The sequence below is a fragment of the Pseudomonas putida genome (assembly GCF_009883635.2).
In the GTDB taxonomy this organism is placed as follows: domain Bacteria; phylum Pseudomonadota; class Gammaproteobacteria; order Pseudomonadales; family Pseudomonadaceae; genus Aquipseudomonas; species Aquipseudomonas putida_W.
The window spans coordinates 4,422,424-4,537,766 of sequence record NZ_CP026115.2 but is presented as its reverse complement, the minus strand read 5'-3'; the positions used below and the strand labels follow the sequence as shown (position 1 = coordinate 4,537,766).

The following is a 115,343-nucleotide window of genomic DNA, read 5'->3' as shown; positions in this document are numbered from 1 at the left end:
CACTGGCGCAGTACAAGATTGCCGGGTATCCGCCAGATGTGCTGATCAACGTGCCCAAGCGGGTGTGCCGGTTCTTCGAGTTCTACAAGGCGCCGGAACTGATTGCGCTGGGGCGGGAGATTGCGCGGGATACGCTGGACAACTATGAGGGAGTCAAACGCTAGCCTGTACTGGCGGCAGAAATGAAACAGGCCGCATCGCGCGGCCTGTTTCATCATGCGTCCATCACTCAATAACGAGTGATGTCGGCAGTGCCTTCCAGCTGCTTGCGGTAAGCCGCAAAGTCCTGCTGCCCGGCACGCGATGCGAGGTAGCGGCGGATCTGCTGCTTCTCGTCGTCGCTGGCGGCGGCACCTTCGTTGACGCCCTTGAGCTGCAGCACGACCAGGCTGCCGTCGGCCAGGACCACGCTACCGTACACCGGCTTGTCCTTGGCTTGCGGCTTGGCCAGGCGGAACAGCGTCTGCAGTTCGGCAGGATCGATACCGTCCTGACCACGGGTCACGGCTTCGTGAGTCTTCCATTGCTGACCGTCGTGAGCGCCAGCGGCAGCGATGGAACCATCACGCAGGCCGGCAATCAGCTTGTCCGCCTTGGTCTTGAGTTCGGCAGTCGCCTTCTCCTTGGCCAGGTGTTCGCTGATGTTCTTGGCCACGGCTTCCAGCGGCAGTTGCTCCGGCTTGCGGTGCTCCTTGACGCGCAGCACCACGGTGGTCTCCGGGTCCAGCTCGATGGCGGTGCTGTTGGCACCTTCATCCATTACCTCTTCGGAGAACGCAGCCTGAATCACGCCACGGTTGGCCGTGATGCCCTCGCCGCCTTCGCGGCCGAACGGAGCGGAAGTCTGCACCTTGAGGTTCAGGTCCTGGGCCGGCTGGGCGAGGTCGGAAGCCTCGTAGGCGGCATCCTGCAGCTGCTTGCTGGCATCGACATAACGCTGCTCGACCAGCGGGGTCTTCAAGTCGCGGGTCAGCTTGTCCTTCAGGCTGGCGAAGCTCGGGACTTCCGGCGCCTGCTTGCCCAGCAGCTTGATCAGGTGGTAACCGAACTCGGTACGCACCGGGGCCGACACCTGGCCGTCGTTGAGCTTGTACAGGCTGTCTTCGAAGGCCGGGTCATACACGCCTGGGCCGGCGAAGCCGAGGTCACCGCCATTGCTGGCAGAACCTGGGTCCTGGGAGAACTCCTTGGCCAGCTTGGCGAAGTCTTCACCCTTGGCCAGGCGCTGCTCGATCTCTTCGGCCTTGGCCTTGGCCTGGGCGTCGGTGACCTTGTCGTTGACCTCGATGAGGATATGCGCGGCATGGCGCTGTTCGGCGAGGTTGGCGACTTCCTTCTCGTACTGGGCCTTGAGCTCTTCGTCGGTGACCTTGACCTGGTCGAAGAACGCCGACTTTTTCAGCTCGATGTAGTCGATGACCACCTGGTCCGGGGTCATGAACTCCTTGGCGTGCTGGTCGTAGTGCGCCTTGATTTCGTCATCGCTGACCTTGACCGCCGCCGGGTTGGCCTTAAAGGTCAGGGAAGCGAAGTCGCGGGTCTGGTTTTCCAGGCGCGCAAAGGCGTCGACCTGCTGGTCGGTGACGAAGCTGCTGCCGGCGATACCGGTACGCAGCTGGCCGATCAGCATCTCTTCCCCGAGCATGTCGCGGAATTGCATGCGGCCATAGCCCATCTGGCGGATGACTTGGTCAAAACGATCGGCGCTGAACTTGCCATCGACCTGGAACTCCGGGGTCTGCAGGATCACTTGATCCAGCGCGGCTTCGGAGAAGGCGAACTTGGCGTCTTCGGCACCCTGCAGCAGCAGTTTGCGATCGATCAGGCCTTTGAGCGCAGACTCGCGCAGCAATTTGTCATCCAGCAGCGCTGGGTCAAAATCCTTGCCCAGCTGTTGCATCAGCTGGCGGCGCTGCATGTCGGCGGCCTGGCTCAGCTCGTTCTGGCTGATGGTGTGGCCGTTCACCTTGGCCGCGTCCTGGCTGTGGGTGGCGGCCTTGAAAATGGCTTCAAAGCCGGTCAACGCCATCAACACGACGATGAGGCCAATGATGGTCTTGGCAATCCAACCTTGTGAATTGTCCCTGATATTTTGCAGCATGCGTCCCCCAGAAACGGCTGTACCACTGCGTCGACAACCGCGGAGCGTGGGTAGAATCCTGATAAAAGAAAGGCGCATCCGAGGATGCGCCTTTTCTTAGCAAACGTGTCAGGCGGGAACGTTTGCGGCCCCGCCATCAGCGTGCTCGGACCTGGCCAGGCCGGGTCCGGCTGAAAGAGACGACTTAGTTGACGGCGTCTTTCAGGCCTTTGCCTGCCTTGAAACCTGGAACCTTGGCAGCAGCGATCTTGATCGCCTTGCCAGTTTGCGGGTTACGGCCGGTGCGCTCGGCGCGCTCTTTGACCGAGAAGGTACCGAAGCCAACCAGAACGACGTCGTCGCCTTGTTTCAGGGCGCCAGTCACGGAGTCGATCACAGCGTCCAGAGCTTTGCCGGCGGCAGCCTTGGAAATGTCAGCCGATGCAGCGATAGCGTCAATCAGTTCCGACTTGTTCACTCTAAGTCCCCTTATTTCTCTATTGAGTTTGTTTCTAAGTATGTAAAGAAAAGCTTATGAAACGTGTGCCGGGTGGCAGCTTGACAATAGCGTGCCGCTTTATAGCAAGGCCCAGAAAAAACTGTCAAGGAAAGCCCCCCAGCCAAAAACTACTAATGCGTGCTGATTCTTTCCTTAGCATCGCCGTCGCGTTTGTCATCTTTAGCGACAATCTCCGGAGCCACATCTGGCAAGGGCTCCGGGGCGTATTGCAGCGCAATTTGCAGGACTTCGTCAATCCATTTGACCGGTTTGATCTGCAGATCCTGTTTGATATTTTCCGGAATTTCCTTCAGATCGCGAACATTCTCCTCGGGGATGATCACCGTCTTGATCCCGCCACGGTGTGCAGCCAGCAGTTTTTCCTTCAACCCGCCGATGGCCAACACTTGGCCGCGCAGGGTGATTTCACCGGTCATGGCCACATCGGCGCGTACCGGAATCTGCGTCAGCGCGGACACCAGCGCGGTGCACATGCCGATACCGGCGCTCGGGCCATCTTTCGGCGTGGCGCCTTCGGGCATGTGGATATGCACGTCGTGCTTCTCGTGGAAGTCGGCGGCAATCCCCAGGCTGCGGGCCCGGCTGCGGACCACGGTCTGCGCGGCAGTGATCGATTCGACCATGACATCACCCAGCGAACCGGTCTTGATCAGTTGGCCCTTGCCAGGGATGACCACCGACTCGATGGTCAGCAGTTCGCCGCCCACCTGGGTCCAGGCAAGGCCGGTGACCTGGCCGATCTGATCCTGCTGCTCGGCCAGGCCGTAGCGGAACTTGCGTACGCCGAGCAGGTGCTCGAGCTGTTCGCTGGTGACCTTGACCTTGACCTGTTTCTGCCCGGTATGTTCCTTGACCACCTTGCGGCAGACCTTGGCGATCTGGCGCTCCAGGCCACGCACACCGGCTTCGCGGGTGTAGTAACGGATGATGTCGCGAATCGCCGAGACGTCGATGTCCAGTTCTTCGGCCTTCAAGCCGTTGGCCTTGACCTGCTTGGGCGTCAGATACTTGACCGCGATGTTGATCTTCTCGTCCTCGGTGTAGCCCGGCAGGCGGATGACTTCCATGCGGTCGAGCAGCGCCGGTGGAATGTTCATCGAGTTCGAGGTGCACAGGAACATCACGTCCGAGAGGTCGTAATCGACTTCCAGGTAGTGGTCGTTGAAATTGTGGTTCTGCTCAGGGTCGAGCACTTCCAGCAGCGCCGAAGCCGGGTCGCCACGCATGTCGCTGCCCATCTTGTCGATCTCGTCGAGCAGGAACAGCGGGTTGCGCACACCCACCTTGGTCATCTTCTGGATCAGGCGACCAGGCATCGAGCCAATGTAGGTACGGCGGTGACCACGAATCTCGGCCTCGTCACGCACGCCACCCAGGGCCATGCGCACGAACTTGCGATTGGTCGCGGCAGCGATCGACTCGGCCAACGAGGTCTTGCCGACGCCAGGCGGGCCGACCAGGCACAGCACCGGGCCGCGGATCTTCTTCACGCGCTTCTGCACGGCGAGATACTCGAGAATCCGCTCCTTGACCTCTTCAAGGCCATAGTGGTCGGCGTCGAGGATTTCCTCGGCCTTGGCCAGGTCCAGACGCACCTTGCTCTGGGCCTTCCACGGCACCTGCACGAGCCAGTCGAGGTACGAGCGCACCACGGTTGCCTCGGCAGACATCGGCGACATCTGTTTGAGCTTGTTCAATTCGGCCTGGGCCTTGGCCAGAGCATCTTTCGGCAGACCGGCGGCCTCGATGCGCTTTTTCAGCTCTTCGACTTCGTTGTGGCCTTCGTCACCATCGCCGAGCTCCTTCTGAATGGCCTTCATTTGCTCATTCAGGTAGTACTCGCGCTGGCTGCGCTCCATCTGCTTCTTGACCCGCCCTCGGATACGCTTCTCGACCTGCAGCAGGTCGATTTCGGCATCCAGCAGTGCCAGCACGTGCTCGACACGGGTCGCCAGATCGACGATCTCGAGGATTTCCTGCTTCTGCTCGATTTTCAGAGCCATGTGCGCGGCCATGGTATCGACCAGGCGACCAGGCTCTTCGATGCTGTTCAGCGACGACAGCACTTCGGCGGGGACTTTCTTGCCCAGCTGCACGTACTGCTCGAACTGCGACAACAGCGTGCGCACGAAGACTTCCGACTCACGCTCGGCAGCGTCGGTTTCGTCGATCAGGGAGACTTCGGCACGGATGTGCCCTTCTACTTCGGTGAAACGCTCGACCGCACCGCGCTGCTCGCCCTCAACCAGCACCTTGACAGTGCCATCGGGCAGCTTCAGCAGTTGCAATACGGTAGCGACGGTACCGACCCGATACAGGGCATCTTCGCCTGGATCGTCATCGGCCGGGTTCTTCTGGGCCAGCAGCAGGATCTGCTTCTCGCCCGTCATCGCGGCCTCGAGGGCTTCGATGGACTTCTCACGCCCCACGAACAGTGGGATGACCATGTGCGGATAGACGACGACATCGCGCAATGGCAAAAGAGGCAAGTCGAGGGTGGTCTTCATGATTTCGCCTCTACAGCGGCCTTATGGCCGGAAACCGGTGGAAATGATGCTTGGACCTAATGTGGGGGCACGCTTGGGAAATTACAAGCGCTTGCATAGGAAAAGCAGAAAGGGGCCCGTAGGCCCCTTTCTTGCTTGCTGCCATCACCCGGCATTGACCTGAAATCAGGCGTCGGGCGCGGCCTTGGCTTGCGGCTCGCTGTTTTCGTAGATCATCAGCGGCTGCGAAGTGCCTTCGATGACGCTCTCATCGATCACCACCTTGCTGACATCCTTCTGCGAAGGAATCTCGTACATGGTGTCGAGCAGCACGCCTTCGAGGATCGAACGCAGGCCACGGGCGCCAGTCTTGCGCTCCAGGGCCTTGCGCGCGACGGCCTTGAGGGCGTCGGTGCGGAACTCGAGGTCCACGCTTTCCATCTCGAACAGCTTCGCGTACTGCTTGGTCAGGGCATTCTTCGGCTCGGTGAGGATCTGCATCAGTGCAGCCTCGTCCAGCTCGTCGAGGGTCGCCAGAACCGGCAAGCGGCCGACGAACTCAGGGATCAGGCCAAACTTGACCAAATCGTCCGGTTCGACTTCGCGCAGCGATTCGCCAACCTTCTTGCCCTCTTCCTTGCTGCGTACTTCGGCGCCAAAACCGATGCCACCCTTGGTGGAGCGGTTCTGGATGACCTTTTCCAGGCCGGAGAAGGCGCCACCGCAGATGAACAGGATGTTGCGGGTATCAACCTGCAGGAATTCCTGTTGCGGGTGCTTGCGGCCGCCCTGCGGCGGAACCGAAGCAACGGTGCCTTCAATCAGCTTCAGCAGCGCCTGCTGCACGCCCTCGCCCGAAACGTCACGGGTGATGGACGGGTTGTCCGACTTGCGCGAGATCTTGTCGATCTCGTCGATGTAGACAATGCCCATCTGGGCCTTTTCCACGTCGTAGTCGCACTTCTGCAGCAGTTTCTGAATGATGTTCTCGACGTCCTCACCCACGTAACCGGCTTCGGTCAGGGTGGTGGCGTCAGCAATGGTGAACGGTACGTTCAACAGGCGCGCAAGGGTTTCAGCGAGCAGGGTCTTGCCCGAGCCGGTAGGCCCGATGAGCAGAATATTGCTCTTGCCGAGTTCGACTTCGTCGCCCTTCTTGTCACGCTGGTTCAGGCGCTTGTAGTGGTTGTACACCGCTACGGCCAGGACCTTCTTCGCGCGTTCCTGACCGATGACGTACTGGTCCAGGATGCCGCTGATTTCTTTCGGCGAAGGCAATTTGTGCGCGCTGCTTTCGGCCTGGGCTTCCTGCACCTCCTCACGGATGATGTCGTTGCACAGGTCGACGCACTCGTCGCAGATAAATACCGAGGGCCCGGCAATCAGTTTGCGCACTTCGTGCTGGCTTTTGCCGCAGAAGGAGCAATAAAGCAATTTGCCGCTGTCCTCGCCGTTACGGGTGTCAGTCATTCGATCGATCCAATCCGGTAGGCTTGCAACACAAGATGAAGGCAATTGCGGGCTTTTTCAAGTCCGCAGGTAGGCGCTTTCCGCACCTACCTGCTCTGGCACCTAGGTTCAGGATACCAGTTGCCGCTTGTCGTATACCGAGTCGATCAGGCCGTACTCGGCCGCGCGCGAGGCGCTCATGAAGTTGTCACGCTCGGTGTCACGCTTGATGGTCTCGAGATCCTGGCCGGTGTGGTAGGCCAGCAGCTCGTTCAGGCGCGCCTTGATATTGAGGATTTCCTGGGCATGGATCTCGATATCGGTGGCCTGGCCCTGGAAACCGCCCAGTGGCTGGTGGATCATCACGCGCGAGTTCGGCAGGCAGTGACGCTTGCCCTTGGCACCCGCGGCCAACAGGAACGCTCCCATGCTGCAGGCCTGGCCGATGCAGATGGTCGAGACGTCCGGTTTGATGAACTGCATGGTGTCGTAGATCGACATGCCAGCAGTCACCGAGCCGCCCGGGGAGTTGATGTACAGATGGATATCCTTGTCCGGGTTTTCCGCCTCAAGGAACAGCAGCTGCGCCACTACCAGGTTGGCCATGTAATCCTCTACCGGGCCAACCAGGAAAATCACTCGCTCCTTCAACAGGCGCGAGTAGATGTCGTAGGCACGTTCGCCACGGGCGGACTGCTCGATAACCATCGGGACCAGGCCGCCTGCGGCCTGGATGTCAGAGCTCTGCTGAATATAAGAATTGCGGGACATGTCCTGCGCTCACTCCCAAATAGTCATGGCTTGAATACGCACAAGCCAGCTCGAAGGCTGGCTTGTGGGGGTTTCCTACGAGAGCAGCCTGTTACTCAGCGGCGGCAGGAGCCTGTGCTGGCTTAACGGCATCTTCGTACGAGACCGACTTGTCGGTCACAGTCGCTTTCTGCAGAACAGTATCTACAACTTGTTCTTCCAGCACAACCGAACGAACTTCGTTCAGTTGCTGGTCGTTCTTGTAGTACCAGGAGATGACCTGCTCAGGCTCTTGGTAAGCCGAGGCCATTTCTTCGATCATTTCGCGAACCTTGCCTTCGTCTGGCTTCAGTTCGAACTGCTTGACCACCTCAGCGACGATCAGGCCCAGCACCACACGGCGCTTGGCTTGCTCTTCGAACAGCTCGGCCGGCAGTTGCTCAGGCTTGATGTTGCCACCGAACTGCTGAACAGCCTGGACGCGCAGGCGGTTGACTTCGTTTTCCAGCAGGGCCTTTGGCACTTCGATCGGGTTGGCGGCCAGCAGACCGTCCATGACCTGGTTCTTGACCTTGGTCTTGATCGCCTGACGCAGCTCACGCTCCATGTTCTTGCGAACTTCGGTGCGGAAGCCTTCCAGGGTCGATTCCTTGATACCGAACTGGGCGAAGAACTCTTCGTTCAGCTCTGGCAGCACAGGGGCCGACACGCTGTTGACGGTGATGGTGAACTCGGCGGCTTTGCCAGCCAGGTCCAGGTTCTGGTAGTCCTCTGGGAAGGTCACGTTGACAACGCGCTCTTCGCCAGCCTTGGCGCCAACCAGGCCATCTTCGAAGCCTGGGATCATGCGGCCGGAGCCCAGCACCAGCTGGGTGCCCTTGGCGGAACCACCGGCGAACACTTCACCGTCGACCTTGCCGACGAAATCGATGTTGACCTGATCGTCGTTCTGCGCAGCGCGCTCGACGGCCTCGAAGCGGGTGTTCTGCTTGCGCAGGACTTCCAGCATGTTGTCCAGGTCGGCGTCAGCCACTTCGGCGCTCAGGCGCTCGACGTTGATCGACTCGAAGCCGGCAACGGTGAACTCTGGGAACACTTCGAAGACGGCAACGAATTCCAGGTCCTTGCCCTTCTCGAAGGACTTCGGCTCGACGGCTGGAGCGCCAGCCGGGTTCAGCTTCTGCTCGACGATGGCTTCGTAGAAGGAAGCCTGGACCAGGTCACCGAAAGCCTCTTGACGGGCATCGGCTTCGAAACGCTGACGGATCACGCTCATCGGCACCTTGCCTGGGCGGAAGCCCGCGACCTTGGCGCGCTTGGCAGTCTGTTGCAGACGCTTGTTGACTTCGTTCTCGACGCGCTCGGCCGGAACGGCGATGGTCATGCGGCGCTCGAGAGCGGAAGTGTTTTCAACAGAAACTTGCATGGATATTCCTCGTTGCACAGACGTTAGCCGGCGATAGCCCGACTCCAGAATCAAGGGCAAACATTCTAGTGAGTCACGCACCAGAAGTCACCCCACCCGGGACGACGGGAAACCTCGCCGGTCGATTAACTTGCATGGCCCGCACGGTGAAGTGCCGAGCCTCTATATATAGAGGGCCGCATACCCCCCCAGTGGGTGGCACACAACCGAAATACCTTGTCAAACAACCACCAGCTTGAAAGCGACCCGCTTATTCAGGATCGACCTCATTGAACTGGCAGTACTCCTCCCACTCCATACCCAGTGCCTCAGCCACTTCGCGATGGGTCTCCAGGCGCATGGCCTGCAGTTGCTCGGGGCTTTCGGCAATCAACTGCAGCGCCAGCTCCCAGGGCTGAATCCCCTGCTCATCGGCGGCATCCTCGAATGCCCACTCGATCTGCTGGGCCTGCTCACGCGCATCCAGCTCACGGATTTCCTCGAGCAGCTGCGGATTGGCTTCGGCGAAGCGCTGCAACGCCAGGGCCTGGCGGGCTTCTTTTGCAATCATCGGGGTGTTCCTCTGCCGGCCAAATGGGCCGGTGTTTCAACCGGCTGAAATCTAACAGCTTTTATTGGGGTGTCACCAGAAGATTACAAGGGGCGAGATGGAGTTATGGCTGCGAAGATTTCAGCTTGAGCCTTGCAGCGCCTGCGAGATCGAGCGCCGCCCGCGCGGCGCATCGCGAGCTTTGCTCGCTCCTACGTTTGTTTCGGGCCAATTATTCCTGTGGGATTTGCGCGCGAACGCCTTGGCGCATGGCGCGATATCGCGTCGTACAAACAAGGCGGTCGCGCGCGTCTGCCACAGGCGTTACTGGCCCGAAACAAACGTAGGAGCGAGCAACGCTCGCGATGCGCCGCGCGGGCGGCGCTCGATCTCGCAGGCGCTGCAAGGCTCAAGCGAACCCCCCAGAAACAACAAAGGCGCCCGATCTCACGACCAAGGCGCCTTCAAAAAATATGGGGTGGACGATGGGAATCGAACCCACGACAACTGGAATCACAATCCAGCGCTCTACCAACTGAGCTACGCCCACCATATTGCGGTGTTGCAGTGTTGCGATACAGACTTACAGAAGCATGGTGCGGACGAAGAGACTCGAACTCTTACAGCTTGCGCCGCTGGAACCTAAATCCAGTGTGTCTACCAATTTCACCACGTCCGCGTAACGCTTAAAACAAAGGCGCCAGATCATTCAATCAAAGGCGCCTTCGTCGAATATGGGGTGGACGATGGGAATCGAACCCACGACAACTGGAATCACAATCCAGCGCTCTACCAACTGAGCTACGCCCACCATATTGCATTACAGCCTTACTTGCTTGCCCAAGCTGCCTAAATGGCGCACCCGGCAGGACTCGAACCTGCGACCATCCGCTTAGAAGGCGGATGCTCTATCCAGCTGAGCTACGGGCGCTTAAGCTTGAAGCCTAACCGAACAAGCTGTTAACAGGTAACTGCCAAACCACTCATTCTGCCCGACCTCGCCAACCAGTGCTAGGCTGTGCCCGACAAGTGCGGCGAATCTTATAGGCGAGCCTCCAGGTCGTCAACACCTTTCTCCAAAAAATTTAAATTATTTAAGGGGTTAGGGGATTTGCCCGACCACCCGCCTTTGCCCTTGGGCGATGTCGTGCGAGAATGCGCCCTCTTTATTGTTCCTTTCTCGATGGTTAATCACGCGTCTATGACTGCACACCTAATCGATGGCAAGGCGATCGCCGCCAACCTGCGCAAGCAGATCGCTCAACGTGTCGAGGAGCGTCGCCAGCAAGGCCTGCGCACTCCGGGCCTGGCGGTGATCCTGGTCGGCACCGACCCCGCCTCCCAAGTCTATGTCTCGCACAAGCGCAAGGACTGCGAAGAGGTCGGCTTCATTTCCCAGGCCTTTGACCTGCCCAGCGAGACCACGCAGCAAGCGCTGACCGAGCTGATCGACCGCCTCAACGATGACCCGGCCGTCGATGGCATCCTGCTGCAATTGCCGCTGCCGGCGCATCTGGATGCCTCGCTGCTGCTCGAGCGCATCCGCCCCGACAAAGACGTCGACGGTTTCCACCCGTACAACATCGGCCGCCTGGCCCAGCGCATCCCGCTGCTGCGCCCGTGCACGCCCAAAGGCATCATGACCCTGCTGGAAAGCACCGGTCAGGACCTGTACGGCATGAACGCGGTGATCGTCGGCGCGTCCAATATCGTTGGCCGCCCGATGGCCATGGAGCTGCTGCTGGGCGGTTGCACCGTGACCGTCTGCCACCGCTTCACCAAGGACCTGGCCGGCCACGTCGGCCGCGCCGACCTGGTGGTCGTGGCGGCCGGCAAGCCTGGCCTGGTCAAGGGTGAGTGGATCAAGGAAGGCGCCATCGTCATCGACGTCGGCATCAACCGCCAGGAAGACGGCAAGCTGGTCGGCGACGTGGTCTACGAGACCGCCCTGCCGCGCGCTGGCTGGATCACGCCGGTTCCGGGCGGGGTCGGGCCGATGACCCGCGCCTGCCTGCTGGAGAACACGCTATATGCAGCCGAAGAGCTGCATAAGTGAGTAAAAACGGCACCTCTCGAGGTGCCGTTTTCATAGGCGCGGTCAATTGATCAGTTGCGCGCGGCCTCCCACGATTTCAGCAACTCGTTGTAGCTCACTGTCTCGCCCTTGGGCTTCTCGTTGGCCAGCTTCGGCTTCGGGGCGCCCGGCTGGTCGAACCAGTATTGAGCATCGCGCTCCGGGTTGAGCTTTGGCGCGCAAGTGGCCTGAGCGTTGGAACGCTGCAGGCGCTCCATCATCCGGTCCTGGTCACGGGCCAGGCCATCCAGCGCCTCTTGCGGGGTCTTCTCGCCACTGGCCACTTCGGCAATATGGCTCCACCACAACTGCGCCAGCCGTGGATAGTCAGGCACGTTGGTACCGGTCGGAGTCCATTGCACCCGCGCCGGGCTGCGGTAGAACTCCACCAGCCCGCCGAGCTTGGGCGCCAGGTCGGTCATGGCCTGGGAGTTGATATCCGACTCGCGGATGGGTGTCAGGCCCACGACGGTCTTTTTCAGCGACACGGTCTTGGAGGTGACGAACTGAGCGTACAGCCACGCCGCCAGCCGCTGCTTCTCGGGGGTGGACTTGAAGAAGGTCCAGGAACCGGTGTCCTGATAACCCAGCTTCATCCCTTCCTCCCAGTACGGGCCCTTCGGCGAAGGCGCCATGCGCCACTTCGGCGTGCCGTCGGCATTGACCACCGGCAGGCCCGGCTTGGTCATGTCGGCGGTAAAGGCGGTGTACCAGAAGATCTGCTGGGCGATGTTGCCCTGGGCCGGCACCGGCCCGGCCTCGGAGAAGGTCATGCCCTGGGCTTCCTTGGGTGCATAGGCGCGCATCCAGTCCACATACTTCTGCGTCGCATACACCGCCGCCGGGCCATTGGTATCGCCACCGCGGGTCACGCTGGAGCCGACCGGGTGGCAGTCCTCCACGCGAATGCCCCATTCATCCACGGGCAGGCCATTGGGCAGGCCCTTGTCGCCGCCGCCGGCCATGGAGAACCAGGCATCGGTGAAGCGCCAGCCCAGTGACGGGTCCTTCTTGCCGTAATCCATATGGCCATAGACGCGCTTGCCGTCGATTTCCTTCACGTCCTCGCTGAAGAACTTGGCGATGTCCTCATAGGCCGACCAGTTCACCGGCACCCCCAGCTCGTAGCCGTACTTTTCCTTGAACTTGGCTTTCAGCTCCGGTCGCTCGAACCAGTCGGCACGGAACCAGTACAAGTTGGCGAACTGCTGGTCGGGCAACTGGTAGACCTTGCCGTCCGGCGCCGTGGTGAAGGAAATGCCGATGAAGTCCTTGAGGTCCAGGGTTGGCGAGGTGTAGTCCTTGCCTTCGTTCGCCATCAGGTCGGTGATCGATTCCACCTTGCCGTAGCGAAAGTGCGTACCGATCAGGTCGGAGTCGTTGACCCAGCCGTCGTAGATGTTCTTGTCCGACTGCATCTGGGTCTGCAGTTTCTCCACCACGTCGCCTTCCTGGAGCAGGTCGTGGGTCAGCTGAATACCGGTGATTTCGCTGAAGGCCTTGGCCAGCACCTTGGATTCGTACTCATGGGTGGTAATGGTTTCTGACACCACGTTGATCTTCATCCCACGGAACGGCTCAGCCGCCTTGATGAACCACCTGAGCTCGGCCAACTGCTGCTCAGGCGTCAGGGTCGAAGGCTTGAACTCGCTGCCGATCCACTTCTTCGCCGCGTCTTCATACTGATCGGCCCAGGCCATGCCCTGCGCGCTGGCCAGTACCAGCAACGCGGCCAGGGTCAAATGTCGCCTCTTGTGATTGTTCTGGAACATTGTGATCTCCTGATTGAGTCATTTCACGGGGCCGCTCGCTCAGCCCCAGCGCAGCACCACCACCAGCCACGCCAGCGACAGCAGCGAGGCCACCCACAGCGGCCAGTCGCTGAGCCCGACCACCAGCAGATGCAGGTAGGCGCTGGCCAGCAGGCCGATGAACAAACGATCGCCACGGCTGGTGACGAGCGGCAGAAAACCGCGCCGCTCCACGCAAGGGCGACGCAACTCCAGCAACGTCATGCAACACAGCAGTACGCCGATGGCGGCGAAGAACAGCGCCGTCGGCAAGGTCCAGGCCATCCACTCCATCACCCGCCCTCCTCACACCCGGCCCAGGGCAAAGCCCTTGGCCACATGGTTGCGCACGAACCAGATCACCAGCATGCCGGGCAGGATGGTCAGTACCCCGGCCGCCGCCAGCACGCCCCAGTCGATGCCGGAAGCAGACACCGTGCGGGTCATCACCGCGGCGATCGGCTTGGCGTTGACCGAGGTCAGAGTGCGCGCCAGCAGCAGTTCGACCCAAGAGAACATGAAGCAGAAAAATGCCGTCACGCCGATCCCGGAACCGATCAACGGGATGAAGATCTTCACGAAGAAGCGCGGGAAGCTGTACCCATCGATGTAGGCTGTTTCGTCGATTTCTTTCGGTACCCCCGACATGAAGCCCTCCAGGATCCACACCGCCAGCGGCACGTTGAACAGGCAGTGAGCCAGGGCCACAGCGATATGGGTGTCGAACAGGCCAATCGAGGAATACAGCTGGAAGAACGGCAGCAGGAACACCGCCGGTGGTGCCATGCGGTTGGTCAGCAACCAGAAAAACAGGTGCCGGTCACCGAGGAAGCGATAGCGCGAAAAGGCGTATGCCGCCGGCAACGCCACCAACAGCGAAATCACCGTGTTCAGGCACACGTAGTACAGCGAGTTGATGTAACCGCTGTACCAGCTGGCATCGGTGAAGATCACCCGGTAGTTGTCCAGGGTGAATGCCTGCGGCCACAGGGTCAGGCCGCCGAGGATCTCGGTGTTGCTCTTGAACGACATGTTCAGCAACCAATAGATCGGCACCAGCAGAAAGAAGAAATACACCAGCAGGGCCAGCGTCTTGCGCATGCTCATGGGCTAGTCCTTGTCGGCGTGGGTCATGGCGGTATAGAACAGCCATGACACCAGCAGGATGATCAGGAAGTACACCAGCGAGAATGCCGCCGCCGGGCCGAGGTCGAACTGCCCTACCGCCATGCGCGTAAGGGTCTGGCTGAGGAAGGTGGTCGCGTTGCCCGGCCCGCCACCGGTCAGCACGAATGGCTCGGTGTAGATCATGAAGCTGTCCATGAAGCGCAGCATCACGGCGATCAGCAGCACATTCTTCAGCTTCGGCAACTGGATATGGCGGAACACCGCCCAACCCGAGGCCCGGTCGATGCGTGCTGCCTGGTAGTACACGTCGGGAATGGCACGCAGGCCCGAGTAGCACAGCAGCGCCACCAGCGATGTCCAGTGCCAGACATCCATCACCAGCACCGTGAGCCAGGCATCGAACGGGTCGCCGGCGTAGTTGTAGCTGACCCCGAGCTTGGCCAGGGTCGCGCCTAGCAGGCCGATATCTGCGCGCCCGAAGATTTGCCAGATGGTGCCCACCACGTTCCATGGGATCAGCAACGGAACGGCCATGACGATCAGGCACACCGACGCCATGCGCCCCTTGGTCGGCATGGTCAGGGCGATGGCGATGCCCAGCGGAATCTCGATCAGCAGCACGCAGGCGGAATAGACGAACTGCCGCAGCAAGGCGTCGTGCAGCGCCGGGTCGCGCAGCACCTGGCGGTACCAGTCAGCACCGACGAAATAGCGGTTGGACGGGTCGAAGATGTCCTGCAACGAATAGTTGACCACGGTCATCATCGGTATCACGGCACTGAACGCCACCAGCAGGAACACCGGTAGCACCAGCCACCAAGCCTTGTTGTTCGGCACCTTGTTCATGGCCCGGCCTCCAGCAGCACATCGTCCACGTACAGCATCAGCCATTGCGTCGGCAGGCTGACCCAAGCTTGCGCCAGCGGCAGCGGTCGGTCCTCGTCCACGCGAGCTTTCAGCGCAACGCCGCCCAGTTCGAGGGTGACGATGCGGTAGGTGCCCAGGTCCTCGACATCGCTCACCTGGGCCGGGTAGGCGCCATCGAACGGGCTGTCCCACAGCTGCACGAACTCCGGGCGGATGCCTACCTGCAAACGCCCGCCCGCCGTTGCAGCCAGGCGCTCGCGCAGGCCATCGGGCAACGCCAGGTGGATATCGCCAAATGCCACGCCGTCGGCTTCGGCACGCACCTCGACCAGGTTCATCCCCGGGCTGCCGATGAAGTAGCCGACGAAGGTATGCCGCGGCCGCTCGAACAGTTCTCGTGGCGTACCGAACTGGACGATGCGCCCCCCGTGCATCACCGCGATCTTGTCGGCGAAGGTGGAGGCTTCCAGCTGATCGTGGGTGACGTAGATCATGGTGATGTTGAATTGCTCGTGGATCTGCTTGAGCTTGCGCCGCAGCTTCCACTTCAGGTGCGGGTCGATCACCGTCAGCGGCTCGTCGAAGAGAATCGCCGACACGTCGTCGCGCACCAGGCCGCGACCCATGGAAACTTTCTGCTTTTCGTCGGCACTGAGGTTGCGCGCCTTCTTGCCGAGCACGGCGCCGAGGTCCAGCACCTCGGCGATCTCCGCCACCCGCTCGCGCACCCGCGCTTGGTCAAGGCCCTGATTACGTAGCGGGAAGGCCAGATTGTCGAACACCGTCATGGTGTCGTACACCACCGGGAACTGGAACACCTGGGCAATGTTGCGCTGCTGCGGCGACAGCGCATTGACCGGCTTGCCGTCGAACAGCACTTCGCCATGGGACGGCGTGAGCAGGCCGGAGATGATGTTCAGCAAGGTCGACTTGCCGCAGCCCGACGGCCCGAGCAAGGCATAGGCGCCTCCCTGCTCCCACACGTGCTCCAGTTCGTGCAGGGCGTAGTCGCCCTCGGACGTGGGTTGCCGGCTGTAACTGTGCGCCAGCTGGCGCAGTCGGATCTCGGCCATCAGGCACTCCTCGCCTGGCGCAGCCCCGGTGCCTGCACCAGCGCGCCGGCACTGTCGAAGACGAACAGCTTGTGGGTAGGGATGAACACGCGGATCGGCGTATCCACCTGATATTCGTGAACCCCTGGCAAGTGCAGGATCATCCGCCAGTGCTCGTTGCGCACGTGCAGAAAGGTCTCCGAGCCACTGATCTCGGCCAGCTCCACGCGCACGGCCAGCTCAAGGTCATCGTCATGGGTCGGCACCAGAGTGATGTGGCTGGGGCGTACGCCGAAACGGTAGTCGCCATCAGCGATCCCCTGCAGGTCGGCATTGCGCGCGAAGTGCACGGCCTGGGCCAGGCTCACTTCGTTGCCGGCGACACGCCCGGGCACCAGGTTGATCGGCGGCTCGGAAAACAGCTCGGCGGCCAGCACGCTACCAGGCCGCTGGTAGACCTGGGCCGTCGCCCCGCTCTGGACGATGCGCCCTTCGTGCAACAGGGTCGTGGTACCACCCAGCGCCAGCGCTTCGTTGGGCTCGGTGGTGGCATACACGGCGATGCAGTTGCGGGCGGCGAACAGCTCGCGCAGCTCCTGGCGCAGCCCTTCGCGCAACTTGTAGTCGAGGTTGACCAGCGGTTCGTCGAACAGGATCAGCGAAGCATCCTTGACCAGCGCCCGGGCCATTGCCGTGCGCTGCTGCTGGCCACCGGACAGCTCCAGTGGCAGACGCTGCAGGTAGGCGTCGATGCGCAGCATCTCGGCGGTTTCCTGCACCCGCCGGCGGATATCCGCCTCGGCCAGGCGGGCCTGGCGCAAAGGCGAGGCGATGTTCTCGAACACGCTCAAGGTCGGGTAGTTGATGAACTGCTGATACACCATCGATACATTGCGCTGGCGCACCGGCATACCGGTCACGTCCTCGCCGTTCATCAGCACGCGCCCGTGATCCGGTCGGTCGAGCCCGGCCATCAGCCGCATCAGGCTGGTCTTGCCCGCCAGCGTGCGGCCCAGCAGCACGTTGAACGAGCCAGGCTCGAAACGCAGCGAAGCATCGATGATCCAGGCTTGGCCATCGACACTGCGACTGACCTGCTCCAGCACCAAGGACATGGCATGACCTGCTCGTATGGGTTGTCTGCCCTACAGAGCCAGTTCCGTGCCAATTGCGCTACACCGCTCTAGCCCAGGCCCTGGGCGGCGTGGCCGGTAAATCGGTGGTTCGCAAGTGAACACATGCACTGCACACCTGAACACTTGTCGGTTTGACATTGAACAACCGTGAACGACACTGAACAGCGGTCGGCCCCATAACAACAATCACACAGGACAGGCCCATGGCCGCATCCGCTTCGCCCCATGCCCAGCTGATCCAGGCCTCCTGGGCGCGCTGCCGCGACCACGGCCTGCAACCCCAGAGTGAGCCAGATTTCGACTGCCTGACCCACGCCGAACTGAACGCCCTGCTCGAACGGCGCCAGGCCCTGCTGCACCTCACCCGCGACGAAGTGCTGCCGCACTACGCCCACCTGCTGAGCAATGCCAGCTACCTGGTGATGCTGGCCGATGCCAGCGGCTGCCTGCTCGACACCTGGGGTTCGCGACGTTTCATCGACCCACGCCAACAGCAAGGCTTCAGCGCCGGTGCCCATTGGCACGAGCGCGGCGTCGGCACCCATGCGCTGGGTACTGCGCTGGTCTGCGCCGAAGCGCTTCACGTCGGCCAGGATGAGCACTTCCTGCGCCAGAACCGCTACATGTCCAGCGCTGCCGCGCCGTTGTTCGACGCCAACCGGCACCTCGTCGGCGTGCTCGACGTGGCCAGCGACGGTTACCTGCCGGCCAGCCAGACCTTGGGCCTGGTGCGCATGATGAGCCAGAGCCTGGAAAACCGACTGATCCTTGCCGAACATGCCGACCGGCACGCCCAGCTACTTTTCAACAGCGCCAGCGACAACCTCGACAGCCCGTGGGCCGGCCTGCTGGTGTTCGACGACAGCGGCCAGGTGCTGGCCGCCAACCACCGGGCCGACAGCCTGCTCGGCGGCAACCCGTTGCGGCAGAACATCGAGCAGCTGTTCCAACAGCCACTGCGGCAACTGCTCGGCCACCCGCAACAACGGCCATTCGCCGTGCAGGCCGCCGGGCGTAACCGCTTCCATTGTCAGTGGCAGGCCCCTCGCCAACCGCCATCGGCCTGCACTGACCCGCGCCTGGTCAAGGCCCTGGAGCAGGCGCGCCTGTTGCTGGAGAAGGACATCCCGGTGCTGGTCCAAGGTGAAACCGGCGTCGGCAAGGAGGTTTTCGTCGACACCCTGCACCGCGCCAGCAGCCGTGCCCGGCAACCCCTGATCGCGGTCAACTGCGCGGCTATTCCCGCCGAGCTGGTCGAGTCGGAACTGTTCGGCTACGACAAGGGCGCCTTCACAGGTGCCCATCACAAAGGCAACCCCGGGCTCATTCGCAAGGCTGACCAGGGCATCCTGTTTCTCGACGAAATCGGCGACATGCCACTGCCCACCCAGGCGCGCCTGCTGCGCGTGCTGCAGACGCGCAGTATCCAGCCGCTGGGCAGCGGCGAGCCGGTAGCGGTGGACATACGCGTGGTCTCGGCCAGCAACCGCGACCTTGCCGCCGAGGTGCGTGCGGGGCGCTTTCGTCAAGACCTTTACTACCGCATCGCCGGGCTGGCAGTGGAGTTGCCGCCCCTACGCGAGCGCAGCGACCGGCGCGAGCTGATCGAGCAGGTGCATGCTTGCTACCGCGACGCCGGCCAACCACAACGGCTGCCAGCGGCCATTGTCGAGCTGCTGGACCGTCATCCCTGGCCGGGCAACCTGCGTGAACTGGTGAGCGTGCTGCAGGTGGCGCTGGCCCTGGCGGGGAACAGGCCGGTCGGCGTCGAGCACTTGCCGGCGGGGTTTCTGGCCGAAGCGCATGAGCCGTTGGCGAAGGCGGCAGAGCCTGCCAACGAAGCCGACCTGCAGACATTGCTGGCACAGGCCAATGGCAACCTGTCGGCGGTGGCCCGGGCGCTGGGCATCAGCCGCACCACGCTCTACAAGCGGCTGCGCGAACGCTAGGGGCTGACCACAGCCGATTCTGCTGCCGCCTGGCAAAAATCAGCCGCCCCCGCTGTCGCCAGCCCCTGCTTCAGCCAGCATCGCAACGCTGCGCGTCTGACAATATCTCCACAGCCCTTACTGGAGCGTCGCCGCAAGGAGACCCGTCATGACCCGCTATATCGATGTGCAAGACCTCGCCCGCCTGGTCAACCGCAAAGGCCTGCCCACTTGCCTGGTGGAAATGGCCGAGTACATCCGCCAGGACTACCTGCGCTGGCCAGCCTTCGAGAAGTGTGCACGGGTGGCCAACCACTCGCCCGACGGGGTCATCGAGCTGATGCCGGTGTCCGACGCCAGCCTTTATGCCTTCAAGTACGTCAACGGCCATCCGAAGAATACCCACCATGGCCTGCCTACGGTGATGGCCTTCGGCACCCTGGCCGATGTCGACACCGGCACCCCGCTGCTGCTCAGCGAGATGACCCTGACCACCGCGATTCGTACGGCAGCCACCTCGGCACTGGCGGCACGCTACCTGGCGCGTGAAGACAGCCGCAGCATGGCGCTGATCGGCAATGGCTCGCAGAGCGAATTCCAGGCCATCGCCTTCAACACCCTGGTGGGTATCGATGAAATCCGCCTGTACGACATCGACCCGACGGCCTCTGCCAAGCTGGTGGCCAACCTGGCCGGCCGCCCCGGCCTTAAGCTGAGCATCGCCAGTTCGGTTGCCGAAGCCGTGCGCGGTGCCGACATCGTCACCACGGTCACCGCCGACAAGGCCTATGCGACCATCCTCACGCCGGACATGATCGAGCCGGGCATGCACCTGAACGCCGTAGGTGGCGACTGCCCAGGCAAGACCGAACTGCATCGCGAGATCGTCGAGCAGGCGCGGGTGATCGTCGAGTACGAGCCGCAAAGCCGTGTCGAGGGCGAGATCCAGCAAATGCCTGGCGACTCGCCGGTGGTCGAGTTCTGGCAAGTGATCGCGGGGCTTGTGCAAGGCCGCGAGCATGCCGGGCAGGTGACCCTGTTCGACTCGGTCGGGTTTGCCCTTGAAGACTACTCGGCGCTGCGCTACGTGCTGGATAGCGCACGCATGCTGGGGATCGGCCAGGACATTGCGCTGGTGCCGACGCTGGACAACCCGAAAGACCTCTATGCGCTGCTGCAACCGCGGGTGGTGGGGGTTCGCTCGATGCACAAGGCAGACAGCGCCTGTGCCTGATACACCCCGGGGTCGCGCAGCGGCCCCGGTTTACGCCTACCCTGTCCATGCCCTCTTTCGAAAGAAGCCCCGCGCATGGACACCAAGGACGCCAACGCCCCACCCCTGGACCGCATCGACGAAGCCATCCTTGAGGTGTTGCGCCATGACGGGCGCATCACCTTCGAAAAGCTCTCGACCCTGGTCCACCTCACCCCGCGTCCCTGCCTGGAACGCGTGCGCAAGCTCGAACGCCGCGGCGTGATCCGCGGCTACGGCGCTATCATCGACTTGCAGAAGCTGGCCCCAGGCCTGTCGCTGCTGGTGTTGGTAGCCCTGTCCAACCAGAGCGGGCGCGTCGCGCAGAAAGCCTTCGAGGCCACCATGCTGAAGTGCCCGGAGGTTTACGAATGCCAACTGATCAGTGGCCACTTCGATTACAGCCTGCGCCTGCGCTGCCGTGACATGGAGCATTACCGGCTGCTCAGCGAAAGCTGGATGAACGACGATTCGCTGCATATCGACAAACTGGTGGCGCACCCAGAGCTAGCCGCGATCAAGTGCGTACCGCCACCGACCGGGCTGTAACCCGATAACCCAATCGCTCTGTGTCCCTCACTAAGCTGGCCGCCCCGACATTGGAGAGCGGCTCATGCCCAGACAGCTTTCGCCTCACCTGGCGTTCATACAACGACGCGCACCGCAATGGTTGACAACCAGTAAGCCCGCTGAGCGCAAGCAACTGGAATTACGGGTACGGGAAAGCCATCGTGCCACCCGTCAGCTTCGTCGGCATCTGGCAGGCGTGCAGACACCCGAAGCATTCTGCCGCCCGCAACTGGAGGATGCCCTGGCGTACTGGTTTGCGGAACAGGAGCTGCCTGATGTTGGCCAGGGCTGGCTCTGGGACATTGCCCAAGGACGCGACAGGTCATGGCTGGAAGCGGCCATGCTGAACTTCGACGAGGGCGACCGGGTAAGGCTGTATCTAAGCAAAGACGCAGCGGCCAGAACCGACATTGATGCCGGCCGCTTCGTCAATGCAGTGCGGAATCTGGACCTCGGACGCCGTTACCAGGCTCACCTGGCGGATCTGCTCGACACCGACCTCACACGGCAAATGCAGCAACGTCAGGACAAAGCCGCCTTTGCCGTTGAAACCAGCCTGGCGAAGCTGCACGGGCACATCGATAGCCGTGGTCAATCCTTGGGCGAGGCGGCACTGGCGGGCGTGTCTTCGCTCCTGCGCCCTGATGGTAACGTGCAAGCACTGGAATGCAGCTACCTCACCCTGCTCGACTGCCCGCTCAACGGCCCGCTGCTGATCCGCATGCGGCCGCAGGCCAGCAAGGAAGTGTGCCTGCTTTACCTGCCTGGCCACCCGACCAAGGCACTGCGCCAGTACCCTTCGCTCGCAGCGTTGGGTCAAGCACTGACGCAAATGCTCTGGCACGACGAGCAACGGCGTTTTTTCCTGCGCTATGTCAGCCACGAGCAACAGCCACTGTTCGCCAAGCGGCTACGCGAAATCCTGTTTCCCCGTTTTCCCTATGCCACCCTGCAACCGGTCACGCCGCATCTGGAAAAGGGCGAGCATTTCAGCTGGATCTCCCGGCTGTTCCCCAACCCTCGCCATCTGTGGCAGGAGACCCTGGATAAAAACGCCAGGCTGCCGTGGAGCGCAACGCCCTGGAGTAAAGACTGTTTTGCCGAGCGCACACGCACGATGCTTGAACGCAAGCGCCAGGATGCAGCCCATTTCGTGGTACCGACCGAGCAGCGCGACGCGGCCGCCCTGCGCGCAACCGTCGAAGGCTGGCTGGAGGCGGGGCTGAATGCTCTGAACGTCGCGAGCTTCTTCGTCCCCGGGCTCGCCGAGGTGATGCTGGTGGTGGGTGGCGCGCAGGTGGTGGACGAGTTTCTCGAAGGCGTGCATGCAGCCAATGAAGGCGAAAGCGACGCGGCCATCGGCCATTTGTTCGCGGTGTTCGAGAACCTGGCGCAGTTCGCCGCCATTGGTGCCGCGGGGCATTTCGCCGAGCCGACCGGGCCATTGCATGACTGGCAACGCGTCGGCGAGGGCGACAGCGAACGCCTCTGGCATGGGAGCCTGTCAGCGTTCGCCCAGCCCCGCCCCTGGCCAGCGCAAACAACACTGCCAGCCAACGGCTTGCACACCTGGCAAGGGACGCGCTGGTGGCTGCACGAAGGCCAGGCGTACGCCGTGGAGTCAGCGGGCAAGGGCCGCTGGCGCCTTGCAGCGGGCAAGTATCATCGTCACCAGCCCAGGCTGTTGGGCAACGGTGACGGTGCATGGTTGCTGGAGCACGAGCGGCCATTGGCCTGGCACAGCCCTGCCCTGGCACGCCGCCTCGGCCCGGCAAGCGCCGGCCTGGACGATACCGCGCTGATGCATGCGCTGCGCAGCAGTGGCTATGACGACGCCGCTTTGCGCCGACTGCTGCAAGATCATCGTCCTTTACCGGCCCCGCTCCTGGACAGCCTCGAAGCCTTTGGCGCAACGCTGCCCAAAAATGTCGGCCTCGGCGATAGCAGTGTGCTGGCTCGAGACTTTCCTTCGCTCAGCCCCAGAATACGCAACGAAATTCTGGCAACCGCTTCCAGCCAGGACTTGGCCGCTCTCAAGCAGAGTGGGCGGCTGCCCTTGCGCTTGGCCGAACAGGCGCGTTTGTACCTGCGTGACGCGCGCCTCAACCGCGCACTACGTCAGCTCCGGCAATTGCAGGGAAGCGGTGCTGACCGCGACCGACTGGTGTTCGCCAACCTGCCTCGGTTACCTGGGTGGACCGGCGACATACGCCTGGAACTGCATGACAATGGCCGCCTGATCGACGTGGCGGGCAATGGCACGACCAGCAAACAGGTGCTGCGCAGCGACCTGGGTTATGAGCCCGCCGACGACTCCGGCCAAGTCCTGGGCAATCGTGACGAGCTGCTGGCATCCGTCCTGCAGGCCCTGCCCGACAGCGAACGCAACGCACTGAAACTGGATATCCACGACGTATCGGGGCTGCGCGACGCATTGTTCGATCTGGCATGGCAGGATCGCGAAGCCACTGCGCGCGACTTGGGCATGGCGCCGATTCGTCCGCTGTACAACCCGCCAACCTGGCTGGATGGCAAGCCCGGCTACAGGCTCAGTGGCCGGGGGCGCGGCTGGCTGAGCGACGATGAACTGTTCGACCAGCTTTACCCCGCCGGCAACCTGGAAGAGCGCGAATGGTTGCGTCAGCAACTGCGGCAGGAAGCCGGCGATCAGCCTGGCGCATTCGCGCGCATGCTCGAAGGGCTGCGCGCCGATTACCAACGTCTCGACAGCGAGCTGCAAGGCTGGGTCGAGACTGCCCGAGGCCAGCAGCGCACGGCCCGCGACGTGCAGGCCCAACGCATACGCCAGGCGTGGCGACGCGAAAACCCCGTGGAGCCGACCGGCGCCGTCAACTTCGTGATTGTCGAAATCGATGCGGCACAAATAGGAGCATTGCCAACGCTGAGCGTGCCCCTGCCCCAGGTTCGCCAACTGCGCATCAGCGGGTTGGTGGATCATGCCAACACTCAGCTGGATGGTTTTCTCAGAGCCTTCCCTCGGTTACGCAACCTAGACCTCGAAGACAACGCCCTCAGGGTAGTTCCTGCGGCACTGGGCGAACTCACCGAGATGCAATTGCTCGACCTCTCGCACAACCTGCTCGATCTCTCACGGGAGGCCGACGTCTCGACGCTGACGCGCCTGATCAACCTCCAGCGCCTGAACCTGTCACAGAGTCTGCAGAACCTCTCTGTCAGTGCCCTTGAACGGCTTGCCGAACTTCCGTCTCTGAGCTTTTTCCAGGCCGACCTCAATAACCTGACCTTCGGCGCGGAGCATTTTCAGGCACTGCAACGCTGGCCCAGCCTTACCCACCTCGAACTGGGGCGCAATGAAATCGTGCTGACTGAAGAAAGCCGCTCAGCGCTCGCCGGCCTGAACCGGCTGCGCTTGCTTTCGCTGCGTTACAACCCGCTGGAACTGGCGCCCGACCTGACCGGTTGGACCGCGCTCGAACAACTCGACCTTGAACGTACGCTGATCTTTGAATGGCCCACCGGGCTGACCGCATTGATGGGGCAGGAGCCCATGAACCTTCGCGCCATCGATCTGAGCCTGAACGAATTGAGCGACGTACCCGCGTTGCGCGATACGACGTTCGCCCGTCGAGTACGCGAGGGCGACGATGAACTGAGCTATGCCTTCGACGACAACCCTCTCAGCGATCTGGCGTTACAGCGGCTCGACGACGCCGGGCTACCCATTCAACAGGAAGACGCCAATGCAAATGACTGGACAAGCGGTTGGCCTGGTCCATTGAGGGCACATGTGTCTAATTTCTGGATGGATGCAAACTGGCAACCGCTGTTTGACCTGTATCAACGCATGCCCGGTACACAAGCTTACCAGACCAACGCAGCGGCGATAGATGAACGTATGCGCCATGTGCTGCAGACACTGATCGACGGTGCGCGTACAGATCAGCCTGGTACAGGTATTGCTCAGTTGCAGCAACAGATCAACGACCTGCTGAATGATGCAGGCCAGCAATGCGTCGACCAGGCCTCCCTGCTCTTCCAGCAGGTCGAGACCGAGGTGACAGTGTGGCAATCGGTGGTCCATGCACAACCGGGGGCCAGCAATGAGCAGGTCGCCATCGAGAGCGTCGCGAGCCTGATGCGCCAGCGCCTGCTCGATGAGCACATCGGCGAGCTTTATAACGCGAGGCGTGCCAGACGAAGGGCCTTGGCCGAGGCCGACAATGCGACCGACCGCGAGGCCGCGCCAGCTTTGTCGAGCCATGACGATCTCAGCGACGCGCTGCTGACCGAGCCGGACTTTCTCCTGGATGAGCTGGAAATGGCCTTGTTTGCACGCATCCGCCTGCAGCAGCGGCTACGGCTACCCGCCCAACCGGTCACCATGCAGTTCGAATACCTCGCGCGCCTTAGCGATAGCACCTTGTTGCGACTGGAGCAGGCCGTGTGGGCCGAGGCAGGCGCGCAAGACCTCAATGGCTGGGCCAGCGATCAACCCTTCTGGCAGCGTTGGCTTGAACGATTGCACCCTCATGACTTCGAGGCCTTTGCCCGGCAATGGGAAGGCGCTTCGGAATACTTCGACACGCTCAATGACAGCACCGCCGAGGCCGGTGCTTACACCGGGCCCGAGGTCCCGCCGGGCTACATCGCCAGCCTGGAGCAGCACATGGGGCATATTGCCTGGCGCCGCGCAGGTGTGCTGCAGCGTGTCGACCTTTCCAACGACAGTGAGCACTACCTGCAGGCTTCGACACTATTGCTGCAAAGTCGCCGGCAAGCCTGGGAAGCGCTACTGGGCCGCCTGACCGCGATCATGAGCGAAGCCAACCCACGAGCGTTCGCGCCCGACGCCTGAGCCACCCACCCCGTGTCGGTTACCTGGCACGGGGCAATCTCCCGCCCTGGGATCCTGGCAAGCTGATTGCTTCAGCAGACCAGGCATTGGCCACCTCCTGGTGCTATTCGTCGGACTGCATGGGCCGCAGCATCGCCCCATGCACCGAACTAGAGCCCAACCGGCACCAATGCCCCACAACTGGTCAGACCGGTAAGGCCAAAATTCCTTGCAATGTCGGATTTTTCGCGGTTTTATGATCCCGCGCTGAACAAACCGGTAAGACCACAACAATAATGAAGTCCTGCGCTCTTTCGCCCCGTGCGGCACCGAAGCAAGGACACCGATCAGAGATCAATCCCATGCTCAAATGGTGCTCGCGTTCGATCTTCCTGCAAGTCGTGCTCGGCCTTGCCCTCGGCATCGCCTGCGGCCTCAGCTTCCCCGAAGTCTCCCTGCAGCTCAAACCCCTTGGCGACGGCTTCATCAAGCTGATCAAGATGCTCATCGGCCTGATCGTCTTCTGCGTGGTGGTCAGTGGCATCTCCGGTGCCGGCGACCTGAAGAAGGTCGGGCGCATCGGCCTGAAATCGGTGATCTACTTCGAAGTGCTGACCACCATCGCCCTGGTCATCGGCCTGGTGTTCGCCTTCAGCAGCGGCATTGGCAGTGGCGCCAACATCCACCTCGACCAGCTGTCCAGCGCCGACGCCAGCAGCCTGGCCGAACGTGGCCAGCACATCCATGGGGCCACGGCGTTCTTCATGGACCTGATCCCGACCTCGGTGGTTGGTGCCTTTGCCGACAATAACATCCTCCAGGTGCTGTTGTTCTCGGTGCTGTTCGGCAGCGCCTTGAACCTGGTAGGCGAATCGGCCGCAGGCATCTCGCGGCTGATCAATGAGCTGAGCCACGTGATCTTCCGCATCATGGGCATGATCGTGCGCCTGGCGCCGATCGGCGTGTTCGGTGCCATCGCCTTCACCACCAGCAAGTACGGCCTGGAGTCGCTGCAGCACCTGGGTGGGCTGGTGGCGCTGTTCTACCTGACCTGCGCCGGCTTCGTACTGATCGTCCTGGGTACCGTAATGCGCGTGTCGGGCCTGAAACTGCTGCCGTTCATCAAGTACCTGCGTGAAGAGCTGACCATCGTCCTCGGCACCGCGTCGTCCGACGCCGTGCTGCCGCAGATCATGCGCAAGCTGGAACACCTGGGCATCGGCAGCTCCACCGTCGGCCTGGTCATCCCCACCGGCTACTCGTTCAACCTCGACGGTTTCTCCATCTACCTGACCCTGGCCATCGTGTTCATTGCCAACGCCACCGGCACGCCACTGGCGATGACCGACCTGCTGACCATCCTGCTGGTGTCGCTGGTGACTTCCAAGGGCGCTCACGGCATCCCAGGCTCGGCGCTGGTGATCCTCGCCGCGACCCTGACCGCCGTGCCGGCGATCCCAGTGGTGGGCCTGGTACTGGTGCTGGCGGTGGACTGGTTCATGGGCATTGGCCGGGCACTGACCAACCTGATCGGCAACTGCGTGGCCACCGTGGCCATCGCCCGCTGGGAAAAGGACATCGACCTTGAGCGCGCGCAGAACGTGCTCGATGGCAAACCCGGCTTCGCCCCTGCCCCGCGCAAACAAGCCAACACCCATCAGCAGGAATTCTGAGCCCGCGTGGCCGGCGCTTTCGCCGGCCTTTTCAGGAGCAAACCGTGATCAGCTCATCGACCGTCGTCACCTCCGTGGTGGAAAAACTGCGCCAGGCCCTGGCCTGCGGCCAATGGCGCTCCGGCGACATGTTGCCCGGCCAGCGCGAACTGGCCGAACAGCTCGGCATCAGCCGCCCCAGCCTGCGCGAAGCGGTGACCGTGCTGGAAACCCTCGGCCTGGTACGCTCGCTGCCGGGCAAGGGTGTGCTGGTGCTGGATGCCGAAGCAGCCTCCCAGGACCCGGCCAGCGAAAGCGCCGCAGCGGCCAGCCTGGCCGACGTGCTGGAGCTGCGCTACACCCTCGAACCGTTCATCGTCGGCCTGGTCGCGCAATCGGCCAACAACCAGGACATCGGCCAGCTGCGCCTGACCCTGATGGACATGCGCGAAGCCTTGGAAGCCGATGACAGCGAAGCCGGGGTAAAGGCCTACATCGCCTTCCACGAGGCACTGTTCGCACTGACCACCAACCCGATCTTCCAGAGCGTGGTGCAGCAGACCGGCAATGCCCTCAAACAGAGCGCCAGCATGCTGCGCAACTCGCCCGAGCACCTGGCCGCGCGGCTCAAGGAAAACGAAGCCGTGGTGCGCGCCATTCGCGAACGCAACAGCGCCCAGGCCAGCGCCCAGATGCGCCAGCACATCCTCGCCGAAGGCCAGCGCATGGGCATTCAACTCAACATCCCGGACGACCAGCCCGGCCAATGACCCCAGGAGAGCGACCTTGACCGCCTGCGCCCAAGCCGCCCCCCGTCTGCCTGCCCTGCTCGCCGCTGGCGAGACCCGCCTGTCGGCCGAGCAGATCTACCCGCGCCTGTTCGACGCGATCCTCGAGCAGCGCCTGCCGCCTGGCAGCCTGCTACCCGAACAGGCCCTGGGCAATGCCTTCGGGGTCAGCCGCACGGTGATCCGCCGGGTGCTCGGGCGCCTGTCGGATCAGCAGGTGGTGGTGCAGCGCCCCAGCCACACCGCGCACCTGGCCGCCCCCGACCCCGAGCAGGCGCGCCAGGTGCTCAGCGCCCGGCGCCTGGCCGAGACCACCCTGATCAGCCTGGCCGCCCAGCGCGCCCGGCCAGCGCAGGTTCGCCAGCTGCGCCAACTGGTCGAGCGCGAGCGCCAGCACCATGAACGCGGCGAGCGCTGCGCCGCCATCCGCCTGGGTGGCGAGTTTCACCTCAAGCTCGCCCAGGTCGCGGCCAATGAGCCACTGGCGCGGTTTCTCAACGGCCTGGTGCCGATGACCTCGTTGATCATCGCCCGTTATGAGTCGCCTTGCTGTGACCACTGCGCCTGGGAGGAACATGCGGCGATCATCGATGCCGTGGAAGCCGGTGATGCGGCGGCGGCGCTGGCGTTGATGCATGAGCACCTCGACCGCCTGGAAGACAAACTCGACCTCGACTGAGCCGGAGCCGCCCTATACTCGGATAACCACCCAGCCTCTATCCCCGGGAGGCAGCCGAGTGAGCAGACGAATCCTGGTTCTAGTGTGCCTCTTGCTGGCCATCGCCGGCTGCGCCGGCAAACGCCCGCCTGCCCCGCCCCCAGCGGCGGTGCTCGACCCTGCGGCCTGGCAGCGCATCGACCAGGAGCTGATCGAGGCTTCGGCCGGCGCCGCCGGCTCCGCAAACGACTATGCGCGGCGCTCGATGCGGGTGTGGAAGGAGCAAGTGCAGCAACGCACCGAAAAAGACTTCATCCCCTGGTTCACCGGCTACTGGACCCAACAGTGGCTGACCATGAAGGTCGCCTGGTACAAGCTCGACAGCGGCGAGGGCCGCGAACCTGCGGAAAAGCGCCTGGCGCTGTACCTGCAGGAGCAGTACCACCAGCGGGTCATCGAACCGGTGGCTGAACAGATCAACCCCGAGGGCATTCGCGATCGTGCCTGCGAGCTGTATATACAATTGTTCGGCCAGCAACTGCCCGCCATCATCCAGCGCTATAACGCCGCTCCCGAGCAAATCAGCCAACGCCTGAACCGTATACCGGCCATCCACCTGGGGCCACCACCCGCCCGCAATGCCTCGCTGTATGAGCTGTTGCGGGCCAAGTCGCTGGAGCAGCAACCGGCCTGGCTGGCATTGCGCGACCACTTGCACAAGCAGGCCGCCAAAGGCCCCGGCAAAACCGACGCGGGCCTGTCGTCCGTGGCAACGGATGCCAGCGAAAAGATTGGCGCCACCCTGGCCCCACGCGGCATCGCCAGCGCCGTGGCCAGCGCCGTGGGCAAGGTGGCCGGGGCGATGATTTCGATCGTGTCGACCGGCTACGGCATCATGACCCATAACCGGGACCAGCCGCAGATGATCGAGCAGTTGCGGGTAATCCTGAATGTGGCACTCAACCAGGAATGGCAGGAGCTGATGGAGAACCGCCAGAGCGGCGCCCTGTCGGGCGTGTACTACCTGTCCGGGCAGGTCGAGGACAGCCTGCTGGCGACCATGCCGCAACCGTCGATGGAGCAGCAGAGCGAACAGCGGCAGGCGCCGGCAGCACAGGAGCCGCTGCTGATTCGCCTGCCTTAGGCCGCAGCCATGGCCGAAGTCGGCAAGCCAAAGATCCGGTCGAACGCCCAGTTGTAGGCGAAGGTGTAACACGGGATCAGCACGATGAACGCCAGGTCGACCAGAAACGCCTCCATCAGGCTCATGTCCAGCCACCAGGCAATCAGCGGAATCAGGTACACCACCAAGGTCAGCTGAAAGCCGACGGCATGCGCCACCCGCCGCGCCACGCTGCGCCCACGCTTGGCCTGGCGGCTCTCCCAGTACTCGAACAGGCTGTTGTAGATCAGGTTCCAGAGCATGGCGATGGTGGTGATCATCACCGCCAGCGGCCCGGTGTGCGAAGCCTGGGTATCCGACAGGTAGGCCAGCCCCAGCGTCGACATGCACAGGCCGATCAGTTCATAGAAGGTCACGTAGACCAGTTTGCGTTTGACGCCCTGCACGGGTTACCTCATTTGTCGAAATGCAATGAGGCGCAAGGATGATTCAATCCGCTTGACAGAAAAAGTCAGCAGCTTTCAGATTGACTGACAGGAGGCTGCCATGAATTTTTCCAGCGACAACATCCAGCTGTTTCTCGCCGTGCTCGACCGCCGTTCGTTTTCCGCTGCTGCCCGCGCCCTGCAGCGCGTGCCTTCGGCGGTGAGCATGGCCATCGGCAACCTTGAAGCCGAACTGGGCTACACCTTGTTCGAGCGCGGCTCACGCGAGGTCCGCGCCACCGCCCAGGCCCTGGCACTGGAGCCCCATGCGCGGCTGATCGCCGAACAGCTGGGCCTGCTGCAGGTACACGCGCTGGAGCTTTCCCAAGGGCTGGAAAGCAGCCTGAGCCTTGCCGTGGTCCCGGATATCGACCATCGCCCGCTGCTGGCGGCCATTGCCAGCCTCGGCGCACGCTACCCGCTGCTCGACATCCAGCTGCTCAGCGCCCCCCAGGAAGAAGCCCTGCACCTGCTCGACAGCGGCCGCGCCGACCTGTGCCTGGCCTTTGCCGGCCTGCAGGTCGATGCCCGCCGCAGCTTCCAGCACATCGGCATGGAGTCGCTGGTGGCCACCTTGGCGCCGGCCCACCCAGCCCTGCGCGAAGGCCGAATCCACTACCTCGAAGACTTGGTCAATGTGCGTCAGATCCTGGTCCGCAGCCGCGACTTGCCACTGCTTGACCCACGCCCGCTGATCGGCGCCACGCACTGGTCCACCGACAGTTTCGACCTGGCCCTGCAGATGGTCGAAGCCGGCCTTGGCTGGGGTGATCTGCCGCTGGCCCGGGTGGCGCCGCTGGTCGATTCCGGGCGCCTGGTGCGCCTGCAGTTTCGCAACACCCGCAACGAACTGCAGCTGCCGATCCATGCCTTTTGGCGCAAGCAGCAGCCCCTGCGCCAGGGTGCACGCCTGCTGATCGACCTGTTGTCCGCCGGCTAGCTCACCGCCCGTCGACCAGGGCCGCAAAAAATAGGTAAGTGTTTCAACCTTTTACCGGCCAAGCCGATATGCCAAGAGACAGGCCCCGCCATCGCGCCACAAGCGCGCGGCGCCCTCCCCTCCATGGCTCAAGGTCTCGAAACATGAACCTGAAATTTCGCCACAAGATCCTCCTCAGCGCCTGCGGTGTCGTGGTGCTGGCCTTTGCGCTGTTCACGCTCTACAACGATTATCTGCAACGCAACACCCTTCGCCAGAACATCGAAGCTTCCGTGCAGCAGGCCGGCGCGCTGACCGCCAGCAGCGTGCAGAACTGGATGAGCGGGCGCATTCTGGTACTGGAAAACCTGGCGCAGGACATTGCCGAACAAGGGGCAGGAGAGACCCTGGGCGGGCTGATCGAGCAGCCTTCCTACACGCGAAATTTCCTTTTCACTTACCTGGGCCAGGCCAACGGCGTGTTCACCCAGCGCCCAGACACGCAGATGCCGGCTGGCTACGACCCCCGTCAGCGCCCGTGGTACGCCAGTGCAGCCAGCGCCGGCCAGACCGTGCTCACCGCCCCGTACCAGGGCGCCGTCGGTGGCCTGATGGTGACCATCGCGGTACCGGTGAAGAGCAAGCGCAGCGGCGAGCTGATCGGCGTGGTGGGTGGCGACCTGACCTTGGACACCCTGGTCGAGATCATCAACTCGGTCGACTTCGGCGGCATCGGCCACGCCTTCCTCGCCGACAGCAGTGGCCAGGTGATCGTCAGCCCGGACAAGGACCAGCTGATGAAGAACCTCAAGGACATCTACCCAGACAGTGGCCTGCGCGTGACTGCCGGCATGCAGGACGTCACCCTCAACGGCGAAGAACGGCTGATCTCCTTCGCCCCGGTCGCCGGCCTGCCGTCGGCGCAGTGGTACATCGGCCTGTCGATCGACAAGGACAAGGCCTACGCCGCCCTCAGCCAGTTCCGCACCTCGGCGATCATCGCCATGCTCATCGCCGTGGTCGCCATCGCCGTGCTGCTCGGCCTGCTGATCCCGGTGCTGATGCGCCCGCTGACCACCATGGGCCGCGCCATGCGCGACATCGCCGAAGGTGAAGGCGACCTGACCCGCCGCCTCGACGTGCAGCACAAGGACGAATTCGGCGAACTGGCCAGCTCGTTCAACCGCTTCGTCGAGCGTATCCACACCTCGATCAGCGAAGTGTCCTCGGCTACCCGCCTGGTGCACGACCTGTCGGAAAAAGTGGTCAACGCCTCCAACGCCTCGATCATCGGCTCGGAAGAACAGAGCATGCGCACCAACAGCGTAGCGGCGGCGATCAACCAGCTGGGCGCCGCGACTCAGGAGATTGCCCGCAATGCGGCCGATGCCTCGCAACACGCCAGCGGCGCCAGTGACCAGGCCCATGGCGGCCGTGAGGTGGTCGAGCAGGCGATCAACGCCATGACCGCGCTGTCCCAGCGCATCAGCGAGTCGTGCGAACAGATCGAAACCCTCAATGCCAGCACCGACGAGATCGGCAAGATCCTCGACGTGATCAAGGGCATTTCCCAGCAGACCAACCTGCTGGCGCTCAACGCCGCCATCGAAGCCGCCCGTGCCGGTGAGGCCGGGCGCGGCTTTGCCGTGGTTGCCGACGAGGTGCGCAACCTGGCACACCGCACCCAGGAATCGGCCGAAGAAATCCACCGCATGATCACCAGCCTGCAAGTAGGCTCGCGCGAGGCGGTGCACACCATGAACACCAGCCAGGTATCGAGCGAACAGACCGTGCAGGTGGCCAACCAGGCCGGCGAACGCCTGGCCAGCGTGACCCAGCGCATCGGTGAAATCGACGGCATGAACCAGTCGGTGGCCACGGCGACCGAGGAACAGACGGCAGTGGTCGAGAGCCTGAACCTGGACATCACCCAGATCAACGCGCTCAACCAGCAAGGGGTGGAGAACCTCAACCAGACCCTGCAGCATTGCGATGCCCTGGCTCAGCAGGCCGGGCGCCTGAAGCAATTGGTGGGCAGCTTCCGCATCTGATGCAGCGCCCCTCGTCGGCGCTCGCCGACGAGGGGGCTGCGCGCTAGGCGACCACCGCCTGGCCCCTCCTGCCCCGCCGCACCCAGGCCAGCAACACCGCCGCCATCAGCACAAAGCCCAGATAGCCGAACAGCGGATACACCTCGCCCACCAGGCTGATGAACCCCACCAGGCTGCAGACGAACGCCGCCACCCCGGTGACCACCGAACCCCAGCGGAACTTGGCCGTGCCCGCCGGCAGCAGCCGCGACAGGAACGAGAACAGGGTGCCAACCGCCGTGTTGACGATCATGCCGAAGATGATCAGGCACATCACCCCACCCAGCAGCGGCGACACTTCGTTGGCAATCGACAGCATCGGCATGGGCAAGTCGGCCACGCTGTCCAGGCGCGACAACAGCCCGGCACTCATCACCAACATCAGCAAGCCCAGCGCAGCGCCCCCGAGCAGGCCGCCCCATACTGCGGCCTTCTCGCCCTTGGCCGAGCCGCCGAGGATCGCCAGGATAGGCGCCCCGGCAACGATGTTGTAGGACACGTACAGAAACGCCCCGAGCAACCAGTGCCGGGTGCCGGCCTGCTGCTGGCTGGCCAGCTGGTCGAGCGCGGCAAGGCTCTGCCCGCGGGTGAACACCGCGTACAGGGCAATCGCCGAGGCCACCAGGATCAGCAACGGGGTAATGGCACCAATGGCGACGATGACCTTGCGCACGTCCAGGCACACGATGGCCACCACCAGCAGCGTCACCAGCACGCTGCCGGTCAGTGCCGGAATACCGAACTGCTGCTCCAGCAATGCACCACCACCGGCCAGCATGACCACGGTCACGGCGAACATGAAGAAGGTGATCAGCCAATCGACGAACAGCCCCAGGTGACGCCCGCAGATGGCCTGGATCACATCCTTGTGCGAAGTGGCGCGCTGGCGGTTGCCCAACCCGGCGAGGGCCATGCCGAGGAAGGTGAACAGCGCCGCGCTGACCAGGGCTCCCAACAGCCCCCAAAGGCCGAAGTCGACGAAGAACAACAGCAGTTCCCGCCCGGACGCAAAGCCCGCCCCCACTATCACGCCGACGAAGGCCCCGGCGATCTTCAGTTGTTCTTGCATGTGAACCTCTGGTTATTGTTGTTGTGGCCCCACAGGGCTTGGCCGCGAACTGCGGCTGGCTCAGCCTTCGCCGACGAATGCCTGCACTTCGATCTCCACATCCACGCCTAGCGCCAACGCCGACGCCACGGTCGAACGCACCGGCAGCGCGGCGCCGAAGAACTCCTTGTAGACCTCGTTGAATCCGGCGAAGTGGTCCATCGACGACAGCCATACCGTCACCTTGACCACCTGGTCGAAGCGCGCCCCACAGGCCTCCAGGCTCTCGGCGATGCGCTCGCAGGCGGCGCTGGTCTGGGCCTGGATGTCACCGCGCAGCACTTCCCCTGCGGGGCTCATCGGCACCTGGCCGGACAGGAACAGGAAACCGCCCGCCTTCACCGCACGGGAAAACGGGAACGGCAGGCTGCTGGGGAAACGCTGGATCTGATTGCTCATGACAAACTCCTTTCAGGGTTGCTGGAAACGTGCCGGGGACAGGCGCTCGGGCGCCACCCCCTGTGCGGTCAGGCTCGGGCACAACGCTTGCCCGAGCAGTAAGTCGGCGGCCAGGCGCGAAGCACCGGCTGCCGACTGGATACCATAGCCACCTTGCGCCGCCAGCCAGAAGAACGCCGGCATCTGCGGGTCGAAGCCGATCACCAGGTCGCCGTCGGCGACGAACGAACGCAAGCCCGCCCAGGTGTGGCTCGGGCGGCGGATGGACAGCGACGTCATGGCCTCGATGTTGTAGATGCCCAAGGCGATATCGAGCTCCTCGGGCGCGGCATCCTGAGGCTCGACCGGGTCGGCATTGGCTGGTGAGCCCAGCAGTTGGCCGGCGTCGGGCTTGAAGTAGAAGCTCTCGTCGACACCGATCACCGCAGGCCAACGAGCAAAGTCCTGATCGGCCGGGCCAGGGAAGGTGAACGCACTGCGCCGGCACGGCTGCAGGCCGACGCGGGTCACGCCACACTGCTCGGCCACCCGGTCAGCCCAGGCACCGGCGGCATTGACCAGGGTGTGCGCCTGCAGCTGGCTGCCATCGGCCAGCTCCACCTGCCACAGCTGATCGACGTAGCGGGCCCGGAGCAGTTCGGCGTTGCAGCGCAACTCGCCACCGGCAACACGGTAGCCACGCAGGAAGCCCTGGTGCAGGGCATGCACATCCAGGTCCATGGCGCCTGGCTCATGCACCGCACCGGCCAGGCTGTCGGCGTTCAGGCTAGGGACCAGCGCCAGCGCTGCGTCGCGCTCGAGCAGGCTGACCGCAGTGCCGTTGGCCAGGTTCTGCGCGTGGGTGTGCTCAAGCAGCTCGCGTTGTTCATGGCTGGCGACATACAGGCAGCCACGCGGTTCGAGCAACGGGTGCTCGCAGAAGCCTGCTGGCGGCGCTTCGTAGAAGGCTCGGCTGGCGCGGGTCAGGGCCTGGATCTGCGGGGTGCCGTAGGCCTCCATGAACATCGCGGCCGAGCGCCCGGTCGAGTGGTAGCCCGGTTGCGCTTCGCGTTCGAGCAACAGCACGCGGCGTTCACCGGCCAGGCGATAACCCAGCGAGGCGCCAGCGATACCGGCGCCGATGATCAGGGTGTCGTAGATCTGGGTCATGCACGCTCCTGCTGCGAAATTATCATTTATGAGAATTCTAATATATGAGAATTTCGGAACATGCAAGCGCGCGAGTTAAGATGCGCGACCCATGACGTATGCCGAGACCCGCGAATGCCTGATGCCCGCCCCGCTGCCCTGCCCTTGCTAGACCGCGCCGAAGTCGGCGGGCGCCTGCGCCAGGTGCGCAAGGCACGCCAGATGACCCTAAAGCAATTGTCGGAGCTCAGTGGCGTACCCGTGTCGACCTTGTCGAAGATGGAACTGGCGCAAGTTTCGGTTAGCTACGAAAAACTCGCCGCTGCCGCGCGCGCCCTGAATGTCGACATCGCCCACCTGTTCCGTGCCAGTGGCCCGGTGGCGGAAGCCGTGGCGGCGCCGGTGACCGTGGTGGTCGACTCATTGCCCGCCGCCGCCGGATATTCCACCGGCACCTACGATTATCACCCGATCGCCGGGGCGTTCCCGGAACGGCGCATGACCCCTGCCTACGCCCGCATCATCGCTCGCGAACGCGGCCAGTTCGACGATTTTATCCGCCATCCTGGCCAGGAGTTCGCAGTGGTGCTGAGCGGCCGGGTGCGCATCGAATTTGAAACCGGCGAAGCGGTCAGCATCGGGCCACAGGAAACAGCGTATTTCGACAGCCAAGTGGGGCACATCTACCTGTCGGAAAGCGAAGATGGCGGCGATGCCCATGTGATGGTGGTAATGACCGACCGCTGAGGCCGGTTATAACCTAATAACGAACAAGTCTATTTGGCTATAAAAACTCCCTATATGCTGGCACCCATCCGATAACGGGCAAAGCTGGGCAGTCGAGTAGCGTATGGATGTAGGATCTTTCGGTTTCACCATTGCCGGACTGGTTGTGGGTTTCATCGTCGGCATGACCGGCGTCGGTGGCGGCTCGCTGATGACCCCGATCCTGCTGTGGTTCGGCATCAATCCCGCGACTGCCGTGGGCACCGACCTGTTGTATGCCGCCATCACCAAGGGCGGTGGCATCTGGGTACATGCGCGCAACAAGAACATCGACTGGAAGATCACCGGCCTGCTCAGCCTCGGCAGCGTGCCGGCGGCAGCGCTGACCCTGTGGTTCCTCAGCACCCTGCACACCGACACCACGGCGCTGAACGCCATCATCAAGCAAGGCCTGGCGGTGGTGCTGATCCTCACCGCGCTGGCGATCCTGTTCAAGTCGCGCCTGCAGGCGTTCGCCAGCCGTCACGCCGGTGACCATTACCACCTCAGCGACCGCAGCCTGAACACCCTCACCGTGCTGACCGGTGTGGTGCTGGGCGTGATGGTCACCCTGACTTCCATTGGTGCTGGCGCGTTGGGCACCGTGGCACTGTTCCTGCTCTACCCGTTCCTGGCCACCCGCCGCCTGGTCGGTACCGAAATCGCCCACGCCGTGCCCCTGACCCTGGTCGCCGGTATCGGCCACGCCGGCATGGGCAACATGGACTGGTCGCTGCTGGGCTACCTGTTGCTGGGCTCGCTGCCAGGCATCTACCTCGGCAGCCACCTCACCGGGCGCATCTCCGACCGCGTGCTGCGCCCGTGCCTGGCGACCATGTTGCTGCTGATCGGCTATAAACTGGCTTTTTGAGGCTGTGCTTCCTGCCCGGATCGTCCTAATCTGTAGCAAAAAACTGCCAAGCAGGAAGTGACGATGAAGGTTGGATTGTTCTGGTACGAGGACGCACATCAGTACAGGGCTTTTCAAAACCTGTACACAGATGCCTATAAACAACATCGCAAGTTCGCTGCATGGCTTAAAGAAGCAACTGCGCTTGAACGGCAACTGCGTCAAAACGGGCATGAACCGGTGCGGGTTCTGACCACCCCAAAAGCCTTATGTGAGTGGTGCACGGCACACGGGCGTTCGATGGACGCCTCCAGTCGAACAGCTTTCGCTCATGAGCAAGTAGTGCCTGCGCAACAAATTCAGGATTTGGGCCAGGCGGTCGAGACGGCGCTCAGCAATCCAAAACATCTGGTCCATGGGCCTTTGATAAACAAAGAATTCCACAAGTAAGCCTGATGGGTTGCCGGCCGACCGGAGAAATCAGGTCAAGCGCAAACGCCAGTGCCCAGAAAAGCTAAGATGCAAGCGAGATAGCGGCATGATATCGATGCGATCCGCTGCTGCAGGTGAGCATCCCAACACGTTCATCAAAACTGCTCGCATCACTAACGGATGGGTGAACACCATCCAGTCGCCCTGCAGGGTGAAGGCCTCAAGCCATCCAGCCATCCGCTGGCGTAATTGTGCAAACGACTCTCCGCCGTGCGGCGCACTGAAAGGATCGCGAATCCACGCATCAATTTCGGCTGGCCGCTCCTGTTGTAATTGCTTCAGCGTGAGCCCCTTCCATAGCCCGAGATCACAGTCCGCCAATGCCAGTTCCACCTTAGCCTGAGGTGAAAACCACGCTGCCGTTTCAACGGCACGCCGCTCCGGCGCAGTCAGCACTTGAACGTCGGGTAGAAGAACGGGCGGCAGGCCTTCCAACGGCAAAATGCTGTCATCGGCTTGATGCAACTGGCCCAGTTTTTGGGCCCGCGTCATGCCATGGCTAATCAAGGTCAGGCGTATGGCTTTCAACGGGGGCTCTTCCGGCAGGTAGGATTGAAAGGATGAGCATGCCAGTTGATGGCTCAAGCAACAATGACATGAGCTGAAGGCGGCAGTTGGAGCAATTTGCTAGCACCTGACGCTAAGATAGTCGCAACAACCTTTTGAAATGCCACAAGAGCGAGATTGATGTCCACCACCAGCCCTTTGCTGCTCGCCCTGCGCGAAGGCACCCGGGACTGTCACAAAGCGCTGGAAGCACGTCTGCCGTTCTTCAGCCCTGGCTTTGACAGCACTGCCTACCGTTGCCTGTTGCAGGCCTACTATGGTTTTCATGCCCCTCTGGAACATTACCTGAGCGATTATCAGGGCCCGGAACGCCGCAAAGCCGCCACCTTGGCCCACGACCTGCGTGCACTTGACCTGAGCGAAGCCGGCATCGCCGCCCTGCCCCTGTGCCAACAACTGCCGGCCATCCGTGACGAGGCCAGCGCGTTGGGTGTGATGTACGTGCTAGAGGGCTCGACGCTGGGGGGCCAGGTGCTCAAGCGGGCGATGGCCGAGCGCTTGGGCATCGGCCACGACAGCGGCGCCGCCTTTCTCGATGTGTACGGGCCGCTGACCGGCAGCTACTGGCGCAGCTTCCTCGAGCGGCTTGGCCAGGCGTCGGCTGAAGGGCCGGCGCAGGCCACCACGGTGCAGGCCGCCATTGACACTTTCACCCACTTCGAACAGTGGCTCGATCAGCGCAACGTATTGAATTAGAGCCCTGAAAAACCGCTATCGGCGTTTTGCCACCCTGAATTGCCTGCGCCGACTCTCGTTCCTTTGTTGTATCCAATGACAGCAAGGAAGTCGATTCATGACCGATATGACACGTCGCTCGTTGGTGGGCCTGGGCATGGCCCTCCCGTTGCTTGGCCAACTGGGCTGGGCCAGCGAAGCCCCCGCAGCGCCAGGCACCGACCAAGAACCGGTGCGCATCAACTACAACGAAAGCCCCTGGGGCCCAAGCCCCGCTGCCCGCCAGGCCATGCGTGACGGCATTGAGCAATGCGGGCGTTACCCGTACAAGGCGCAGTATCGCCTGATCGACACCTTCGCTGCCGAACATGGCCTGGCCTCATCGCAGGTCCAGGTGTTCTGTGGCTCGAAACTGGCTTTGCAGCACGCCGTGATGGCATTCACCGGCCCACGTAGCCTGGTACTCGCCGAACCGTCCTACGAAGCCGCTGCCGAAGCCGCCCGCAGCCATGGCAGTGCCGTGCACGCGGTGGCCCTGGATGCGCGCCATGCCCATGACGTCGATGCCATGCTGGCGGCCGACAGCGCCCCCGGGCTGATCTACCTGTGCAACCCCAACAACCCGACCGGCACGCTCACGCCGCGGGGCAAAATCGAGCGCCTGCTCAAGCACACGCCAGCCGACAGCGTGGTGCTGGTGGACGAGGCCTATATCCATTTCAGCGATGCGCAAAGCTGCATCAGCCTGGTCAAGGAGCACCCGCAGCTGCTGGTGTTGCAGACGTTCTCCAAGCTCTACGGCATGGCCGGGGCACGCCTCGGATTGGCCATCGGCCAGGCCCCGCTGCTGGAGCGCCTGGAGGTGTATGACGGCGACAACGTAGCCGCCGCCTCGACCTTGCTGGCGGGGCTGGCGAGCCTGAACGACCGGCAGCTGGTGCCCCAGCGCAAGGCCGAAAACGCTCGCCTGCGCGACCACACAATCGCCTGGCTGGGCGCGCGCGGCTGGCAGTGCACGGCGTCGCAGACCAACTGCTTCATGATCGACATGCGCGGGCCGGCACAGCCGGTGGTGGACCGGCTGGCCCAGCACGGTGTGCTGGTGGGGCGGGTGTGGCCAAGCTGGCCGAACTGGGTGCGGGTGAGTGTCGGCGATGAACAAGACATGCTGCGCTTTCGAGAAGCCTTTGCCAGGGTGACGGCCGGATAGGCGAACAGGAAAACATGCGGCGGGCGAACCCACTGTTCCCTTGAAGATCACCTGCTTCGAGCTACCTGCAGAGGCTTCGCTGTGCTGCGGTTGAGCCTTTGAGATCGCCGGGGCCGCTACGCGCCCCGGCGATTTCGAGGCTAGCGCGCAACGACTTGCCTGCGCAGCTCATCGGCAAAGAACCGAACGGCGGCCGAAGGCTCAACCAGGCTCTGGCGCAGCTCGATGATCACATTACCCAACGCCGGCAGCGCCGCGTCACCGGTCTCCAATATCTGCCATCCCGGCCGAATCAACGGCGTGGACGTTGCCGCAATCGCCAGTCCGCTTTCCACCGCCAGCTGCACACCCGTAACCCCCGTACACTCGAAGGCGACTTCGTAATCGATCAGGCTCGCGCTCAGCGCCGAAAGAATGTGCCGGCGATACCCGCAGCCATGAGGGTACAGCGCCAACGGTAGCGGCGCGCTGCGGTCCAGCTGGAAACCTGCCGCTCCCACCCAGTGCAGCTGATCGCAGCGCAGTACCTCGCCGTTGCCATCCGCCGCGCGCTGGGTGACCAGCGCCAGGTCCAGCTCGCCAGCCTCCAGGGCGGTGAACAGGTTCTGGCTGATGTCGTTGCGAATCTTCAGGCTGACCTTGGGGTAACGCTGGGTGAACTGCTGAATGACTGGTGGCAAGAACGCACTGGCATAGTCATCCGGGATGCCGAAGCGTACCGTGCCGCACACCTCGCCCTTGGTGAAATGCACCATGGCCTCGTCGCTCAGCGCCAGCATCCTGCGTGCGTATTCCAGCATGCGTTCACCGTGGGCCGTGAGGACCGTGCTCTGGTGACCCCGTTCCACCAGCCGCTCCCCCACAAGGTCCTCCAGCTTCTTCAACTGGATGCTCACCGCTGCCTGGGTCTTGTGCAGCCGTTGCGATGCCACCGAGAGGTTCTTGCTTTCGGCAATGGTCTTGAAGCTGTGCAGCAACGCAAGGTCGAGAAGGCGCACGGAAACTACCTCGGCGAAAAAATAAACGCTTCCCGGCATTAGGCAGGCATGAAAAATGGCCTGTCAAACCCGCCTGCGCCCTGCACCTGCCCAGCAACGACTGGCTGCCAGGGCTTAAATTTTTTTTATGCCGTGCTTATTTTTTATTCGATATCCGCCTGCTTCGCCCATGGCTAGATTGGGCCCATCGACGGTGTGTGACCGCTCACCACCGATGCCCTGATTGGCTTGGCCGTGTGTGCCGGAGAAGAACAATGAAAGCCGAATTTGACTATGTGATTGCCGGCGCTGGCTCGGCGGGTTGTGTGCTGGCGCGTCGGCTTTCCGATGCGGGTCACCAGGTCCTGCTGTTGGAGGTGGGCCCTTCCGACAAGTCGTGGATCATCCGCATGCCTGCAGGCCTGCGCTCGGCGTTCAAGCCGACATCGAAGTACAACTGGTGGTACTACACCGATGAACAGGCCCACCTGAACAACCGCAAGATCCAGCAACCCCGTGGGCGGGTGCTCGGTGGTTCGTCGTCGATCAACGGCATGACCTGGTTGCGTGGCCACCCGCTCGACTACGACGGCTGGCAGGCACAAGGGGCAGAAGGTTGGAGCTGGGCAGACTGCGCGCCCTACTTCAAGAAGATCGAATCCAGCGCGATCGGCGGCACCCACCGTGGCGACAGGGGCCCCATCCGTGCCCAGCGCCAGGAACAGCTGAGCCCGCTCAATGCCGCGTTCCTGGAGGCGGGCCAGCAGGCAGGCTTCAGCCTGACTGACGACGTCAACGGCTACCGCCAGGAAGGGGTTTCGCGCTTCGAGATGAGCGTGCGTGACGGCATTCGCAACAGCGCTGCCTATGGCTATATCCACGCGCTGGGCCAGCACCCCAACCTGACCCTCTGGCTGGGCTGCGAAGTGCAGAAGATCAACTTCGAAGGCACGCGGGCAACTGGCTTTCGCGTCGTCTACCAGAACCGTGTGATCGATGTCCGTGCGCAGCGCGAGAGCCTGCTGTGCTGCGGCGTATTCGGCTCTGCACAGCTGTTGATGCTTTCGGGGATCGGCCCTGCCGACCACCTGCGCGAGCACGGCATTGCCGCCCGGTTGAACGTGCCGGGTGTAGGCGAAAACCTCCAGGACCACCTGGAATGCCATATCCAGATGGAAACCAAGGAACCGGTATCGCTGAACCGCGAACTGCAATACCACCGCATGCTCTGGGCCGGCCTGCAGTGGTTCGGCTTCAGGAAGGGTGTGGCGGCGGTCAACCAGTGCCACGTCGGCGCCTTCCTCAACAGTTCGCCGACCACGCCGCATGCGGATATCCAGTTCCACTTCTTCCCGGTGTTTTTCGACAAGAACTGGATCCCGCTCAGCACCACCTACGGCTACCGCATCGGCGTAGGCCCCATGCGCCCGACCAGCCGCGGCTCGGTGAAGTTGCGCAGCAACAGGGTCGCCGACCCGCTACGCATCGACCCGAACTACATGGCCACCGAGGAAGACTGGCGGGTGATGCGCGAGGCCATGCGCCTGGGCATCGCCTTCGCCGAGCAGCCCGCGTTCAAACGCTACAACCATCGCGAGGACACCCCGGGCCGCCACATCCGCACAGGCAAGGCGCTGGATGCCTTCATCCGCGAAGATGCCGCCAGCGCCTACCACCCCTGCGGCACCTGCAAGATGGGTAGCGACACGGACCCCATGGCCGTGGTCGACAGCCACCTGCGGGTCAGGGGTATCGAAGGCCTGCGGGTGATCGATGCGTCGGTGTTCCCGACCGTGCCCAGTGCCAACATCAATGCAGCCACCATCATGCTGGCGGAAAAGGCCAGCGACCTGGTGCTGGGCAAACCGGGTCTGCAGCCTGAAGCCCTGCCCTATCACAGCCAGCTCACCCCGGGCACCCGACACAAGGTGTCGGCGTAAACGCCGCAGGAGCCATGCAATGACCGTCATCATCAAACGCCAGGCCACCCCCGAAGAGCAGCAAGCCAGCCAACACTGGGCACTGTGGGAAAGCGGCGAAACCGACCGCTTCGCCTACCAGTACGACCAGGATGTGCAGTTCGTCGTGCAAAGCGGCGAAGCGGTCATCCACAGCCCAGGCAATCCGCCGGTCGCCATTGCCGCCGGTAACCACGTGACGATCCGTAAAGGCGTGGATGGCCTCTGGGCCATCCGTACCCCGGTGGTCAATCGCTACCAGTACCTCTGACTGCCACACAAGCCAGGATGGCTCAACGAACAATAAGGGACAGTACCAATCATCAATCTGCCAAACCCGACTATTACAAGAAATGGAGATGCCCGATGATCCTGAATCTCGTCAGAACCCGCACCGTGTGCCGATGGGCAGTGGGTATTGCCTTTGCCTCGCTGGCCGCCCTTGGCCAGGCCGAGGACAACAAGCCCGTGGTGGTCGGCTGGGTCAACTGGGCCGACGCCGAGATCACCACGAAACTGGCCAAGCTGGCACTGGAAGACCAGCTCCAGCAGCCGGTGAAACTGGTCATGGCCGATATCGGTATCCAGTTTCAGGCGCTGGCTGCCGGCAAGGTCGACATGATCCCCATGGCGTGGCTCACTTACAGCCACAAACCGTTCTGGGACAAGTACAAAGATAAACTTGAAGACCTGGGCGTACTGTACGAAGGCCGCCTGGGCCTTGCGGTACCCACCAGCATTCCGGAAAGCGAAGTCAAAAGCATCGAGGACCTGAACAAGCCGGAGGTCCGCGAAAAGTTTGCCGGCAAGATCCTCACCTCGGAAGTCGGCAATGGCCAGTACAAGACCGTCACCCGCGCAATCGCCGACTACAAACTCGACGGCTACAAGCTGGTGGCCTCGTCCGAAACCGGCATGCTCAAGGAGTTCGACCGCCAGCTCAAACGCGGGCAGTGGGCGCTGCTCAATGCCTGGAGCCCGCACTGGATGTTTTCCACCTGGTCGCTGCGCTACCTGGATGACCCCCAGGAGGTCTACGGCAAGGCCGAACAGATTCATGCCATTGCCCGCCAGGGCTTCAGCAAGGACTTCCCGCAAGTGGCAACATTCTTCGCCCACTACAAGATCCCGCTCAAGGACCTGGAAGGGATGATGAAACAGGCGCGCGAGACTTCTGCCGATCAGGTCGTAGCCGACTATTACGCTGCCCACAAGGCCACGTTCAGCGCCATGTTCCAGTTGGCAGCGGGGCAACCATGAACCATGCCCCTGACTGAAAAAGAACTGATGCTGCGCGATGCTACTCGCAACATATGTGAGGAACTGCTGGAGTCCATCCGCGATGTGAAGGCTGGCCGCCATGGCGCTGTGCACCAAGTGGAAGTGACCGAGGCAGCCGAGGCACACAGCAGGACCGGGCTTTCCCAATCCAAGTTTGCCGAGCTACTGGGCGTCTCGGTGCGCACGCTTCAGGAGTGGGAGCAAGGTCGGCGCATGCCCTCGGGGGCGGCCCGGTCTCTTCTGCACATTGCGGCTTCTCGCCCGGATGTGTTTCGTGAGGTTCTTCAGGCCCGTTGATTGGGTTTCGGCCCTCGCCTAGCCTGGCCCACTTTGAAACCAGAACGGGCCGCGTCTGCGGCCCTATCAACACCCACTTACTCCTGCTCATTGCGTCTTTTCCATCGACTCCAGCGCGCAACGAAAACCTCTGTTTACGGGATTCGTGAAAAGTACCGGAATGGGATTGGGAGATTAGGGATTGACCCGCCACAACCCGGCCATCTGCGTGGTAAACCCCGCACTCATCAATTCCCTGCGCATCGCCCACTGCGCCGCCGCCGGCACCGCCGCGCTGCGCAGTGTCCCCCTCCCCCAACGCCCGTTGACGCCGTCGATCACCTGCATGACCCGCTCGGACTTCACACTCTGCGTCGGCGTAAACAGATCACCCGTCACCTCCCCGCGCTGGCACAACTCCATCAGCAACACCTCCGCCTTGCTGTAGCGAAACCCCTCGCGATAAACCCGCTCCAGCGCTTCCAGCGCCATGCGTGTCAGCAGCCGCTCGTCATCGGTCGGGTACGGCAACTGCACCACCACGCCGTTGGCGTAGCGCGGCTCTTCGGGGTTGAACATGCCGGTGCGGATACTCACCCGCATCCGCTGCGCCAGCGAGCGCTGCTTGCGCAGCTTTTGCGCCGCGCGCATCACGTAGGTGGCCACGGCTTCCTTGAGCGGTGCGAGGTCGGTCAGGCGCTGGCCGAACATGCGGCTGCAGCAGATTTCCTGGCGTGGCGGGTCGACCTCCTCCAGGTGCAGGCAAGGCGTGCCGGCCAGCTCACGGGCGGTCTTTTCCACCACCACGCTGAAGGTCTTGCGCAGCAGGCCGGGGTTAGCGCGGGACAAGTCCCAGGCAGTGCGGATACCCATCTCTTGCAATTGGGCCGTAAGGCGTTTGCCGATGCCCCAGACTTCGGACACATCACAGCGTTTCAGCACCCGCTCGTAACGCAGCGGGTCACGCAGATCGACTACCCAACCGCTCTGCACCGACCAGCGTTTGGCCGCGTGGTTGGCCAGCTTGGCCAAGGTCTTGGTACCGGCGATACCCACCCCCACCGGAATGCCGGTGTGCTTGAACACCCGCGCGCGGATGTCGCGGCCAAGGCGCTCCAGGTCGCCGGGCATGCCGGCCAGGTCGGCAAAGGCCTCGTCGATGGAATACACCTCCAGCGCCGGCACCATGCCTTCGATCACCGTCATCACCCGCTGGCTCATGTCACCGTACAACGCATAATTGGAGGAGAACGCCACGACCCCGTGCCGACGCAGCAGGTCTTTCACCTGAAAGTACGGCTGGCCCATCTTCACCAGCGGCTTGGCCTCGGCGCTGCGGGCGACGATGCAGCCGTCGTTGTTGCTGAGCACGACGATGGGCGTGCGCTGCAGGTCGGGGCGAAACACCCGCTCGCAGCTGGCGTAGAAACTGTTGCAGTCGATCAGGGCAAAGACAGGGGTGGGATTCATCGGGCAGCGCCATCAATACTGTATTTATATACAGTTAATCACACCGCCATGCCGATGCCCTCGCCACTCATCCGATTTGCATCCTGCGTACGAACTCCTACAGTTTCGAACTGTGACAACCGCGCCGAGGCTCGCGATGCGCAGCGCCGAAAAAACCGAGCACAGTACCACCGCCAAGGCCCTGCCGAAGATTCCCCGCAGCGTCTGGGCGCTGGGCTTCGTATCGCTGTTCATGGACATTTCCTCGGAAATGATCCACGCCCTGCTGCCGCTGTACATGGTCACCGTGCTCGGCACGTCGGTGGTCGCCGTCGGCTTCATCGAGGGCATCGCCGAGGCCACCGCGTCGATCACCAAGGTGTTCTCCGGCGCGCTCAGCGACCGCCTTGGCAAGCGCAAGCTGCTGACGGTGCTGGGCTATGGCCTGGGCGCGTTGACCAAGCCGGTATTCCCCATGGCCTCCGGGCTGGAATGGCTGACGGCGGCGCGCTTCGTCGACCGTATCGGCAAAGGCATCCGCGGTGCCCCCCGCGATGCGCTGGTGGCCGATGTGACCCCGCCCGAGCTACGTGGCGCGGCCTTCGGCCTGCGCCAGACCCTGGACACCGTCGGCGCTTTCCTCGGCCCGTTGCTGGCGATCGTGCTGATGTGGCTGACCGCGAGCCATTTCCAGACAGTGTTCTGGGTGGCGGTGATCCCGGCGTTCGTCGCCGTGTACATTCTCGTTGCCTTCGTCCGCGAGCCCGAGACGGCGCCCAACGCGTGGCCGGTGCGCTCGCCGCTGGCGCTGCATGAGCTGGTGCGCCTGGGCCCGGCCTACTGGCGGTTGATCGGCCTGGCCATGGTGTTCACCCTGGCCCGTTTCAGCGAGGCATTCCTGCTGCTGCGCGCCCAGGACATGGGCCTGGCGCCATTGTGGGCGCCTGCGGTGCTGGTGCTCATGGCCCTGGCCTATTCGCTGTCGGCCTACCCGGCCGGCGCGCTGTCGGACCGGGTGGGCCGCCGTGGCGTGCTGATGATCGGGCTGGCCCTGCTGATCGCCGCCGACCTGTTACTGGCCTTGCTGCCAGGCTGGGCCGGGCTGGCACTGGGCGTGGCGGCCTGGGGCCTGCACCTGGGCTTCACCCAGGGCATCTTCGCCGCGCTGATCGCCGACAGCGCGCCAGCCAACCTGCGCGGCACGGCATTCGGCCTGTTCAACCTGCTGACCGGGGTGGCCCTGCTGGTCGCCAGCGTGGTGGCCGGGCTGCTGTGGGATGGCGCGGGGTTCCAGGCGACCTTCCTGGTCGGGGCAGCATTTGCTGGTAGTACCCTGGTCGGCGTGGCGTTGTGGGCATAAAAATCATGCCGTGCACACTTTCAATACCCATGAAATGTAAAACACCGCTTCTAGTGTGAAGCATGATGATTTTTATGTTTACTTCTCAAGGTAGCTTGTGATGAGCGGCTGTGCACCGTTATCTTATCGGGCGCAATTTCCCCATAACGCCCATCGCCGCCCTTCCCAACATAGAAAAACTCATGCTCCTTACTATTCAGCTGCTTAATGGCACCCAACAAGGTACTATAATCTATCTTGCCTCTATAAAATAATCTCGCACCGTGCTGCAAAATCAACTGCGGCGTCGAAATAAACAAATTATCCACAGGCTCAGAATATAAATCCGCTCTTATCGAGACCAATACCTTACTGTCAGACATAAACTTCTTTGATACACTTTTCTTCGAGCTGAGCGACAGCACACGCCCGTCACTCCCACTACCTGCCGTGTGTTCGAACAGTGCCACCAGATAGTCATCAAAGCTTTCTTCGCCGCCAACCCCTACATTTCTTCGAACACCATCCCTGGCAATATCTTCAGCCGCCCCAAAGTGAGCTCGATATAAGACATGACCCTTCACAGGGTAGTCCGCGCTCTGAATTTTATTAACCGAATAAAAAGACTTATCTCTTCTCACAAAGGGCACCCTAAACCTCAACCCCCGGAACACCCAATAACCATCATTAGCCTTAAGCTCATCGGCCACTAAAATATGCTCTTTGACCTCATCCTCACTAAAAAAATCAGTCAGTGTCTTCTCGTCCTCTTCGTTGCCCGCCTGAGGCGACAGGCCCTGTTCATCCCAATATGACGCGGGATTGTTTCTACACATCCTAAATAGATTCAACCCATCCACAGTGCTCGCCGGATCAGCAGAAAGCCACCGCCCGGCCCATGACTGGTAATAGCGCCAGCCATAATAATACAGCCCAGTAGCATCCCGCTCTTTCCCTGAGTAACGGATGGTTTTATAGTCGGATTCCACCGTACTGCGCGCAGCCCAGACGGCTGTGCCACCGTATGGATAGTATACCTCCATACTGAAAATCTTGCCATCACCGTCCACTTCAAGCCCGCAACTGCCGATGATATCGTTACAGCTATAACGAACCTGCCCATTTACAATGCCGTCCGGTTCTGCGGACTGCGACTGCAGCACCCGCACTTGAGTATGCCGCCCCCCACCTACAGCAATAACATGCAGCCTCTGCGTTTCCGCTCCGTCGGACAGAGCGGTACGCAGCTCCAGTCCCGGCAGATAGACAACCCGCTGCACTAGCACACTGGTGTGGTTTTTTTGTGTAGTGACTTTTAGTACGCGCTGACTGGAGGCTGCGTAACGGTAGCTTTCTGAATCATCTACCTCTCCGCCACGAACCACCGGCGACACCCTTAACAACTCGTTACGAGCAGTCCAAGTCAGATTCTGCCCCGGCTGCAACCGCAATTGCTGCCCCCCTACCGTGAACAAGGGCTCAACGTCCGCCGGTTTCTCTGCAAGGGTGCTTAGTACTCCACGGTTACTACGGTCGCTTATCGTAATGTCTATCGAATAACTATTGGTCGTGGCAACTGCGCTGTGCCGTATCTGTGTAAGGTTGCCGCCGCGATCATAGGTATATTCGCGGGCATAGTTTGTATACGCGCAAGGGCCGGCAGAACAAGACAAGGTGGCAGATGGCGCATGACTGCCCGGTCTCCTGCTACCTGCCTTTTCGCGCCCGCTGGCATGGATCAGTTGGTAAAGGCTGTCATAGGTGTTCTTGCTCTCTGGCACCACTTTTTGGTTGCGCCAAAAGTGGATGGCCTCGGCATGGTTGCGCACGCTGAGTACGTTACCTACAGGATCGAACGCGTAGCGCAGATCCTGTAGCACTCTCGCACCCGACACATGCCCGACCGGTCGCTCAGCCTTGATTTTGGCCAGCCGCTGCACCTTCATTTCATACGTGTATGTTTTCACCACACCGTTGCCGAGTTCCTCGCTCAGCTTCTGACTGGCAGCAGAGTACTCAATGGATCTGACGATGGCTTGCTGCATCCCCCCTTTGAGCGTCAGCCATGTGCCCGATAGACTCCCAGCCAGGTCGTATGTCAACTGTTGCTGATTACCCGCCGCATCGGTGGTGTTCAGCACAGCGCTAGTCGCGTCCACAGCAGTCAGAGTCGTGTATGCTGCGTCATTCAGTGCCGCCTGCCATGCTTCTTCGCTGGCGCCTTGCCAGTCAACAACCGTGTCCGAGTTGTTCGCCTCCTTCAGCAGACGGCGTGTAATGGATGCTGGCCCACCGCTCAGGGCAACACTACCCGTCTGCACCAAACCTGCCGTGTCGTAATGCTTGACACACTGCCCCGCGATGTTGCGGGACTGCTCCGCCTGAGTCCCTCCTGCATACAGGAAGCGCTCTGCAACAACCGACATTACGCCTGCCTCACCCTGCGTGACGGCCAGCAGACGGCCAGACAAGGGGGCCGCTTCGTATAGGAAACGACGGATAACGGCCTGGCTCGCATCCTCGGCGTTGTCACCAGCGATGAGGAGGTTGCTGAGCACCACCAGTGGCCGTTCCGCGGTGTTGTTCACGGCCATGGTGGTACCGGCGTCGGTGCTTATAGTACGCAGTACAGTACCGATGTGAGTCGTGAAGTACTTGAAGTTCACCTGCGCTGCGCTGTGCAGGCGAGGGTCAGCACTATCCATCAAGAACCCGTTGGGGCTGAATGAATGACGGGTAATACGAACGTCAGTACTGTCCAGTGAATCTGGATGACGTTGGTACGCAATTTCACGTACCGAAAGCCCGCGGTTATCTATAACCGTGACTGACGGTGTTTCTCGGAACAACGTTGTACTCATGCGCACTGCAGATATCCACCCGTCTGAAGGTCTCCTAAGCGTAGGTTATTTTTTTAACTGGCTTCTGATGCATGGTGTAACTCGATCATCTCGGATCATGGCTGCGCACACTGAAGGTCACCACGCCCCAGATCATGAAGTCGTCACCCTCCATGATGTAACGTGGCGCATAGCGTGGGTTCTCGGAGCGCAGCGACACCTGCCCGGCGACGCGCTGCAGCCGCTTGCACAAGGGCTCGCCGTTGACCGCGGCAATCACGATATGGCCATGGCGCGCCTCGATAGAACGGTCGACCAGCACCAGGTCGCCATCGAAGATACCAGCCCCTTGCATGCTGTCGCCGTCTATCCTGACCAGATAGATGTGCGGTGCGCGCAGGTTGAGCAGCTCGTCCAGCGAGATGGGCTGCTCCATGTGGTCGGCGGCTGGCGACGGAAAGCCCGCCGGAACACGGAACAGGTAGCGCGGCACGGCAGCACTGCCGCCCGTGATGGGACCCAGGATGGAAGTCATGCGACGGCCTTGATATTAAACTGTATAGATATACAGTAAACGCCGTAGCGAGTATCCGGTCAATTTCGCCGTAGGATATTTCGACAAGTGGGGGTACATACCATGTGCGGACGCTTCGCCCAGTACCAGGGCCTGGCCGACTACCTGCGTGAACTGGACGCCGAGCAGGACGTGATCAGCGGCTACGACAACGTGCCGATCGGCCGCTACAACGTCGCCCCCGGCAGCCGCGTGCTGATCCTGCATCACGCCACCGATGGCCTGCGCATCGACCCTTGCCATTGGGGGTGGGCGCCGTTCTGGGCCACGGGTAAACGGCCGGCACCGATCAACGCGCGGGTCGAGACGGTGACCACCGGCAAGTTCTTCAAGGCCCTTTGGCCGCAAGGGCGAGCCTTGGTGATGGCCGATGGCTGGTATGAGTGGGTGGCCGACCCACAGGATCCCAAGCGCAAGCAGCCCTGGTTCATTCGTTTGAAAAGCCGGGCGCCGATGTTCATGGCGGCACTGGCCGAGGTGCATGCGGGGATGGAGCCGAACGAGGGGGATGGCTTCGTCATCATCACCGCTGCCAGCGATGCGGGGATGGTCGATATCCATGATCGCCGGCCCTTGGTGCTGGGCCCGGAGCATGCGCGGGCATGGATCGACCCTGAGGTACCTGCCGAGAAGGCCGAACGCCTGGCGCGGGAGCAGTGCTTGCCGGTGGAGGCGTTCGAGTGGTTTGCGGTGGGCAAGGACGTGGGGAATGTGAGGAATGAAGGGGCTGAACTGATCGTGATGCTGGATGCCGAACATCAGCCCTGAATTTCTGCCGCCACTGGTTAAGCCAGAACCTCCTGCTGCCGCAGCGCCCAGCCCCCCTGCCCGTCCACTTCCAGCCGATGGGTATGGAAATCGGCCAGAGTACTGCGATGCCCCACGCTCACCAGCAAGGTCTCGGGCATCTCTTTGCGCAACAACGCATACATTGCATGCTCAAGCCCTTCATCCATCGCCGAGGTGGACTCGTCGAGGAACACCACCTGCGGACGGTTGAACAACACCCGGGCGAATGCCAGGCGCTGCTGCTCGCCGACCGACAGGATGTTCGACCAGTCGCAGTTCACCGCCAACCGCTCGGCCAGGTGCGCCAGGTTGACCTCGCGCAGGGCCTGCTGCATGCGTGCTTCATCCTCCGGCTGGCTGTCGGCCGGGTAGGCAATGGCGGTGCGCAGGTCGCCCAGCGGCAGGTAAGGCCGTTGTGACAGGAACAACGCCTGGGTGCCCAACGGCCGCCGAACCTCGCCCTCGGCATAAGGCCACAACCCCGCCAGGGCGCGCAGCAAGGTGGTCTTGCCACTGCCCGACGGCCCTTTGATCAGCAGCGCCTGGCCACCGTGCAGGCGCAGGTCGAGGTCGGCGATCAGCGCATGGCCGTCCGGGCGCAGTACCTGCAGGCCGATGATGTCCAGCGCCCGCGGCTGGTCTTTGGCCAGCACCCGTGGCAGCGCGCTGGCCTGGTCGTTGGCATCGAGGAAACCGGTCAGACGGTCGAGGGTGGCGCGGTACTGGGCGAAGGTGTCGTAGGACTCTCGGAAGAACGACAGTGAATCCTGCACCTGGCCGAACGCCTGGGCGGTCTGCATCACATCACCCAGCTTGATCGCCCCGCTGAAGAAGCGCGGTGCCTGCAGGATGAAAGGGAACACCACGGCCACCTGGCTGACACCGAGATTGAAGCCGCTGAATTTCAGGTTTCGGAACACCAGTGCCCAGACGTTGACGATCAGCGCACCGAAGCGCCCGAGCAAGGTTGCCCGTTCGACCGGCGCACCTTGGTAGAAGGCAATGTTCTCGGCGTTCTCGCGCAGGCGCATCAGTGCATAACGGAAGTTCGCCGTGAGTTTTTCGTTTAGGAAGTTCAGGCGGATCAACGGCTGGCCGAGGCGGAAGGCGATCCAGGTGGCGATCAGCACATAGATGTAGACCGCAAACACCATTGCCCGGGGAATCTCATATCCCGCAAGCGTCAGCGGCGCCGACAGGCCCCAGAGGATACCGGTAAAGGCCACCAGCGAGACCAGCGCGCTGACCGCGCCCAGGGCCAGCGACACCGAATTGGTGACGAACGCGTTGACGTCCAGTTCGATACGCTGGTCGGGGTTGTCTACCGGTTCGGCGAGGAAGCGGCCGCGGTAGTAGGCATCGCCTTTCATCCAGTCGCCGGTCAAACGCTCGGTCAGCCACACCCGCCAGCGGATGCTGAAGGCCTGGGTAACATAGAAGGTAAGCAGCGCGCGCAGCACATGGATGGTGGCCAGCACCGCGAACACCCCGAGCAGGTACCAGAAGGTCGTCTGATCAAGGGCCTGCAGGGCACTGTAGAAGCCGTTGTACCAGAACGAGAACAGCACGTTCATACGCACCGAGAACAACGTCAGCACCAGCAGCAGCCCGAACATCAGCAACGGCCGCCAACTGCGGCGCCAGGTGAAATACGGCCCGGCCACCTGCCAGAACTGCCGGCCCCAGCGCGTGTAGCGCACGGCCAGGGTGGCAGCGGCAGTGAAGCCGATGAGGGTGATGAACGAGGCGATTGCAAGCCAGCTCAGGCTCTCTTGCAGGGCCTGGTGCCAGTTCATGTCCATAGGAAACATCCGTCACAAGTGTTTCCGCGAGCGTAGCATCGCGGTGAGGTTCGTCTTGCATAAATGACGGACATTTCATTTTTCCTGCCCCGCGAAGAGGCCGGGACAGGAGAGCGCTAGGCCAGGGCCTCCACTACCTTGGCATCCAGCCCTTCCTGACCATGGTCGGCAATCCACTCCCCCAGCTGCCGGCGCATGGCCGGTGTCCAGAAGCTGTTCAGATGCTGCCTCACCCCCTGCACTGCCAGCGCCCGGTTTGGCTCGCTGTCGAAGTAGTGGGCGATCTGGTTGGCCATCTTGACCAGGTTGTCGCTGCTCATCGGCGCACCTCGGCTTTTTCCGCAGTGCGGCGCTCCTTGAGCAGGCGCCGCTGTTCGTCACTGAAGTCCTGGTAGCGCTTCTGCCATTCCGACGGGTGGAACACCTTCACCACCTCCACCGCCGTGACCTTATATTCCGGACAGTTGGTGGCCCAGTCGGAGTTGTCGGTGGTGATCACGTTGGCACCGGACTCAGGGAAGTGGAAGGTGGTGTACACCACCCCCGGCGCCACCCGGGTACTGACCTTGGCGCGCAGCACGGTCTGCCCCGCACGGCTGCCGATACCCACCCAGTCCCCCTCGCGGATACCACGGCTTTCGGCGTCGCTGGGGTGGATTTCCAGCCGGTCGGCATCGTGCCAGGCGGTGTTGCCGGTACGCCGGGTCTGGGCGCCGACGTTGTACTGGCTGAGGATGCGCCCAGTGGTCAGCAGCAGCGGGTAGCGGCTGTTGACCTTCTCGTCGGTCGGCACATAACCGGTCAGCATGAAGCGACCCTTGCCGCGCACGAACTGGTCGATGTGCATGGTCGGGGTGCCATCCGGGGCGGCGTCGTTGCACGGCCATTGCAGGCTGCCGTGGCGGTCGATTTCGGCGTAGCTGACGCGGTGGAAGCTCGGCGTCAGGCGGGCGATCTCGTCCATGATCTCGGACGGGTGGCGGTAGTTCATCGGGTAACCCAGGGCATTGGCCAGGGCCACGGTAGCCTCCCAGTCGGCCTTGCCGGCCAGCGGCTCCATGACCTTGCGCACCCGCGAGATGCGCCGCTCGGCATTGGTGAAGGTGCCGTCCTTCTCGAGGAACGAGCTGCCCGGCAGGAACACGTGGGCGAACTTGGCCGTCTCGTTGAGGAAGATGTCCTGCACCACCACGCACTCCATGGCGCGCAGGGCGGCGGTGACGTGCTGGGTGTTGGGGTCGCTCTGGGCGATGTCCTCGCCCTGGCAGTACAGCGCCTTGAAGCTGCCATCGAGCGCCGCCTCGAACATGTTGGGGATGCGCAGGCCCGGGTCAGCCTGCAGGGTCACGCCCCAGGCCTGCTCGAACTCGGCGCGCACGCCCTCGTTGGAGATGTGCCGGTAGCCGGGCAGTTCGTGGGGGAACGAGCCCATGTCGCAGGAGCCTTGCACGTTGTTCTGCCCGCGCAGCGGGTTCACCCCGACCCCTTCGCGGCCGATGTTGCCGGTGGCCATGGCCAGGTTGGCGATGCCCATCACCGCGGTACTGCCCTGGCTGTGCTCGGTCACCCCCAGGCCATAGTAGATCGCCGCGTTGCCGCCAGTGGCGTACAGCCGGGCAGCGGCGCGGATGTGCTCGGCGGGCACGCCGCAGACGGGCCCCAGAGCTTCCGGGGCATTTTCCGGCAGGCTGACGAAGTCGCGCCAGCGGGCGAAGTCCTCGGTCTCGCAGCGGGCATCGATGAAACGCTGGGCCAGCAGGCCCTCGCTGACGATCACGTGGGCCAGGGCGTTGAGCATGGCCACGTTGGTACCTGGGCGCAGTTGCAGGTGCAGATCGGCACGGGCATGGGGCGAGTCGACCAGGTCGATGCGCCGTGGGTCGATGACGATCAGCCGCGCGCCATGGCGCAGGCGGCGCTTGAGCTGCGAACCGAACACCGGGTGGGCGTCGGTGGGGTTGGCGCCGATCACCAGGATCACATCGGCTTGCATCACCGAGTCGAAGCTCTGGGTGCCGGCGGACTCACCGAGGGTCTGCTTCAGGCCATAGCCGGTTGGCGAGTGGCAAACCCGGGCGCAGGTGTCGACGTTATTGTTGCCGAACGCTGTGCGCACCAGTTTCTGCACCAGGTAGGCTTCTTCGTTGGTGCAGCGGCTGGAGGTGATGCCGCCGATGGAGTCGCGCCCGTACTTGAGCTGGATTCGGCGGAACTCACTGGCGGCATAGGTGACCGCCTCATCCCAGCTGACTTCCTGCCACGGGTCTTCCAGGCGCTTGCGGATCATCGGCTTGGTGATGCGGTCGGGGTGGGTGGCATAGCCCCAGGCAAAACGGCCCTTGACGCAGGCATGGCCATGGTTGGCGCCACCGTTCTTGTCCGGGACCATGCGCACCAGCTGGTCGCCCTTCATCTCGGCGCGGAACGAGCAGCCAACGCCACAGTAGGCGCAGGTGGTGATCACCGCACGCTCGGGCTGGCCAAGCTGGACCAAGCTCTTCTCGGTGAGCGTCGCCGTCGGGCAGGCCTGCACGCAGGCGCCGCACGACACGCATTCTGAGGCGAGGAAATTGTCGCCGCCGGCTGCCGCTACCCGCGAGTCGAAACCGCGCCCGGAGATGGTCAGGGCGAAGGTGCCCTGGATGTCTTCGCAGGCACGCACGCAGCGGCTGCAGACGATGCACTTGCTCGGCTCGTAGTCGAAGTATGGGTTGGAGGTGTCCTTCTTCTCCGCCAGGTGGTTGGCGCCGTCATAGCCGTAGCGCACCTCGCGCAGGCCGACCTGGCCGGCAACGGTCTGCAGCTCGCAGTTGCCGTTGGCCGAACAAGTCAGGCAGTCCAGCGGGTGGTCGGAGATGTACAGCTCCATCACATTACGGCGCAGGTCGGCCAGGCGCGGGGTTTGCGTACGCACCACCATGCCTTCGCTGACCGGCGTGGTGCATGAGGCCGGATAGCCACGCATGCCGTCGATTTCCACCATGCACATGCGGCACGAGCCGAAGGCTTCGAGGCTGTCGGTAGCGCACAGTTTGGGGATGCTGGTGCCGAGCATGGCGGCGGCGCGCATCACCGAGGTGCCGGCCGGCACGCTGATGCTGCGGCCATCGATGTTCAGGCTGACCTGCACGTCGCTGTCACGGGCGGGGGTGCCGAGGTCGCTGCTTTTATCAGAAGCGGGGTCGAAATAATTGATCACTGCGAGGCCTCCGTGTTGGTCAGCCCGAAATCGGCAGGGAAGTACTTGAGGGCGCTGGCCACCGGGTAGGCGGTCATGCCGCCCATGGCGCACAGCGAGCCGTACTGCATGGTGTCGCACAGGTCACGCAGCAGCAGGGCCTGGTCATGGCGCTCAGTGAAGTCGCTGGTCGCGATCAGTCGGTCGACCACCTCCATGCCACGGGTCGAGCCGATCCGGCACGGGGTGCACTTGCCGCAGGATTCCTCGGCGCAGAACTGCAGGGCGAAGCGCGCCATGCTGGCCATGTTCAGGGTGTCGTCGGCCACCACCACGCCGCCATGGCCGAGCATCGCGCCCATGGCAGCGAATGCCTCGTAATCCAGCGGGGTATCGAAGTGGCTGGGCGGTACCCAGGCGCCGAGCGGCCCGCCAACCTGGGCGGCCTTGAGCGGGCGGCCACTGGCAGTGCCGCCGCCGTAGCCTTCCACCAGGTCGCGCAGGGTCAGGCCGAAGGCACGTTCCACCAGGCCGCCGTGGCGGATGTTGCCGGCCAGCTGGAACGGCATGGTGCCCAGCGAGCGGCCCATGCCGAAATCGCGATAGAACGCCGCGCCCTCTGCCAGGATGGTCGGTACCGAGGCCAGGGTGAGCACGTTGTGCACCAGGGTCGGCAACCCGAACAGGCCTTCAAGCGCGGGCAACGGCGGCTTGGCACGAACGATGCCGCGCTTGCCTTCGATGGATTCGAGCAGTGCGGTTTCCTCGCCGCAGATATAGGCACCGGCGCCCACCCGCACTTCCAGGTCGAAGGGCTGACCGCTGCCGGCCACGTTGCTGCCGAGGTAGCCGGCGTCGCGGGCGATGGCGAGCGCCTGGTTGAGCACGCGGATGGCGTCGGGATATTCCGAGCGCACATAGAGGTAGCCTTTGTCGGCCCCGACGGCGAGGCCGGCGATGATCATGCCTTCGATCAGCAGATAGGGGTCGCCCTCCATCAGCATGCGGTCGGCGAAAGTGCCGGAGTCGCCTTCATCAGCATTGCACACAATGTACTTCTGCCCTGCCCCGGCGTCGCGCACGGTGCGCCACTTGATGCCGGCCGGGAACGCCGCCCCGCCCCGGCCGCGCAGGCCGGAATCGAGCACGGTAGCGACCACCGCAGCGCCGTCCATCGCCACCGCCTTTTCCAGGCCCTTGAAGCCGCCGTGGGCGCGGTAGTCGTCCAGCGACAACGGGCGGGTGATACCGGCGCGGGCGAACAGCAGGCGCTGCTGAGACTTCAGGTAGGCGATGTCTTCGACCGCGCCCAGCGCCAGCGAATGGCCGCCGGGTTCGCCGGCCAGGGCGTCGAGCAACGATGGCACGTCTGCCGGAGTGACCGGGCCGAAGCCGTGGCGCCCTTGGTTGCATTCACACTCCAACAACGGCTCCAGCCAATACAGGCCACGCGAGCTGGTACGTTGAATATCGATGGGCAACTGGCGGCGTTCGGCCTCGGCTTTGATTGCATCGGCGACCTGGTCGGCGCCGACTGCACGGGCGACCGAGTCACAGGGAATGAACAACTTCAGCATGTTTCACCCTCCAGGCAACCGTTCACCAACGCCCGCAGGCGCTCGGGGGTAAGCCGTGCATGCACCTGGCCATCCAGCTCCAGCGCCGGCGAACAGGCGCAGGCACCCAGGCAGTACACCGGGCGCAAGCTGATGGCACCGTCGGCGCTGGTGCCGTGATCATCCAGCGCCAGCTGTTCGCGCAGTTGCGCCGCCAGGGCTTCGCTGCCACGGCTCTGGCACGATTCGGCGCGGCACAGGCGCAAGGTGTGGCGGGCAGGCGGCGTGGTGCGGAAGTCGTGATAGAAGCTGATCACCCCGCGCACCTCGGCGAGGCTGAGATTGAGGGCATGGGCGATTTCAGGGACGGCAGCTTCGGGGATGAAACCGATAGCGTCCTGTAGGGCGTGAAGGATCGGCAACAGCGCGCCGGGGGTGTCCTTCTCGCGGGTCAGGATGCTCTGGATAACCGGCAGGTGAAGCAGTTCATCAGGCATACAGCGGACCTCGGCATCACGGACCCTGCCTGAATTGTCATTGAGGGCAGGTATCCGGCGTGTTCTGCTGCGGCACACCGGCCACGTCACGGTGGCGTGGACGCGGAGGCCTCCTTGCCGATGGCCGTGCGTCTACGCGCACTGGGCTCATGGGCATCCCATAAGCATGGCACTTGTGGCGGCAAACGGTAGTGTGCGAGCGACCAGGCGCATCCTGAAACCGACCTGAGGATTGTATGGGCTTTACCAGGCCCATCGCCTGCTTGCCCCAGTGGGTTTTGAGCATTCCCATGTGTGCATCATCGATCAACGCCTAGGCCATCTCGCACACCTAGTGCGAGGCCCAGACCAGCGCGGCTTGGTCGTCCATCACGCCGATGAAGGAGACGCGGCGCGAGCAGTCCATCAGTACAGAGGCCTGCGCCATGGCGTGGTCGCAGCAGTTGCCGGGTTCTACGCGGAACAGGGCGGGCATGCACCGCGAAGAGGCCATCAGCCCCGGTAAATAAAGATGATTGAGAATGGCCAAGTAACTCCCCGAAGCTACCGCCAGGCAACGCGCACGGCCTCCATCTCATGGATCATCGAAAGGGTAATATCAGGTACGATTTTGAGCATGGTTAGACCTCGATCTTTGAGACAGAACCACTCCCCATCACTTGCGGAGAAATGGGTGGCGGCTGTGTACGGGCCTGCAAGACCGGGGAAATCGAGAAAAACCGGCTGACCAAAGGTCACCCATACACAGCCACCATTGAACACAGCAACTGGCGTGCGCCAGCAGCTCGACGGTGAGCGGATTTTCAATTAATTTCCCGGGCTTGCAGACCCGGCCGTTGAATTGCAACGGCACCGCCAGCCTAGGGAGCTCACTTTCCCACCGCAATGCCTCAAAGACTGATTCAGACGTGTCCTACAAGCCAGAGGAAAAATCTGTTTGTTCATTTGTAGGAACCACCTACTCCCCGCCCCCTCGTAATGCTTTGTTAAGATTTCTTGCATATTTCGTTAACGTAATTTTCACGATCCGCCCTCTAGCCTCTCTGCCTTTTCGGCAGCCCTCCTTTTCTGGCTGCCGCCATGGTTCTACGAGGCACACGTGGCAAACACCGCATCCCCATCCGCGCCCAAGCGCGTGGACTGGGCCGGCCTGGGCTGGCTCCTGCTGTTCTTCTGGTACTTCTCCGGCGTCACCCAGGCGCTTCTGCTGTTCAGTGGCACAACCGGTTTCGCCGGTTTCCGCGATGCGCTGTTCCTCAGTACCCTGTGGTTGGTCCCGGTACTGCTGCTGCCACGCCTCACCCGCACCGTCGCCGCCATCATCGGCGTGGTGCTGTGGGCCGCCTCGCTGGTGGGCCTGAGCTACTTTGGCATCTACCACCAGGAATTCTCGCAAAGCGTCATCTTCGTGATGTTCGAGTCGAACACCGCCGAAGCGGGCGAATACTTCAGCCAATACTTCAGCATTGGCCTGATGCTCGGCCTGCTGGCCTACACCGTAGGCGCCGTACTGCTGTGGACCCGCGTGCGCCCGGTCACCCTGCGCCTGCGCAGCCGCATTCCGGTGGTGGTGCTATTGCTGGCCGCCAACCTGGTGCTGCCGTTCTACAAGCAGATGGTCACCCAGGAGCGCAACTTCGCCGATGCCATGGAGAAGGTCCAGCAGCGCATGGAACCAGCCGTACCTTGGCAGTTGGTGGTCGGCTACCGCCAATACCTGCAGCAGCTGAACAACATGCAGAACCTGCTGGCCCAGAACGCCGCCCTACCACCCCTGCAAAACCTTCAGGACAGCAGTGGCGAAGCCCCGCGCACGCTTGTGCTGGTACTGGGTGAATCAACCACCCGCGAGCACATGCACCTGTACGGCTACAACCGCGACACCACCCCTAACCTCGATGCCCTGGCCGCCGACAAGAGCCTGACCGTGTTCCAGAACGTGGTCACCCCACGCCCCTACACCATCGAGGTGATGCAGCAAATCCTCACCTTCGGTGACGAAGAACACCCCGACCGCTTCCTCACCGACCCGTCGCTGATCAACCTGATGAAACAGGCAGGCTACAAGACCTTCTGGATCACCAACCAGCAGACCATGACCAAGCGCAACACCATGCTCACCACCTTCTCGCAGCAGACGGACGAGCCGGTGTACCTGAACAACCAGCGCAACCAGAACGCCAGCCAGTACGACGAAGTGGTGCTGCCGCCGTTCGAGAAGGCCCTGAAGGACCCAGCGCCGAAGAAGTTCATCATCGTCCACCTGCTGGGCACGCACATGGACTACCGCTACCGCTACCCGGATGCCTACCAGCACTTCACCGATCGCAAGGGTGCACCGGCTGCGCTGACCGATGACCAGGTGGAAACCTACAACTTCTACGACAACGCCGTGCGCTACAACGACTTCGTGGTGTCGAGCCTGATCAAGCAGTATTCGGCGGCCACGCCCAACGGCTTCCTGCTGTACCTGTCCGACCATGGCGAAGACGTATACAGCTCCGGCAACCACGACCGCCTGGGCCGCAACGAAGGCGCACCGACCCGGCCGATGTACACCGTGCCGTTCCTGCTGTGGACCTCACCGAGCTGGCAGGCCGAACACCCACGGGACCTGCAGTCGATGGCCTACCGCCCCTACAGCAGCTCGCACCTGATTCACACGCTGTCGGATCTGGCAGGCTTGAGCTACGACAAGTACGAGCCGGCCAAGAGCCTGGTGAACGCAAAGTTCGCGCCAACGCCACGCTGGATTGGCGACCCGTACCGCAAGGATGGGTTGCATGAGTTTGACCTGTTGCCGCAGGACATGGCGCAGCAGGTGCAACAGACGGCGGCCAACGACCAGAAGTAGCTCGCGGACGGATACGGACGTCTGAAAGCCGATGGCGATATCTCTGACCGCGCCATCGGCTTTTTTGCTTGTCGGCCGCTGTGCAATGCACGCAAGCGGCCTTAATTGAAATTGAAACAGCGTCTGAACGCACGGCGGGGACATACATAATGGGCGAACTCGAAACACTCAACCGCTCCCTTTTCCTGCTGATCAACGGCGGCGCTGATGCGCCGCAGTGGCTAGTCCTGCTCGCCATCGGCATTGCCAAGGGCCTGATCTTTCTGCTGCCCGTGTTGATGCTGGGGTTCTGGCTGTGGGGGCACCGTGGGGAACGCAGGCTGGTACTCAAGGCGACCTTGGTTACGGTGATTGCGTTGGTCGTCAATCAGGTCATCTGGGCGGTCTGGCCGCATCCACGGCCGTTCATGATCGGGTTGGGGCATAACTGGATGCTGCATGCGCCGGATTCGTCATTTCCCAGCGATCATATGACCGTGTTTGCCTGCATGGGCTTGACCTTGCTGCTGGATGGCTTGTCTGGGTGGGGGGTGGTCATTTTGGTGACCGGTTTGAGCGTGGCCTGGGCGCGGGTGTTTCTGGGGGTGCACTTTCCGCTCGATATGGTGGGAGCGGTGATTGTTTCCTTCTTGGTATATTCAGGGTTATCGCCAATCTGGCGACGTATCGGTCGGCCTGTCACTGACTTGGCGGAACGTTACTACCGCAGCCTGATGGCGGTGCCTATCAGGGCGGGTTGGCTGCGGGGCTGAGAGGTAAACCGACGTTGCGTCGCCATCCGGGCAGTGGGCAGGCACGCGCCAGCCACTCTTGGTAAACTAGGGCAACTTTCCCTGAAGGCCGATCTGCGAGGTCACTGACCGCGCCATCGGCCTTTTTCCTTGTTCCGATCGTTGCCCTAGACCCCAATGCCCCTAGAACAGACCACGAACCCAAGCACCACAAGGCCTGAGCCGTCCCGCCGCTTCAGCGTGGCCCCCATGATGGATTGGACGGACCGTCATTGTAGGTTCTTCCTGCGCCTGCTCTCCAAGCAAACCCTGCTCTACACCGAAATGGTCACCACCGGCGCCCTCCTCCACAACGATGCCCACCGTTTCCTGCGCCATGACGTCTCCGAGCACCCGCTGGCCCTGCAGCTGGGCGGCAGCGTGCCGGCCGACCTGGCCGCCTGCGCCAAGCTGGCCGAGGAAGCCGGCTACGACGAGGTCAACCTCAACGTCGGCTGCCCGAGCGATCGGGTGCAGAACAACATGATCGGCGCCTGCCTGATGGCCCACCCGGCACTGGTGGCCGATTGCGTGAAGGCCATGCAGGATGCGGTATCGACGCCGGTGACGGTGAAGCATCGCATCGGCATCAATGGCCGCGACAGCTATGCCGAGCTATGCGATTTCGTTGGCCAGGTGCGTGAGGCCGGTTGCCGGAGCTTTACCGTGCATGCGCGGATCGCGATACTCGAGGGGCTGTCGCCGAAGGAAAACCGCGAGATACCGCCGCTGCGCTACGACGTGGCCGCGCAGTTGAAGGCGGACTTCCCGGATCTGGAAATCGTGCTCAACGGCGGGATCAAGACCCTGGCGGAATGCCGGGCGCACCTTGAGACCTTCGATGGCGTGATGCTGGGGCGCGAGGCGTACCACAACCCTTACCTGCTGGCCGAGGTGGATCAGCAGCTGTTTGCAAGCGAAGCGCCGGTGGTGAGCCGCAGCGAGGCACTGAAGCAGTTGCGCCCTTATATCGTGGCGCATATGGAGAGTGGCGGCGCGATGCATCACATTACCCGGCATATCCTGGGGCTTGGCCAGGGGTTCCCGGGGGCGCGACGGTTCCGGCAGTTGTTGTCGGCGGATATTCACAAGGCGGCGGAGCCGCTGAAGGTGTTCGACCAAGCAGCGGAGTTGATGCAAGGGCGATGAGGTTGCCTGGGCGGGCCAGGGAACCTCGCGACCGCTGCTGACTCGAATCATCACCTTCGGCAATTCTGCCCTGCCCCACTGGCCTCTTGAGCGCCCGTCGGGCCTCGGGTAATGTCGAGTAAATGCACAGGACAGAGCACGCCCATGACCTCCAAGCTGGAACAACTCAAGCAGTTCACCACCGTGGTTGCCGACACCGGGGACCTGGATGCCATCACCCGCCTCAAGCCGGTCGATGCCACCACCAACCCGTCGCTGCTGCTCAAGGCCGCTGCCATCCCGGGCTATGCCGAGCTGCTCAAGCAGGTGAAGGCCGATGCCAAGGGCAATGTCGACCTGGCCTGCGACAAGTTCGCCGTGGCCGTGGGCGCGGGCATTCTCAAGGTCATACCGGGGCGCATCTCCACCGAGGTGGATGCACGCCTGTCGTTCGATGAGCCGGCGCTGCTGAACAAGGCACGCCAGCTGATCGACCTGTACGAAGCCGCCGGAGTGTCGAAAGACCGCGTGCTGATCAAGCTGGCCTCCACCTGGGAAGGCATCCGCGCCGCAGAAAAGCTGGAAAAGGAAGGCATCCAGACCAACCTGACCCTGCTGTTCTCCTTCGCCCAGGCCCAGGCCTGCGCCGACGCTGGCGTGTTCCTGATTTCGCCGTTCGTGGGCCGTATCTACGACTGGTACAAGAAGAGCACCGGCCAGGAGTACGTCGGCGCCGAAGACCCGGGCGTGCAGTCGGTCACGCGCATCTACAACTACTACAAGGCCAATGGCTACGACACCGTGGTCATGGGCGCCAGCTTCCGCAATCTTGGCCAGATCGAACAGCTGGCCGGCTGCGATCGCCTGACCATCAGCCCGGACCTGCTGGACAAGCTGGGCAGCGACCAAGGCGAGCTGCCGCGGATTCTCAAGCCAGGCAATGCCGGTGAAGCCAAGCAGGTGCTGAACGAAAGCCAGTTCCGCTGGGCGATGAACGAGGATGCCATGGGCACCGAGAAGCTGGCTGAAGGCATTCGCCAGTTTGCCCGGGATCAGGAAAAACTCGAGAAGTTGATGGCTGAAAAAGCCTGATACATCTACGGTTTGCCAGACGGGCGGGAAATGTTCAGCATTTTCCGCCCGTTTTGTTTCAGCGGGCTATGAACGCGTTCTGAACTCAAAGGCCAAATGACCCCATCCCCACTGCCCCTCGTGCTCGCCGGTCCGGTACTGCGCCGTCTCGTACCGCAAAGGCTGGCCATCTGGCTGGTCGGCAGCCAACCCCTGCAACCCGAATTCATCATCGACGGCACCGCCAAAGTCGAATGCCAGGTCGTTGCTGTGGGCCAGCACGCCTTCATTCACCTGCTGGACATTCACTTCGCCGAGCCTTTGCCAAGCAACGTCGCCATCGAGTATGACCTGCTGCTCGACGGCCAGGGCATCGCTGGCTGGGCACCGCACTTGCTCTACCCTGGCAGCCATCGCCCCAGCCTGGTGCTGCGCGACCGCCTGGACCAGTTGCTGCACGGGTCCTGTCGCAAACCGCATCACCCGGCCGCCGACGGCCTGCTCTGCGCCGACCGTTTGCTACAGGCCGGCCAACGACCGGAAGACCGCCCCGCCGTGCTGTTGATGACTGGCGACCAGGTTTACGCCGACGACGTCGCCGGCCCGATGCTGCGCGCCATCCATGCGCTGATCGAGCGCCTGGGGCTGTTCGACGAAACGCTGGATGGCGCAGTGGTCGCCGACAGCCAGGCGCTCTACCGGCATCCGGCCAGCTACTACCATCGGGCCGACCTGTTGCCTGCCCAGGAGAGCAACGAATCGCTGCGCGAACGCTTCTTCGGCGGCAAGCGCAAGCCGATCTTCTCCTCCAGCAACGCCGACAACCACCTGGTGACCTTCGCCGAGGTCATGGCCATGTATCTGCTGGTGTGGGCGCCCGCGCCCTGGCGCCTGGTAGATCTGGGCATGCCTGCCGGTCTGAGCCAGCAGGACCAGGCACGCTATCGCGAGGAACTGCCGCTGATCGAAGCCTTCGCCGCCAGCCTGGGCGACGTGGCCCGGGTGATGGCCCACCTGCCCTGCCTGATGATCTTCGACGACCACGACATCACCGACGACTGGAACCTCTCGGCGCAGTGGGAAGAAACCGCCTACGGTCACCCCTTCTCGCGGCGGATCATCGGCAATGCGTTGCTGGGCTATCTGCTGTGCCAGGCCTGGGGCAACGACCCGGATGCCTGCAACACGCTGGTCGACCAGTGCCAGACGCTAACCCGGCAGCAGGATGAGCTGATCGGTGAGCTGCTGCGCTTCCAGGGCTGGCAGTACAGCCTGCCCACTGAGCCACCGCTGCTGGTGCTGGACACCCGCACCCGCCGCTGGCGCAGCGAGAGCGACCTGGGCAAGCCGTCCGGGCTGCTCGACTGGGAAGCGTTGTGCGAGCTGCAGCAGGCGCTGCTGGACCACCCCTCGGCCATCATCGTGTCACCGGCACCGATCTTTGGCGTCAAGCTGATCGAAACCGTGCAGAAGGTGTTCAGCTGGCTGGGCTACCCGTTGCTGGTGGATGCCGAGAACTGGATGGCCCACCGTGGGGCGGCGCAGGTGATCCTGAATATCTTCCGCCATTCGCGCACGCCGGGGCACTACGTGATTCTCTCGGGCGACGTGCACTATTCGTTCGTCTACGAGGTGCTGATCCGCCACCGCCAGCGCAGCCCGCACCTGTGGCAGGTGACCAGCAGCGGGATCAAGAACGAGTTCCCACGGCGCTTGCTGGACGTGCTGGACAGGCTCAATCGCTGGTTGTACTCGCCACGCTCACCACTGAACTGGTTCACCAAGCGCCGGCAGATGGAGGTGGTGCCACGCACGCCTAGCCGCAGCAAGGCGGGGGAGCGGCTGTGGAATGGGGCGGGGTTGGGGCAGGTGCTGTTCGATGAGCAGGGGCGGCCGGCGCGGGTGTTCCAGCTGAGTGCGGATGGCAGTGAGGCGACCGAGTTTGCGCAGCGGGATTAAATGTCACCTAGCGGCCACGCGAATCCTGTAGGAGCGGGCTTGCCCCGCGAAAGGGCCAGTACTGGCAACCAATATCCAGCAACCATTACCTGCTTCACGCCACGGCTCCCTGAACTATGTTTCGCTTGAACGCTCATCAAGGGATATCACATGGATCGTGCCCACAACCACCTCCTGCGCCGTGGCCGCTTTTCTCAACCGGGCGGGCTTTATCTCCTCACCACTGTCACCTATCAGCGACAACGCATCTTTACTCAGATGCGCTTTGCCCGCGCCGTCATTCATCAACTGCGCAAAACTGATAGTGATGGCTTGACCCATCTTTGACGTGGGTCGTCATGCCTGACCATGTGCATTGGCTGATTGAACTGCAAACTGGAATCGCGGGGCAAGCCCGCTCCTACAATGACCGTGTCATATCGAAAGGGATCAGGTCCGCTCCAGCGCATTCACCAGGTCATGGAAGGCTTCGCGGTTGGAGTCATTGAGCCCCATGAGGATCTTGTGCGCCTCCAGCACCTTGGAGCGAACTACATCCTCGTTCTGATCCTGTGACGGCAGGTCGGTCAGGCACTCGGGGCGTGGCACCGGGCGGTCGACGATGTTGAACACCTGGTCGAAGCCCATGGATTGCAGCAGGCGCGAAATGTCCGGGTTGGTGGTAACCACGGTCGGCAACAGGCCAACCTTCTGCCGCGACAGGATCGACAGCTTGGCCAGCAGGCCCAAGGTGGTGCTGTCGATGCTTTCGGTTTCGGTCAGGTCGATGACGATGGTCGAGAAGTTCAGCGCGGTGAAAATCTTCTCGATCGTCGCATCCAGCGCTGAACACAGGGTCAGGCGCACTTCACCGACGAATTTCAGTACAAAGGTACCGCTCTGCTCGGCGAACTGGATTCTACCGGTACTCATTGAAGGTTCCTGCTCAACACCAATAGGGCGATATCATCCGGCATCTCCCCAAGCGTAGCCAATCCAAATCGTTGGCGCAGCCCATCCAGGCTACCACCCGCTGCATTGACGATCTCCGGCAAGGCAGCTTCTTTATCTTTGAGCGTATGCCCCGGCAAAAGGTCCAGAATGCCATCGGACATCAGGCTCAGGCTGAACTGTGGCGGCAACTCCATCACCAGGTCCTGGTAGGTTGCCTCGTCGAACAGCCCCACCGGCAGGCCGCGGCCTTCCAGGTAGCGGGCCTGGCCCGGGGTATACAGCACCGGCAGCGGCAGGTGGCCGCCCACGGCGTAGGTCAGCAGACCGGTTTCTTCGTCGATCACGCCACCGACCATGGTCACGTGCTTGCCCAGTTTGCAGTTGATCAGCCCGCGGTTGATGTGGCTCAGCACTTCCGAAGGCTTGAACTCGCGCAGCTTGCTGCTGCGCTTGAATTCGAACAACAGCCGGGTGGTCATGAACTTCAGCAACACCGTGACGAACGCCGACGACGCACCGTGCCCGGAAACATCGGCCAGGTAGAAGGCAATGCGCCGCTCATCCACGCGGAAGTAGTCGGCGAAATCGCCCGACAGGTACAGCGACGGGATGATCTGGTGCTCGAAAGTGAACTCGCCGAGCTTCCAAGGGCTTTCCGGCAGCATGTTCATCTGCACCTGGCGACCGGCGGTCTGGTCCTCCTGCAACAAGTGCAGGCTAGCTTCCAGCTCACGGTTGGCCGCCTCCAGCTTGTCGCGATAGCGCTGGTTTTCCAGCACCAGGCGTGACCGGTCGAGCGCCCGGCGTACCGAGTGTTCGAGCACGGCCAGGTCTTCCAGCGGCTTGATCAGGTAGTCGGCAGCGCCCAGGCGCAAGGCCTCGACCGCGTCACTCATCACGCCGGCACCCGACACCACGATCACCGGCAACTGCGGTGCGCGCTCGCTGATCTGGCGGATCAGTTCGAGGCCGCCCATCTGCGGCATGCGCAGATCGCAGATCACGAGGTCGGGCTGGTGTTCTTCGAAGACCTGGAGCCCCTGCTGGCCATTACCGGCCTGGAGGACGCTGAAGCCACTGTCTTCCAGATAGGCGGCGAGGCTCGCACGGACCACGTCGTCATCATCGATGATCAGCAGCGTTGCACTGATTTTCTGCATGTGGGCGAACGGCGCCGATTTGGGTGGGTGCAGGGGCGTCGGCAAGGCTGACATCCAACTGCTGGAATACTCTGTGGTAACGCTCTACTTGAGTTGTAGGCCAAGAACGCGCCCCAGGCAACCAGTCGAGATACCTCGTAAGGCGCAGACGGTACTCCCATCCGCCAGGTGTTTCAAGCATACGTCGGTCGAGTACGCTGCTCTTTACAGGGTAAATCACCGAGAGTTATAAAAACGCCAACCAGTACAACCTATTGGGAAGGATGCAGCATGCCTCATACGCCCTCCAATCACAGCGAGAAACGCGATTTCATCCGCATGCGCATCGACACCGAGGTCAGCCTGCTGCATGAGGGGCAGGTCATCGCGGCGGTGTGCCTTGACCTTTCCAGCGGCGGCATGCAGGTGCAGGCGCCGCAGCAATTCAAGGTCGGTGACCACCTGGAGGTGCGCATCGACTCCGATCACCCGGCCCTCAAGGGCCTGCACGCCAGTACCGAGGTGGTGTGGATCGCCGATCAACCCGATGGGCAGCAGAAATTCGGCCTGCGCATCCTGGCCATGCATTGAGCTGTAACAAAAACGGCGACCCGAAGGTCGCCGTTTTCATGCCTGCAAGGATCAGAAGTCGTCTTCGACTTCGCCATCCTTGACCTTGAACTCGCGGTTCTGCAGGTAGGCATTGCGGATGAAGATGTACTTGTCACCCTGAATCAGCTTCTCGGCCGACAGCAGGCTGGCCCGGGTGTCGACCACGTTCAGGGCGAAGATCGAGTTACGCACCGGCACATCGTTGATGTAGCGGTAGGGTTCGGTGTAGCTGTCCGGGTACTTGGCCAGGCCGTCACGCACGGTGCTCGGGCCGAGCAGCGGGATTACCACGTACGGGCCGCTGGGCACGCCCCAGTGGCCGAGGGTCTGGCCGAAGTCTTCGTCGTTGCGCTGCAGGCCCATCTTGGTGCCGACATCGAAGAAGCCGCCAAGGCCGAACACGGTGTTGACGATCAGCCGCGCGGTATCCACGCCCGCTGCATGGGGCTTGAATTGCAGCATGTCGTTGGCCAGGTTTTTGACATCACCGACGTTGTTGAACATGTTGTGGATGCCATCCTGCAGGAACTGCGGAGTGACCCACTGGTAGCCCTTGGCCAATGGCTTGAGGCCATAGGTATCGATCGTATCGTTGAAACGGAAAATCGGTCGGTTGACCGCTTCCCAAGGATCTTCCTCGGTGGCGGCCTGAGTGGCAGCCATGGGCGCCAGCAGCAAGCTGGCGCAGACAAAGGCCTGGGTGACTCGCTCGATCACACCGGCACCGATCCTACGCATAGATGTTTCTCCATCGAAATTCTCGGCCGCAAGCGCAACGGGTGCGCTGCTGTACCGCGGCAGTATAGAGCCTTGCACGTTGATAAACAGCTTTACACATTTTTGCTCAATAAATTGTGAACAACTGTTGCCCGTCACAGCACGGTAACAATCGTCGAATAGCCTGCGGATTATTTCAGGGACGTTACCATGCTCGCTGCACCCGCCATTACCGCTGTGCTGTTCGGCCTGCGCGGTTGCCTGGTCCAGGCCACCGACGGCAGCCCCCTGCCCGCCCCTGGCGCCCTCGAAACGCTGGCCGGACTGCGCCATGCGCAGGTGCCGTGCATCTGGCTGGACGACTTGAGCAGCCTGCAGAGCAGGCGCCTGGCCACCGTATTACCAGACTGGCTGCCGGGCCACTCGGTCAACGGCGTGCGCTGGCCGGCGCCGAATGCCTGCTGGCAGGCCTTGATGAGCCTGGACAGCGAACGCCTCGAAGGTTGCGTGCTGGTCAGCGGTGAGCCCAAGCTGTTGCAATCAGGCCTCAACGCCGGCTTGTGGACAGTGGGCCTGGCGGCCTGCAGCCCGTCGTGCGACCTCTCCTCCAGGCAATGGCAGGCCATGACCCAGCAAGAGCAGGATCTGGCCCGCGGCAAGGCCACGCTGACCCTGTTCAGCCTGGGAGTGCATTCGGTGATCGACCACCTCGATGAACTGGACACCTGCCTTGCCGACATCGCCCTGCGCTGCAGCAAGGGCGAAAAACCCTGACACAGCCCCATTGATGCGGATCATGCAAAGCGCCAGCGAGTGGATTACGCTAGGAGACAGGCGAGAACCTTTGCCGCTTCGCTGAGGTCCATGCCTTGCCAAGCCATTGATGGAGAACAGCCAATGCCTGCCCGCGAATTGCAAGAGCGCTTGAACAGCCTGCGCGAGCAACTGGACCGCAACGTACCGCTTACGGATGAAGAACTGGCCGCCCTGCACGAAGAGGCCAGGCAGATCGAAGCGCAGTTGAAGCTCGAGGAAGCCACGCCGGACAACAACGTGGTCGACGGGGTGAACCTGGCGATCGAACGCTTCGAGGCCGACCACCCGGATTTGACCGCCACCCTGCGCAGCATTGCCAACTCGCTGCACAGCATGGGTATCTGAAACGACTGGGGCCTCTTTGCGGCCCATCGCCGGCAAGCGCGGACCCCACAGGGACGGCGACACACCGAACATTGTGGGAGCCGCGCTTGCCGGCGATGGGCTGCAAAGCAGCCCCAACTACACAGAACTTACTGGCGAACCAGTCGCAGGTTAGCCGGGCTGATCGCCCCGGTGCTGCGGTACGGGTTGATGTCCAGCCCGCCACGGCGCACATACCGCGCATACACGGTCAGGTGCTCTGGCTGCAGCAGGTTCTTCAAGTCCAGGTAGATCCGCTCCACGCACTGCTCATGGAAGTCGGCGTGCTGGCGGAAGCTGATCAGGTAGGTCAGCAGGCTGGCATGGTCCAGCGCCCTGCCCTTGTACTCCACCACCACGCTGCCCCAGTCTGGCTGGCCGGTCACTGGGCAATTGGATTTGAGCAAGTGGCTGTGCACGGTCTCTTCGACCATGCGCTCCGGGTTGCAGCTCAGCAATTCAGGTTGCGGCTGCTCGTAGTTGTCGATCACCACATCCAGTGCATCGATGCACTGCCCAGGCAAGGCAACCACGCCCTGCGCCTCCACTTCCGCCAGGGTGCGCACCTGCACGCCCACCGGCTTGCCAGCAGCCGCCGAAAGGTCCTTCACCAGGCACGCCTGCAGCTCGCCGATCGAGGCGAACACGGTCTGGTTCAACGAGTTGAGGTAGAGCTTGAAGGACTTCGACTCGATGATGTTCGGCGAATCAGCCGGAATGGCGAACTCACCGATGGCCACCACCGGCTTGCCCGAGGGCAGCAGCCACGACAGCTCAAAGCAGTTCCAGTAATCCACGCCCTGCCACGGCAAGGTCTGGGCAGTCACGCCCAGCTCAGCCCACTTGGCCGTACGCGGGATCGGGAACAGCAACGAAGGCGTGTAGGTGGCGATGTATTCGCTGGACTTGCCCAGCGGAGAATGTTCGGCGGCGGGATGCATGGAAACTGACCTGGAGGTTCGAAATTGCCTCTAGTCTACCGGTTTTGCTCCCCGCCTTGGAGTGCAAGTCACTCGATGGTCAGCTTCCCGACCATACCGGCCTGATAGTGCCCCGGCACGTTGCAGGCGAACTCGATCGGCGCCGCCTTGCGGAAGGTCCAGGTCAGCTCGGCGCGCTGGCCAGGCTGCACCAGCACGGTGTTGCCGCCGTCGTGGCCATGGGCACCGTGGTCCATCGGCTTGGCGGGCGCATGGCCCATCTGCGAATGGTCCATGCCCTCATGCTGCATGGCAGCGTTGTACATCTTGCCCTGCATGGCGATCATTTCTTTCTGGTGCTCTGCATGCATGGTCTTGTCACCGAGGTTGAACTCGTGGGGCAGCTTGCCCTCGTTGACCACCACGAAACGTACGGTCTCGCCCGCCTTCACATGCAGACTCTTGGGCTCGAAGGCGATGTCCTTGAGCACCACTTCGACGGTACGGGTGGCCTTGGCTGCCGGGGCGGGCTCGCCGAAAGCGAAGGTTTTCGCCTCATCTGCCAGGGTGGGCAGGCTGACCAGGGCTAGCGCAGCGGCGATGAACAGGTGTTTCATGATGACTCCGAAAAATCACAGCGGGATGAAACCACTCTAGAAAGGCACGGCTGGCGGTTAGCTGACGGGAAGATTACAACTTTGTCAGCTTGGGCGAGCAGGCACATCGTCACGTATCATTTCAGCCATCACCCGACCCTGTGGGAGCCCCATGAAACTGCTGATCGTCGAAGACCAGGCCCGCACCGGCCAGTACCTCAGCCAAGGCCTGAGCGAAGCCGGCTTCGCCACCGAACTGGCCACCGACGGCGAGACTGGCCAGTACCTGGCCGTGACCGGCGACCACGACCTGCTGATCCTCGACGTGATGCTGCCCGGGCGTGACGGCTGGCAGATTTTGCAAGCCGTGCGCACTGCCGGCCTGGATACCCCGGTGCTGTTCCTCACCGCCCGCGACGCCGTCGAAGACCGTGTGCACGGCCTGGAACTGGGCGCCGACGATTACCTGGTCAAGCCGTTCGCCTTTTCCGAACTGTTGGCCCGGGTACGCAGCCTGCTGCGCCGCGGCGCCAGCCCCAGCCAGGACACCACCCTGACCCTGGCCGACCTGCGCCTGGACCTGATCCGCCGCCGCGCCGAACGGGCCGGCACACGCATCGACCTGACCGCCAAGGAGTTCGCCCTGCTCGAACTGCTGCTGCGCCGCCAGGGCGAGGTGCTGCCGAAATCACTTATTGCCTCGCAAGTGTGGGACATGAACTTCGATAGCGACACCAACGTGATCGAAGTGGCGGTACGCCGCCTGCGCCTGAAGATCGATGACCCGCACCCGAACAAGCTGATCCATACCGTGCGCGGCATGGGCTACGTGCTCGAAGAGCGCCAGGACTGATGCGCCGGCTTTCCCTCGGCACGCGCCTGGCGCTGCTGTTTGCCGCCTGTACCGCCACCGTGTCGCTGGGTGCGGGGCTGCTGTTCAACCGTGCCAGCGAGCAGCATTTCGTCGAACTGGACCAGCAACTGCTGGAGTCGCGCCTGTCCCTGTTTCGCAGCCAGCTCGCTGGCCTGAAGGGCCCTGACGATCTGCAAAGCCGCTTGCCAGCCCTGCGCAACGAGCTCAGCCACCAGGCTGACCTGGCGCTGCGCATCGATGGCCGCGACGGGGCAATCTGGTTCGCCAGCCGCGACGGCCTGCCAGGCACTCCGTCAACGCCCGGGCTGACGACGCTGCACACAGGCGGCGTCGATTATCGAAGCCTGGCAGTGCCAGCGGACGATCAGACGGCTGCGCAACTGACGCTGTTTCTCGACATCACCCATCACCAGCACTTCCTGCAAGGCATGCAGCGCCTGATCTGGCTCACCGTCGGGCTGTCGGCCCTGGCCACTGCGCTGCTGGGTGCCTGGGCCGCGCGCAGCGGCCTGCGACCACTGCGCCAGATGGGCCAGGTGGCCAACAGCGTATCGGCGCGCTCACTGACCACCCGCCTGCCGGTGGCGCAGATGCCCGAGGAGCTGGCGGAACTGGCCACCACCGTCAACGCCATGCTGCAACGCCTGGACGACGCCTTTCAGCGCCTGTCGGCGTTCTCCGCCGACATCGCCCACGAGCTGCGCACGCCGCTGTCCAACCTGCTGACCCACACCCAGGTCACCCTCACCCGCCCGCGCAGCCTGGAGGAATACCGCGAGGCACTGCATGGCAACCTCGAGGAACTGCAGTGGATGGCGCAGATGATCAACGACATGCTGTTCCTCGCCAAGGCCGACCATGGCCTGCTGGTGCCGGGGCAGGCGACGTTGGCCTTGCACGATGACGTGGACGCGCTGCTGGAGTATTACGCGCCGTTGGCCGAGGACAATGAGGTGCAGTTGATGCGCGAAGGCGAGGCGGTATTGCAGGGAGACCGGCATATGCTGCGCCGGGCCCTGTCCAACCTGCTCGACAACGCCCTGCGCTTCACGCCGGCGGGTGGGCAGATACGGGTGACGCTGGAGCCGGGGTTACGGATTTGCGTGGCCAATACCGGGGCGGCCATCGAAGCGGCGGCGTTACCGCGCCTGTTTGATCGTTTCTACCGGGTGGACCCGGCGCGGCGGGAAGGTAGCAGCGAACATGCCGGGTTGGGGTTGGCGATTACCCGGTCGATCGTGCAGGCCCATGGCGGGAGTATTCGGGCGCAATGCGGTGACGGCTGGACAAGGTTCGTGATCGAATTGCCTGAAATTCGATAAATTTGGGGGCGCTTGGCGCCCCCAGGTTCTCTAGCAAACATCAAACTGCCAGGCCAATCGCCGGCTGAACCTGAGAAGCCCGATACGCCGGATAGATGGTCGCCAGGAAGCTCATCACCAACCCGGCAGCACAGATCATCAGCACATCCCCGCCCTGCAGCTCGGACGGCAAGCTGCTGACGAAGTAAACATCCGATGTGAAGATGTGCTGCCCGCTCACCCGTTCCAGCCAGCCGACGATCTGGCTGACATTGAGCGCAGCGATCACCCCGAGCACGCCACCGATCAAGGTGCCGACAATGCCGATCAGGCTGCCCTGGACCATGAACGTGCCCATGATCTGCGCTGGCGTGGCGCCCAGGGTACGGAGGATGGCGATGTCCGGCCCCTTGTCGTTCACCACCATCACCAGGGTAGCGATGATGTTGAATGCCGCCACCGCGATGATCATCAGCAGCAACAGGCCGATCATGGTCTTTTCCATCTTCATCGCGCTGAACAGGCTGCCCTGGGTGTGCGACCAGTCATCGGCGCGATAGCCATCGCCCAAGCCGGCAGCGATCGCCTTGGACACCTGCGGCGCTGCGTACAAGTCGTGCAGCTTCAGGCGCACACCCTGTACCTGGCCAGGCGCCCAGCGCTGCATTTCGCCGGCATCGGCCACATGCATGTAGGCCTGCGAACCGTCCAGCTCGGCACCGACCTTGAATATGCCGACCACGGTCAGGCGCTGCATGCGCGGGGTGATACCGCCGGGTTCCTTGCTGATTTCCGGCACGATCAGGGTCAGCTTGTCGCCGGTGTTGAGGCGGAAGCGCCGCGCGGTCAGCTCGCCGATGACCACGCCGTACTCACCCGGCTGCAGGCCCTGCAGGCGGCCCTGGACGATATGCTGGCCGACGATCGAGACCTTGTCTTCCTCGGCAGGGTCGATGCCGCTGACCTGGATCGGCTGCATCGCCCCCTTGTACGAGAGCATGCCTTCCATCTCGGTGATCGGCGCCGCGGCCATCACGGCCGGGTTCTGCATCGCAGCATCGGCAGCCTTGCGCCAGTCGTCCAGCGGCTGCACGCCAAGGATCGAGGCATGCGGCACCAGGCCGAGAATGCGCGAGCTCATTTCGCGCTGGAAGCCGTTCATCACCGACAGCACCACGATCATCGCCAGCACGCCCAGCGACAGGCCGATCATCGAGGTCATCGAAATGAACGAGATGAAGTGGTTGCGGCGCTTGGCCCGGGTGTAGCGCGCGCCGATGAAGATGGGCAAGGGTCTGAACATGTAGGAAACACCCAATTAAAACGGGAAAACGGGGCGGCATCGCCACCCCGTGCACTCGGTCAGATCGCCACCAGGTGGCCGTCGTCGAGCTTCAGTACGCGGTCCATCTGGCGCGCCAGGTTGAGGTCGTGAGTCACCACCAGGAAAGCGGTGCGCGACGCACTGGACAGCTCCTGCATCAGTTCCTGGATGCCCTGGGCGGTGTGGTGGTCGAGGTTGCCGGTCGGCTCGTCGAGCATCACCAGGCCCGGGCGGTTGACCAGGGCACGGGCGATTGCCACCCGCTGGCGCTCGCCACCGGACAGCTCGGCCGGCTTGTGGTGCAGGCGATGGCCCAGGCCAACGCGCTTGAGCAGCGCCTCGGCGCGCTCACGGGCCTCCGGGATGGCGGTGCGGCCGATCAGCAGCGGCATGCACACGTTCTCCATGGCGGTGAACTCTGGCAACAGGTGATGGAACTGGTAGACGAAGCCCAGTTCACGATTGCGCAGCAGGCCGCGGGCGCGCTCGCCAAGAGCCGACAGCTCTTCGCCGGCCAGCCACACGCTGCCCTGGGTCGGCCGGTCGAGGCCACCGAGCAGGTTGAGCAAGGTACTCTTGCCGGAGCCGGAGCTGCCGACGATGGCCACGCGCTCACCGGCGTGCAGTTCCAGGTTGAGCCCGGACAACACCTGCACCGACTCCGGGCCCTCGTCGTAGGACTTGCCCAGGTTGCGGCAACTCAGAACGGCTTTATCACTCATGCGCGACTCACTCATAACGTAGCGCCTCTGCAGGCTGGGTGCGGGCCGCACGCCAGGCCGGGTACAGGGTGGCGAAGAAACTCAGGACCAGTGCCGCACCGCAGACCATATACACGTCCTGGGCCTGGATCTGCGACGGCAGGTAATCGATGAAATACACATCGGCGTTGAGGAACTTGTGCCCGATCAGCTTCTCGATGCCGGCGATCGCCGCGCTCACGTTCAGCGCCGCGACGATCCCGACCACGGCGCCGATCAGCGTGCCGATCACCCCGATCACCGTGCCCTGGACCATGAAGATCAGCATGATCTGCCCAGGCGTGGCGCCCAGGGTACGGAGAATGGCGATGTCACCGCGTTTGTCGTTGACCACCATCACCAGGGTGGAAATGATATTGAATGCCGCCACCGCGACGATCAGCAGCAACAGCAGGCCGATCATGGCCTTTTCCATGCGGATCGCCTGGTACAGGTTGCCGTGGGTACGGGTCCAGTCGCGGCTGTAGTACTCCTGGTCGCCCAGCTGCTGGGCGATGCTCCAGGCTACCCGCGGCGCCTGGAACAGATCGTCGAACTTCAGGCGCAGGCCCTGCACCTGGTCCGGCTTCCAGCGGTGCAGGCGGGACAGGTCGGTGATGTTGGTCAGGCCCAGGTAACCGTCGATCTCGCCAGCGCCAACGTGGAAGGTGCCGACCACGGTAAAGCGCTTCATGCGCGGGAACATGCCGGCCGGGGTCACGCTGACCTCGGGGGCGACGAAGGTCAGCTTGTCGCCGATGGCCACGCCCAGCTTGGCCGCGGCCTTGTCGCCGATCATGATGCCCCACTCTCCGGGCGCCAGCTTGTCGAGGCTGCCTTGCTGGATGAAGTTGTCGATGATCGACACCTCGCGCTCGCGCGCCGGGTCGATGCCATTGAGCAACACTTTCTGCACCTTGCCGTCATGGGTCAGCAGGCCCTGCATCTGCGTGTACGGGGCTACCGCCAGCACCTGCGGATTCTGCTTTACTTGTTGGGCAAGGGCAGACCAGTCGTTGATCGGCTGGCCGCTCTCCAGCGTGGCGTGGGGGATCATGCCCAGCACGCGGGTACGCATCTCGTGGTCGAAACCGTTCATGACCGAGAGCACCACGATCATCACCACCACGCCCAGGGCGAGGCCGATCATCGAGGTCAGGGAAATGAACGAGACGAAGTGGTTACGGCGCTTGGCACGGGTGTAACGCGTACCGATGAATGCGAAAAGAGGTCTGAACATGTCGGGGCTTGTTCGGATGAAAGGGAACGTCCTTGTGGCGAGGCGCCTACGGCGGCTTTACACTCGGACCACCGCCGCAACCATGGGTTCGCCATGACGACATTAGACGAAGAAGATCGCCGCGAATACTACCGCATCGAAGATCGGATCGCACTGGAAATCAGCCCCCTCAGCGCGGCCGAAGCCCTTGAAGCAGAACTGTTGCAGGATGATTCACCGCTGTTCAACCTGCTCAGCGAGCTGCACCTGTCCGACTTCGAGTCGCAGCACCTGCTGCGCCAGCTGAGCGAGAAGGACCGCACCCTGGCGGCATTCTTGCGGGCGCAGAACAAACGCCTCGACCTGCTCAGCGCAGTGGTCGCGCAAACCCTGCTCGGCGAAATCGGCCAACCCCAGCGCGTGATCATTTCCGAAGGCGGCATCGAATTCGCGCAACCTCAGCAGATCGCCCCCGGCACCCGGGTGAAGGTGAAAATGGTGCTGATGCCGCGCGCCCATGGCCTGCTGCTGCGCGGCAAGATCACCCACTGCGACCTGCGCCCGGACGGCGATTTCGAGGTCGGCACGGAATTCACCGACATGACCGATGCCCAACGGCAACTGCTGGCCCGCTACATCCTGCAACGCCAACAGCAGCAACGGCGCCAGCAACTGGAACAAGACGGCCCCGCCTCCTGAGCTCTATTTCCCTGATTTGAAGGAACGAACGTGACCCTGATCTACGGCCACCGCGGCGCCAAGGGCGAAGCCCCCGAAAATACCCTGAAGAGTTTTCAGCAGTGCCTGTCCCACGGCGTGACCCGCTGCGAACTGGACCTGCACCTGTCAGCCGACAACGAGCTGATGGTGATCCACGACCCTACCCTCAAGCGCACCACCGGCCGACGCGGCAAGGTGGTCGAGCACCCGGCTGCCGAATTGATCAAGATCGATGCGCGCAAGGGTGGCCCGGGCCACGTGCAGCCCTGCCCAATTCCGAAACTCGAAGAACTGTTCGAGAAGTGCCCGTTCGAGCATTGGCAGCTGGAGGTCAAGAGTGCCTCGCGCACCCGCGCCGCCACCACCGTGCTGGCGATCCGCGAACTGGCGCAGCAGTACGGCCTGCTGGACAAGGTGACCATCACCTCCAGCTCACGGGAAGTGCTGGGCGCGGCCCAAGAACTGGTACCGGATGTGAAGCGCGGGCTGGTTGCCGAGTACGCCTGGCTCGACCCGTTGAAGGTCGCGCAGAACTATGGCTGCGAACTGCTGGCTTTGAACTGGACACTGTGCACCCCCGAGCGCCTGCTCAAAGCCCAGGGCCAGGGTCTGCATGTGTCGGTGTGGACGGTCAACGAACCGGCACTGATGCGCCGGCTCGCTGATTTTGGCGTGGACAGCCTGATTACAGACTTTCCCGGTTTGGCCAAGACCACCCTCGGGTAGGGCTGAAATCGATCTCCCCGACCGGCTCAGGCCACCGGCCGGAGCCGCTCAAAAAAGCCGGTTCAGGCCGTCGTAAGCAGCTACCCGATAGGCTTCGGCCATGGTCGGGTAGTTGAACGTGGTGTTGACGAAGTACTTCAGATTGTTCTGCTCACCCGGCTGATTCATGATCGCCTGGCCGATGTGAACGATTTCCGAAGCCTGGTAGCCGAAGCAGTGCACGCCGAGGATTTCCAGGGTTTCGCGGTGGAACAGGATCTTCAGCATGCCTTGCGGCTCGCCGGCGATCTGCGCGCGCGCCATGCCCTTGAAGAACGCCTTGCCCACTTCGTACGGCACCTTGGCCTGGGTCAGCTCCTGCTCGTTCTTGCCGATCGAGCTGATCTCCGGGATGGTGTAGATGCCGGTCGGCACGTCGTTGACGAAGCGCCAGCTGCCGTTGTCGACGATGCTGCCGGAGGCCGAACGGCCCTGGTCGTGGGCGGCACTGGCCAGGCTCGGCCAGCCGATCACGTCACCGGCGCCGTAAATGTTCGGCACGGTGGTGCGGTAGGCTTCGTCGACCTCGATCTGGCCACGGCTGTTGACCTTGATGCCGATGTTTTCCAGGCCCAGCTTGTCGGTGTTGCCGGTACGGCCGTTGCACCACAACAAGGCGTCGGCCTTGATCTTCTTGCCCGACTTCAGGTGCAGGATCACCCCGTTTTCCAGGCCTTCGACGCGCTCGTACTCTTCGTTGTGGCGCACGGTGATATTGTTGTTGCTGAAGTGGTAGCTCAGCGCCTGGGAAATTTCCGAGTCCAGGAAGCTCAGCAGCTGGCCGCGGTTGTCGACCAGCTCTACCAGCACGCCAAGGCCGCTGAAGATCGAGGCGTACTCGCAACCGATCACACCGGCGCCGTAGACGATCAGCTTGCGCGGGGTGTGACTGAGACTGAGGATGGTGTCGCTGTCGTAGACGCGCGGGTGGTGGAAGTCGATGTCGGCCGGGCGGTATGGGCGCGAACCGGTGGCGATGATGATGTGCTTGGCGTTGAGCTTTTCGACCACGCCATTCGGGCACACCACTTCGACGGTCTGCTCGTCGGCGAAGCTGCCGGTGCCGAAGAACAGATCGACGCGGTTACGGGCGTAGTAGCCGGTACGCGACGCAACCTGCTTGGCGATGACCTTCTCGGCGCTCTTGAGCACGTCGGGGAAGGAGAACCAGCGCGGCTCACCGATGGCACGGAACATCGGGTTGGTGTTGAACTGCATGATCTGCCGCACCGAGTGACGCAGCGCCTTGGACGGGATGGTGCCCAGGTGGGTGCAGTTGCCGCCGACCTGACGGCGGCTGTCGACCATTGCCACCTTGCGCCCCGCTTTGGCGGCGTTCATTGCCGCGCCTTCACCGGCCGGGCCGGAACCCAGCACCACTACGTCGTAGTTGTAGACAGCCATGCGTACTCCTTCAGAACTGGCCCGGGGTTACGGTTACCCGCGGGACTCGATCATGCCGCCGGGGCGTCATGAGAAAATTCGGGTGCAGTCTAATCAAGCGTGAACGCCGCGCACATTAACCCTTGGTCGCGTCGTAGGCCAATTTTGCCTGCACTACATGTCATTCACCGATCCCTGGCAGCGATCATCCCTGCCAACGCTTTCAATCGCCTTTCACCGCCTGCTCGAATGCAGGGGTCGCTCGGGAGACGAAGCCACCCTCGGCCCGAGTCACCAATACCGCAGCCAGATCATGGGCCACGGCGAAGTCCCAGCCGCGCTCCGGCCCCAGGATCAACAGCAGGGTCGAATAGCCATCGGCCTGCAGCGCCGAGGCATCGAGCACGGTGACCGCGGCCAGGTCGTGATCGACGGGGCGCCCCAGGCGGGCATCGAAGGTGTGTGAATAGCGCCGGCCATTCTCCTCGAAATAGTGGCGATAGTCACCCGAGGTCGATACCCCCAGGCCATTGACCGCAATGATCTGGCGGGCGATCTGGCGGTCTTCGCGGGGCAGTTCCAGGGCGATGCGCCAAGGGCTGCCATCGGGCTTGCGGCCCACGGCCTTGAGCTCGCCGGTGGCTTCGGCGACGAAACTGGCCACGCCCATGGCGCGCAGGCGCTCGGCGATCAGGTCGACGGCGTGGCCAGCGGCGATGCTGTTGAAGTCCAGTTGGACCGGGGCGTCCTTGCACAGGGCCTGGCCGTCGACGCGCAGATGGTGATAGCCGACCCGCTGGCGAGCCTGGGCCAGGGCCTGGTGGTCGGGTACCTGTTCGTGGCGGGCCTGCGGGCCGAAGCCCCAGAGGTCGAGCAGCGGCTCGACGGTGAGGTCGAAAGCGCCGTCGCTCAGCTCGGCCAGGTGCTGGCCGAAGGCGACCAGTTCGAGCATGTCGGGCGGCAAGGCCGTGCACTGGTTGGCGGGCAGCAGGTTGAACTGGCTGACCGTGGAGTCGCTGCGGTAGGTCGAGTAATGCTGATCGATGTCGTTGAGCAGGCTCTCGACCGCCGCCTGAACCTGGGCCGGGGCCGGGCCGCCGGGTTCGCGGACGTACTGGATGCTGTAGCTGCTGCCCATGGTCGGGCCGCCCAGGCGTTCCAGGGTCGGGCCCTGGTTACAGGCGGTGAGGAGCATCAACAATATTGAAAGGATTGCGCGCAATATCGAGTTCTCGATTGCCTGTGCCGGCCCTTTCGCGGGGCAAGCCCGCTCCTACAGGGGAACGCGATCGCCTGTAGGAGCGGGCTTGCCCCGCGAAAGGGCCGGCACAGATGAACACAAATGCCAGGCAAAAAAAACGGGAACCCGAAGGTTCCCGTTTTTTCATGCGCTTACAAGCGAATCAGCGTGGAAACGCTGGCGGGTTCACACCCGACATTTCTTCCATCACGCGAACGACCTGGCAGCTGTAGCCGAATTCGTTGTCGTACCAGACGTACAGGACAACGCGGTTGTCGTTGGCGATGGTCGCCTCGGCATCCACAACACCAGCGTGGCGCGAACCTACGAAGTCGGTCGAAACCACTTCCTGCGAGCTGACGTAGTCGATCTGCTTGTGCAGTTCCGAGTGCATGGCGGTCTGGCGCAGGTACTCGTTGATCTCGTCGCGGGTGGTCGGCTTCTCGAGGTTCAGGTTGAGAATGGCCATCGAAACGTTCGGCGTCGGAACGCGAATGGCGTTGCCGGTCAGCTTGCCCTTCAGCACTGGCAGTGCCTTGGCGGCAGCGGTGGCGGCGCCGGTTTCGGTGATGACCATGTTCAGCGGCGCGGCACGGCCACGGCGGCTGCCCTTGTGGAAGTTGTCGATCAGGTTCTGGTCGTTGGTGAACGAGTGAACGGTTTCGACGTGGCCGTTAACGATGCCGTACTGGTCGTTGATGGCTTTGAGCACCGGCACGATGGCGTTGGTGGTGCAGGACGCTGCCGAGATGATCTTGTCATCGGCAGTGATGTCGCCGTGGTTGATGCCGTGCACGATGTTCTTCAGTGCGCCCTTGCCAGGTGCAGTGAGAATCACGCGGGCAGCGCCCGGGCAAGCCAGGTGCTGGCCCAGGCCGTCGGCGTCACGCCACACACCGGTGTTGTCGACGATCAGCGCGTTGTCGATGCCGTACTGGGTGTAGTCGACTTCGCTCGGGCTCTTGGCGTAGATGATCTGGATCAGGTTGCCGTTGGCAGTGAGGGTGTTGTTGGCTTCGTCGATGGTGATGGTGCCATCGAACGGGCCATGCACCGAGTCACGGCGCAGCAGGCTGGCACGCTTGACCAGGTCGTTCTCGGCGCCTTTGCGCACGACGATGGCACGCAGGCGCAGGCCGTCGCCGCCACCGGTCTTCTCGATCAGGATGCGCGCCAGCAGGCGGCCGATGCGGCCGAAGCCGTACAGGACGACATCGGTACCCTTGCGGGCCGAAGCGTTCTGCTGGCCAACCACGTCGGCCAGTTCTTCACGGACAAACTGCTCGGCAGTGCGGCCATTGCCTTCCTGCTTGAATTTGTTGGCCAGCTTGCCCAGGTCGACCGAAGCGGCGCCCAGTTTCAGCTCGCTCATGGCCTTGAGCAGAGGGAATGTCTCGTGTACGGACAGTTCGGTCTCGTCGGTCTGACGGTGACGCGCAAAGCGGTGAGCTTTGAGGATCGAGATAACCGAACGGTTGATCAGGCTGCGGCCATAGATCGAGCTCACCACGTTGTTGTTGCGGTAGAGCTGACCGATAAGCGGGATCATCGCTTCAGCCAGAGCTTCACGATCAATCCACTCACCAAGACACTGGTCGGGCTTCTGAGTCACGGGAACCTTCCACATGTAGGGACAGAAAAAAGGGGCTACATTATGACGCCCCTGCGCGTAACCGGCAATGAGCGCCTGTCGCCGATGGCAAAGCCCGCAGTTCATGGCCTGTCGAGCCTGACAGCAGGCACCGTCACCGGTACAATCGATCTCTTTGCCGCAACGCTTGGAGTGCAATCTCCCGTGTCAGTTCTGCGCCTTCCGCAAATGTCGGCCACGGCCGGCAAACAAACCTGGGGCAACCTGCCCGGTGCCGCCCTCAGCCTGGCCATCGCCGAGGCCGCCAGCAGCGCGGGCCGCTTCACCCTGCTGCTGACCGCCGACAGCCAGGCGGCCGATCGTCTGGAACAGGAGCTGCGCTTCTTTGCTCCGGACCTGCCGGTGCTGCCGTTTCCCGATTGGGAAACCCTGCCCTACGACCTGTTCTCGCCGCACCAGGACATCATTTCCCAGCGTATCGCCAGCCTTTACCGGCTGCCGGAGCTGAGCCACGGCATTTTGGTAGTGCCGATCACCACCGCCCTGCACCGCCTGGCCCCCACGCGCTTCCTGCTGGGCAGCAGCCTGGTGCTGGACGTAGGCCAGACCATTGACGTCGAGCAGATGCGCACGCGCCTGGAAGCCACCGGCTACCGCTGCGTCGACACGGTCTACGAGCATGGTGAATTCGCCGTGCGTGGCGCATTGATCGATCTGTTCCCGATGGGCAGCAAGCTGCCCTATCGCATCGACCTGTTCGATGACGAGATCGAGACCCTGCGCACCTTCGACCCGGAGACCCAGCGCTCGATCGACAAGGTCGACTCGATCCGCCTGCTGCCGGCACGCGAGTTCCCCATGCAGAAGGAAGAGGTGACCCGCTTCAAGGCGCGCTTCCGTGAGCGCTTCGATGTCGACTTCCGCCGCAGCGCAATCTTCCAGGACCTGGCCAGCGGCATCATTCCCGCCGGTATCGAGTACTACCTGCCGCTGTTCTTCGAAGAAACCTCGACCCTGTTCGACTACCTGCCCGCCGACACCCAGGTGTTCTCGCTGCCGGGCGTCGAGCAGGCTGCCGAGCACTTCTGGAACGACGTTCGCGGGCGCTACGAAGAACGCCGTGGTGACCTGACCCGCCCACTGCTGCCGCCAGCCGAACTGTTCCTGCCCGTGGAAGACTGCTTCGCCCAGCTCAAGCAGTGGCCACGGGTGGTGGTCAGCGCCGATGACATCGAAGCCGGTGCCGGCCGCGAACGCTTCCCGGCACGCGCCCTGCCCAACCTGGCCATCGAAGCCAAGGCCAACCAGCCGCTGGCGGCGCTGGCCGGGTTCCTCGACCAGTTCAGCGGCCGCGTGCTGTTTACCGCCGAATCGGCGGGCCGCCGCGAGGTGCTGCTGGAGCTGCTCGAACGCCTCAAGCTGCGCCCGCAGACGGTCGACAGCTGGGCCGACTTCATCACCGGCCGCGAGCGCCTGGCGATCACCATCGCCCCGCTCGACGACGGCCTGCTGCTGGATGACCCGGCCATCGCCCTGGTCGCCGAGAGCCCGCTGTTCGGCCAGCGCGTGATGCAGCGCCGACGCCGTGAAAAACGCGGCGAGGCAGCCAACGACGCGGTCATCAAGAACCTCACCGAACTGCGCGAAGGCGCGCCGGTGGTGCACATCGACCATGGCGTGGGCCGCTACCTGGGCCTGGCCACCCTGGAAATCGACGGCCAGGCCGCCGAATTCCTCACCCTGGAATACGCCGAGGGCGCCAAGCTGTATGTGCCGGTGGCCAACCTGCACCTGATTGCCCGCTATACCGGCAGCGATGACGCCCTGGCGCCGCTGCACCGGCTGGGCTCCGAAGCCTGGCAGAAAGCCAAGCGCAAGGCCGCCGAACAGGTCCGCGACGTGGCTGCCGAGCTGCTCGACATCTATGCCCGCCGCGCTGCGCGCAAGGGCTATGCGTTTGCCGACCCGGCTGCCGACTACGCCACGTTCAGCGCAGGCTTCCCGTTCGAGGAAACCCCCGACCAGCAAGCGGCCATCGAGGCGGTACGGGTCGACATGCTGGCACCCAAGCCGATGGACCGCCTGGTGTGCGGCGACGTCGGCTTCGGCAAGACCGAAGTGGCCATGCGCGCAGCCTTCATCGCCGTGCACAGCGGCCGCCAGGTGGCGGTGCTGGTGCCGACCACCCTGCTCGCCCAGCAGCACTACAACAGCTTCCGCGACCGCTTCGCCGAATGGCCGGTGAAGGTCGAGGTGATGAGCCGCTTCAAGTCGGCCAAGGAAGTGGCCGCTGCGGCCGCCGACCTCGCCGAAGGCAAGATCGACATCCTCATCGGCACCCACAAGCTGCTGCAGGATGACGTGCGCTTCAAGGACCTGGGCCTGGCGATCATCGACGAGGAACACCGCTTCGGCGTGCGCCAGAAAGAGCAGCTCAAGGCCCTGCGCAGCGAAGTGGACATCCTCACCCTGACCGCCACGCCGATCCCGCGCACGCTGAACATGGCGGTGGCGGGCATGCGCGACCTGTCGATCATCGCCACGCCGCCGGCGCGACGCCTGTCGGTGCGCACTTTCGTCATGGAGCAGAACAAGAGCACGGTCAAGGAAGCGCTGCTGCGTGAGCTGCTGCGCGGCGGCCAGGTTTACTACCTGCACAACGATGTGAAAACCATCGAGAAGTGCGCCGCCGAACTGGCCGAGCTAGTGCCGGAAGCGCGTATCGGCATCGGCCATGGGCAGATGCGCGAACGCGAACTGGAACAGGTGATGAGCGACTTCTACCACAAGCGCTTCAACGTGCTGATCGCCTCGACCATCATCGAGACCGGCATCGACGTGCCCAGTGCCAACACCATCGTCATCGAGCGTGCCGACAAGTTCGGCCTGGCCCAGCTGCACCAGCTGCGCGGCCGGGTTGGCCGCAGCCACCACCAGGCCTACGCCTACCTGCTGACGCCGCAGCGGCAGAAGATCAGCGCCGATGCCGAAAAGCGCCTGGAGGCCATCGCCAACACCCAGGACCTCGGTGCCGGCTTCGTGCTGGCCACCAACGACCTGGAAATCCGCGGTGCCGGCGAGCTGCTTGGCGAAGGCCAGAGCGGGCAGATCCAGGCGGTGGGCTTCACCCTGTACATGGAAATGCTCGAACGCGCGGTCAAGGCCATCCGCAAGGGCACTCAGCCAAACCTCGAGCAACCGCTCGGCGGCGGCCCAGAGATCAACCTGCGCCTGCCGGCACTGATCCCCGAGGACTACCTGCCCGACGTGCACGCCCGCCTGATCCTCTACAAGCGCATCGCCTCGGCGGCCGACGAAGAAGGCCTCAAGGACCTGCAAGTGGAGATGATCGACCGCTTCGGCCTGCTGCCCGAGCCAACCAAGAACCTGATGCGCCTGACCCAGCTCAAGCTGCAGGCGGAAACCCTCGGCATCAAGAAGGTCGACGCTGGCCCTAACGGCGGCAAGCTCGAATTCGAGGCCGAGACCCCGGTCGATCCGCTGACCCTGATCAAGCTGATCCAGGGCCAGCCCAAACGTTACAAGTTCGAAGGCGCGACACAGTTCCGTTTCCTGGTACCGATGGAACGCCCCGAAGAACGCTTCAATACCCTGGAGGCGCTGTTCGAGCGCCTGACCCCACAGCCTGCCTAAGGAAGATCCATGCGTGCCATCCGTTGCCTGACCCTGCTGCTCGCGCTGTTTGCGCCGGCCGCCTTTGCCGAAGGGATGTATCAGGTGGAAATGATCCTGGTGCGGCAGAACAGCGTGCCCGCCTTCACCAGCCCGTTCGCCCCGGAAGACTGGAGCGCGGGCGCCCCACGCCTGGACAAGGGCGCCGAGCGCCCACTGGCCCTGCAGGACGAGGCCACCCGGCTGGAGGCCACCGCCGACTACACCGTGCTGCTGCACAAGGCCTGGCAGCAGCCGGTCAGCAGCGACACCAGCCGCATCGCCCTGGGCGCCGGCAACGAGCAGTTCGGCCACTTCCCCATCGAGGGCAACCTGGGCATCACCGCCGGCCGCTTCATCGCCGTAGAGGCCAGCTTCTGGGTCAACCAGCTCGACAGCAACGGTAACGTGCTGCAAAGCGAGCAGTTCAAGCAGAGCAACAGCAACATGAAAGGCGGCCAGCTGACCTTCCTTGATGGCGGCCACCTGGCCCTGCTGCTGAAGGTCACGCCACCGGGCACGCCGAAGATGCCAGTGATGGACCCGGAGATGATGGAGCAGTGATGTGAGCCAGAGCGATGCGCAGTTCTTCGTGCGTGCACACAAAGGCTGGCAGATCGGGTTTGATCGCAGGACCCTGCGGCGCGGCCAGGAATATGCCGATGAAGACAGAAGCGAGATCGTGTCGATCCTTGACATGACGATCCGTGCTCAATGCAAAGGTTCGGCAGGCCGCACTTACTATCAGCGCATTACTCTGGACATGACTGAGGATGGCCTGGAATGCGAAGGCACGTGCTCTTGCCCTGTAGGAGAGAACTGCAAGCATTGCGCAGCCGCTCTGTATCTACTGGAACAGGGTCCGGATTGCTCCGAGGGCGATCAAGAAACGTCGCCCGCCCCTATGGAAGCCGTACAGCAGTCACTTGACCTGCCCCCTGAGCTCGCCCATTGGGTAGAGACCCTGGAAGTTACGGCAGAGCCTTCAGAGCCCGCCAAGCGCAAAGGCCCCTCGCTCTACTACCTGCTCAGTAACGAGCACGGCAGGTGCATGCTCAGCGTTTTCAAAGGCACACGACAAGCCGATGGCCAGTTGACTCTGGGGCGCCCTGGCTCACTGCCTGAACTGCTTTACTACACGCCGCGCTATGTAACGGATGAAGACCTGCGCATCCTGAGGCTGATTGATGCCCTCGGCAAAGATTACAGTCTGCCCATTGCCAGGCTGGAGGGGAAAAAAGGCGCAGAGCTGTACGAATTCGCACTGGCTAGCGGGCGCTTGATGTGGGGTCATCAAACGCCATTGTCCCCCGGCCCTGCACTACAAGCCGAATTTCGTTGGGTAAGGCTCGACAACGGCAGCTATCGCGGCGCCTGGCAGCACGATGGCAAAGTGCATGACACAGCACTGCCACTGGACCCGCTCTACTACATTGACACCCAGACGGGGCTTACCGGCAAACTGCTGCATGATCTGGATCCCTTTGTTGCCAGCCAGTTGGCAAGTGCACCTACGGTGCCAGAGCATCTGATCATCCCGCTGAGCCATCGGCTGAACGCGCTGAATCGCCAGGTCCCTACCCCCACAAGCGTGCGCAGCGAAGTGGTCGAGCATATTCAACCCAAGCCCCACCTGACCCTTGGCAGCCTCGAATTCAGTGCCTACATGCCCAAGACCGGGCGCATGCAGCGGCAGATGCAGCACCGCGCCGCCCTGGCCTTTGACTATGACGGCCTGCGCGCCAGCGGCAGCGACGACAAACCACTGACCCGCCTGGTCGACACCACCAGCCAGCGCATCCGCCGCCAGCCCCAGGCCGAGCAGACGCTGCGCAAGGTGCTGCGCGACCTCGGCTTCAAGCCCGCCACCCGGCAGAGCAAGGCCCTGCCCGACAGCGCTGGCGAGATGCTCCAGCTGCCCGACGACGAAGCCTGGTTGCGCTTCGCCCGAGATGGCCTGCCACGCTTGCGAGAAGCCGGCTGGGACATCGACATCCACCGCGACTTCGCCTTCAACCTGCAGGACGTGGACGACTGGTACGCCAGCATCGACGAAGCACCCGGGCATGAATGGTTCGACCTGGAGCTGGGCATCGTGGTCGAAGGCCAGCGCCACAGCCTGCTGCCGATCGTGCTGCAACTGCTGCGCAGCAACCCTGAGCTGCTGCGCCCCAGCGAGCTGGCGCGGCGCAGCGACGATGAGCACCTGCTGATCGACCTCAATCGCGGCCGCCTTGACAGCCCGGCCTTGCGCGTCGCCCTGCCCTACGGCCGCATCAAGGCGGTGATGGGCACCCTCGGCGAGCTGTATCTGCACGAAGATGCGGTTGGCCCGACCCTGCGCATGGACCGCGCCGACGCCGCACGCCTGAACGACATCGAGCACCTGCCGTTGCACTGGGAAGGCGGCGCCCATGTGCGCGACCTCGGCCGGCGCCTGCGCGATGCCCGCGACCTGCAGGTCGACGTGCCGGACGGGCTCAACGCCACCTTGCGGCCCTACCAGCAGCAGGGCCTGAACTGGCTGCAGGCTCTGCGCGAAATGGGTACCGGCGGCATCCTCGGCGACGACATGGGCCTGGGCAAGACCCTTCAGGCCCTGGCTCACCTGCTGCTGGAAAAACAGTCCGGGCGCCTGACCGCTCCGGCACTGGCGGTGATGCCCACCAGCCTGGTGCCCAACTGGCTCGACGAAGCCCGACGCTTCGCCCCCGATCTGCGCGTACTGGCCCTGCACGGCCCAGGTCGCAGCAAGCACTTTGCCAAGTTGCACGATTACGACCTGGTGCTCAGCACCTATGCCCTGGTACCACGCGACCTGGAACACCTGCGCGCGCAAGCCTGGCATGTGCTGGTGCTGGACGAGGCACAGAACATCAAGAGCAGCACCAGCAAGGCCGCCCTCGCCGTCTGCGACCTGCAGGCCAACCAGCGCCTGTGTCTGACCGGCACGCCAATGGAGAACAACCTGGGTGAGTTGTGGTCGATCTTCCACTTCCTCATGCCCGGCTGGCTGGGGGACGTGAAACGCTTCAACCAGGATTACCGCACCCCGATCGAACGCCACGCCGACACCGAGCGCCTGGCCCACCTGGTCAGCCGGGTGCGCCCATTCCTGCTGCGCCGCACCAAGGAACAAGTGGCCACCGAGCTGCCGGCCAAGACCGAAATGGTCCACTGGGTCGAGCTCAGCGACGCCCAGCGCGACACCTACGAAGCGGTGCGCGTGGCCATGGACAAGAAGGTCCGCGACGAAATCGCCCGCAATGGTGCGGCGCGCAGCCAGATCGTTATCCTCGACGCCCTGCTCAAGCTGCGCCAGGTGTGCTGCGACCTGCGTCTTGTCAAAGGGGTCGAGACCAAGGGCAACCAGGCCGACAAGGGCAAGCTCGGCGCGCTGTTGGAGATGCTCGAAGAGCTGCTCAGCGAGGGGCGCCGGGTCCTGCTGTTCTCGCAGTTCACCTCGATGCTGGCACTGATCGAGCAGGAGCTGGAAAAGCGCAAGATCCGCTACAGCCTGCTCACCGGTGACACCCGCGACCGGCGCACGCCGGTGCAACAGTTCCAGCAGGGGGACAGCGAAGTGTTCCTGATCAGCCTCAAGGCTGGGGGTGTGGGGTTGAACCTCACCGCTGCGGATACCGTGATCCACTTCGACCCGTGGTGGAACCCTGCCAGCGAGAAACAGGCGACCGACCGCGCCTACCGGATTGGCCAGGACAAGCCGGTGTTTGTGTTCAAGCTGATTACCCGGGGGACGGTGGAAGAGAAGATCCAGGCGCTGCAGCAGGAGAAGGCAGCGCTGGCGGCGAGCCTGCTCGATGGTGGACAGGCGGGGCAGTGGCGGCTGGGGGATGACGAGATCGAGGCGCTGTTTGCTCCATTACCAGGCAAGCGTGGACGCTAAGCAGGTTTACCCTGTACCGGCCTCTTCACGACGGTGTGACGCGAAGAGGCCGGTTGCGATCAAGCCACCAATTGCGCCTCCCTCAATGCCCCCAACGCCTCCACCCAACGTGGCTGCTGGCGATAGTCGGTCCGTGCAAAGCTGAAGCCGCGCATCCGGGCAAGGCGCGGCGATGGTTTGACCTGCATGCACTGCGCCTTCTCAAGAGCGAGCTCTGCCGAAGCTCGGTCATTGCATACCAGCCCCACGTCACATCCCGCACGGAATGCCGACTCAACGCGATCAGCGATGTCGCCAACCCCGCTAGCGCCTTTCATCGACAGGTCATCAGTGAAGATCAGCCCTTCAAAACCGAGTTCCCCCCTGAGAATTTCTTGAATCCAACGCTTCGAGAACCCGGCCGGCTTATTGTCGACTTTTGAATAGATGATATGCGCAGGCATCATCGCCTCCAGCTGCCATGATAGCCGCGCGAATGGCACCAAGTCCGCCCCGCGCAGCTCTTCAAGACTACGGGTATCCGTCGGAATTGCTACATGCGAATCGACCTCGACCCAACCATGCCCGGGGAAATGCTTGCCGCACGCGGCCATGCCCGCAGCGTTCATCCCACGGATGAATGCGCCCGCCAGCACTGCGACACGTTCAGGGTCACGACCAAAGGCACGCTCTCCAATGACAGCGCTTCGCCCATAGTCCAGATCCAGCACGGGAGCGAAACTGATGTCGATACCGATGGCCAACACCTCTGTCGCCATCAGCCAACCACAATGCTCGGCCAGTCGCTCGGCATTGTCGCTCCTGGCAATTTGCGCCATGGACGGCAGCCTCACGAAACCCTTGCGGATACGCTGTACCCGCCCACCTTCCTGATCGACTGCAATGATCAAATCCGGGCGAATATCGCGCACCGACTGGCACAATTCGCTCACCTGGCGCGGGTGTTCGATGTTGCGGGCAAAAAGGATCAGACCCGCGACTTCGGGCTGGCGCAGCAGCTGTCGATCCTCAGGCGTCAACCGCTTGCCATCGATATCAACCATCAAAGCGCCCTGCATACAAACTGTCATGACAAAAACCTCAAATAGGAGACCAGTTACCCATTACGGGAAAGCACAGGCATCTGTGCATTGCCCGAGTCTCCTTTGCGTGATCTGGAGGGTGGCACAGGGCAGCAGTTCCCAGCCCATCCCTCACCAGCCCACCCCAATCAAGCTGTTTTTGTAGTCAGTCTGAAGCCCGCTTCAATCGACGAGTTGTGCGTCCTGCAACGCTCCCAGGGCGTGCAGCCAACGCGGCTGCTGACGGTAGTCGGTGCGCGCAAAGCCCTGACCACGCATGCTGGCAACCCTTGGCGACGGCCTGACCTTGAGACGCTGTACCGCACTCAAGGCCAGCTCTGCAGCTGCTCGGTCGTTGCACACCAGCCCCATATCACAACCCGCGCTCAATGCGGCTTCGATACGGCTAGCCGCGTCACCGACAACTTGTGCACCGGCCATCGACAAATCGTCACTGAAGATCACGCCCTCGAAACCAAGCTCACCACGCAGGATGTCCTGCAGCCAGCGCCGCGAGAACCCGGCCGGCTGGTTGTCAACCTGCGGGTAGATGACATGCGCCGGCATCACCGCCGCCAGTTGCCCGCTGAGGCGGGAGAACGGCACCAGGTCCGCTTGGCGCAGTTGATCGAGGCTGCGTTCGTCGGTAGGAATCGCCACGTGCGAATCCGCCTCGGCCCAGCCATGCCCCGGGAAGTGCTTGCCACAGGCCGCCATGCCCGCTGCATTCATGCCACGAATGAACGCGCCGGCCAGCTGCGTGGCACGCTCAGGGTTACCTTCGAAGGCACGGCTGCCTACCACCGCGCTGCGCTGGTGGTCGAGGTCGAGCACCGGAGCGAAGCTGAGGTCGAGGCCGACCGCCAGCACTTCCGTCGCCATCAGCCAGCCGCACTGCTCGGCCAGGTACTCGGCATTGGCATTGTCGGCGATGGCGCGCATCGCCGGCAGGCGCACGAAGCCCTGGCGCAGGCGCTGTACCCGCCCCCCTTCCTGGTCGACCGCCAGGATCAGCTCGGGGCGGATGGCGCGGATCGAAGCACACAGCTCGCGCACCTGGCGCGGGCTGTCGATGTTGCGGGCAAAGATGATCAGGCCGGCCACTTCCGGCTGGCGCAGGAGCTGGCGATCTTCGGCAGTCAGCCATTTACCGGCGATATCCACCATCAGGGAGCCTTGCAGGCTGGCGGTCATAGACAATCCTTCATTGCAAATTCAGTGAAGCCCACTGGGGGCAGGCGGCCTCGTCGATACGCACCGGGCAATGTGCCGGAACACGTTCGAACAGGCCAAGCAGATCGGTGTTGCGCAAACGTATGCAGCCATGGGACAGCGGCACGCCCAAGGGTTCCGTGTCTGGCGTGCCGTGCAGATAGATGTAGCGGCGAAAGGTGTCGACACTGCCCAGACGGTTGATGCCCGGCTCACAACCGCTGAGCCAGAGGATGCGGGTCAGGATCCAGTCACGCCCGGGATGCTGCGCGTGCAGCGCTGGCGACCAGACCTCGCCAGTCCAGCGCCGGCCTTGCAACACGGCATTGACTGGCAAGCCTGCGCCAATCCGTGCACGCACCTGGTGCAGCCCGCGCGGCGTGCAACCCGAGCCGATGCGCTCACCCGCGCCATTGCGCGCAGTGGACACAGCAACGCGCACGCGCAGCTGGCCCTGGGCAAAGCCATAGAGGCGCTGGTCGGCGAGGGAAATGTGCAGGAAATCGAGGTCAGGCATGGGCACTAGCTTAGCCGAAGCGCCCTGCCCCGCCCAGCCTTCAGGCCTTGGCGGTGGTGCCGCCAGTCTTGCTGCGCGGGCGCAGCTGGGCGCTGGCCATGGCGTTGTCGGTGACACCGGTGTCGGCACGCATGCCGGCGGCCAGGAACGGTACCATCAGGCGCATGACCTGCTCGATCGAAGTGTTGATGCCGAAATCGGTCTCGGCAATGGCGCGCAACGCCTTGATCCCGGACATGCTGAACGCCGCGGCACCGAGCATGAAATGCACGCGCCAGAACAGCTCCAGCGGCGGAATCCGCGGTGCGGCTTCGTTGACCAGCAGCATGTAGCGGCGGAACACCTTGCCGTACATGTCCTCAAGATAGCGCCGCAAGTGGCCCTGGCTCTGACTGAAGGCCAGCCCCAGCAGGCGCATGAAGATCGACAGGTCGTTGTTGCTGCGCGGCTGCACGACCAGTGCCTGCTCTACCAGCATTTCCAGCAGCTCTTCGAGGCTGGGTTTCTGCTCGGGCTTGGCCTGACGCCGCTCCAGCTCGCGCTCGAGGCTGGCGCAGAATGGCCCGAGGAAGCGCGAGAAAACCGCCTGGATCAGCGCCTTCTTCGAGCCGAAGTGGTAGTTGACCGCTGCGAGGTTGACCCCGGCCTTGCTGGTGATCAGCCGCAATGAGGTTTCCGCGAAGCCTCGTTCCGCGAACAGCTGCTCGGCAGCATCGAGGATGCGTTCAACGGTTTCAGATTGGGCCATCACTACTCCGCCAGACAGAGACAAACAGGTGTTTGAAACATACGTTTCAGGCCTGCTCATGTCAAGGCTCGGTGACTGGGCGGTCGCCATTTAAAAGCGCCAGACTGCAGGCTGCAAGCGTCATCCTGCGTATTTCCCGTTGCTTTGTGCTTGCAGCGCATCCAGTACTGTATATAATTCCAGTCACTGTATAAAAAGACAGAGCGCCTGCCATGTTGAAACTGACGCCACGCCAAGCCGAGATCCTGGCCTTCATCAAACGCTGCCTCGAAGACAACGGCTTCCCACCGACGCGTGCGGAAATCGCTCAGGAGCTGGGCTTCAAGTCGCCGAACGCCGCCGAGGAGCACCTCAAGGCCCTCGCCCGTAAAGGCGCGATCGAAATGACCCCGGGCGCTTCCCGCGGCATCCGCATCCCGGGCGTCGAGGCCAAGCCCGAAGAAAACGGCTTGCCGATCATCGGCCGCGTAGCGGCTGGCGCCCCTATCCTCGCCGAGCAGCACATCGAGCAATCCTGCAACATCAACCCGACCTTCTTCCACCCCCCAGCCGACTATTTGTTGCGCGTGCACGGCATGAGCATGAAGGACGTCGGCATCTTCGACGGCGACCTTCTTGCCGTGCACACTTGCCGCGAGGCCCGTAATGGCCAGATCGTCGTCGCCCGCATCGGCGATGAAGTGACCGTCAAGCGCTTCAAGCGCGAAGGCAGCAAAGTTTGGCTGATCGCCGAAAACCCCGAGTTCGCCCCCATCGAAGTCGACCTGAAAGAACAGGAACTGGTGATCGAGGGTTTGAGTGTCGGCGTCATTCGCCGCTGATCCAGGAGGCGTCATGCAGCAGTCCATCCAAGCACATCAGCAGGTCCAACTTCCACTGTTCGAAGCGTTCCTCGCCCAGCCGGTACTGCCAGGCCTGAAGGCCAGCGAGCAGGCACGCAAGAGCAGCCATCCGGAGCTGTTTAGCGAGCTGTCCCTGCGTGGCGCCACCGAACACTGCCAGAGCCTGTTGGCACCGGTGCTGCGTGAACTGAGCGAAGAGGAAGAAGCCCGCTGGCTGACGCTGATCGCCCCACCGGCCAGCCTGACCCAGGCCTGGCTGCGTGATGCCGGGCTTAACCGCGAACGGATCCTGCTGCTGCATCCCCGCGGCAATCAGAGCGCGCTGCAACTGGCCTGCGAAGCGCTGCGCCTGGGCCGCAGCCACACGGTCGTCAGCTGGCTTGGCAGCGTCAACGCTACCGCTCGCCAACAACTGTTACGCGCAGCGAGTGCCGGAAACGCACAAAGCCTGAACATCCGCCTCGGCTGATGTTCAGGCTTTGCCTGTGAAGCAGTACAAGCAGACGCTTTAGTGCAGCACGCGCGGCCCTTCGTCGCGCTCCAGCTCACCATCCATCAGGCGACCTGCCATCTGCACGCCAACGCTCAGCATGGCCTTGGCAACCTCTACATGTTGGCCCTGCAGAAACGCCTTGGCGTCTTCCGAGAAATCCAGGGTTACCAGGGAGCCTTCATCCTCGGCGCGACGCAGCTCGATACGGCCATCAGGCAACTCGACAATTTCCAGAAACGACGTAGACATATAGGGCAGTTCTCCACGAAAGGCCGTTAGTGTACCAGCCGCTGCGGCTATCAGCACTCACTCAACGCGTCGCGGAAACGTCTCACCAAGCCTTTGAGGTCATTACGCCAGCTTTCCAGCTCTTCCCGCGAAAGTGCAGGATGCTCGGGCTCATCGAGATTGACGGCCTGAATCAGCGGCTGGGTGACGTCAGTTTTGGGTGCTTTTTTCGCGACCGGTGGTCGGAACAAATCGGCATAAGAGCTGAGCAGTTGCGCCAACCAGGTTTCGCGCTGGCGAACCAGCTCGAGCATCTCTGCAACTTCAGGAATGGCGATGTTGTTCAGCGCATCGTCGGCCAACGCCTGCTCGACCGAAGCCACCACGGGCAGGCGATAGAAACCACCGATTTCATGACACAGCCCCAACAGCGCGCCGTACAGGTGGAACAGCGCCGACTCGCGCTCGGCCTGAACCAGGCCTTGGGCATTCATGGCCTGGCTCTGCTCGGCCTTGGCCATCGACTCCAGGGCGAGGCCTGCGAAGAACAGTTTCTGGTTGGTGCGGGTATAGAGTTCCTGGGCCATTTCAGTGCCCTCCGTAAGGCTGCGAGGCGGATAGCTGCATCATAAATGATTGGGGCCGCAAAGCGGCCCCAATTACAGTGCTGAAGGATCAGCGCTTGTCTTCGACTTTCCAGCTACCACCGTCGTAGAACGCCTTCCAGCCAGTCGGCTTGCCATCGACCTCGGACTGCACGTACTGCTCCTTGGTCTTGCGGCTGTAACGAATCACCGCCGGGCGACCTTCAGGGTCCTTCTGCGGCGCATCACACAGGAAGTGGTACTTCGGATCGATCTCGTGCTTGTGCGGCACGATCTCCAGCACCAGCGGTGCACGGGTCTCGCGGTTTTTCGGGAACTGGCTGGCAGCCAGGAACAGCCCCGAAGCGCCGTCACGCAGCACGTAGGTGTCGTCGACCTTCTCGCACTTGAGCTCCGGCATTTCCACCTTATCCATCTTCGGTGGCGCTGCCTCACCGCTCTTGAGCAGTTTGCGGGTGTTCTTGCAAGTCGGGTTGGTGCAACCGAAGAACTTGCCGAAACGGCCCGTCTTGAGCTGCATCTCGCTACCGCACTTGTCGCACTCCAGGCTCGGCCCTTCGTAGCCCTTGATGCGGTAGCTGCCCTCTTCGATCTCGTAGCCGGCGCAATCCGGGTTGTTACCGCAAATGTGCAGCTTGTGCTTCTCGTCCAGCAGGTAGGCATCCATTGCCGTGGCACAGATCGGGCAGCGGTGCTTGCCCAGCAGCACGCGCGATTCCGATTCACCCTCGTCGTCCGCGGCAATCTCGTCGCCCGGCACCAGGTTCACGGTCGCCTTGCAACGTTCCTTCGGCGGCAGGCTGTAACCCGAGCAACCAAGGAATACGCCAGTGGAGGCGGTGCGGATCATCATCGGCCGGCCGCATTCCTTGCACGGAATGTTGGTCATGGTCGGCTGGTTGGCACGCATGCCGCTTTCTGCGGATTCGGCGGTCAGCAGCTTCTTGCTGAAATCGCCATAGAACTCGTCGAGCACGTTCTTCCAGTCACGCTCGCCCTGGGCCACGTCGTCGAGGTTCTCTTCCATGCCGGCGGTAAAGCCGTAATCCATCAGGTTGGAGAAGCTTTCCGACAGGCGCTCGGTGACGATGTCGCCCATCTTCTCGGAGTAGAAGCGGCGGTTGTGCAGAGTGACGTAACCACGATCCTGGATGGTGGAAATGATCGCCGCGTAGGTCGACGGGCGGCCAATGCCGCGTTTTTCCATTTCCTTGACCAGGCTGGCTTCAGTGAAGCGCGCCGGCGGCTTGGTGAAGTGCTGGCTCGGGTCGAGCTGAATCAGCTTGAGCGCTTCGCCCTGGGCCATTTCCGGCAGCACATCGTCTTCGCCCGGCTTGCTCTGTTGTGGCAGCACGCGGGTGTAACCGTCGAACTTGAGGATGCGACCCTTCGCACGCAGCTCGAAATCGCCTGCGGCCACGGTGACGCTGGTGGACAGGTATTGTGCTGGCGGCATCTGGCAGGCCAGGAACTGGCGCCAGATCAGCTCGTACAGGCGCTCCGCGTCCCGCTCCATGCCGCTGAGCTTGGTCGGATGGGTGTTGACGTCCGAGGGGCGAATCGCCTCGTGCGCTTCCTGGGCGCCTTCCTTGCTGCCATATACCAGCGGGGCTTCCGGCAGGTACTGCTTGCCGAACTCGCGCTCGATGTAGCTACGCGCCATGTCCAGGGCGTCGGCCGACAGGTTGGTCGAGTCGGTACGCATGTAGGTGATGTAACCCGCTTCGTACAGACGCTGGGCCATCATCATGGTCTTCTTCACCCCGAAGCCCAGGCGGTTGCTCGCAGCCTGCTGCAGGGTGGAGGTGATGAACGGGGCCGACGGTTTGCTGCTGGTCGGGCGGTCTTCGCGCTTGATCACGCTGTAGCTGGAAGCCTTGAGCTTCTCCAGCGCAGCCATGGCCGTGGCTTCGTTCAGCGGTTTGAAGGCTTCACCCTTCTCCCGCGCCACTTCGAAGCGCACCTTGGCGTTCTTGGCAGTGCCGAGGTCGGCATGCACTTCCCAGTATTCTTCCGGGACGAAGGCACGGATCTCGCGCTCACGTTCGACCACCAGCTTCACCGCCACCGACTGCACGCGGCCGGCAGACAGGCCACGGGCGATCTTGGCCCACAGCAGCGGCGAGACCATGTAACCCACCACGCGGTCGAGGAAGCGCCGCGCCTGCTGGGCATTGACCCGGTCGATATCCAGCTCGCCCGGCTGCGAGAACGCTTCCTGGATCGCCTTCTTGGTAATTTCGTTGAACACCACACGCTTGTAGCGGGTGTCGTCACCACCGATGGCTTCGCGCAGGTGCCAGGCAATGGCTTCCCCTTCGCGGTCCAAGTCGGTTGCGAGATAGATGGTGTCGGCATCCTTGGCCAGGCGGCGCAGCTCTTCGATCACCTTCTCCTTACCGGGAAGGATCTCGTACTTGGCTTTCCAGCCGTGCTCGGGGTCGACGCCCATGCGCGCCACCAGCTGGCGACGGGCCTTCTCTTTCGGCGACAGCGCCGGAGCCTCACCCGCAGCGGCCTTGCCACGCTTGGCGGCCGGCTCTTTGCTTGCGCTGGCCGAACCGCTGGTGGGGAGGTCTCGGATATGGCCGATACTCGACTTCACCACGTACTGGTTGCCCAGGTACTTGTTGATGGTCTTGGCCTTGGCCGGGGATTCCACAATGACCAGCGATTTGCCCATGGATCGGAGTATTCCTGAATCTGAAGATGAAAAACGCGTCAGGTGCCAGACGCGGCACCGCTATATATAGTGGCAAAAGAGTGAGGTCAAGCGTGGTCGATCACGCTTGCGACTTGCCGGACAGCTCGGGCAGCCCTTCTTCGGCCTTGACCAAAGCAAAGCGCGGCACCTGCTCGCCGTCAACCTCGACGGACTCCTGGAACATCGCAAGGGGCCTCACCCAGAAGCTGTAATCACCATACAGGCATTGGTAGAAGACCATCCACTCTTCGTTCTCGGAGTGCCGTGCAACACTGAAGACACGGTACTCAGGCCCTTTGTAATGCCGGTATACGCCTGGTTGTATCTGCATGTCGCCCTTCCTCTTGAAACAAATTCTGTAAAAAACAAAAACCGGGGCACAAGGCCCCGGCTGCTATCCCGCTACGCGATCAGACGCGTTCGAAGACCGTGGTGATACCTTGGCCGAGGCCGACGCACATGGTCGCCACCCCCAGAGTGCCGCCATTCTGCTTCATGACGTTGAGCAGGGTGCCGGAAATCCGTGCACCGGAGCAACCGAACGGGTGGCCCAAAGCGATGGCGCCGCCGTGCAGGTTAACCTTCTCATCCATCTTGTCGAGCACTTTCAAGTCTTTGAGCACTGGCAGGGCCTGTGCGGCGAAGGCTTCGTTGAGTTCGATGAAATCGATATCGGCCATGGTCAGACCGGCGCGCTTGAGGGCTTTCTGGGTCGATGGCACCGGGCCGTAGCCCATGATCGCCGGGTCGACACCAGCTACCGCCATCGAACGGATCACCGCCAGTGGCTGGATGCCCAGGTCCATGGCACGCTGGCCGGACATCACGATCATGCACGAAGCGCCGTCGGTGATCTGTGACGAAGTACCGGCAGTCACGGTGCCGCCTTTGGGGTTGAACGCCGGTTTCAGCGACGCCAGGCCCTCAAGGGTGGTTTCGGGGCGAATGGTCTCGTCGAAATCGAACACCTTCAGGAAACCGTTCTCGTCATAGCCCTGCATCGGGATGATTTCGTCCTTGAACTTGCCCTCGACCGTCGCCTTGTGGGCGAGCTGGTGCGAACGCAGGCCGAACAGGTCCTGCTGCTCACGGCTGATGCCATGCATCTTGCCCAGCATCTCGGCGGTCAGGCCCATCATTCCGGACGCCTTTGCCGCGTGCAGCGACATGTGCGGGTTGGGATCGACGCCATGCATCATGCTGACGTGGCCCATGTGCTCGACGCCGCCGACCACGAATACATCGCCGTTGCCGGTCATGATCGCCTGGGCAGCGGTGTGCAGTGCGCTCATCGACGAGCCACACAGGCGGCTGACGGTCTGGGCGGCCGAAGTGTGCGGGATCTGGGTCATCAGCGACGCCATGCGGGCGATGTTCCAGCCCTGCTCCAGGGTCTGGTTGACGCAGCCCCAGATCACGTCTTCGACTTCTTTCGGGTCGACCTTGTCGTTGCGCTCCAGCAGCTTGCTGATCAGGTGCGCGGACATGTCTTCGGCGCGGGTGTTGCGGTGCATGCCACCCTTGGAGCGGCCCATGGGGGTGCGACCGAAGTCGACAATCACCACGTCTCTTGGATTCAGGCTCATATCAAATCTCTCGCTCTAGCTCGTTGACCACTCAGTTGAAGAAGCGCTGGCCGTTCTTGGCCATTTCACGCAGCTTCGCGGTCGGGTGGTACAGCGGCCCCAGGTCGGCGTACTGGTCGGCCAGGGCAACGAATTCGGCCACACCGATCGAGTCGATGTAACGCAGCGCACCACCACGGAATGGAGGGAAACCAATGCCATAGACCAGGCCCATGTCGGCTTCGGCGGCGGTTTCGACGATGCCGTCTTCCAGGCAACGCACGGTCTCCAGGCACAGTGGCACCATCATCCAGTTGATGATGTCTTCGTCGGTCACTTCACGCTGCTCGAAGACGATCGGCTTGAGCACATCCAGCACGGTGGCATCGAAGACTTTCTTCGGCTTGCCGCGCTTGTCGGTCTCGTAGGCGTAGAAGCCTTTGCCGTTCTTCTGGCCCAGGCGGTTGGCCTCGTACAGGGCGTCGACGGCCGAGCGGCGCTCGTCCTTCATGCGGTCCGGGAAGCCTTCGGCCATCACATCGCGGCCGTGGTGGCCGGTGTCGATGCCGACCACGTCCATCAGGTAGGCCGGGCCCATCGGCCAGCCGAACTTCTCCATGACCTTGTCGATGCGCACGAAGTCCACACCAGCGCTGACCAGCTTGGCGAAACCGCCGAAGTACGGGAACAGCACACGGTTGACCAGGAAGCCCGGGCAGTCGTTGACCACGATCGGGTTCTTGCCCATCTTCTTGGCGTAGGCCACGGTAGTGGCGACGGCCACTTCACTGGACTTCTCGCCACGGATCACTTCCACCAGCGGCATCATGTGCACCGGGTTGAAGAAGTGCATGCCGACGAAGTTTTCCGGGCGCTTGAGCGCCTTGGCCAGCAGGTTGATGGAAATGGTCGAGGTGTTGGAGGCGAGAATCGCATCTTCCTTCACCTGGCCTTCCACGTCGGCCAGCACGGCTTGCTTGACTTTCGGGTTCTCGACCACAGCTTCGACGACGATGTCGACGTTGGCGAAGTCGCCGTACGACAGGGTCGGGCGAATGGCGTTGAGCGCTTCGGCCATTTTTGCCGGGGTCAGGCGGCCTTTCTCGACGCGGTTGCCGAGCAGCTTGGAGGCCTCGCTCAGGCCCAGCTGGATGGCTTCCTCGCGGATGTCCTTCATCAGGATCGGGGTGCCCTTGACCGCCGACTGGTAGGCGATGCCGCCACCCATGATGCCGGCGCCGAGTACGGCGGCCTGCTTCACGTTGTGGGCGATTTCGTCATGGGCCTTGGCCTTGCGCTTGAGCTCCTGGTCATTCAGGAACAGGCCGATCAGGCTTTCGGCAACCGAGGTCCTGGCCAGCTTGGCGAAGCCAGCGGCCTCGATTTCCAAGGCCTTGTCGCGGCCGAAGTTGGCGGCCTTCTGGATGGTCTTGATGGCTTCGACCGGCGCCGGGTAGTTCGGGCCAGCCTGGCCAGCGACGAAGCCTTTGGCGGTCTCGAAAGCCATCATCTGCTCGATGGCGTTGAGCTTGAGCTTTTCCAGCTTGGGCTGGCGCTTGGCCTTGTAGTCCAGCTCGCCGCTTATGGCGCGCTTGATCAGGTCCAAGGCACCGGCCTGCAGCAGCTCAGGGGCGACCACGGCATCGACGGCGCCGACTTTCAGGGCGTCTTCGGCACGGTTTTCCTTACCGGCGGCGATCCACTCGATGGCGTTGTCCGAGCCGATCAGGCGCGGCAGGCGCACGGTGCCGCCAAAGCCTGGGTAGATGCCCAGCTTGACTTCCGGCAGGCCGATCTTGGCACTGGTGGACATGACGCGATAGTCGGCTGCCAGGCACATTTCCAGGCCGCCGCCCAGGGCGATGCCGTTGATGGCCGCCACGGTCGGCACTTCGAGGTCTTCGAAGGCATTGAAGATGCGATTGGCTTCCAGGTTGCCGGCAACCAGTTCGGCCTCGGGCAGCTTGAAGTTTTCGACGAACTCGGTGATGTCGGCGCCGACGATGAACACGTCCTTGCCACTGCTGACGATCACGCCTTTCACCGAGGCGTCGGCCTTGATGGCATCGACGGCCTGGCGCAGCTCGTCCAGGGTCAGGCGATTGAACTTGTTGACGGACTCACCCTTGAGGTCGAACTTCAGTTCGACGATGCCGCTTTCAAGAGCCTTAACCGTGATGGCTTTACCTTCGTAAATCATCAACTGATCTCCACGATATGGAAGCTGAACTGTACACGCCGATCGCTGGTGGAAGAGTAGGTCTTGCCGCCCTTGCCCCAGGCACACCCGTCAGCGCGCTAGTCGGGATTCTGTATGAGCGGTATGACATACAAACGCTCAATTCATACGCCCGTTTGATTTGGGTATGCACACATTCTCCGAAAAGATCGGCGTTGTCAAATGCTCCCGAATGGGGTGAAAACGCGACTTTCCGGTCATTTTGTATCGACGGAGGGCAAAACATGATGACAGTGATTGCCGATCATTCATGTCAGCGATTGACCACAAGGAAACGGCCGGGGCTGAACTTTTTTCAGGCAACCGGCCAGGCAGTGGCTACACTGCGACTGGCTTCAACAATTTCCCGGCCTGCCTGGCCATTTCTGCGCTGCAGAAACGACAAAGCGGCAACCTGGTAGCTACCGGGTTGCCGCTTTGTCGTTATGCCATCAAGCGAGGGTGTCGAAGGCGTGGGCAATATCCTGCAATACAGATTCATCACCGCGCTCGCTCCAGTACAGGGCGATCATGCGCTTGTCGGCCTCGACCTTGTAGACGGTCTCCGGCAGACGCGCGAACACCTCGTTCAGGCGCGGCTCTTCGCACACTTCCTTCCACTGGTTCCACCAGACGCCAGGGCTGACCTGCCAGTAGCACCAGCTGTCTTCATGCCCCCGACGGCGCCCGCGATGGTACTGCGGGCACGGGCTCGGCGGCTCCTGCTCGAACCAGTGCGGCCACTGCTGCGGTGCCAGTTGCATGGCCAGGCCCATGCGCCGCGCCTCCAGGCGCAGGCCCATCTGCTGCCCCTGCTTGCGCGACAGGCGCAGCCAGGAAAGCGGACTGAGAATCAGCGCAAGGATTGACACCACCAGCCATACCGTCATATCTGTAGATTCCATAAAGTGTTGCAAATGAGCGGGTTACTCAGTATTCACGGATGACCTGCCGGAAAGCGACCATACTTCTACTATCGCGATTGTCAGGAGTACAGCTCATGTCCTACGAACATCTTCTGGTCGCCGTCGACCTTACCGAAGAATGCGACCCGGTGATCAAACGTGCCATGGCGCTGGCGGCACCGTCGAATGCCAAGGTCTCGCTGGTGCATATCGTCGAACCGATGGCCATGGCTTTCGGCGGCGATGTACCGATGGACCTGTCGCAACTGCAACAGCAGCAGTTCGACCAGGCCAAGGAGCGCATGGACCGCCTGTTCAACAAGTACCCCGACATCAACCGTGGCGACTCGCACCTGACCTACGGCCAGCCGCGCCAGGAAATCCACCAGTTGGCCAAGGATCAGAAGTGCGACCTGATCGTGGTCGGCAGCCATGGCCGCCATGGCCTGGCATTGCTGCTGGGCTCCACCGCCAATGACGTATTGCACGGGGCACCGTGCGATGTGCTGGCGGTTCGCTTGCAGAAGAAAGAGTGATGTAGCCTGTACCGGCCTCTTGGCGCGCTTGCCCCGCGAAGAGGCCGGTACAGCAGACTCAGCCTTCCAGCTCAGCCCACCGCTCTACCAGCGCATCCAGCTCACCCTGAAGCTTCTCGATCTTGGCCAGCACTGCCGAGGTTTCGGCAATCGGCCGCTGATAGAAACCGGCAGCGTTCACTTCTTCCTGCGCCTCGGCCATGCGCTGCTCGACCTCGTCGATCTGCCCCGGCAGCATTTCCAGCTCGCGCTGCAGCTTGTAGCTGAGCTTCTTCTTCGAAGCATCCGCCACCGGCGCGGCGGGCGCAGGCGCTGCCACTTCGACAGGCTTTTCGACCACGGCACTGTTGAGCTCGGACTTGCCACCCTTGCTCTCGGTCACGCCGAGCAGCTTCGCCGAACCACCCTGGCGGATCCAGTCTTCGTAGCCGCCGACGTACTCGCGCACCTTGCCCTCACCTTCGAACACCAGCGTGCTGGTGACGACGTTGTCGAGGAAGGCCCGGTCGTGGCTGACCATCAGCACGGTGCCCTTGTAGTTGGACAGCACCTCTTCGAGCAGCTCCAGGGTTTCCACATCCAGGTCGTTGGTCGGTTCGTCGAGCACCAGCAGGTTGGCCGGCTTGCTGAACAGCTTGGCCAGCAGCAGGCGCGCACGCTCGCCACCGGACAGTGCCTTGACCGGCGTGCGCGCACGCTGCGGGCTGAACAGGAAATCACCTAGGTAGCTCAGCACATGGCGGTTCTGGCCATCGATCTCGATGAAGTCGCGGCCTTCGGCGAGGTTGTCGATGACGGTCTTTTCCAGGTCGAGCTGGTGACGCATCTGGTCGAAGTAGGCCACTTCCAGCTTGGTGCCGCGTTCGACCTTGCCTGCGGTAGGCTCCAGGTCGCCGAGCATCATCTTCAGCAGGGTGGTCTTGCCGGTACCGTTGGCACCCAGCAGGCCGATACGGTCCTGGCGCTGCAGGACCATGGAGAAGTCCTTGACCAGCAGCGGGCCATCGGCGTGATGGAAGCTGACGTTCTCCAGCACCATGACCTGCTTGCCGGACTTGTCCGCCGCCTCGATCTGGATGTTCGCCTTGCCCTGGCGCTCGCGACGCTCGCCGCGCTCCACACGCAAAGCCTTGAGCGCACGCACGCGGCCTTCGTTACGGGTACGGCGGGCCTTGATGCCCTGGCGGATCCACACCTCTTCCTGGGCCAGGCGCTTGTCGAACAGCGCATTGGCCGTCTCTTCGGCGGCCAGTGCGGCCTCCTTGTGCACCAGGAAGCTGGCGTAGTCGCCGTTCCAGTCGATCAGGCCGCCGCGGTCCAGTTCGAGGATGCGCGTGGCCAGGTTCTGCAGGAAGGAACGGTCGTGGGTGATGAACAGCACGGCGCCGTTGAAGCCGCGCAGGGCTTCTTCGAGCCAGGCGATGGCACCGATGTCCAGGTGGTTGGTCGGTTCGTCGAGCAGCAGCAGGTCCGGCTCGGACACCAGCGCCTGGGCCAGCAGCACGCGGCGGCGCCAGCCACCGGAAAGCTCGGCCAGGGTCTTGTCGGCAGGCAGTTGCAGGCGGCTCAGGGTGCTTTCCACCACCTGCTGCAGGCGCCAGCCGTCGCGGGCCTCCAGTTCGTGCTGGACGTGCATGAGTTTTTCCAGGTCGTCATCGCCCTGGATGTTCTGGCTCAGGTGATGGAACTCGGCCAGCAACTCGCCAACGCCATCCAGGCCAGCAGCGACCACGTCGAACACCGTGCGCTCGTCGGCAACCGGCAGCTCTTGTGGCAGCTCACCGATCTTCAGGCCCGGGGCGCGCCAGATCTCGCCGTCGTCGCCCTTCTGCTCGCCCTTGACCAGGCGCAGCATGCTCGACTTGCCGGTGCCGTTGCGGCCGATGATGCACACCCGCTCGCCACGGGCGATCTGCCAGGACACTTTGTCCAGCAGCGGCATCGCGCCGAATGCGAGGGACACATCGCTGAATTTGAGCAGGGTCATGTTCGTCTCCAGAAAGCGGGCGCGCATTCTACCTGACTTGGCCCTTTCCGGCATTAAGTTGACTACCGCGCAGGGGCTTGGCGACACCCGGTCGGCGTTAACGCCCGGTTACAAGCACAGCGCTATCACCCGCCGCCGGCAAACGGCTAAGCTAAGGCAATCAGATTTCAACAGTGCTGGCTTCGCCGTCACTTCCCCATGGTTCAACTGCCCGGACGTATCATGCGCAGCCGCCTGTTACAGATTGCTTCCTGCCTGCTGCTCACCGCCGCCACTGTCAGTGCGGCGCAGGCCATCGACCTTTCAACGCAACGCCAGTACTACGACGAGGCCAAGCGTGCGCTGGCCAAGGGCGACAAAGGCCCTTACCTGCGCTACGCCCCGGCGCTGCGCGACTACCCGCTCACACCGTACCTGGCGTACGACGAACTGACCGCGCGCCTGAAGACCGCCAGCAACGAGGAAATCGAAGGTTTCCTGGCCAAGCACGGCGACCTGCCCCAGGCCAACTGGATGAAATTGCGCTGGCTGCGCTGGCTGGCCGAACGCGGCGAGTGGAACACGTTCGTCAAGTACTACGACCCCAAGCTCAATTTCACCGAGCTGGACTGCCTCAATGGCCAGTATCAACTGAGCCACGGCCAGCGCGCCGAAGGCTTCGCCAGCGCCGAAAAACTGTGGAACGTCGGCAAGTCGCAACCGGCTGCCTGCGACACCCTGTTCGGCATGTGGGCCGCAGAAGGCCAGCTGACCGAAGCCAAGCGCTGGAACCGCGCCAAACTGGCGGCCCAGGCGCGCAACTACGCGCTGGCCAACAACATGGTGCAAGGCCTGACAACCCTCGCACCCCAGGGCCGCTTGCTGATCGACGTGGCGCAAAAGCCCGAGCTGCTCAACCAGCCCTCGCGCTTTACACCGGCCAACGAAGCGATGTCTGACGTGGTCAGCCTCGGCCTGCGTCGCCTGGCCCGACAGGATCCTGACCGTGCCATGGCGCTGCTCGACGACTACGCCCAGCGCATGCACTTCTCCCGTGACGAAAAGGTCGCCATCGCCCGCGAGATCGGCCTGACCCTGGCACGCCGCTACGACCCGCGCGCCCTGGATCTGATGACCCGCTACGACCCCGAACTGCGTGACAACACGGTCAGCGAATGGCGCCTGCGCCTACTGCTGCGCCTGGGCCGTTGGGAAGACGCCTACGCGCTGACCAAACGCCTGCCTCAGGAACTGGCCGATAGCAGCCGCTGGAAGTACTGGCAGGCACGCAGCCTGGAACTGGCCGAGCCGAACAACCCGCAGATCCCTTTGCTGTACAAGAACGTGGCACGCGAGCGTGACTTCTATGGTTTCCTCGCGGCTGACCGGGCAAAAACGCCTTACCAGCTGAACAACAAGCCATTGGTCCTGAGCCCGCAACTGGTCAACAAGGTGCGCAACACGCCTGGCATCCAGCGTGCCCTGGAGTTCCACGCCCGCGGCCAGGTCGTCGAGGGCCGTCGCGAGTGGTACCACGTGAGCCGCCACTTCAACCGCGACGAAATGGTCGCCCAGGCCCGCCTGGCCTATGACCTGCGCTGGTACTTCCCGGCCATCCGCACCATCAGTCAGGCGAAGTACTGGGACGACCTTGATATCCGTTTCCCGATGGCCTATCGCGATACCCTGGTACGCGAAGCCAAGGTACGCGGGCTGCATTCGAGCTGGGTGTTCGCCATCACGCGCCAGGAAAGCGCCTTCATGGAGGATGCTCGCTCACCGGTAGGCGCCAGCGGCCTGATGCAGGTGATGCCGGCCACCGCCAAGGAAACCGCACGCAAGTTCAGCATCCCGCTTGCCTCGCCGCAGCAGATGTTCAACCCGGACAAGAACATTCAGGTCGGCGCGGCCTACCTGAGCCAGGTGCACGGCCAGTTCAACGGCAACCGGGTGTTGGCGTCCGCAGCCTACAACGCAGGCCCCGGGCGCGTGCGGCAGTGGCTCAAGGGCGCCAAGCACCTGAGCTTCGACGTGTGGGTTGAATCGATCCCGTTCGACGAAACCCGCCAGTATGTGCAGAACGTGCTGTCGTACTCGGTGATCTACGGGCAGAAGCTCAATGTGCCGCAGCCGCTGGTGGACTGGCATGAGCGGTATTTCGATGACATGTGATCACTGCTGAGCCCGTACCGGCCCTTGCGCGGGGCAAGCCCGTCCTACACGGGACCTGTAGGAGCGGGCTTGTCCCGCGAACAGGCCGGTACAGGCTATTCCAGCACTTCGACTTCCATCCCCACTTCAAGCCAACCACTGCCATCTACGGCAAGGTTCTGCCCGAACAGGATGTCGCCTTCCTTCTCGCGGAAGGCCTTCAGGGTCGTCAACGGCTCACGGTCGACACTGCGCTCCCCGGTCGCCGGGTCGAGCGTGGTGAAAATGCACCTCACACTGGGCTTGAGCACTCGAAACTCCAGCGCACCAATGCGAATCCGCTTCCAGCCATCCTCCGCAAACGGCTCAGCCCCCTGCACCACCAGGTTCGGCCGAAAGCGCAGCATTTCCATGGGCCGGCCGACCCTGTGGCTCAAATCATCCAATGAGCCCTGGCCGATCAGCAATAACGGAAAGCCATCTGGGAAAGCCGCGCGGTCACTATTCAGGCCATAACCATTGGGCAGGTAGCGCGCCCGCTGCTCCGGGCAATGAACCAGGCGAACCGCCTTGCCGAGCCACTGCGACAGCCAGGCAGCCACCTCGTCGCCCGCGTCGGGCACGCGCAAGGTATCGCGCCAGATGGTAACGCCGCGCAGCGCATCATCCGCAGCAGGCACCGCCACGCGCAGTGGCGCTTGCCCAGGCAGCTCCAGCAACAACTCGCCAGCCTCACCCGCGCTGGCCTTGAGCTGGCCCAGTCGTGGCCAGGCACGCTGAGTGAGGAAGCGTCCATTCTCTTCCTCGACCACCATCCAGCGTCGATCGCCCTGCAACCCCAGAAGCCCCACCGGCGAACCCTGCAGGCCTTGCGCCTGCCCCGACTTCACCGGGTATCGATACAACTCACTGAGAAACATCCCTGCCCGCCTCATGCATTGTCAAAAGCCAAGCTTATACCTGGCCGGCAGCGGGATCACGTATTGCTGGCATCCAGCAGCAGGCGCTGCTTGACCACATCGACCAGGCGATCAGGCTGGAACTTGGAGAGGAAATTGTCGCAACCGACCTTCTTCACCATCGATTCGTTGAAGCTGCCCGACAAGGAGGTGTGCAGCACCACGTAGAGCTTGCGCAGGCGCGCATCGCTGCGAATCTCGGTGGTCAGCCGATAGCCGTCCATCTCAGGCATTTCCGCATCGGTAAAGACCATCAACAGTTTCTCGCAGACATCCTCCCCGGCATCCGCCCAGCCCTTGAGCAGGCGCAGGGCCTTCAGGCCATCACTGGCCACATGCAGCTTCACCCCAAGTTGCGACAGGGTATCGCGCAGCTGCGCCAGCGCCACGCTGGAGTCATCCACCAGCAGCACTTCGCGACCACGTGCGCGCGCCAGTACCGGGTCGGCCAGCTTGTCGCCGGATACCCGAGCGTTGTAGGGCACGATCTCGGCCAGCACCTTCTCGACATCGATCACCTCGACCAGCTTGTCGTCCACCTTGGTGATAGCGGTCAGGTAATGCTGGCGCCCGGCACTGGAAGGCGGCGGCATGATGGCCTCCCAGTTCATGTTGACGATGCGATCGACGCCACCCACCAGGAACGCCTGCACCGAGCGGTTGTACTCGGTGACGATGATGGTGCTGTCCGGGCCTGGCTGCAGGGGGCGCATGCCGATCGCCTGGGACAGGTCGATCACCGGCAGGGTCTGCCCACGTAGGTTGACCACACCACAGACGAATGCGTGGCGCTGCGGCATCAGGGTCAACTTGGGCAGTTGCAGAACTTCCTGCACTTTGAATACGTTGATCGCGAACAACTGGCGACCGGCCAGGCGGAACATCAGGATTTCCAGGCGGTTCTCACCCACCAGCTGCGTGCGTTGGTCTACCGTGTCGAGAATGCCAGCCATTGGAAAACCCCCAGGGTTGTGTCGAAAAATATGAAATGATCCGTTCTATATCGGCGCTTCCCTGCGCATCTTGACCCCTGCGAAAAAATGCTCTGCAGGTCGATTGATATCACATTAGCATCATGCTTTACTGCGATACGATCCGCTTGGATCCATTCCAGGGCAACTTGTCGCACCCTAGGCGCCATCAGGGAAACCCCTAGGAGCAATCAGGTGCAACCTGATGTTCGCGATATCCTTTAGCCATTAATGTGACGCCATTCTCATTGCATGAATGGAGTCAGGCTTTTGCTAGCGATCGACATGGCGTGGCCATCCCCTGCTCCAGCCCAACGCGCCGGAGCGTCTTGATGGACAGCAGCGTCTCTAACATCGACACCCTGCAGGACTTCCTGCTGGATGCCCAGGTCTTGCTGACCCAGTCCCAGGAATGCCTGCAGCATCTTGAACTGATCCGCAATGATCCGGACGCCTGCCAATGCCTCAATAACACCCTGCAGACCCTGGCCCGACGCGCCAGCAGCCTGGGCCTGCTCGAAGTCGCCCACTATGCGAGCGTCCTGCACCAGCTGCTTGCCCCGGCCTGCCAACAGCAGTGCCTGGACAACGCAGCCCTGCCCACGCTGAATGCCTGCCTGACCTTGCTGGCCTGGCAACTGGAACTGGTAGACCTGCACACCGGCCGGCTCGCCCTCGATACCTGCGAGCAGGTGACGCTACTGAGCGAACTGGCAACTGCCCTGAATCAGCCTTTGCCGCAAACGTGTGCGTCCTGCAACGATAACGGCAACGACTGCGTGCATCCGCATTCAACGGTGCCTGCCAGCTCTCCAGCCAGCGGGCCCGCGCTACGCCACTAGCCTGCTTGCGAACGCAACTAAGCACAGGTTTGAAAGCGCAAAAGAGGCCAAACTTGTGATGCTCTTCACTAGTTCAGCCCCTTGCACTTGAGCGGTCTTTTACAAGTTGAACTTGCGGCGGTCGTCACCTGCTCAAGTAGTGGCCTTTTGATGCCTTGCAACCTTGCCAAGCCCCTCTCCCGGGCCCGGAAATGCTGAGGTTTCAAAGCATTACCCAGCCGCGACCAAATTGAACCGAAGTGTTAAGATGCGCGCAAACAAATGCCGGCTGCTCCCCCCTGTATCGCTTCAAGCCGCGCGCGCCATTTGTTGCAAACACAACGCCAAAGCCTCTGCCAAGAGCTGTGTACGGCCCCCATCAGCAAGACTTCAGTGGCTTGTCAATTTTATGTTCCCACGCTTGAAGATATCTCTGCGCCGCCGTTCACGCGCCACCTTGCTACGCTGGGCGACGGCATTGCTGTGCGTGGTGTCCCTGCTGGCCAACCTGGCCCTGTTTGCCGGCGGGAACGGCATGCCTGCCGGTCTGTTGCTCCTGCAACTGGTGGCCACGCTTGGCGTCTGCTGGCACCTGAGCCACGGCGCCAAGTCGATCAGCCTGCGCCCGGCCGAGTTGGCCGGGCGCATGCTCAAGGTCCAGGAAAGCGAGCGCCAGCACCTGAGCCGCGAACTGCACGACGACATCGGCCAGCTGCTCACCGCCGCCAAGATGCAGCTGGAATGGTTGCAACGCCGCGTGCCGAGCGACTTGCAAGTGCACTGTGGCAGCTTGCGCAGCACCCTCGAAGACACCCTGAGCAAGGTGCGCGACGTTTCCGCCATCCTCAATCCGCGACAACTGGCCAGCCTTGGCCTCGAGGCCAGCCTGCGGGCGCACCTGGTGCGCACCTTGGAAAGCACCGACGTGCACTGGAGCCTGGAATGTCATCAGCGTCTGGGCGGCATATCCGAAGAGGTCGCCATGGCGGCGTTTCGCATCACCCAGGAGGCGGTCACCAACATGCTGCGCCATGCCCGGGCTCGCAACCTGACCATCCGCCTGCAACGCAGCGCAGCAGGGCTTGCCCTGTCGATCCAGGACGACGGCCAGGGCTTTATCCCTGCCGCCAATCCGGCCGAGGCCGGCCAGCGCGGCATGGCCGGCATGCAGGAGCGCGCCACCGCGCTCAACGGCAGCCTGGCGATCACCAGCCAGCTCGGCCTGGGCACGACGATCGACGTGCTGTTCCCATGGCCACCCCGTACCCATGAACGCGCCAGGACTACCGCTTCATCATGACCTGTAGATTGCTGCTGGTGGATGACCACTCGCTGATCCGTGCCGGGGTCCGTGCCCTGGTATCCGATATCCCTGGCTACTCCGTGGTCGGCGAAGCCGATGACGGCGACCAGTTACTCGAGCACGTTCAGCAACTGGCGCCCGATATCGTCCTGCTGGACATTTCCATGCGCTCGACCAGCGGCATTGATGCCCTCACCCAGCTGCGCGCTACTGGCAACACCTGCAAGGTGCTGATCCTGTCCATGCATACCGACCCGGACCTGATCATGCGGGCACTGGAAAATGGCGCCCACGGTTACCTGCTCAAGGATGCCACCGCCACCGAACTGGAGCAGGCCCTGATCGCCTTGCGCAATGGCGAACGCTACCTCAGCCCGGCCATCGCCCATACGGTGATCAACCAGGCACTGATGCGTGCACAGCACGGCAAGCCGCCTGGCGTCGACCGCCACAACCTTACCGCACGGCAACTGGAGATCCTGCGCCTGATCGTGCGCGGCAAGTCCACCCGCGAAATCGCCGCAGGCCTGAGCCTGTCGATCAAGACAGTGGAAACCCACCGCTCGCAGATCATGAAGCGCTTGCAGATCTACGATGTGGCCGGCCTGGTCCTGTTCGCCGTGCGTGAAAAGATCATCAGCCTGGATGACTGATCAACGGTGAGTTCAACGGCAAGTGCAGGCGCAGCGCCCCTGGCACTGCCTCAAAGCGCAGGCTGTCGGCCTGCAGGGGCTCGCCATCGAGGTTGATGTCCAGCCCCTGCGAACAGGTGATCTCGACCCACGGCAAACGCGCCCGCACGAACAACCCCTCACCCGCCAGCAAATCACGCAGCGCGCCTACCATTTCCTGGGGTGCCGGCAGGATGGCAATATCGAGCAGGCCGTCATCGACTTGCGCCTCCGGGCACAACACTTGCCCGCCGCCGGCCTGGCGACCATTGCCAATCCCCAGGGCCAGCAAGTCGCCCTGCCATTCGAACCCCGGCCCTGACAGCTCGACCGAGGCGGCCTGCAACTCGCTGAAGCGCGACAGCCCGGTGAACAGGTATGCCGCAGCGCCGAGCATTTTCTTCAGCTCTTCAGAAGTGCTGGCGGTCACCTGGCTGCCGAAACCACCCGTGGCCATGTTCAGGAACAATTGGTCGCCCACCTTACCCAGGTCGATCGGCCTTGGCGGCAGCTCCAGCAATGCCAGGGCCTCGGCAGGTTCCAGTGAAATACCGGCGGCCCTGGCAAAGTCATTGGCGGTTCCCAGCGGCAGCAGCGCCAGGCTTGCTTCGCTGCGCGCCTGCCCCATGGCCTCGGCGACATCTCGCAAGGTGCCATCACCGCCGCCAGCGATCACCTGGCTGTAGCCGGCCGCCAGCGCTTCGCCAACCAGCCGCCGGGCATCGCCGCCTTCCCAGGTCACCCGCACATCCAGCGTCCAGCCACGCTCACGCATGGCTGATACCGCCTGGCGTACCGCTTCGTTCATGGCCTGCTTGCCATGCAGTATCAAGATTGCCTTGCGCTCTGGCATCGCGTGTCTCCGTGGCGATCATTCAGTCCAGATCTCGACCACAAACGGGGCCGAAATGCTGCACTGAGCAGGAAAATCTGCTTTAGGTCGGACATTGACCGAGCGCAGGGTCGAGCAGAAAA

The 115,343-nt window shown here is 62.8% G+C and carries 100 protein-coding genes, 4 tRNA genes and 1 pseudogene (1 of these 105 running past the window's edge); 47 read left to right on the top strand and 58 right to left on the bottom strand.

Annotated elements, in window-relative coordinates; genetic code table 11:
• Positions 1-164, top strand: the 3' end of a protein-coding gene (locus tag C2H86_RS20655; protein ID WP_159409584.1) for a patatin-like phospholipase family protein. It extends 877 nt beyond the left edge of the window; the window shows 164 of its 1,041 coding nt (coding positions 878-1,041); its start codon lies off the left edge, out of view; its stop codon occupies positions 162-164.
• A 65-nt stretch (positions 165-229) separates the two neighbouring features.
• Here C2H86_RS20655 and C2H86_RS20650 read toward each other — a convergent pair whose 3' ends face one another.
• The 11 genes from C2H86_RS20650 to C2H86_RS20600 all read right to left on the bottom strand — a co-directional run bounded on the left by C2H86_RS20650 (position 230) and on the right by C2H86_RS20600 (position 10,171).
• A complete protein-coding gene (locus C2H86_RS20650; RefSeq protein WP_159409583.1) occupies positions 230-2,101 on the bottom strand; it encodes a SurA N-terminal domain-containing protein in 1,872 nt (623 codons plus the stop codon).
• Between the two features lie 184 nt (positions 2,102-2,285).
• Positions 2,286-2,558: a nucleoid-associated protein HU-beta gene (hupB, locus tag C2H86_RS20645; RefSeq protein ID WP_159409582.1), complete on the bottom strand. Its 273-nt coding sequence runs from the start codon at positions 2,556-2,558 to the stop codon at positions 2,286-2,288.
• Positions 2,559-2,710: 152 nt separating this feature from the next.
• On the bottom strand, positions 2,711-5,107 hold the full coding sequence (lon, locus tag C2H86_RS20640) for an endopeptidase La (RefSeq protein ID WP_159409581.1): 2,397 nt from the start codon (positions 5,105-5,107) through the stop codon (positions 2,711-2,713).
• Between the two features lie 165 nt (positions 5,108-5,272).
• A complete protein-coding gene (gene clpX / locus C2H86_RS20635; protein ID WP_016394423.1) occupies positions 5,273-6,556 on the bottom strand; it encodes an ATP-dependent Clp protease ATP-binding subunit ClpX in 1,284 nt (427 codons plus the stop codon).
• A gap of 108 nt (positions 6,557-6,664) precedes the next feature.
• A complete protein-coding gene (gene clpP / locus C2H86_RS20630) occupies positions 6,665-7,306 on the bottom strand; it encodes an ATP-dependent Clp endopeptidase proteolytic subunit ClpP (protein ID WP_060507986.1) in 642 nt (213 codons plus the stop codon).
• A 91-nt stretch (positions 7,307-7,397) separates the two neighbouring features.
• Entirely contained in the window at positions 7,398-8,711 is a 1,314-nt protein-coding gene (gene tig / locus C2H86_RS20625; protein WP_159409580.1) for a trigger factor, read from the bottom strand.
• 250 nt (positions 8,712-8,961) lie between these two features.
• Entirely contained in the window at positions 8,962-9,261 is a 300-nt protein-coding gene (locus C2H86_RS20620) for a DUF6388 family protein (protein ID WP_159409579.1), read from the bottom strand.
• Between the two features lie 453 nt (positions 9,262-9,714).
• A tRNA-His gene (locus C2H86_RS20615) sits at positions 9,715-9,790 on the bottom strand.
• Between the two features lie 44 nt (positions 9,791-9,834).
• A tRNA-Leu gene (locus C2H86_RS20610) sits at positions 9,835-9,919 on the bottom strand.
• 56 nt (positions 9,920-9,975) lie between these two features.
• Positions 9,976-10,051 (bottom strand) — tRNA-His (locus tag C2H86_RS20605).
• A gap of 43 nt (positions 10,052-10,094) precedes the next feature.
• Positions 10,095-10,171, bottom strand: a tRNA-Arg gene (locus tag C2H86_RS20600).
• A gap of 270 nt (positions 10,172-10,441) precedes the next feature.
• Between C2H86_RS20600 and folD the strand changes: the two genes are divergently transcribed.
• On the top strand, positions 10,442-11,296 hold the full coding sequence (folD, locus tag C2H86_RS20595) for a bifunctional methylenetetrahydrofolate dehydrogenase/methenyltetrahydrofolate cyclohydrolase FolD (protein WP_054883547.1): 855 nt from the start codon (positions 10,442-10,444) through the stop codon (positions 11,294-11,296).
• Positions 11,297-11,346: 50 nt separating this feature from the next.
• Here the strand turns inward: folD and C2H86_RS20590 are convergent, their stop codons facing one another.
• From C2H86_RS20590 to C2H86_RS20565, 6 genes are read right to left on the bottom strand one after another with little or no spacing between them, the layout of a single operon-like run.
• Entirely contained in the window at positions 11,347-13,086 is a 1,740-nt protein-coding gene (locus C2H86_RS20590; RefSeq protein WP_159409578.1) for an ABC transporter substrate-binding protein, read from the bottom strand.
• Positions 13,087-13,125: 39 nt separating this feature from the next.
• On the bottom strand, positions 13,126-13,398 hold the full coding sequence (locus C2H86_RS20585) for a DUF2160 domain-containing protein (protein ID WP_159409577.1): 273 nt from the start codon (positions 13,396-13,398) through the stop codon (positions 13,126-13,128).
• Positions 13,399-13,410: 12 nt separating this feature from the next.
• The gene (locus C2H86_RS20580) at positions 13,411-14,211 is read right to left on the bottom strand and encodes a carbohydrate ABC transporter permease (protein WP_159409576.1); all 801 of its coding nucleotides are present in this window, start codon (positions 14,209-14,211) and stop codon (positions 13,411-13,413) included.
• A gap of 3 nt (positions 14,212-14,214) precedes the next feature.
• On the bottom strand, positions 14,215-15,078 hold the full coding sequence (locus C2H86_RS20575; protein ID WP_159409575.1) for a carbohydrate ABC transporter permease: 864 nt from the start codon (positions 15,076-15,078) through the stop codon (positions 14,215-14,217).
• Entirely contained in the window at positions 15,075-16,172 is a 1,098-nt protein-coding gene (locus C2H86_RS20570; RefSeq protein WP_159409574.1) for an ABC transporter ATP-binding protein, read from the bottom strand. Before C2H86_RS20570 ends, C2H86_RS20575 begins: the two co-directional genes overlap by 4 nt.
• A complete protein-coding gene (locus C2H86_RS20565; protein WP_159409573.1) occupies positions 16,172-17,266 on the bottom strand; it encodes an ABC transporter ATP-binding protein in 1,095 nt (364 codons plus the stop codon). Before C2H86_RS20565 ends, C2H86_RS20570 begins: the two co-directional genes overlap by 1 nt.
• A 224-nt stretch (positions 17,267-17,490) precedes the next feature.
• Here C2H86_RS20565 and C2H86_RS20560 point away from each other — a divergent pair, with 224 nt between their 5' ends.
• The 8 genes from C2H86_RS20560 to C2H86_RS20525 all read left to right on the top strand — a co-directional run bounded on the left by C2H86_RS20560 (position 17,491) and on the right by C2H86_RS20525 (position 30,095).
• Positions 17,491-19,236 (top strand): sigma-54-dependent Fis family transcriptional regulator, encoded by a 1,746-nt coding sequence (locus tag C2H86_RS20560; protein WP_159409572.1) that lies wholly within the window; start codon positions 17,491-17,493, stop codon positions 19,234-19,236.
• 148 nt (positions 19,237-19,384) lie between these two features.
• Positions 19,385-20,449, top strand: coding sequence for an ornithine cyclodeaminase (locus C2H86_RS20555; RefSeq protein ID WP_159409571.1), 1,065 nt, complete (start codon positions 19,385-19,387; stop codon positions 20,447-20,449).
• Between the two features lie 75 nt (positions 20,450-20,524).
• A complete protein-coding gene (locus C2H86_RS20550) occupies positions 20,525-21,016 on the top strand; it encodes an Lrp/AsnC family transcriptional regulator (protein ID WP_159409570.1) in 492 nt (163 codons plus the stop codon).
• A gap of 64 nt (positions 21,017-21,080) precedes the next feature.
• Entirely contained in the window at positions 21,081-25,874 is a 4,794-nt protein-coding gene (locus C2H86_RS20545; protein ID WP_159409569.1) for a dermonecrotic toxin domain-containing protein, read from the top strand.
• Positions 25,875-26,215: 341 nt separating this feature from the next.
• The gene (locus tag C2H86_RS20540) at positions 26,216-27,526 is read left to right on the top strand and encodes a C4-dicarboxylate transporter DctA (protein ID WP_159409568.1); all 1,311 of its coding nucleotides are present in this window, start codon (positions 26,216-26,218) and stop codon (positions 27,524-27,526) included.
• Positions 27,527-27,570: 44 nt separating this feature from the next.
• On the top strand, positions 27,571-28,275 hold the full coding sequence (locus C2H86_RS20535) for a FadR/GntR family transcriptional regulator (protein ID WP_159409567.1): 705 nt from the start codon (positions 27,571-27,573) through the stop codon (positions 28,273-28,275).
• Between the two features lie 16 nt (positions 28,276-28,291).
• Entirely contained in the window at positions 28,292-28,972 is a 681-nt protein-coding gene (locus C2H86_RS20530) for a GntR family transcriptional regulator (protein WP_159409566.1), read from the top strand.
• A 58-nt stretch (positions 28,973-29,030) separates the two neighbouring features.
• On the top strand, positions 29,031-30,095 hold the full coding sequence (locus C2H86_RS20525; RefSeq protein WP_159409565.1) for a hypothetical protein: 1,065 nt from the start codon (positions 29,031-29,033) through the stop codon (positions 30,093-30,095).
• Here the strand turns inward: C2H86_RS20525 and C2H86_RS20520 are convergent.
• The gene (locus tag C2H86_RS20520; RefSeq protein ID WP_159409564.1) at positions 30,092-30,520 is read right to left on the bottom strand and encodes a PACE efflux transporter; all 429 of its coding nucleotides are present in this window, start codon (positions 30,518-30,520) and stop codon (positions 30,092-30,094) included. The genes C2H86_RS20525 and C2H86_RS20520 overlap by 4 nt on opposite strands.
• A gap of 100 nt (positions 30,521-30,620) precedes the next feature.
• Between C2H86_RS20520 and C2H86_RS20515 the strand changes: the two genes are divergently transcribed.
• The 3 genes and pseudogenes from C2H86_RS20515 to C2H86_RS28780 all read left to right on the top strand — a co-directional run bounded on the left by C2H86_RS20515 (position 30,621) and on the right by C2H86_RS28780 (position 33,529).
• Positions 30,621-31,499: a LysR family transcriptional regulator gene (locus C2H86_RS20515; protein ID WP_159409563.1), complete on the top strand. Its 879-nt coding sequence runs from the start codon at positions 30,621-30,623 to the stop codon at positions 31,497-31,499.
• Between the two features lie 68 nt (positions 31,500-31,567).
• Positions 31,568-32,623 (top strand): annotated as a pseudogene (gene mcpA, locus C2H86_RS28785) (methyl-accepting chemotaxis protein McpA); the annotation flags it as partial.
• A gap of 165 nt (positions 32,624-32,788) precedes the next feature.
• Positions 32,789-33,529, top strand: coding sequence for a methyl-accepting chemotaxis protein (locus C2H86_RS28780; RefSeq protein ID WP_371922750.1), 741 nt, complete (start codon positions 32,789-32,791; stop codon positions 33,527-33,529).
• A gap of 43 nt (positions 33,530-33,572) precedes the next feature.
• Here C2H86_RS28780 and C2H86_RS20505 read toward each other — a convergent pair whose 3' ends face one another.
• Genes C2H86_RS20505 through C2H86_RS20495 form a run of 3 tightly spaced genes read right to left on the bottom strand, consistent with a single transcriptional unit; the run spans position 33,573 to position 36,224 of the window.
• A complete protein-coding gene (locus C2H86_RS20505; RefSeq protein ID WP_159409561.1) occupies positions 33,573-34,637 on the bottom strand; it encodes a YkvI family membrane protein in 1,065 nt (354 codons plus the stop codon).
• Positions 34,638-34,697: 60 nt separating this feature from the next.
• Positions 34,698-35,075: a RidA family protein gene (locus C2H86_RS20500; RefSeq protein WP_159409560.1), complete on the bottom strand. Its 378-nt coding sequence runs from the start codon at positions 35,073-35,075 to the stop codon at positions 34,698-34,700.
• A gap of 12 nt (positions 35,076-35,087) precedes the next feature.
• Positions 35,088-36,224, bottom strand: coding sequence for an NAD(P)/FAD-dependent oxidoreductase (locus tag C2H86_RS20495; protein WP_159409559.1), 1,137 nt, complete (start codon positions 36,222-36,224; stop codon positions 35,088-35,090).
• 114 nt (positions 36,225-36,338) lie between these two features.
• Between C2H86_RS20495 and C2H86_RS20490 the strand changes: the two genes are divergently transcribed.
• The 3 genes from C2H86_RS20490 (at position 36,339) to C2H86_RS20480 (ending at position 38,268) form a co-directional block, all read left to right on the top strand.
• A complete protein-coding gene (locus C2H86_RS20490) occupies positions 36,339-36,950 on the top strand; it encodes a helix-turn-helix domain-containing protein (protein ID WP_159409558.1) in 612 nt (203 codons plus the stop codon).
• A 103-nt stretch (positions 36,951-37,053) separates the two neighbouring features.
• Positions 37,054-37,839 (top strand): sulfite exporter TauE/SafE family protein, encoded by a 786-nt coding sequence (locus C2H86_RS20485; RefSeq protein ID WP_103448188.1) that lies wholly within the window; start codon positions 37,054-37,056, stop codon positions 37,837-37,839.
• 63 nt (positions 37,840-37,902) lie between these two features.
• Entirely contained in the window at positions 37,903-38,268 is a 366-nt protein-coding gene (locus tag C2H86_RS20480; protein WP_159409557.1) for a hypothetical protein, read from the top strand.
• Between the two features lie 30 nt (positions 38,269-38,298).
• Here C2H86_RS20480 and C2H86_RS20475 read toward each other — a convergent pair whose 3' ends face one another.
• Positions 38,299-38,838 (bottom strand): histidine phosphatase family protein, encoded by a 540-nt coding sequence (locus C2H86_RS20475; protein WP_159409556.1) that lies wholly within the window; start codon positions 38,836-38,838, stop codon positions 38,299-38,301.
• A gap of 159 nt (positions 38,839-38,997) precedes the next feature.
• On the opposite strand from C2H86_RS20475, the gene C2H86_RS20470 reads away from it, so the two are divergent.
• Together C2H86_RS20470 and C2H86_RS20465 are read left to right on the top strand one after the other, a co-directional pair.
• On the top strand, positions 38,998-39,573 hold the full coding sequence (locus C2H86_RS20470) for a biliverdin-producing heme oxygenase (RefSeq protein ID WP_159409555.1): 576 nt from the start codon (positions 38,998-39,000) through the stop codon (positions 39,571-39,573).
• 97 nt (positions 39,574-39,670) lie between these two features.
• Positions 39,671-40,762, top strand: a complete 1,092-nt coding sequence (locus C2H86_RS20465; RefSeq protein ID WP_159409554.1) for a pyridoxal phosphate-dependent aminotransferase — start codon at positions 39,671-39,673, stop codon at positions 40,760-40,762.
• A 140-nt stretch (positions 40,763-40,902) separates the two neighbouring features.
• Here C2H86_RS20465 and C2H86_RS20460 read toward each other — a convergent pair whose 3' ends face one another.
• Positions 40,903-41,760: a LysR substrate-binding domain-containing protein gene (locus C2H86_RS20460; protein WP_159409553.1), complete on the bottom strand. Its 858-nt coding sequence runs from the start codon at positions 41,758-41,760 to the stop codon at positions 40,903-40,905.
• Positions 41,761-42,014: 254 nt separating this feature from the next.
• On the opposite strand from C2H86_RS20460, the gene C2H86_RS20455 reads away from it, so the two are divergent.
• The 4 genes from C2H86_RS20455 (at position 42,015) to C2H86_RS20440 (ending at position 45,275) form a co-directional block, all read left to right on the top strand.
• A complete protein-coding gene (locus C2H86_RS20455; protein ID WP_159409552.1) occupies positions 42,015-43,679 on the top strand; it encodes a choline dehydrogenase in 1,665 nt (554 codons plus the stop codon).
• Positions 43,680-43,698: 19 nt separating this feature from the next.
• On the top strand, positions 43,699-43,968 hold the full coding sequence (locus C2H86_RS20450; protein WP_159409551.1) for a cupin domain-containing protein: 270 nt from the start codon (positions 43,699-43,701) through the stop codon (positions 43,966-43,968).
• 101 nt (positions 43,969-44,069) lie between these two features.
• Positions 44,070-44,957 carry a glycine betaine ABC transporter substrate-binding protein gene (locus tag C2H86_RS20445; RefSeq protein WP_430738598.1) on the top strand — a complete coding sequence of 296 codons (888 nt, stop codon included), beginning with the start codon at positions 44,070-44,072 and terminating at the stop codon, positions 44,955-44,957.
• 3 nt (positions 44,958-44,960) lie between these two features.
• Positions 44,961-45,275 (top strand): helix-turn-helix domain-containing protein, encoded by a 315-nt coding sequence (locus C2H86_RS20440; RefSeq protein WP_159409549.1) that lies wholly within the window; start codon positions 44,961-44,963, stop codon positions 45,273-45,275.
• A 174-nt stretch (positions 45,276-45,449) separates the two neighbouring features.
• Here the strand turns inward: C2H86_RS20440 and umuC are convergent, their stop codons facing one another.
• Complete coding sequence (umuC, locus tag C2H86_RS20435) at positions 45,450-46,724, bottom strand: Y-family DNA polymerase (RefSeq protein WP_159409548.1); 1,275 nt, start codon at positions 46,722-46,724, stop codon at positions 45,450-45,452.
• Positions 46,725-46,860: 136 nt separating this feature from the next.
• Between umuC and C2H86_RS20430 the strand changes: the two genes are divergently transcribed.
• Positions 46,861-48,063, top strand: a complete 1,203-nt coding sequence (locus C2H86_RS20430) for an MFS transporter (protein WP_159409547.1) — start codon at positions 46,861-46,863, stop codon at positions 48,061-48,063.
• Positions 48,064-48,113: 50 nt separating this feature from the next.
• On the opposite strand, the gene C2H86_RS20425 is transcribed toward C2H86_RS20430, so the two are convergent.
• Complete coding sequence (locus tag C2H86_RS20425) at positions 48,114-50,903, bottom strand: RHS repeat domain-containing protein (RefSeq protein WP_159409546.1); 2,790 nt, start codon at positions 50,901-50,903, stop codon at positions 48,114-48,116.
• A gap of 85 nt (positions 50,904-50,988) precedes the next feature.
• Positions 50,989-51,417 (bottom strand): LexA family protein, encoded by a 429-nt coding sequence (locus tag C2H86_RS20420; protein WP_159409545.1) that lies wholly within the window; start codon positions 51,415-51,417, stop codon positions 50,989-50,991.
• Between the two features lie 102 nt (positions 51,418-51,519).
• On the opposite strand from C2H86_RS20420, the gene C2H86_RS20415 reads away from it, so the two are divergent.
• Entirely contained in the window at positions 51,520-52,224 is a 705-nt protein-coding gene (locus tag C2H86_RS20415; RefSeq protein ID WP_159409544.1) for an SOS response-associated peptidase family protein, read from the top strand.
• Positions 52,225-52,241: 17 nt separating this feature from the next.
• Here the strand turns inward: C2H86_RS20415 and C2H86_RS20410 are convergent, their stop codons facing one another.
• The 6 genes from C2H86_RS20410 to C2H86_RS20385 all read right to left on the bottom strand — a co-directional run bounded on the left by C2H86_RS20410 (position 52,242) and on the right by C2H86_RS20385 (position 59,807).
• Positions 52,242-54,047: an ABC transporter ATP-binding protein/permease gene (locus C2H86_RS20410; RefSeq protein ID WP_159409543.1), complete on the bottom strand. Its 1,806-nt coding sequence runs from the start codon at positions 54,045-54,047 to the stop codon at positions 52,242-52,244.
• Between the two features lie 116 nt (positions 54,048-54,163).
• Positions 54,164-54,367 (bottom strand): formate dehydrogenase subunit delta, encoded by a 204-nt coding sequence (locus C2H86_RS20405; protein ID WP_159409542.1) that lies wholly within the window; start codon positions 54,365-54,367, stop codon positions 54,164-54,166.
• Positions 54,364-57,246, bottom strand: coding sequence for a formate dehydrogenase subunit alpha (gene fdhF, locus C2H86_RS20400; RefSeq protein ID WP_159409541.1), 2,883 nt, complete (start codon positions 57,244-57,246; stop codon positions 54,364-54,366). Before fdhF ends, C2H86_RS20405 begins: the two co-directional genes overlap by 4 nt.
• On the bottom strand, positions 57,243-58,802 hold the full coding sequence (locus C2H86_RS20395; RefSeq protein WP_159409540.1) for a formate dehydrogenase beta subunit: 1,560 nt from the start codon (positions 58,800-58,802) through the stop codon (positions 57,243-57,245). The genes fdhF and C2H86_RS20395 overlap by 4 nt, the downstream gene beginning before the upstream one ends.
• A complete protein-coding gene (locus tag C2H86_RS20390) occupies positions 58,796-59,278 on the bottom strand; it encodes a formate dehydrogenase subunit gamma (protein ID WP_159409539.1) in 483 nt (160 codons plus the stop codon). Before C2H86_RS20390 ends, C2H86_RS20395 begins: the two co-directional genes overlap by 7 nt.
• 331 nt (positions 59,279-59,609) lie before the next feature.
• Positions 59,610-59,807: a hypothetical protein gene (locus tag C2H86_RS20385; protein WP_159409538.1), complete on the bottom strand. Its 198-nt coding sequence runs from the start codon at positions 59,805-59,807 to the stop codon at positions 59,610-59,612.
• 570 nt (positions 59,808-60,377) lie between these two features.
• Between C2H86_RS20385 and C2H86_RS20380 the strand changes: the two genes are divergently transcribed.
• From C2H86_RS20380 to C2H86_RS20355, 6 genes are all read left to right on the top strand, one after another.
• Positions 60,378-62,132, top strand: a complete 1,755-nt coding sequence (locus tag C2H86_RS20380; protein WP_159409537.1) for a phosphoethanolamine transferase CptA — start codon at positions 60,378-60,380, stop codon at positions 62,130-62,132.
• Positions 62,133-62,281: 149 nt separating this feature from the next.
• A complete protein-coding gene (locus tag C2H86_RS20375) occupies positions 62,282-62,884 on the top strand; it encodes a phosphatase PAP2 family protein (protein WP_159409536.1) in 603 nt (200 codons plus the stop codon).
• 156 nt (positions 62,885-63,040) lie between these two features.
• Positions 63,041-64,051, top strand: a complete 1,011-nt coding sequence (dusA, locus tag C2H86_RS20370; protein WP_159409535.1) for a tRNA dihydrouridine(20/20a) synthase DusA — start codon at positions 63,041-63,043, stop codon at positions 64,049-64,051.
• A 144-nt stretch (positions 64,052-64,195) separates the two neighbouring features.
• On the top strand, positions 64,196-65,122 hold the full coding sequence (gene tal / locus C2H86_RS20365) for a transaldolase (RefSeq protein WP_159409534.1): 927 nt from the start codon (positions 64,196-64,198) through the stop codon (positions 65,120-65,122).
• A 96-nt stretch (positions 65,123-65,218) separates the two neighbouring features.
• Entirely contained in the window at positions 65,219-67,060 is a 1,842-nt protein-coding gene (locus C2H86_RS20360; protein ID WP_159409533.1) for an alkaline phosphatase D family protein, read from the top strand.
• A 150-nt stretch (positions 67,061-67,210) separates the two neighbouring features.
• Positions 67,211-67,387: a hypothetical protein gene (locus C2H86_RS20355; protein WP_430738559.1), complete on the top strand. Its 177-nt coding sequence runs from the start codon at positions 67,211-67,213 to the stop codon at positions 67,385-67,387.
• 102 nt (positions 67,388-67,489) lie between these two features.
• On the opposite strand, the gene rssC is transcribed toward C2H86_RS20355, so the two are convergent.
• On the bottom strand, positions 67,490-67,972 hold the full coding sequence (gene rssC / locus C2H86_RS20350; protein WP_027919583.1) for an anti-sigma factor antagonist RssC: 483 nt from the start codon (positions 67,970-67,972) through the stop codon (positions 67,490-67,492).
• On the bottom strand, positions 67,969-69,153 hold the full coding sequence (gene rssB / locus C2H86_RS20345; protein WP_159412964.1) for a two-component system response regulator RssB: 1,185 nt from the start codon (positions 69,151-69,153) through the stop codon (positions 67,969-67,971). Before rssB ends, rssC begins: the two co-directional genes overlap by 4 nt.
• Positions 69,154-69,423: 270 nt before the next feature.
• On the opposite strand from rssB, the gene C2H86_RS20340 reads away from it, so the two are divergent.
• On the top strand, positions 69,424-69,723 hold the full coding sequence (locus C2H86_RS20340) for a PilZ domain-containing protein (RefSeq protein ID WP_159409532.1): 300 nt from the start codon (positions 69,424-69,426) through the stop codon (positions 69,721-69,723).
• Between the two features lie 51 nt (positions 69,724-69,774).
• On the opposite strand, the gene C2H86_RS20335 is transcribed toward C2H86_RS20340, so the two are convergent.
• Entirely contained in the window at positions 69,775-70,482 is a 708-nt protein-coding gene (locus C2H86_RS20335) for an MlaA family lipoprotein (protein ID WP_159409531.1), read from the bottom strand.
• A gap of 189 nt (positions 70,483-70,671) precedes the next feature.
• Here C2H86_RS20335 and C2H86_RS20330 point away from each other — a divergent pair, with 189 nt between their 5' ends.
• Together C2H86_RS20330 and C2H86_RS20325 are read left to right on the top strand one after the other, a co-directional pair.
• On the top strand, positions 70,672-71,235 hold the full coding sequence (locus tag C2H86_RS20330; protein WP_159409530.1) for a phosphonoacetaldehyde phosphonohydrolase-related protein: 564 nt from the start codon (positions 70,672-70,674) through the stop codon (positions 71,233-71,235).
• Between the two features lie 123 nt (positions 71,236-71,358).
• The gene (locus C2H86_RS20325) at positions 71,359-71,622 is read left to right on the top strand and encodes a DUF4404 family protein (RefSeq protein WP_103449838.1); all 264 of its coding nucleotides are present in this window, start codon (positions 71,359-71,361) and stop codon (positions 71,620-71,622) included.
• Between the two features lie 128 nt (positions 71,623-71,750).
• Here C2H86_RS20325 and queF read toward each other — a convergent pair whose 3' ends face one another.
• Both queF and C2H86_RS20315 read right to left on the bottom strand, forming a co-directional pair.
• The gene (gene queF / locus C2H86_RS20320; protein ID WP_159409529.1) at positions 71,751-72,581 is read right to left on the bottom strand and encodes an NADPH-dependent 7-cyano-7-deazaguanine reductase QueF; all 831 of its coding nucleotides are present in this window, start codon (positions 72,579-72,581) and stop codon (positions 71,751-71,753) included.
• 68 nt (positions 72,582-72,649) lie between these two features.
• Positions 72,650-73,177 (bottom strand): cupredoxin domain-containing protein, encoded by a 528-nt coding sequence (locus C2H86_RS20315; RefSeq protein ID WP_159409528.1) that lies wholly within the window; start codon positions 73,175-73,177, stop codon positions 72,650-72,652.
• A 151-nt stretch (positions 73,178-73,328) separates the two neighbouring features.
• Between C2H86_RS20315 and cinR the strand changes: the two genes are divergently transcribed.
• Positions 73,329-74,009, top strand: a complete 681-nt coding sequence (gene cinR / locus C2H86_RS20310; protein ID WP_159409527.1) for a two-component system response regulator CinR — start codon at positions 73,329-73,331, stop codon at positions 74,007-74,009.
• Positions 74,009-75,352 carry a heavy metal sensor histidine kinase gene (locus C2H86_RS20305; RefSeq protein WP_430738558.1) on the top strand — a complete coding sequence of 448 codons (1,344 nt, stop codon included), beginning with the start codon at positions 74,009-74,011 and terminating at the stop codon, positions 75,350-75,352. The genes cinR and C2H86_RS20305 overlap by 1 nt, the downstream gene beginning before the upstream one ends.
• A 40-nt stretch (positions 75,353-75,392) precedes the next feature.
• On the opposite strand, the gene C2H86_RS20300 is transcribed toward C2H86_RS20305, so the two are convergent.
• From C2H86_RS20300 to C2H86_RS20290, 3 genes are read right to left on the bottom strand one after another with little or no spacing between them, the layout of a single operon-like run.
• On the bottom strand, positions 75,393-76,634 hold the full coding sequence (locus C2H86_RS20300; RefSeq protein WP_159409526.1) for a lipoprotein-releasing ABC transporter permease subunit: 1,242 nt from the start codon (positions 76,632-76,634) through the stop codon (positions 75,393-75,395).
• 59 nt (positions 76,635-76,693) lie between these two features.
• Entirely contained in the window at positions 76,694-77,377 is a 684-nt protein-coding gene (gene lolD, locus C2H86_RS20295; protein WP_176506135.1) for a lipoprotein-releasing ABC transporter ATP-binding protein LolD, read from the bottom strand.
• Positions 77,378-77,384: 7 nt separating this feature from the next.
• Entirely contained in the window at positions 77,385-78,635 is a 1,251-nt protein-coding gene (locus tag C2H86_RS20290) for a lipoprotein-releasing ABC transporter permease subunit (protein WP_110631304.1), read from the bottom strand.
• A gap of 93 nt (positions 78,636-78,728) precedes the next feature.
• Between C2H86_RS20290 and C2H86_RS20285 the strand changes: the two genes are divergently transcribed.
• A complete protein-coding gene (locus C2H86_RS20285; protein WP_159409525.1) occupies positions 78,729-79,313 on the top strand; it encodes a PilZ domain-containing protein in 585 nt (194 codons plus the stop codon).
• Between the two features lie 30 nt (positions 79,314-79,343).
• The gene (locus tag C2H86_RS20280; protein ID WP_103449830.1) at positions 79,344-80,060 is read left to right on the top strand and encodes a glycerophosphodiester phosphodiesterase; all 717 of its coding nucleotides are present in this window, start codon (positions 79,344-79,346) and stop codon (positions 80,058-80,060) included.
• Between the two features lie 48 nt (positions 80,061-80,108).
• Here the strand turns inward: C2H86_RS20280 and sthA are convergent, their stop codons facing one another.
• The 3 genes from sthA to C2H86_RS20265 form a co-directional block, all read right to left on the bottom strand.
• Entirely contained in the window at positions 80,109-81,503 is a 1,395-nt protein-coding gene (sthA, locus tag C2H86_RS20275) for a Si-specific NAD(P)(+) transhydrogenase (protein WP_159409524.1), read from the bottom strand.
• A 202-nt stretch (positions 81,504-81,705) separates the two neighbouring features.
• Positions 81,706-82,677: an FAD:protein FMN transferase gene (locus C2H86_RS20270; RefSeq protein WP_159409523.1), complete on the bottom strand. Its 972-nt coding sequence runs from the start codon at positions 82,675-82,677 to the stop codon at positions 81,706-81,708.
• A 208-nt stretch (positions 82,678-82,885) separates the two neighbouring features.
• A complete protein-coding gene (locus tag C2H86_RS20265; protein WP_159409522.1) occupies positions 82,886-84,349 on the bottom strand; it encodes a glyceraldehyde-3-phosphate dehydrogenase in 1,464 nt (487 codons plus the stop codon).
• 168 nt (positions 84,350-84,517) lie between these two features.
• Between C2H86_RS20265 and mfd the strand changes: the two genes are divergently transcribed.
• The 3 genes from mfd to C2H86_RS20250 are packed head-to-tail and all read left to right on the top strand — an operon-like array spanning position 84,518 to position 91,892.
• Entirely contained in the window at positions 84,518-87,967 is a 3,450-nt protein-coding gene (gene mfd / locus C2H86_RS20260) for a transcription-repair coupling factor (RefSeq protein WP_159409521.1), read from the top strand.
• Between the two features lie 9 nt (positions 87,968-87,976).
• Positions 87,977-88,549, top strand: a complete 573-nt coding sequence (locus tag C2H86_RS20255; protein ID WP_159409520.1) for a CsiV family protein — start codon at positions 87,977-87,979, stop codon at positions 88,547-88,549.
• A gap of 28 nt (positions 88,550-88,577) precedes the next feature.
• Entirely contained in the window at positions 88,578-91,892 is a 3,315-nt protein-coding gene (locus C2H86_RS20250; RefSeq protein ID WP_240349727.1) for a DEAD/DEAH box helicase, read from the top strand.
• A 59-nt stretch (positions 91,893-91,951) separates the two neighbouring features.
• Here the strand turns inward: C2H86_RS20250 and nagZ (C2H86_RS20245) are convergent, their stop codons facing one another.
• From nagZ (C2H86_RS20245) to C2H86_RS20230, 4 genes are all read right to left on the bottom strand, one after another.
• On the bottom strand, positions 91,952-92,962 hold the full coding sequence (nagZ, locus tag C2H86_RS20245; protein WP_159409518.1) for a beta-N-acetylhexosaminidase: 1,011 nt from the start codon (positions 92,960-92,962) through the stop codon (positions 91,952-91,954).
• Positions 92,963-93,136: 174 nt separating this feature from the next.
• Entirely contained in the window at positions 93,137-94,135 is a 999-nt protein-coding gene (gene nagZ / locus C2H86_RS20240; protein ID WP_205524630.1) for a beta-N-acetylhexosaminidase, read from the bottom strand.
• 22 nt (positions 94,136-94,157) lie between these two features.
• The gene (locus tag C2H86_RS20235; protein WP_159409516.1) at positions 94,158-94,682 is read right to left on the bottom strand and encodes a L,D-transpeptidase; all 525 of its coding nucleotides are present in this window, start codon (positions 94,680-94,682) and stop codon (positions 94,158-94,160) included.
• A gap of 40 nt (positions 94,683-94,722) precedes the next feature.
• Positions 94,723-95,430, bottom strand: a complete 708-nt coding sequence (locus tag C2H86_RS20230; protein ID WP_159409515.1) for a TetR/AcrR family transcriptional regulator — start codon at positions 95,428-95,430, stop codon at positions 94,723-94,725.
• 212 nt (positions 95,431-95,642) lie between these two features.
• Between C2H86_RS20230 and lexA the strand changes: the two genes are divergently transcribed.
• Positions 95,643-96,251: a transcriptional repressor LexA gene (lexA, locus tag C2H86_RS20225; protein ID WP_159409514.1), complete on the top strand. Its 609-nt coding sequence runs from the start codon at positions 95,643-95,645 to the stop codon at positions 96,249-96,251.
• 13 nt (positions 96,252-96,264) lie between these two features.
• A complete protein-coding gene (gene sulA, locus C2H86_RS20220; RefSeq protein ID WP_159409513.1) occupies positions 96,265-96,741 on the top strand; it encodes an SOS-induced cell division inhibitor SulA in 477 nt (158 codons plus the stop codon).
• Between the two features lie 39 nt (positions 96,742-96,780).
• Here the strand turns inward: sulA and C2H86_RS20215 are convergent, their stop codons facing one another.
• The 7 genes from C2H86_RS20215 to C2H86_RS20185 form a co-directional block, all read right to left on the bottom strand.
• The gene (locus tag C2H86_RS20215) at positions 96,781-97,014 is read right to left on the bottom strand and encodes a hypothetical protein (RefSeq protein ID WP_004376430.1); all 234 of its coding nucleotides are present in this window, start codon (positions 97,012-97,014) and stop codon (positions 96,781-96,783) included.
• Between the two features lie 50 nt (positions 97,015-97,064).
• On the bottom strand, positions 97,065-97,580 hold the full coding sequence (locus C2H86_RS20210; protein WP_159409512.1) for a DUF6586 family protein: 516 nt from the start codon (positions 97,578-97,580) through the stop codon (positions 97,065-97,067).
• Positions 97,581-97,668: 88 nt separating this feature from the next.
• Positions 97,669-100,281 (bottom strand): type I DNA topoisomerase, encoded by a 2,613-nt coding sequence (gene topA / locus C2H86_RS20205; RefSeq protein WP_159409511.1) that lies wholly within the window; start codon positions 100,279-100,281, stop codon positions 97,669-97,671.
• Between the two features lie 100 nt (positions 100,282-100,381).
• Positions 100,382-100,633, bottom strand: a complete 252-nt coding sequence (locus C2H86_RS20200) for a DUF1653 domain-containing protein (protein ID WP_079227151.1) — start codon at positions 100,631-100,633, stop codon at positions 100,382-100,384.
• A gap of 79 nt (positions 100,634-100,712) precedes the next feature.
• Positions 100,713-101,888, bottom strand: a complete 1,176-nt coding sequence (gene fadA / locus C2H86_RS20195; RefSeq protein WP_159409510.1) for an acetyl-CoA C-acyltransferase FadA — start codon at positions 101,886-101,888, stop codon at positions 100,713-100,715.
• Positions 101,889-101,919: 31 nt separating this feature from the next.
• The gene (gene fadB, locus C2H86_RS20190; RefSeq protein WP_159409509.1) at positions 101,920-104,067 is read right to left on the bottom strand and encodes a fatty acid oxidation complex subunit alpha FadB; all 2,148 of its coding nucleotides are present in this window, start codon (positions 104,065-104,067) and stop codon (positions 101,920-101,922) included.
• A gap of 470 nt (positions 104,068-104,537) precedes the next feature.
• Positions 104,538-104,975: a hypothetical protein gene (locus tag C2H86_RS20185; RefSeq protein WP_159409508.1), complete on the bottom strand. Its 438-nt coding sequence runs from the start codon at positions 104,973-104,975 to the stop codon at positions 104,538-104,540.
• Positions 104,976-105,085: 110 nt separating this feature from the next.
• Between C2H86_RS20185 and C2H86_RS20180 the strand changes: the two genes are divergently transcribed.
• On the top strand, positions 105,086-105,526 hold the full coding sequence (locus C2H86_RS20180; RefSeq protein ID WP_085674827.1) for a universal stress protein: 441 nt from the start codon (positions 105,086-105,088) through the stop codon (positions 105,524-105,526).
• 58 nt (positions 105,527-105,584) lie between these two features.
• Here C2H86_RS20180 and C2H86_RS20175 read toward each other — a convergent pair whose 3' ends face one another.
• Positions 105,585-107,513: an ATP-binding cassette domain-containing protein gene (locus C2H86_RS20175; RefSeq protein WP_159409507.1), complete on the bottom strand. Its 1,929-nt coding sequence runs from the start codon at positions 107,511-107,513 to the stop codon at positions 105,585-105,587.
• 222 nt (positions 107,514-107,735) lie between these two features.
• Here C2H86_RS20175 and C2H86_RS20170 point away from each other — a divergent pair, with 222 nt between their 5' ends.
• Positions 107,736-109,664 carry a transglycosylase SLT domain-containing protein gene (locus tag C2H86_RS20170; protein WP_159409506.1) on the top strand — a complete coding sequence of 643 codons (1,929 nt, stop codon included), beginning with the start codon at positions 107,736-107,738 and terminating at the stop codon, positions 109,662-109,664.
• A 95-nt stretch (positions 109,665-109,759) separates the two neighbouring features.
• Here C2H86_RS20170 and C2H86_RS20165 read toward each other — a convergent pair whose 3' ends face one another.
• The gene (locus C2H86_RS20165; RefSeq protein ID WP_159409505.1) at positions 109,760-110,563 is read right to left on the bottom strand and encodes an MOSC domain-containing protein; all 804 of its coding nucleotides are present in this window, start codon (positions 110,561-110,563) and stop codon (positions 109,760-109,762) included.
• 56 nt (positions 110,564-110,619) lie between these two features.
• Entirely contained in the window at positions 110,620-111,555 is a 936-nt protein-coding gene (locus C2H86_RS20160) for a chemotaxis protein CheV (protein ID WP_159409504.1), read from the bottom strand.
• A gap of 350 nt (positions 111,556-111,905) precedes the next feature.
• Here C2H86_RS20160 and C2H86_RS20155 point away from each other — a divergent pair, with 350 nt between their 5' ends.
• From C2H86_RS20155 to C2H86_RS20145, 3 genes are all read left to right on the top strand, one after another.
• Complete coding sequence (locus C2H86_RS20155) at positions 111,906-112,415, top strand: histidine kinase (protein WP_159409503.1); 510 nt, start codon at positions 111,906-111,908, stop codon at positions 112,413-112,415.
• Between the two features lie 388 nt (positions 112,416-112,803).
• Positions 112,804-113,694 carry a sensor histidine kinase gene (locus C2H86_RS20150; RefSeq protein ID WP_159409502.1) on the top strand — a complete coding sequence of 297 codons (891 nt, stop codon included), beginning with the start codon at positions 112,804-112,806 and terminating at the stop codon, positions 113,692-113,694.
• A complete protein-coding gene (locus C2H86_RS20145; protein ID WP_159409501.1) occupies positions 113,691-114,350 on the top strand; it encodes a response regulator in 660 nt (219 codons plus the stop codon). The genes C2H86_RS20150 and C2H86_RS20145 overlap by 4 nt, the downstream gene beginning before the upstream one ends.
• On the opposite strand, the gene yegS is transcribed toward C2H86_RS20145, so the two are convergent.
• Positions 114,334-115,221: a lipid kinase YegS gene (gene yegS / locus C2H86_RS20140; protein WP_159409500.1), complete on the bottom strand. Its 888-nt coding sequence runs from the start codon at positions 115,219-115,221 to the stop codon at positions 114,334-114,336. The genes C2H86_RS20145 and yegS overlap by 17 nt on opposite strands.
• Between the last annotated feature and the right edge of the window lie 122 nt (positions 115,222-115,343).

Coding starts and splice junctions, on each gene's coding strand:
- C2H86_RS20450 (WP_159409551.1), top strand. CDS start 43,699: ATGACCGTCATCATCAAACGCCAGGCCACCCCCGAAGAGCAGCAAGCC.
- C2H86_RS20425 (WP_159409546.1), bottom strand. CDS start 50,903: ATGAGTACAACGTTGTTCCGAGAAACACCGTCAGTCACGGTTATAGAT.
- rssB (WP_159412964.1), bottom strand. CDS start 69,153: ATGCAGAAAATCAGTGCAACGCTGCTGATCATCGATGATGACGACGTG.
- fadB (WP_159409509.1), bottom strand. CDS start 104,067: ATGATTTACGAAGGTAAAGCCATCACGGTTAAGGCTCTTGAAAGCGGC.
- C2H86_RS20590 (WP_159409578.1), bottom strand. CDS start 13,086: ATGTTCCAGAACAATCACAAGAGGCGACATTTGACCCTGGCCGCGTTG.
- yegS (WP_159409500.1), bottom strand. CDS start 115,221: ATGCCAGAGCGCAAGGCAATCTTGATACTGCATGGCAAGCAGGCCATG.
- C2H86_RS20485 (WP_103448188.1), top strand. CDS start 37,054: ATGGATGTAGGATCTTTCGGTTTCACCATTGCCGGACTGGTTGTGGGT.
- C2H86_RS20470 (WP_159409555.1), top strand. CDS start 38,998: ATGTCCACCACCAGCCCTTTGCTGCTCGCCCTGCGCGAAGGCACCCGG.
- topA (WP_159409511.1), bottom strand. CDS start 100,281: ATGGGCAAATCGCTGGTCATTGTGGAATCCCCGGCCAAGGCCAAGACC.
- C2H86_RS20580 (WP_159409576.1), bottom strand. CDS start 14,211: ATGAGCATGCGCAAGACGCTGGCCCTGCTGGTGTATTTCTTCTTTCTG.
- C2H86_RS20465 (WP_159409554.1), top strand. CDS start 39,671: ATGACCGATATGACACGTCGCTCGTTGGTGGGCCTGGGCATGGCCCTC.
- C2H86_RS20155 (WP_159409503.1), top strand. CDS start 111,906: ATGGACAGCAGCGTCTCTAACATCGACACCCTGCAGGACTTCCTGCTG.
- C2H86_RS20185 (WP_159409508.1), bottom strand. CDS start 104,975: ATGACGGTATGGCTGGTGGTGTCAATCCTTGCGCTGATTCTCAGTCCG.
- dusA (WP_159409535.1), top strand. CDS start 63,041: ATGCCCCTAGAACAGACCACGAACCCAAGCACCACAAGGCCTGAGCCG.
- C2H86_RS20575 (WP_159409575.1), bottom strand. CDS start 15,078: ATGAACAAGGTGCCGAACAACAAGGCTTGGTGGCTGGTGCTACCGGTG.
- C2H86_RS20565 (WP_159409573.1), bottom strand. CDS start 17,266: ATGTCCTTGGTGCTGGAGCAGGTCAGTCGCAGTGTCGATGGCCAAGCC.
- C2H86_RS20545 (WP_159409569.1), top strand. CDS start 21,081: ATGCCCAGACAGCTTTCGCCTCACCTGGCGTTCATACAACGACGCGCA.
- C2H86_RS20490 (WP_159409558.1), top strand. CDS start 36,339: ATGCCTGATGCCCGCCCCGCTGCCCTGCCCTTGCTAGACCGCGCCGAA.
- C2H86_RS20270 (WP_159409523.1), bottom strand. CDS start 82,677: ATGCTCCTCACCGCCTGTAACCAGGGCCCGACCCTGGAACGCCTGGGC.
- C2H86_RS20420 (WP_159409545.1), bottom strand. CDS start 51,417: ATGACTTCCATCCTGGGTCCCATCACGGGCGGCAGTGCTGCCGTGCCG.
- lon (WP_159409581.1), bottom strand. CDS start 5,107: ATGAAGACCACCCTCGACTTGCCTCTTTTGCCATTGCGCGATGTCGTC.
- C2H86_RS20230 (WP_159409515.1), bottom strand. CDS start 95,430: ATGGCCCAATCTGAAACCGTTGAACGCATCCTCGATGCTGCCGAGCAG.
- C2H86_RS20455 (WP_159409552.1), top strand. CDS start 42,015: ATGAAAGCCGAATTTGACTATGTGATTGCCGGCGCTGGCTCGGCGGGT.
- C2H86_RS20325 (WP_103449838.1), top strand. CDS start 71,359: ATGCCTGCCCGCGAATTGCAAGAGCGCTTGAACAGCCTGCGCGAGCAA.
- tal (WP_159409534.1), top strand. CDS start 64,196: ATGACCTCCAAGCTGGAACAACTCAAGCAGTTCACCACCGTGGTTGCC.
- C2H86_RS20540 (WP_159409568.1), top strand. CDS start 26,216: ATGCTCAAATGGTGCTCGCGTTCGATCTTCCTGCAAGTCGTGCTCGGC.
- C2H86_RS20305 (WP_430738558.1), top strand. CDS start 74,009: ATGCGCCGGCTTTCCCTCGGCACGCGCCTGGCGCTGCTGTTTGCCGCC.
- C2H86_RS20390 (WP_159409539.1), bottom strand. CDS start 59,278: ATGCCTGATGAACTGCTTCACCTGCCGGTTATCCAGAGCATCCTGACC.
- tig (WP_159409580.1), bottom strand. CDS start 8,711: ATGCAAGTTTCTGTTGAAAACACTTCCGCTCTCGAGCGCCGCATGACC.
- umuC (WP_159409548.1), bottom strand. CDS start 46,724: ATGAATCCCACCCCTGTCTTTGCCCTGATCGACTGCAACAGTTTCTAC.
- C2H86_RS20335 (WP_159409531.1), bottom strand. CDS start 70,482: ATGCGTAGGATCGGTGCCGGTGTGATCGAGCGAGTCACCCAGGCCTTT.
- cinR (WP_159409527.1), top strand. CDS start 73,329: ATGAAACTGCTGATCGTCGAAGACCAGGCCCGCACCGGCCAGTACCTC.
- C2H86_RS20265 (WP_159409522.1), bottom strand. CDS start 84,349: ATGTGGAAGGTTCCCGTGACTCAGAAGCCCGACCAGTGTCTTGGTGAG.
- C2H86_RS20430 (WP_159409547.1), top strand. CDS start 46,861: ATGCGCAGCGCCGAAAAAACCGAGCACAGTACCACCGCCAAGGCCCTG.
- fadA (WP_159409510.1), bottom strand. CDS start 101,888: ATGAGCCTGAATCCAAGAGACGTGGTGATTGTCGACTTCGGTCGCACC.
- C2H86_RS20255 (WP_159409520.1), top strand. CDS start 87,977: ATGCGTGCCATCCGTTGCCTGACCCTGCTGCTCGCGCTGTTTGCGCCG.
- C2H86_RS20440 (WP_159409549.1), top strand. CDS start 44,961: ATGCCCCTGACTGAAAAAGAACTGATGCTGCGCGATGCTACTCGCAAC.
- C2H86_RS20495 (WP_159409559.1), bottom strand. CDS start 36,224: ATGACCCAGATCTACGACACCCTGATCATCGGCGCCGGTATCGCTGGC.
- C2H86_RS20355 (WP_430738559.1), top strand. CDS start 67,211: ATGGATCGTGCCCACAACCACCTCCTGCGCCGTGGCCGCTTTTCTCAA.
- C2H86_RS20315 (WP_159409528.1), bottom strand. CDS start 73,177: ATGAAACACCTGTTCATCGCCGCTGCGCTAGCCCTGGTCAGCCTGCCC.
- C2H86_RS20395 (WP_159409540.1), bottom strand. CDS start 58,802: ATGCTGAAGTTGTTCATTCCCTGTGACTCGGTCGCCCGTGCAGTCGGC.
- lexA (WP_159409514.1), top strand. CDS start 95,643: ATGTTGAAACTGACGCCACGCCAAGCCGAGATCCTGGCCTTCATCAAA.
- C2H86_RS20160 (WP_159409504.1), bottom strand. CDS start 111,555: ATGGCTGGCATTCTCGACACGGTAGACCAACGCACGCAGCTGGTGGGT.
- rssC (WP_027919583.1), bottom strand. CDS start 67,972: ATGAGTACCGGTAGAATCCAGTTCGCCGAGCAGAGCGGTACCTTTGTA.
- clpP (WP_060507986.1), bottom strand. CDS start 7,306: ATGTCCCGCAATTCTTATATTCAGCAGAGCTCTGACATCCAGGCCGCA.
- nagZ (WP_159409518.1), bottom strand. CDS start 92,962: ATGACAGTTTGTATGCAGGGCGCTTTGATGGTTGATATCGATGGCAAG.
- C2H86_RS20375 (WP_159409536.1), top strand. CDS start 62,282: ATGGGCGAACTCGAAACACTCAACCGCTCCCTTTTCCTGCTGATCAAC.
- C2H86_RS20405 (WP_159409542.1), bottom strand. CDS start 54,367: ATGAGCAGCGACAACCTGGTCAAGATGGCCAACCAGATCGCCCACTAC.
- C2H86_RS20290 (WP_110631304.1), bottom strand. CDS start 78,635: ATGTTCAGACCTCTTTTCGCATTCATCGGTACGCGTTACACCCGTGCC.
- C2H86_RS20585 (WP_159409577.1), bottom strand. CDS start 13,398: ATGGAGTGGATGGCCTGGACCTTGCCGACGGCGCTGTTCTTCGCCGCC.
- C2H86_RS20620 (WP_159409579.1), bottom strand. CDS start 9,261: ATGATTGCAAAAGAAGCCCGCCAGGCCCTGGCGTTGCAGCGCTTCGCC.
- C2H86_RS20300 (WP_159409526.1), bottom strand. CDS start 76,634: ATGTTCAGACCCTTGCCCATCTTCATCGGCGCGCGCTACACCCGGGCC.
- sulA (WP_159409513.1), top strand. CDS start 96,265: ATGCAGCAGTCCATCCAAGCACATCAGCAGGTCCAACTTCCACTGTTC.
- C2H86_RS20180 (WP_085674827.1), top strand. CDS start 105,086: ATGTCCTACGAACATCTTCTGGTCGCCGTCGACCTTACCGAAGAATGC.
- C2H86_RS20175 (WP_159409507.1), bottom strand. CDS start 107,513: ATGACCCTGCTCAAATTCAGCGATGTGTCCCTCGCATTCGGCGCGATG.
- C2H86_RS20285 (WP_159409525.1), top strand. CDS start 78,729: ATGACGACATTAGACGAAGAAGATCGCCGCGAATACTACCGCATCGAA.
- sthA (WP_159409524.1), bottom strand. CDS start 81,503: ATGGCTGTCTACAACTACGACGTAGTGGTGCTGGGTTCCGGCCCGGCC.
- C2H86_RS20515 (WP_159409563.1), top strand. CDS start 30,621: ATGAATTTTTCCAGCGACAACATCCAGCTGTTTCTCGCCGTGCTCGAC.
- C2H86_RS20165 (WP_159409505.1), bottom strand. CDS start 110,563: ATGTTTCTCAGTGAGTTGTATCGATACCCGGTGAAGTCGGGGCAGGCG.
- C2H86_RS20210 (WP_159409512.1), bottom strand. CDS start 97,580: ATGGCCCAGGAACTCTATACCCGCACCAACCAGAAACTGTTCTTCGCA.
- C2H86_RS20555 (WP_159409571.1), top strand. CDS start 19,385: ATGACCCGCTATATCGATGTGCAAGACCTCGCCCGCCTGGTCAACCGC.
- C2H86_RS20340 (WP_159409532.1), top strand. CDS start 69,424: ATGCCTCATACGCCCTCCAATCACAGCGAGAAACGCGATTTCATCCGC.
- C2H86_RS20200 (WP_079227151.1), bottom strand. CDS start 100,633: ATGCAGATACAACCAGGCGTATACCGGCATTACAAAGGGCCTGAGTAC.
- C2H86_RS20550 (WP_159409570.1), top strand. CDS start 20,525: ATGGACACCAAGGACGCCAACGCCCCACCCCTGGACCGCATCGACGAA.
- C2H86_RS20570 (WP_159409574.1), bottom strand. CDS start 16,172: ATGGCCGAGATCCGACTGCGCCAGCTGGCGCACAGTTACAGCCGGCAA.
- folD (WP_054883547.1), top strand. CDS start 10,442: ATGACTGCACACCTAATCGATGGCAAGGCGATCGCCGCCAACCTGCGC.
- C2H86_RS20415 (WP_159409544.1), top strand. CDS start 51,520: ATGTGCGGACGCTTCGCCCAGTACCAGGGCCTGGCCGACTACCTGCGT.
- C2H86_RS20360 (WP_159409533.1), top strand. CDS start 65,219: ATGACCCCATCCCCACTGCCCCTCGTGCTCGCCGGTCCGGTACTGCGC.
- C2H86_RS20145 (WP_159409501.1), top strand. CDS start 113,691: ATGACCTGTAGATTGCTGCTGGTGGATGACCACTCGCTGATCCGTGCC.
- C2H86_RS20330 (WP_159409530.1), top strand. CDS start 70,672: ATGCTCGCTGCACCCGCCATTACCGCTGTGCTGTTCGGCCTGCGCGGT.
- clpX (WP_016394423.1), bottom strand. CDS start 6,556: ATGACTGACACCCGTAACGGCGAGGACAGCGGCAAATTGCTTTATTGC.
- C2H86_RS20480 (WP_159409557.1), top strand. CDS start 37,903: ATGAAGGTTGGATTGTTCTGGTACGAGGACGCACATCAGTACAGGGCT.
- C2H86_RS20410 (WP_159409543.1), bottom strand. CDS start 54,047: ATGGACATGAACTGGCACCAGGCCCTGCAAGAGAGCCTGAGCTGGCTT.
- lolD (WP_176506135.1), bottom strand. CDS start 77,377: ATGAGTGATAAAGCCGTTCTGAGTTGCCGCAACCTGGGCAAGTCCTAC.
- queF (WP_159409529.1), bottom strand. CDS start 72,581: ATGCATCCCGCCGCCGAACATTCTCCGCTGGGCAAGTCCAGCGAATAC.
- C2H86_RS20505 (WP_159409561.1), bottom strand. CDS start 34,637: ATGCAAGAACAACTGAAGATCGCCGGGGCCTTCGTCGGCGTGATAGTG.
- C2H86_RS20215 (WP_004376430.1), bottom strand. CDS start 97,014: ATGTCTACGTCGTTTCTGGAAATTGTCGAGTTGCCTGATGGCCGTATC.
- C2H86_RS28780 (WP_371922750.1), top strand. CDS start 32,789: ATGCGCACCAACAGCGTAGCGGCGGCGATCAACCAGCTGGGCGCCGCG.
- C2H86_RS20170 (WP_159409506.1), top strand. CDS start 107,736: ATGCGCAGCCGCCTGTTACAGATTGCTTCCTGCCTGCTGCTCACCGCC.
- C2H86_RS20235 (WP_159409516.1), bottom strand. CDS start 94,682: ATGCCTGACCTCGATTTCCTGCACATTTCCCTCGCCGACCAGCGCCTC.
- C2H86_RS20150 (WP_159409502.1), top strand. CDS start 112,804: ATGTTCCCACGCTTGAAGATATCTCTGCGCCGCCGTTCACGCGCCACC.
- C2H86_RS20560 (WP_159409572.1), top strand. CDS start 17,491: ATGGCCGCATCCGCTTCGCCCCATGCCCAGCTGATCCAGGCCTCCTGG.
- C2H86_RS20650 (WP_159409583.1), bottom strand. CDS start 2,101: ATGCTGCAAAATATCAGGGACAATTCACAAGGTTGGATTGCCAAGACC.
- C2H86_RS20500 (WP_159409560.1), bottom strand. CDS start 35,075: ATGAGCAATCAGATCCAGCGTTTCCCCAGCAGCCTGCCGTTCCCGTTT.